General features: G+C 62.2%; 99 protein-coding genes and 1 tRNA gene (2 of these 100 only partly in view). 54 read left to right on the forward strand and 46 right to left on the reverse strand.

Going from position 1 to position 115,343, the window contains the following annotated elements; all coding sequences use genetic code 11:
* The 3 genes from ASF61_RS15320 to ASF61_RS15330 form a co-directional block, all read right to left on the reverse strand.
* On the reverse strand, positions 1–534 hold the start of the coding sequence (locus tag ASF61_RS15320; RefSeq protein WP_082491713.1) for an alpha-amylase family glycosyl hydrolase. 1,200 nt of this gene lie to the left of the window's left edge; the window shows 534 of its 1,734 coding nt (coding positions 1–534); the start codon lies at positions 532–534; its stop codon lies beyond the left edge, outside the window.
* A gap of 20 nt (positions 535–554) precedes the next feature.
* Positions 555–2,186, reverse strand: coding sequence for an alpha-D-glucose phosphate-specific phosphoglucomutase (locus ASF61_RS15325; RefSeq protein WP_056157334.1), 1,632 nt, complete (start codon positions 2,184–2,186; stop codon positions 555–557).
* 114 nt (positions 2,187–2,300) lie between these two features.
* Positions 2,301–3,626 (reverse strand): MFS transporter, encoded by a 1,326-nt coding sequence (locus ASF61_RS15330; protein ID WP_056157336.1) that lies wholly within the window; start codon positions 3,624–3,626, stop codon positions 2,301–2,303.
* 160 nt (positions 3,627–3,786) lie between these two features.
* On the opposite strand from ASF61_RS15330, the gene ASF61_RS15335 reads away from it, so the two are divergent.
* From ASF61_RS15335 to ASF61_RS15345, 3 genes are all read left to right on the forward strand, one after another.
* A complete protein-coding gene (locus tag ASF61_RS15335) occupies positions 3,787–6,231 on the forward strand; it encodes a TIM-barrel domain-containing protein (protein WP_056157338.1) in 2,445 nt (814 codons plus the stop codon).
* 495 nt (positions 6,232–6,726) lie between these two features.
* Positions 6,727–7,992, forward strand: a complete 1,266-nt coding sequence (locus ASF61_RS15340; RefSeq protein ID WP_056157340.1) for an O-antigen translocase — start codon at positions 6,727–6,729, stop codon at positions 7,990–7,992.
* Complete coding sequence (locus ASF61_RS15345) at positions 7,985–8,935, forward strand: glycosyltransferase (protein WP_056157342.1); 951 nt, start codon at positions 7,985–7,987, stop codon at positions 8,933–8,935. Before ASF61_RS15340 ends, ASF61_RS15345 begins: the two co-directional genes overlap by 8 nt.
* Before the next feature lie 227 nt (positions 8,936–9,162).
* On the opposite strand, the gene ASF61_RS15350 is transcribed toward ASF61_RS15345, so the two are convergent.
* Positions 9,163–11,904 (reverse strand): TonB-dependent receptor, encoded by a 2,742-nt coding sequence (locus ASF61_RS15350; RefSeq protein ID WP_056157344.1) that lies wholly within the window; start codon positions 11,902–11,904, stop codon positions 9,163–9,165.
* Positions 11,905–12,285: 381 nt separating this feature from the next.
* On the opposite strand from ASF61_RS15350, the gene ASF61_RS15355 reads away from it, so the two are divergent.
* From ASF61_RS15355 to wbaP, 4 genes are all read left to right on the forward strand, one after another.
* Positions 12,286–14,838, forward strand: a complete 2,553-nt coding sequence (locus ASF61_RS15355; protein ID WP_082491714.1) for an esterase — start codon at positions 12,286–12,288, stop codon at positions 14,836–14,838.
* Between the two features lie 259 nt (positions 14,839–15,097).
* Positions 15,098–15,334, forward strand: coding sequence for a hypothetical protein (locus ASF61_RS22890; protein ID WP_082491716.1), 237 nt, complete (start codon positions 15,098–15,100; stop codon positions 15,332–15,334).
* A gap of 94 nt (positions 15,335–15,428) precedes the next feature.
* Entirely contained in the window at positions 15,429–15,785 is a 357-nt protein-coding gene (locus ASF61_RS22895; protein WP_082491718.1) for a diacylglycerol kinase, read from the forward strand.
* Positions 15,786–16,050: 265 nt separating this feature from the next.
* On the forward strand, positions 16,051–17,511 hold the full coding sequence (gene wbaP / locus ASF61_RS15360) for an undecaprenyl-phosphate galactose phosphotransferase WbaP (RefSeq protein WP_056157347.1): 1,461 nt from the start codon (positions 16,051–16,053) through the stop codon (positions 17,509–17,511).
* Between the two features lie 857 nt (positions 17,512–18,368).
* On the opposite strand, the gene ASF61_RS22900 is transcribed toward wbaP, so the two are convergent.
* The 14 genes from ASF61_RS22900 to ASF61_RS15410 form a co-directional block, all read right to left on the reverse strand.
* A complete protein-coding gene (locus ASF61_RS22900; RefSeq protein ID WP_082491720.1) occupies positions 18,369–19,250 on the reverse strand; it encodes a glycosyltransferase family 2 protein in 882 nt (293 codons plus the stop codon).
* Positions 19,247–20,428 carry an NAD-dependent epimerase/dehydratase family protein gene (locus ASF61_RS22905; RefSeq protein WP_307155929.1) on the reverse strand — a complete coding sequence of 394 codons (1,182 nt, stop codon included), beginning with the start codon at positions 20,426–20,428 and terminating at the stop codon, positions 19,247–19,249. The genes ASF61_RS22900 and ASF61_RS22905 overlap by 4 nt, the downstream gene beginning before the upstream one ends.
* Before the next feature lie 65 nt (positions 20,429–20,493).
* The gene (hldE, locus tag ASF61_RS15365; RefSeq protein ID WP_056157349.1) at positions 20,494–21,951 is read right to left on the reverse strand and encodes a bifunctional D-glycero-beta-D-manno-heptose-7-phosphate kinase/D-glycero-beta-D-manno-heptose 1-phosphate adenylyltransferase HldE; all 1,458 of its coding nucleotides are present in this window, start codon (positions 21,949–21,951) and stop codon (positions 20,494–20,496) included.
* Positions 21,952–21,961: 10 nt separating this feature from the next.
* Positions 21,962–22,543, reverse strand: a complete 582-nt coding sequence (locus ASF61_RS15370) for an SIS domain-containing protein (protein ID WP_056157351.1) — start codon at positions 22,541–22,543, stop codon at positions 21,962–21,964.
* 47 nt (positions 22,544–22,590) lie between these two features.
* Positions 22,591–23,607 carry a glycosyltransferase family 9 protein gene (locus ASF61_RS22910; RefSeq protein ID WP_082491724.1) on the reverse strand — a complete coding sequence of 339 codons (1,017 nt, stop codon included), beginning with the start codon at positions 23,605–23,607 and terminating at the stop codon, positions 22,591–22,593.
* Positions 23,608–23,625: 18 nt separating this feature from the next.
* Complete coding sequence (locus ASF61_RS15375) at positions 23,626–24,627, reverse strand: hypothetical protein (protein WP_156369604.1); 1,002 nt, start codon at positions 24,625–24,627, stop codon at positions 23,626–23,628.
* A gap of 10 nt (positions 24,628–24,637) precedes the next feature.
* Entirely contained in the window at positions 24,638–25,936 is a 1,299-nt protein-coding gene (locus ASF61_RS15380) for a hypothetical protein (protein ID WP_156369605.1), read from the reverse strand.
* A complete protein-coding gene (locus ASF61_RS22915) occupies positions 25,924–27,009 on the reverse strand; it encodes an acyltransferase (protein ID WP_229205863.1) in 1,086 nt (361 codons plus the stop codon). The genes ASF61_RS15380 and ASF61_RS22915 overlap by 13 nt, the downstream gene beginning before the upstream one ends.
* Positions 27,010–27,179: 170 nt before the next feature.
* Positions 27,180–28,394, reverse strand: coding sequence for a GumC family protein (locus ASF61_RS15385; RefSeq protein ID WP_082491728.1), 1,215 nt, complete (start codon positions 28,392–28,394; stop codon positions 27,180–27,182).
* A 43-nt stretch (positions 28,395–28,437) separates the two neighbouring features.
* Entirely contained in the window at positions 28,438–30,438 is a 2,001-nt protein-coding gene (locus ASF61_RS15390) for an SLBB domain-containing protein (protein ID WP_082491730.1), read from the reverse strand.
* A 51-nt stretch (positions 30,439–30,489) separates the two neighbouring features.
* Positions 30,490–33,513 carry a YjbH domain-containing protein gene (locus ASF61_RS15395; RefSeq protein WP_229205865.1) on the reverse strand — a complete coding sequence of 1,008 codons (3,024 nt, stop codon included), beginning with the start codon at positions 33,511–33,513 and terminating at the stop codon, positions 30,490–30,492.
* 375 nt (positions 33,514–33,888) lie between these two features.
* Positions 33,889–34,404, reverse strand: coding sequence for a GNAT family N-acetyltransferase (locus tag ASF61_RS15400; protein ID WP_056157363.1), 516 nt, complete (start codon positions 34,402–34,404; stop codon positions 33,889–33,891).
* Positions 34,401–34,922, reverse strand: a complete 522-nt coding sequence (locus ASF61_RS15405) for a GNAT family N-acetyltransferase (RefSeq protein WP_056157365.1) — start codon at positions 34,920–34,922, stop codon at positions 34,401–34,403. Before ASF61_RS15405 ends, ASF61_RS15400 begins: the two co-directional genes overlap by 4 nt.
* Before the next feature lie 90 nt (positions 34,923–35,012).
* On the reverse strand, positions 35,013–36,287 hold the full coding sequence (locus tag ASF61_RS15410; protein WP_056157367.1) for an amidohydrolase family protein: 1,275 nt from the start codon (positions 36,285–36,287) through the stop codon (positions 35,013–35,015).
* Between the two features lie 283 nt (positions 36,288–36,570).
* Here ASF61_RS15410 and ASF61_RS15415 point away from each other — a divergent pair, with 283 nt between their 5' ends.
* The 4 genes from ASF61_RS15415 (at position 36,571) to ASF61_RS15430 (ending at position 43,623) form a co-directional block, all read left to right on the forward strand.
* Positions 36,571–37,317, forward strand: a complete 747-nt coding sequence (locus tag ASF61_RS15415; RefSeq protein ID WP_056157369.1) for a phasin family protein — start codon at positions 36,571–36,573, stop codon at positions 37,315–37,317.
* A 339-nt stretch (positions 37,318–37,656) separates the two neighbouring features.
* The gene (locus ASF61_RS15420; protein WP_056157372.1) at positions 37,657–39,411 is read left to right on the forward strand and encodes an ABC transporter ATP-binding protein; all 1,755 of its coding nucleotides are present in this window, start codon (positions 37,657–37,659) and stop codon (positions 39,409–39,411) included.
* A gap of 4 nt (positions 39,412–39,415) precedes the next feature.
* Positions 39,416–41,218 (forward strand): ABC transporter ATP-binding protein, encoded by a 1,803-nt coding sequence (locus ASF61_RS15425; protein ID WP_056157374.1) that lies wholly within the window; start codon positions 39,416–39,418, stop codon positions 41,216–41,218.
* Between the two features lie 212 nt (positions 41,219–41,430).
* Entirely contained in the window at positions 41,431–43,623 is a 2,193-nt protein-coding gene (locus ASF61_RS15430) for a diguanylate cyclase (protein WP_056157375.1), read from the forward strand.
* An 81-nt stretch (positions 43,624–43,704) separates the two neighbouring features.
* Here the strand turns inward: ASF61_RS15430 and ASF61_RS15435 are convergent, their stop codons facing one another.
* Together ASF61_RS15435 and ASF61_RS15440 are read right to left on the reverse strand one after the other, a co-directional pair.
* Complete coding sequence (locus tag ASF61_RS15435; RefSeq protein ID WP_056157377.1) at positions 43,705–44,088, reverse strand: hypothetical protein; 384 nt, start codon at positions 44,086–44,088, stop codon at positions 43,705–43,707.
* A 76-nt stretch (positions 44,089–44,164) separates the two neighbouring features.
* Complete coding sequence (locus tag ASF61_RS15440) at positions 44,165–44,617, reverse strand: hypothetical protein (RefSeq protein WP_056157379.1); 453 nt, start codon at positions 44,615–44,617, stop codon at positions 44,165–44,167.
* Between the two features lie 276 nt (positions 44,618–44,893).
* On the opposite strand from ASF61_RS15440, the gene ASF61_RS15445 reads away from it, so the two are divergent.
* A complete protein-coding gene (locus tag ASF61_RS15445; RefSeq protein WP_056157380.1) occupies positions 44,894–45,910 on the forward strand; it encodes a hypothetical protein in 1,017 nt (338 codons plus the stop codon).
* Here ASF61_RS15445 and ASF61_RS15450 read toward each other — a convergent pair.
* A complete protein-coding gene (locus ASF61_RS15450) occupies positions 45,883–46,845 on the reverse strand; it encodes a LysR family transcriptional regulator (protein ID WP_229205866.1) in 963 nt (320 codons plus the stop codon). The two genes, ASF61_RS15445 and ASF61_RS15450, sit on opposite strands and share 28 nt — an antisense overlap.
* A gap of 120 nt (positions 46,846–46,965) precedes the next feature.
* On the opposite strand from ASF61_RS15450, the gene ASF61_RS15455 reads away from it, so the two are divergent.
* On the forward strand, positions 46,966–47,805 hold the full coding sequence (locus tag ASF61_RS15455) for a phytanoyl-CoA dioxygenase family protein (RefSeq protein ID WP_056157384.1): 840 nt from the start codon (positions 46,966–46,968) through the stop codon (positions 47,803–47,805).
* Entirely contained in the window at positions 47,805–48,620 is an 816-nt protein-coding gene (locus ASF61_RS15460) for a sugar phosphate isomerase/epimerase (protein WP_056157387.1), read from the forward strand. Before ASF61_RS15455 ends, ASF61_RS15460 begins: the two co-directional genes overlap by 1 nt.
* Positions 48,621–48,664: 44 nt before the next feature.
* Here the strand turns inward: ASF61_RS15460 and ASF61_RS15465 are convergent, their stop codons facing one another.
* Positions 48,665–49,792, reverse strand: a complete 1,128-nt coding sequence (locus ASF61_RS15465; protein ID WP_056157390.1) for an HD-GYP domain-containing protein — start codon at positions 49,790–49,792, stop codon at positions 48,665–48,667.
* A gap of 108 nt (positions 49,793–49,900) precedes the next feature.
* On the opposite strand from ASF61_RS15465, the gene ASF61_RS15470 reads away from it, so the two are divergent.
* From ASF61_RS15470 to ASF61_RS15500, 7 genes are all read left to right on the forward strand, one after another.
* On the forward strand, positions 49,901–50,389 hold the full coding sequence (locus tag ASF61_RS15470) for a MarR family winged helix-turn-helix transcriptional regulator (protein WP_229205867.1): 489 nt from the start codon (positions 49,901–49,903) through the stop codon (positions 50,387–50,389).
* 19 nt (positions 50,390–50,408) lie between these two features.
* Positions 50,409–51,155 (forward strand): 2OG-Fe dioxygenase family protein, encoded by a 747-nt coding sequence (locus tag ASF61_RS15475; protein ID WP_056157391.1) that lies wholly within the window; start codon positions 50,409–50,411, stop codon positions 51,153–51,155.
* A gap of 55 nt (positions 51,156–51,210) precedes the next feature.
* Entirely contained in the window at positions 51,211–52,563 is a 1,353-nt protein-coding gene (locus tag ASF61_RS15480; protein WP_056157393.1) for a hybrid sensor histidine kinase/response regulator, read from the forward strand.
* Between the two features lie 256 nt (positions 52,564–52,819).
* On the forward strand, positions 52,820–53,506 hold the full coding sequence (locus ASF61_RS15485) for a CerR family C-terminal domain-containing protein (RefSeq protein ID WP_056157395.1): 687 nt from the start codon (positions 52,820–52,822) through the stop codon (positions 53,504–53,506).
* A complete protein-coding gene (locus ASF61_RS15490; RefSeq protein WP_229205868.1) occupies positions 53,503–55,239 on the forward strand; it encodes a TolC family protein in 1,737 nt (578 codons plus the stop codon). Before ASF61_RS15485 ends, ASF61_RS15490 begins: the two co-directional genes overlap by 4 nt.
* A gap of 18 nt (positions 55,240–55,257) precedes the next feature.
* On the forward strand, positions 55,258–56,403 hold the full coding sequence (locus tag ASF61_RS15495) for an efflux RND transporter periplasmic adaptor subunit (RefSeq protein ID WP_056157397.1): 1,146 nt from the start codon (positions 55,258–55,260) through the stop codon (positions 56,401–56,403).
* Between the two features lie 8 nt (positions 56,404–56,411).
* Positions 56,412–59,474: an efflux RND transporter permease subunit gene (locus tag ASF61_RS15500; protein WP_056157399.1), complete on the forward strand. Its 3,063-nt coding sequence runs from the start codon at positions 56,412–56,414 to the stop codon at positions 59,472–59,474.
* Here the strand turns inward: ASF61_RS15500 and ASF61_RS15505 are convergent.
* From ASF61_RS15505 to ASF61_RS15525, 5 genes are all read right to left on the reverse strand, one after another.
* Positions 59,471–60,853: an efflux transporter outer membrane subunit gene (locus tag ASF61_RS15505; protein WP_056157401.1), complete on the reverse strand. Its 1,383-nt coding sequence runs from the start codon at positions 60,851–60,853 to the stop codon at positions 59,471–59,473. The two genes, ASF61_RS15500 and ASF61_RS15505, sit on opposite strands and share 4 nt — an antisense overlap.
* A gap of 194 nt (positions 60,854–61,047) precedes the next feature.
* Entirely contained in the window at positions 61,048–62,232 is a 1,185-nt protein-coding gene (locus ASF61_RS15510; RefSeq protein WP_056157403.1) for an HlyD family secretion protein, read from the reverse strand.
* Between the two features lie 15 nt (positions 62,233–62,247).
* Positions 62,248–63,921 (reverse strand): MFS transporter, encoded by a 1,674-nt coding sequence (locus tag ASF61_RS15515; RefSeq protein ID WP_056157406.1) that lies wholly within the window; start codon positions 63,919–63,921, stop codon positions 62,248–62,250.
* Between the two features lie 164 nt (positions 63,922–64,085).
* On the reverse strand, positions 64,086–66,515 hold the full coding sequence (locus tag ASF61_RS15520) for a catalase (RefSeq protein ID WP_056157408.1): 2,430 nt from the start codon (positions 66,513–66,515) through the stop codon (positions 64,086–64,088).
* A 73-nt stretch (positions 66,516–66,588) separates the two neighbouring features.
* A complete protein-coding gene (locus tag ASF61_RS15525) occupies positions 66,589–66,969 on the reverse strand; it encodes a hypothetical protein (protein ID WP_056157409.1) in 381 nt (126 codons plus the stop codon).
* Between the two features lie 178 nt (positions 66,970–67,147).
* Between ASF61_RS15525 and ASF61_RS15530 the strand changes: the two genes are divergently transcribed.
* Both ASF61_RS15530 and ASF61_RS15535 read left to right on the forward strand, forming a co-directional pair.
* Positions 67,148–69,631, forward strand: a complete 2,484-nt coding sequence (locus tag ASF61_RS15530) for a hypothetical protein (RefSeq protein ID WP_056157412.1) — start codon at positions 67,148–67,150, stop codon at positions 69,629–69,631.
* Positions 69,632–69,924: 293 nt separating this feature from the next.
* Positions 69,925–71,064, forward strand: a complete 1,140-nt coding sequence (locus ASF61_RS15535; RefSeq protein ID WP_056157417.1) for a branched-chain amino acid ABC transporter substrate-binding protein — start codon at positions 69,925–69,927, stop codon at positions 71,062–71,064.
* On the opposite strand, the gene ASF61_RS15540 is transcribed toward ASF61_RS15535, so the two are convergent.
* On the reverse strand, positions 71,065–71,658 hold the full coding sequence (locus ASF61_RS15540) for a biliverdin-producing heme oxygenase (protein ID WP_056157420.1): 594 nt from the start codon (positions 71,656–71,658) through the stop codon (positions 71,065–71,067).
* Between the two features lie 131 nt (positions 71,659–71,789).
* Here ASF61_RS15540 and ASF61_RS15545 point away from each other — a divergent pair, with 131 nt between their 5' ends.
* Positions 71,790–73,442, forward strand: a complete 1,653-nt coding sequence (locus tag ASF61_RS15545) for a response regulator (protein ID WP_056157422.1) — start codon at positions 71,790–71,792, stop codon at positions 73,440–73,442.
* On the opposite strand, the gene ASF61_RS15550 is transcribed toward ASF61_RS15545, so the two are convergent.
* From ASF61_RS15550 to msrA, 3 genes are all read right to left on the reverse strand, one after another.
* A complete protein-coding gene (locus ASF61_RS15550; RefSeq protein WP_056157426.1) occupies positions 73,429–73,884 on the reverse strand; it encodes a response regulator in 456 nt (151 codons plus the stop codon). The two genes, ASF61_RS15545 and ASF61_RS15550, sit on opposite strands and share 14 nt — an antisense overlap.
* A 13-nt stretch (positions 73,885–73,897) precedes the next feature.
* Positions 73,898–76,159 carry an ATP-binding protein gene (locus tag ASF61_RS15555; RefSeq protein WP_056158205.1) on the reverse strand — a complete coding sequence of 754 codons (2,262 nt, stop codon included), beginning with the start codon at positions 76,157–76,159 and terminating at the stop codon, positions 73,898–73,900.
* Between the two features lie 142 nt (positions 76,160–76,301).
* Positions 76,302–76,802, reverse strand: a complete 501-nt coding sequence (gene msrA, locus ASF61_RS15560; RefSeq protein WP_056158210.1) for a peptide-methionine (S)-S-oxide reductase MsrA — start codon at positions 76,800–76,802, stop codon at positions 76,302–76,304.
* A 232-nt stretch (positions 76,803–77,034) separates the two neighbouring features.
* Between msrA and ASF61_RS15565 the strand changes: the two genes are divergently transcribed.
* The 5 genes from ASF61_RS15565 to ASF61_RS15585 all read left to right on the forward strand — a co-directional run bounded on the left by ASF61_RS15565 (position 77,035) and on the right by ASF61_RS15585 (position 82,514).
* Positions 77,035–77,418, forward strand: a complete 384-nt coding sequence (locus tag ASF61_RS15565) for a response regulator (protein WP_056157429.1) — start codon at positions 77,035–77,037, stop codon at positions 77,416–77,418.
* A gap of 51 nt (positions 77,419–77,469) precedes the next feature.
* Entirely contained in the window at positions 77,470–77,679 is a 210-nt protein-coding gene (locus tag ASF61_RS15570) for a hypothetical protein (protein WP_056157432.1), read from the forward strand.
* Positions 77,680–78,832: 1,153 nt separating this feature from the next.
* Positions 78,833–80,053, forward strand: coding sequence for a hypothetical protein (locus ASF61_RS15575; RefSeq protein WP_056157436.1), 1,221 nt, complete (start codon positions 78,833–78,835; stop codon positions 80,051–80,053).
* Positions 80,053–80,514, forward strand: coding sequence for a three component ABC system middle component (locus ASF61_RS15580; protein WP_056157439.1), 462 nt, complete (start codon positions 80,053–80,055; stop codon positions 80,512–80,514). Before ASF61_RS15575 ends, ASF61_RS15580 begins: the two co-directional genes overlap by 1 nt.
* Positions 80,511–82,514 (forward strand): DUF3732 domain-containing protein, encoded by a 2,004-nt coding sequence (locus ASF61_RS15585; protein WP_056157442.1) that lies wholly within the window; start codon positions 80,511–80,513, stop codon positions 82,512–82,514. Before ASF61_RS15580 ends, ASF61_RS15585 begins: the two co-directional genes overlap by 4 nt.
* A gap of 326 nt (positions 82,515–82,840) precedes the next feature.
* Here the strand turns inward: ASF61_RS15585 and ASF61_RS24645 are convergent, their stop codons facing one another.
* From ASF61_RS24645 to ASF61_RS23795, 3 genes are read right to left on the reverse strand one after another with little or no spacing between them, the layout of a single operon-like run.
* Positions 82,841–83,155 carry a DNA glycosylase AlkZ-like family protein gene (locus tag ASF61_RS24645; RefSeq protein ID WP_373994552.1) on the reverse strand — a complete coding sequence of 105 codons (315 nt, stop codon included), beginning with the start codon at positions 83,153–83,155 and terminating at the stop codon, positions 82,841–82,843.
* Positions 83,037–83,537 (reverse strand): ATP-binding protein, encoded by a 501-nt coding sequence (locus tag ASF61_RS23790; protein WP_200919875.1) that lies wholly within the window; start codon positions 83,535–83,537, stop codon positions 83,037–83,039. Before ASF61_RS23790 ends, ASF61_RS24645 begins: the two co-directional genes overlap by 119 nt.
* Positions 83,534–84,121 carry a hypothetical protein gene (locus tag ASF61_RS23795; protein WP_200919876.1) on the reverse strand — a complete coding sequence of 196 codons (588 nt, stop codon included), beginning with the start codon at positions 84,119–84,121 and terminating at the stop codon, positions 83,534–83,536. The genes ASF61_RS23790 and ASF61_RS23795 overlap by 4 nt, the downstream gene beginning before the upstream one ends.
* A 356-nt stretch (positions 84,122–84,477) precedes the next feature.
* On the opposite strand from ASF61_RS23795, the gene ASF61_RS15595 reads away from it, so the two are divergent.
* Complete coding sequence (locus tag ASF61_RS15595) at positions 84,478–84,765, forward strand: type II toxin-antitoxin system Phd/YefM family antitoxin (protein ID WP_056157445.1); 288 nt, start codon at positions 84,478–84,480, stop codon at positions 84,763–84,765.
* On the forward strand, positions 84,728–85,024 hold the full coding sequence (locus ASF61_RS22920) for a Txe/YoeB family addiction module toxin (protein ID WP_082491734.1): 297 nt from the start codon (positions 84,728–84,730) through the stop codon (positions 85,022–85,024). The genes ASF61_RS15595 and ASF61_RS22920 overlap by 38 nt, the downstream gene beginning before the upstream one ends.
* 183 nt (positions 85,025–85,207) lie before the next feature.
* Here ASF61_RS22920 and ASF61_RS15605 read toward each other — a convergent pair whose 3' ends face one another.
* A complete protein-coding gene (locus ASF61_RS15605) occupies positions 85,208–85,396 on the reverse strand; it encodes a hypothetical protein (protein WP_056157451.1) in 189 nt (62 codons plus the stop codon).
* Positions 85,397–85,806: 410 nt separating this feature from the next.
* Here ASF61_RS15605 and ASF61_RS23625 point away from each other — a divergent pair, with 410 nt between their 5' ends.
* Positions 85,807–86,115 carry an AlpA family transcriptional regulator gene (locus ASF61_RS23625; protein ID WP_082491736.1) on the forward strand — a complete coding sequence of 103 codons (309 nt, stop codon included), beginning with the start codon at positions 85,807–85,809 and terminating at the stop codon, positions 86,113–86,115.
* On the opposite strand, the gene ASF61_RS15615 is transcribed toward ASF61_RS23625, so the two are convergent.
* The 4 genes from ASF61_RS15615 to pepN all read right to left on the reverse strand — a co-directional run bounded on the left by ASF61_RS15615 (position 86,075) and on the right by pepN (position 91,401).
* Positions 86,075–87,313 carry an integrase arm-type DNA-binding domain-containing protein gene (locus ASF61_RS15615; RefSeq protein WP_056158214.1) on the reverse strand — a complete coding sequence of 413 codons (1,239 nt, stop codon included), beginning with the start codon at positions 87,311–87,313 and terminating at the stop codon, positions 86,075–86,077. The two genes, ASF61_RS23625 and ASF61_RS15615, sit on opposite strands and share 41 nt — an antisense overlap.
* A 194-nt stretch (positions 87,314–87,507) precedes the next feature.
* Positions 87,508–87,583 (reverse strand) — tRNA-Thr (locus ASF61_RS15620).
* A 115-nt stretch (positions 87,584–87,698) separates the two neighbouring features.
* Complete coding sequence (locus ASF61_RS15625) at positions 87,699–88,700, reverse strand: class 1 fructose-bisphosphatase (RefSeq protein ID WP_056157454.1); 1,002 nt, start codon at positions 88,698–88,700, stop codon at positions 87,699–87,701.
* Between the two features lie 28 nt (positions 88,701–88,728).
* A complete protein-coding gene (pepN, locus tag ASF61_RS15630) occupies positions 88,729–91,401 on the reverse strand; it encodes an aminopeptidase N (RefSeq protein ID WP_056157456.1) in 2,673 nt (890 codons plus the stop codon).
* Positions 91,402–91,610: 209 nt separating this feature from the next.
* Between pepN and ASF61_RS15635 the strand changes: the two genes are divergently transcribed.
* The gene (locus ASF61_RS15635) at positions 91,611–92,297 is read left to right on the forward strand and encodes a DUF4136 domain-containing protein (RefSeq protein WP_056157459.1); all 687 of its coding nucleotides are present in this window, start codon (positions 91,611–91,613) and stop codon (positions 92,295–92,297) included.
* 93 nt (positions 92,298–92,390) lie between these two features.
* Here ASF61_RS15635 and ASF61_RS15640 read toward each other — a convergent pair whose 3' ends face one another.
* The 4 genes from ASF61_RS15640 to ASF61_RS15655 all read right to left on the reverse strand — a co-directional run bounded on the left by ASF61_RS15640 (position 92,391) and on the right by ASF61_RS15655 (position 94,547).
* Positions 92,391–92,570, reverse strand: a complete 180-nt coding sequence (locus ASF61_RS15640; protein WP_056157462.1) for a CsbD family protein — start codon at positions 92,568–92,570, stop codon at positions 92,391–92,393.
* Between the two features lie 102 nt (positions 92,571–92,672).
* Positions 92,673–93,149: a DUF6328 family protein gene (locus tag ASF61_RS15645; RefSeq protein WP_056157465.1), complete on the reverse strand. Its 477-nt coding sequence runs from the start codon at positions 93,147–93,149 to the stop codon at positions 92,673–92,675.
* On the reverse strand, positions 93,146–94,120 hold the full coding sequence (locus ASF61_RS15650) for a quinone oxidoreductase (RefSeq protein WP_056157467.1): 975 nt from the start codon (positions 94,118–94,120) through the stop codon (positions 93,146–93,148). Before ASF61_RS15650 ends, ASF61_RS15645 begins: the two co-directional genes overlap by 4 nt.
* Before the next feature lie 40 nt (positions 94,121–94,160).
* Positions 94,161–94,547: a methylglyoxal synthase gene (locus ASF61_RS15655; RefSeq protein WP_056157470.1), complete on the reverse strand. Its 387-nt coding sequence runs from the start codon at positions 94,545–94,547 to the stop codon at positions 94,161–94,163.
* A gap of 194 nt (positions 94,548–94,741) precedes the next feature.
* Here ASF61_RS15655 and ASF61_RS15660 point away from each other — a divergent pair, with 194 nt between their 5' ends.
* The 9 genes from ASF61_RS15660 to ASF61_RS15700 all read left to right on the forward strand — a co-directional run bounded on the left by ASF61_RS15660 (position 94,742) and on the right by ASF61_RS15700 (position 102,585).
* Positions 94,742–95,467 carry a YebC/PmpR family DNA-binding transcriptional regulator gene (locus ASF61_RS15660; RefSeq protein ID WP_056157472.1) on the forward strand — a complete coding sequence of 242 codons (726 nt, stop codon included), beginning with the start codon at positions 94,742–94,744 and terminating at the stop codon, positions 95,465–95,467.
* 6 nt (positions 95,468–95,473) lie between these two features.
* A complete protein-coding gene (gene purD, locus ASF61_RS15665) occupies positions 95,474–96,751 on the forward strand; it encodes a phosphoribosylamine--glycine ligase (protein WP_056157475.1) in 1,278 nt (425 codons plus the stop codon).
* A 1-nt stretch (position 96,752) separates the two neighbouring features.
* A complete protein-coding gene (gene hemF, locus ASF61_RS15670) occupies positions 96,753–97,685 on the forward strand; it encodes an oxygen-dependent coproporphyrinogen oxidase (RefSeq protein ID WP_056157480.1) in 933 nt (310 codons plus the stop codon).
* Positions 97,682–98,353 (forward strand): nicotinate-nucleotide adenylyltransferase, encoded by a 672-nt coding sequence (locus ASF61_RS15675; protein WP_056157485.1) that lies wholly within the window; start codon positions 97,682–97,684, stop codon positions 98,351–98,353. The genes hemF and ASF61_RS15675 overlap by 4 nt, the downstream gene beginning before the upstream one ends.
* Positions 98,353–99,036, forward strand: coding sequence for a ribosome silencing factor (gene rsfS / locus ASF61_RS15680; RefSeq protein WP_056157488.1), 684 nt, complete (start codon positions 98,353–98,355; stop codon positions 99,034–99,036). The genes ASF61_RS15675 and rsfS overlap by 1 nt, the downstream gene beginning before the upstream one ends.
* 6 nt (positions 99,037–99,042) lie before the next feature.
* A complete protein-coding gene (gene rlmH / locus ASF61_RS15685; protein WP_056157492.1) occupies positions 99,043–99,513 on the forward strand; it encodes a 23S rRNA (pseudouridine(1915)-N(3))-methyltransferase RlmH in 471 nt (156 codons plus the stop codon).
* Positions 99,514–99,515: 2 nt separating this feature from the next.
* A complete protein-coding gene (locus tag ASF61_RS15690) occupies positions 99,516–100,142 on the forward strand; it encodes a nucleoside triphosphate pyrophosphatase (protein WP_056157498.1) in 627 nt (208 codons plus the stop codon).
* Positions 100,143–100,204: 62 nt separating this feature from the next.
* Positions 100,205–101,683: a ribonuclease G gene (gene rng / locus ASF61_RS15695; protein WP_056157501.1), complete on the forward strand. Its 1,479-nt coding sequence runs from the start codon at positions 100,205–100,207 to the stop codon at positions 101,681–101,683.
* A gap of 185 nt (positions 101,684–101,868) precedes the next feature.
* The gene (locus ASF61_RS15700; protein WP_229205869.1) at positions 101,869–102,585 is read left to right on the forward strand and encodes a DUF3108 domain-containing protein; all 717 of its coding nucleotides are present in this window, start codon (positions 101,869–101,871) and stop codon (positions 102,583–102,585) included.
* Between the two features lie 183 nt (positions 102,586–102,768).
* Here ASF61_RS15700 and ASF61_RS15705 read toward each other — a convergent pair whose 3' ends face one another.
* From ASF61_RS15705 to ASF61_RS15715, 3 genes are read right to left on the reverse strand one after another with little or no spacing between them, the layout of a single operon-like run.
* The gene (locus ASF61_RS15705; protein ID WP_056157509.1) at positions 102,769–104,163 is read right to left on the reverse strand and encodes a vWA domain-containing protein; all 1,395 of its coding nucleotides are present in this window, start codon (positions 104,161–104,163) and stop codon (positions 102,769–102,771) included.
* A gap of 1 nt (position 104,164) precedes the next feature.
* Complete coding sequence (locus ASF61_RS15710; protein ID WP_056157513.1) at positions 104,165–104,797, reverse strand: TadE/TadG family type IV pilus assembly protein; 633 nt, start codon at positions 104,795–104,797, stop codon at positions 104,165–104,167.
* A complete protein-coding gene (locus ASF61_RS15715) occupies positions 104,797–105,309 on the reverse strand; it encodes a TadE/TadG family type IV pilus assembly protein (protein WP_056157516.1) in 513 nt (170 codons plus the stop codon). Before ASF61_RS15715 ends, ASF61_RS15710 begins: the two co-directional genes overlap by 1 nt.
* Positions 105,310–105,630: 321 nt before the next feature.
* Between ASF61_RS15715 and ASF61_RS15720 the strand changes: the two genes are divergently transcribed.
* The 12 genes from ASF61_RS15720 to ASF61_RS15775 all read left to right on the forward strand — a co-directional run.
* On the forward strand, positions 105,631–107,304 hold the full coding sequence (locus ASF61_RS15720) for a sensor histidine kinase (RefSeq protein ID WP_056157519.1): 1,674 nt from the start codon (positions 105,631–105,633) through the stop codon (positions 107,302–107,304).
* Positions 107,305–107,317: 13 nt separating this feature from the next.
* Positions 107,318–107,992: a response regulator transcription factor gene (locus ASF61_RS15725; RefSeq protein ID WP_229205870.1), complete on the forward strand. Its 675-nt coding sequence runs from the start codon at positions 107,318–107,320 to the stop codon at positions 107,990–107,992.
* A 184-nt stretch (positions 107,993–108,176) separates the two neighbouring features.
* Positions 108,177–108,425, forward strand: a complete 249-nt coding sequence (locus tag ASF61_RS15730; RefSeq protein ID WP_082491739.1) for a Flp family type IVb pilin — start codon at positions 108,177–108,179, stop codon at positions 108,423–108,425.
* Positions 108,426–108,499: 74 nt separating this feature from the next.
* Positions 108,500–108,583: Flp family type IVb pilin (locus tag ASF61_RS15735; RefSeq protein ID WP_156369617.1), on the forward strand; the 84-nt coding region annotated here is incomplete at its 3' end.
* Positions 108,584–108,585: 2 nt separating this feature from the next.
* Positions 108,586–108,747 carry a Flp family type IVb pilin gene (locus ASF61_RS15740; RefSeq protein WP_019924822.1) on the forward strand — a complete coding sequence of 54 codons (162 nt, stop codon included), beginning with the start codon at positions 108,586–108,588 and terminating at the stop codon, positions 108,745–108,747.
* A gap of 81 nt (positions 108,748–108,828) precedes the next feature.
* The gene (locus ASF61_RS15745) at positions 108,829–109,404 is read left to right on the forward strand and encodes a prepilin peptidase (protein WP_056157527.1); all 576 of its coding nucleotides are present in this window, start codon (positions 108,829–108,831) and stop codon (positions 109,402–109,404) included.
* Positions 109,401–110,852 (forward strand): ATP-binding protein, encoded by a 1,452-nt coding sequence (locus ASF61_RS15750; protein WP_229205871.1) that lies wholly within the window; start codon positions 109,401–109,403, stop codon positions 110,850–110,852. Before ASF61_RS15745 ends, ASF61_RS15750 begins: the two co-directional genes overlap by 4 nt.
* The gene (cpaB, locus tag ASF61_RS15755; RefSeq protein WP_056157534.1) at positions 110,849–111,754 is read left to right on the forward strand and encodes a Flp pilus assembly protein CpaB; all 906 of its coding nucleotides are present in this window, start codon (positions 110,849–110,851) and stop codon (positions 111,752–111,754) included. The genes ASF61_RS15750 and cpaB overlap by 4 nt, the downstream gene beginning before the upstream one ends.
* A gap of 46 nt (positions 111,755–111,800) precedes the next feature.
* Positions 111,801–113,402 (forward strand): type II and III secretion system protein family protein, encoded by a 1,602-nt coding sequence (locus tag ASF61_RS15760; RefSeq protein ID WP_056157537.1) that lies wholly within the window; start codon positions 111,801–111,803, stop codon positions 113,400–113,402.
* An 8-nt stretch (positions 113,403–113,410) separates the two neighbouring features.
* Positions 113,411–113,701, forward strand: a complete 291-nt coding sequence (locus ASF61_RS15765; protein ID WP_056157540.1) for a hypothetical protein — start codon at positions 113,411–113,413, stop codon at positions 113,699–113,701.
* A 21-nt stretch (positions 113,702–113,722) separates the two neighbouring features.
* On the forward strand, positions 113,723–114,892 hold the full coding sequence (locus tag ASF61_RS15770; RefSeq protein ID WP_056157543.1) for an AAA family ATPase: 1,170 nt from the start codon (positions 113,723–113,725) through the stop codon (positions 114,890–114,892).
* A 12-nt stretch (positions 114,893–114,904) separates the two neighbouring features.
* A protein-coding gene (locus tag ASF61_RS15775) for a CpaF family protein (protein WP_200919878.1) crosses the window boundary here: on the forward strand, positions 114,905–115,343 show its 5' end (the start). It continues 905 nt past the right edge of the window; the window shows 439 of its 1,344 coding nt (coding positions 1–439); its start codon is at positions 114,905–114,907; the stop codon falls past the right edge of the window.

The following is a 115,343-nucleotide window of genomic DNA, read 5'->3' on the forward strand; positions in this document are numbered from 1 at the left end:
CACCACGTCGAGGATCACGCGGATGCCGTGCGCATGGGCTGCTTCGACCAGGTTGCGGAAATCGTTCTCGGTGCCGAGGTTGGCGTCCACGGTGGTGAAATCCTTGGCCCAGTAGCCGTGGAAACCGTAGGACTTGCCGGTGCCTTCGTCGGTGCCGGCGTGGATCTGTTCGACCGGCGGCGTGAGCCAGATCGCGGTCACGCCCAGCTGGTCGAAGTAGCCGTCGTTGATCTTGTTGATCAGGCCAGCGAGGTCGCCGCCCATGAAGCCGCGCAGCGGCGCGGCGTCGTTGCGGCGGCCGTAGGCCAGGTCGTTGCCGGTAAAGGCATTATTAAAGCGGTCGGTCAGCACGAAATACACGGTGGCGTTTTCCCACACGAACGGCTGCACCGCCTTGGCGGGCGCCCCCGCCACCAGCGGCGGCGGGCCCTTCTTCTTGACGCCGGTGGGCTGGGCTGCGGCGCTGCCGCCGGTTGCGGCCAGGGCCAGTGTCGTCGCTGCCAGGGACATCGCGGTCCACCGTGTCAATTTCATGCTGTCTTCCTTATGGTGTGTTACGTGGTGACGGTCGGACGCGCGCGTCCGGTCCAGCCTTCGATGCCGGCCACCTGTTCGGCGATCAGGATCAGGGCCGAGAGGGCTTGCTGGGTCGGCAGATGGTGCAGCTCGGGGTCGGCTTCGTAGCGCTCCAGATACACGCGCAGGGTGGCGCCCTCGGTACCGGTGCCGGACAGGCGGAACACGATGCGCGACCCGTTGGTCATCACGATGCGGATACCCTGCTTCTTCGACACCGAGCCGTCGATCGGGTCCGTGTATTCGAAGTCGTCGGCAAAATCGACCACGTAGTGGCCGAGGTCCGCCCCCTGCAGGGTCGCCAGCTTGATGCGCAGCGAATCCATCAGTTCATTGGCGCCCTTGGTTTCCACCGCCTCGTAATCGTGGCGCGAGTAGTAGTTGCGGCCGAAGCGCGCCCAGTGTTCGCTGACCAGTTGCTGCACCGACTTGCCGGTGACGGCCAGCAGGTTGAGCCAGAACAGCACGGCCCACAGGCCATCCTTTTCGCGGATATGGTCGGAGCCGGTGCCGTAGCTCTCCTCGCCGCACAGCGTGGCCTGGCCGGCGTCGAGCAGGTTGCCGAAGAATTTCCAGCCGGTCGGGGTCTCGAAGCTCGGGATGCCCAGCGCGGCCGCCACGCGGTCCGCCGCCTGCGAGGTCGGCATCGAGCGGGCGATGCCTTTCAGGCCGGCGCGGTAGCCGGGAGCCACGGTGGCGTTGGCAGCGAGCACGGCCAGGCTGTCGGACGGGGTGACGTCGAACTTGCGGCCGACGATCATGTTGCGGTCGCCGTCGCCGTCGGAAGCGGCGCCGAAATCGGGCGCGTCGTCGGCCGCCATGATCTCGATCAGCTGGGCGGCGTTGACCGGGTTCGGGTCCGGGTGCAGGCCGCCGAAGTCTTCCAGCGGTTCGCCGTTGATGACGGTGCCGGCCGGCGCGCCCAGCATGCCTTCGATGATGGCCTTGGCGTACGGGCCGGAGACAGCCGACATGCCGTCAAAGCACATGCGGAAGCCACTGCCGAACAGCTTGCGGATGGCGTCGAAGTCGAACAGCTCCTGCATCAGTTCCGCGTAGTCGGCCACCGAATCGATGACGACGATCTCGGTCTGCTCGATGCGCGAGGTGCCCAGCGCGTTCAGATCGACGGCCGGTGCATCGCTGATGCGGTAGGCGGTAATGGCTTCGGTGCGGGCGTAGACCGCTTCGGTGATCGACTCGGGGGCCGGGCCGCCGTTGGCGATGTTGTACTTGATGCCGAAGTCGCCATCCGGGCCGCCGGGATTATGGCTGGCCGACAGCACGATGCCGCCGGCCGCGCCATGCTTGCGGATCACGCAGCTCACGGCCGGGGTGGACAGCACGCCGCCCTGCCCCACCAGCACCCTGGCGTAGCCATGGGCAGCGGCCATGCGCAGGATGACCTGGATCGCTTCGCGGTTGTGGTAGCGGCCATCGCCGCCGACCACCAGCGTTTTGCCGGCGACGTCGCCGAGCGTATCGAACACGCTCTGCACGAAGTTTTCGAGGTAGTGCGGCTGCTGGAAGACGGTAACCTTCTTGCGCAGGCCGGACGTGCCGGGGCGCTGGCCGGAAATCGGTTGGGTGGTGATCGTTTGAATGCTCATGTTCGCTCCGCGTGATTGAATGACGACGCCGGGATCGCGTTCCGCCTGTGCCGGCGGATACCTCGACCCGTGCGCTGCCGTAATTGAACTTATCTCACGGGCAATATTACATTATTAACGTTCAGGGGCTGCGTTATCTTGAACGGACAGTGTCAACACGGCCGCTACCAGCATGCACAGGCCGCCCAGCATCAGGGTTTTGACCGCTTCGCCCATGAACAGGTGCTTGGTCACGAAACCGAGCAGCAGGCCGCTGACGATCTGCGGAATCACGATGAAGAAGTTGAACACGCCCATGTAGTAACCCATGCGCTGCGGCGGCAGCGCGCCGGCCAGGATCGCGTACGGCATGGTCAGGATGCTGGCCCAGGCGATGCCGACGCCCACCATCGGCAGGTAGGACAGCTGGACATCGTGCACCGCGAACAGGCTGATCAGGCTGACACCGCCGATGGCCAGGCACAGCGTGTGGGTGAATTTGCGGCTCGTGTGGCGCGCCAGCAGCGGCAGCAGGAAGGCCGCCAGCGCCGCCACGCCGCTGTAGACGGCAAACATCACGCCCACGTGGTTGCCGGCGGCCTGGAACGCGGCCGACTGGGCGTCGGTGGTGCCGAACACGTTTTTGCCGATGGCGACGTTGGTATAGATCCACATCGCGAACAGGCCGATCCAGGTGAAGAACTGCACGGCCGCCAGCTGCACCATGGTCTTGGGCATGCCGATAAAGCCGGCCAGGATTTCGCGCAGCGCGTGCAGCAGGCCCTTGTTGCGTCGCTGCTCGGCGCGGAACGCTGCCATGTCGGCCGGTGGCAACTCCTTGGCGGTCAGCACGGTCCACAGCACGGCGCCCATGTAGATCGCGCCGCCGGCATAGAACGAGTAGCGCACGGTATCGGGAATGGCGCCAGGCGCCGCCACGTTGGACACGCCCAGGTAATCGGCAAAGATGGTCGGCAGCAGCGAAGCGATCACCGCGCCCCAGCCGATGAAGAAGGTCTGCATGGCAAAGCCGGCGGTCTGCTGCGACGCGCCCAGCTTGTCGCCGACAAAGGCGCGGAACGGCTCCATCGAGACATTGATCGCACCGTCGAGCATCCACAGCACGGCCACCGCCATCCACAGCGCCGACGAATGCGGCATCAGGAACAGCGCGATCGACGCGAACAGCGCGCCCATGAAGAAGAACGGCCGGCGCCGGCCCCAGGTCGGGTGCCAGGTATTGTCGCTCAGGTAGCCGATCACCGGCTGCACCAGCAGCCCGGTGACCGGGGCGGCCAGCCAGTACAGCGATAAATTGTCGGGATCGGCGCCGAGGGTGGAGAAGATCCGGCTGGTGTTGGCGTTCTGTAGTGCAAAGCCGAACTGGATGCCGAAGAAGCCAAAACTCATATTCCACAACTGCCAGAACGACAGGAGTGGCTTGTTGCTGTGTGCGTGCATGCTGCGCGTCCCGAATATTTAAAATTTGTAGCAAAATAACATGCTGGCACACCGGTGTCAAACAAAGTTTTCCCTAGTAAAATGACGAAAAACAGGGGCTTACTGCCAGTTTTTGTAGTTGAATGTAGCCAAACAACAAAATGACGGGACACCACTCACCATGATACGCATTTCCCTCCCCCATCTGGCCGCCGGCCTGCCGCTGGCTGTGCTGGCGCTGGCCCCGGCCACTGCTGCCGAACGCCGCTTCGAAGCGATGGTCGCGTCCAGCGGCCAGCTCGATATCCGCACCAGCGACGGCCGCTACGTGATCAAGCCCTACTCGGCCGCCATCATGGAAACCACGTTCATCCCGGCCGGCGAGACGGCCGATCCGGCCTCGCATGCCGTGGTGCTGACGCCGGACACCGTGCCGGCCACGGCGCAGGACAAAGGCGACCGCATCGAATACGCCACGCCCGGCATCGCGGTTACCGTCACCAAGTCGCCGTTTCGCCTCAGCTACAGCTACAAGGGCAAGCCGCTGGTGGCGGAAAAGCGCGGCTACCTGAAGGTGCGTGACGATGTGGCCACCGGCAGCAAGGACATCAACAAGGGCGAAGCGCGCGAGCTCGACGCCATCGAATTTGCGCTTGACGCCGACGAAGCGCTGTATGGCGCCGGCGCCCGCGCCGTGGGCATGAACCGACGCGGCAACCGGTTCACCCTGTACAACAAGGCCGACTACGGCTACGGCGCCACCTCGAAGCAGCTGAACTACGGCATGCCGATCGCCATGTCGTCCAGGCTGTATGCGCTCCACTTCGACAATGCCCAGATCGGCTACCTCGATTTCGACAGCAAGAAGGACAACAGCCTGACCTGGGAAACCATCGGCGGGCGCAAAACGTATCAGGTGGTGGCCGGCGACAGCTGGCAGGACATCGTCGCCAACTACACGCGCCTGACCGGCCGCCAGCCCTTGCCGCCGCGCTGGGCCTTCGGCAACTTTGCCATGCGTTTCGGTTATCACAGCGAAGCCGAGGCGCGCAAGACTGTCGATCAATTCAAGCGCGATGACATCCCGCTCGACGCCATCGTGCTCGACCTGTACTGGTTCGGCAAGGACGTCAAGGGCACGATGGGCAACCTGGACTGGGACAAGGATAACTTCCCCAACCCCACCGGCATGATTGCCGACTTCCAGAAGCAGGGCGTGCAGACGGTGGTGATCTCGGAACCGTTCATCGTCAACACGTCCGGCCGCTGGCAGGAAGCGCTGGACAAGCACATCCTCGGCACGGGGCCGGACGGCAAGGCACTGTCCTACGATTTCTTCTTCGGCCACACGGGCCTGATCGACATCTTCGGCGCGCCGGGCCGCGACTGGCTGTGGAATATCTACAAGGGCTTGCGCCAGCAGGGCGTGAAAGGCGTGTGGGGCGACCTCGGCGAACCGGAACTGCACCCCACCGCCATGCGCCACGCTACCGGCAGCGCCGACGAAGTGCACAACATCTACGGCCACCAGTGGGCGCGCCTGGTGGCAGAGGGCTACCAGAAGGACTTTCCGACCGAACGCCCGTTCATCCTGATGCGCGCCGGTTACTCGGGCACCCAGCGCTACGGCATCATCCCGTGGTCGGGCGATGTCGACCGCAGCTGGGGCGGTCTGCAGTCGCAGCCGGAAATCGCGCTGCAGATGGGCATGCAGGGCGCCGGCTATATGCACTCGGACCTGGGCGGCTTCGCCAACCCGGTCGAGGACGACGAGCTGTATGCGCGCTGGCTGCAGTACGGCGTGTTCCAGCCCGTATTCCGCCCGCACGCGCAGGAGGAAGTGCCGTCCGAACCCGTGTACCGCAACGCCGCCACCCGCGCCCTGGCGCGCCAGGCGATCCGCCTGCGCTATGCGCTGCTGCCGTATAACTACACGCTCGGCTTCGAGAACAACCAGCTGGGCATGCCGCTCATGCGCCCGATCGTGTACGAGGAGCCGCACAACCCGAAAGCGCAGGCGATGTCGTCCACTTACCTGTGGGGCCACGACCTGCTGGTGACGCCAGTGCTGACCAAGGGCGCCACCACGGCGCAGGTGTACTTCCCGGCCACCGCCGCCTGGTTCGACTTTTACACGGGCGAACGCCATGCGGGCGGCGCCAGCGAGACCGTGGCCCTGCGCCCCGACCATCTCCCGGTCTACGTGCGCGCCGGCGCCTTCATCCCGATGACGGCCGTGGTGCCCACCACGCGCGACTACAGCACCCGCCGCATCGCCCTGCACTACTACCACGACGCCTCGGTCACCGCCGGCAGCGGCCAGCTGTACGACGACGACGGCGTGACCGCGCAGGCCTATGAGCAGGGCAAGTATGAATTGCTGCGGTTTGCCAGTACGCTGAAAGGCCGCACGCTGACCTTGCGCATCGACACGGAAAGGGGCAGGCAGCAAGCGGGCGTAGCGCGCGGGTTCGATGTCAGCGTGCATAACGTGGCCAGCAAGCCCGCGACCGTGAAGGTAGGCGAGCAACCGCTTGCCTTTAAATGGAATGCCACCAGCAAGCTGCTGACCTTGACCTTGCCGGTCGACACAGCCACGTCGCGCCAAATCGCCATCACGCTCTAGCATTACATCATCGTAGGCTGGCCGGTAGCAACCGCTGGCCTGCCCCCCCCCACGGGACCTCGAAAAATCGTCGCGAGCGGCCCAATATCATGTTGCGTAGCGCAAGCGTACGGAGGTACGCTGAGCACCGGAGAGGCGAAAGCGGGTCGCGCAGTAGGTTTTTCGCGGTTCCCTATGCGAACAGCGGCTTTTTCAGCTGCACCGCGCGATCCATCTGCACCTCTCTGACCGCGTGCTCGGCAGTACTCATTAAGCGCGCCGCACCGCCCTCATTGGTACCAGAGGCGACAGGGTGAACCAACAAACAATGTTAAAATCTTGCCTCACAGATTTCTGCATGTGCCGAGCAGCACTTGCTAAATCACAAAATCCGGTATTTCTGCGCTCCTGCCCTGTTTGAATAAGATAACGGCGTAATGGCATGAATATTAATAATCTCTTTTGGCGTTCGAATGCTCATTACATCTCTAATACCTTATTACGTACGGCGCGGCAATGAGCCTAATTAAATCGAGCTTTTTAAATGGTATCGCAGTTGCGGTAAAAGTCGGCTCGGCGATGATCCTCAACAAGGTGCTGGCCGTGTATGTGGGACCCGCCGGCTATGCAATGATCGGACAGTTTCAGAACGCGCTGGCAGTCGCGCTCAGTGTGGGCGGCGGCGTCTTGGGACCAGGCATTACCAAGGGGACGGCCCAGCATTTCGATGATGTCAAGCAGCAGCACATCCTTTGGCAGACGGCGATCAAGCTAACGTTGTCGGCGACATTACTGGCCAGCCTTACCTTCATCATTGGCCATCAGTGGTTCTCCGGTCGCCTGCTGGAGCGCGCCGATATGGGCACTGTATTCATCGGACTCGGTTTAGCCCTGCCGGCAATCGCCGTCAACAATCTTTTGCTGGCAATCATCAACGGTAAAAAGGAAGTCTCTATTTATGTCAGCGCCAACATCATCGGTAGCCTGCTCAGCCTGATCGTCGTGGGAACGCTCACTTATCTGGGAGGGTTATATGGCGCCCTGCTGGCAATCGCCATCAGTCCGGCTGCCGCATTGCTTGCCACTGCAGCGCTTGTTTCAAGGCGTGCGTGGTTCAAGGCGGCGTTTTTATGGGGCAAAGTAGAACGTAGCACGGTCCGCGAACTGTCCGGCTTCGGGTTGATGGGTCTGACGTCTGCATTGATGGCGCCGCTATCCTATATGTTCATTCGTAACCACTTGTCGGCGACGCTGGGATTGGACGCAGCCGGTTACTGGCAAGCTTCCTGGAAGATCAGCGAAATTTACCTGATGTTGGTCACACTGACATTGTCGATGTACTATTTACCTCGCATAGCAGAGATCAAATCGCGGCTCGAGTTAAAAGCAGAAATCATCAAAGTCTATAGTGTAGTCCTGCCCATAGTCATAGTCGCCGCTGTGGTGATGTATCTGCTGCGAGACTTCATTACCGCCCGGCTGTTTTCCAGTGCATTCGCGCCCATGCGCGATCTTTTTTTCTGGCAATCGACCGGCGATATTCTAAAGATCGGTTCATGGATACTCAGCTACATCCTGTTGGGAAGAGCCATGGTGCGTATTTTCGTGATTACTGAAATTGCATTCTCAATATCTTTTTATCTGCTTACAGTAGCGTTTACTTCGCGCTACGGCATACAGGGCGTGGCAATGGCTTACGCATGTAATTATCTCGCTTATTGGGCAATCATGGCGATACTGGTCAAAAATGAAATGAAAAGAATGGAAACATCGCATGCGTAACCGATACGACGACACCCGCGCCTTAGTCTCCGTACTCATCCCTTTGTATAATCACGCCCGCTACATCGAAGAATGCCTTGATAGCATTCTGATGCAGGGCGCCGAAAATATCGAACTTATCCTGATTGACGATGGATCATCGGATGACGGCTTCTCACTGGCCACTGCTTGGAAAGAAAAGCACGGCCATCGTTTCGCGCGCATTGAATTCGATCGTCAGTCCAACGCGGGCATTACCACCACGTTCGATCGCCTGTTGCGCAGAAGTACAGGCTCAGCAATTGCAGTCGTTGCCAGCGATGACGTTCTGCTGCACGACTCGATCGCCAAGCGCATGGCGTTACTGCGGCAGCCTGGCGTGATGGCCGTATTCGGCGACGCCATCCCGATTGATGGCGAGAGCAGGGTTACCGGAACGAGCGCGATTGCAGAGCTTGGAAGGCCGAGCTCGCGTGCGGCGTTGGCAGATGTCCGAACCCTGCCCTGGGAACTGATTTTCCGCTGGAACGTTTATGGCTCGGTCCTGCTTTGTCGCAGGGAGGCAGTCATCAATCCTGATTCCGACTCGGTGCTGAATCTCGATATTTTTTGCGAAGATATGCAGCTGTATTACCAACTCAGCACCAAAGGTACGCTACGTTACCTGAACGAACCTGTGGCGCAATACCGGGTACACGGCTCGAACACGTGCTTTGTAGAAGAGAATATTCCGAAACTAAGAAAAAGCGGATACGAGGCCCAAAAGTTTGCAATGCGTACAATGCCTTTCTGGCGCCGATTGGTGGTAGGGCTGCAGGCCTTCACCTACCATCGTTGGGATAAGAGCCTGCGTGGCCGACTGATTTTTCCGTTAGTAGCAGCGGCGCACGTTGTCCTATTGGGTTCGCGATGTTTCTACGATTTTTATCGCGTACGCCTGCTAAAGCAAAGTCGGAAAATGTAATGTCCTACCGCGTGGCTGACGCGCGCGCACGATCCTGCTCATCGGTGGGCATCGGCGCGGCCGGTGCGAGTTCACTGAGGTAGAGAAAGTCAGAACGGGAATGTGCTGAAATTGTGACCCGCGTCCAGAGAACGATATACTGCTAAATTTTTGTAAAAAAACCTCCGCCGGTTTCCCGGCAGAGGCCCAAATACACTGCGGAGAGAGCAGTTTAAAACAGGGAGGACTTAGAACTTGTAGTTCATGCCCGCGATCACGGTACGGCCGTATTTTGCATATTCCAGCTGCTGGGCACGGTCGCCGTTGTAGGTTTCGTAGGCGGCGTTACGCAGATTGTTCACTTGCAGCACCAGGCCCACACCTTTCATGGCGCCGGTGTTGAAGGTGTAGCCGACCTGCAGGTCGATGATGTTCTCGCCGACCACGTAGCGCAGCGCCCGGTCGTTGGAGAAGTTGCCGATCTCGCCGACGAAATCGGAGCGACGACGCTGGCTGACACGGGTCTCAAAACCGTCTTTCTCGTAGTATGCGGTCAGGTTGGTCGTGCGCTTGGACAGGCCAGGCAGCGGAATATTGTTGCCGATGCTGCCGCTCGGATCCTCGATCGTGATCTTGCTGTCGGTGTAGGTGGCGCTGGCGGAGACGCCAAAGCCGTCCAGGGTCTTGGTCAGCATATTCAGCGGCAACGAACCGGACAGTTCCACACCTTTCAGGATGCCGCCCTTGCCGTTGTAGGCAGCGCTGAAGTCACCGGTGGTCGAGCGCAGTGGCTGGCCATTGGTCATCAGGAAGTCGGCCGGGAAGTAGGTCGAGAAATCGGTGCGACGGGTCTGCGTAAAGATATACGTATCAAGCTTCTTGAAGAAGGCTGCTGCAGCAAAATAGGCTTTCTTGTCGAAGTACTTCTCGTACGAAATATCGAACGCCTTGGCGCGCCATGGGTCGAGTTGTGCGTTACCGCCGCTGCCGTTCGGTTCGCCCTTGGTCAGGTCGACGTTGATTTCACGTGCCGAACGCAGCTGGTCTACGCGCGGACGCGCCAGTTGCTTGGCCAGTGCCAGGCGCACGGTCTGCTGGTTATCGAAGCCGAACGCCAGGTTCATGCTAGGCAGGATGTCGGTGTAGCTCTTGCCATCGTGGATGGGCTGGATCTGGCTGCCGACCGGCTTGCTGTTGTCGAGGTAGCGCGAGTCCGACGACTGCTTGGTGTTCTGCATCTGCACGCCGATGTTACCGCGCAGGCTGACCGCTGGCGACAGTTCGGTGTCGATATTGGCCTTGGCGAAGCTCGTGATGACTTTTTCGTTGACGGTCCACGCTTTCGGGATCAGGTAGGTCAGGTCTTCGCTGGGCAGGAACGACATGTACTGGCTGACGAAGCCGGGCACATTCCAGGTCGGGATCGAACCGGCGCCGGCAAAGCCCAGATCGGCTGCACCGTATTGCAGGTTGCCCGGAACGGCGACCGGCCCGCCGACCAGGTTGATCGCGCCTTCGGCCTGACGCTTGCTCTTGCTGCGGTCGGCGTAATTGACGCCGAAGTCGAAGCTCGAGAACGCTTTTTCCAGCGCGCCTGCTGCGCGCACATTGGCGGTCAGCTTGGCGCCTTTCAATTCGTCTTCGACGCGCGGCACCTTGCCGTAGCCGGAGCCGTAGATGGTGTTGCCAACGTACAGGTTGTTGGAATTGCTGTAGTCGAGACCGGTCGTCAGGCGCGAGTAACCGCCATTGCCGTAGCCAAGGGCGACATTGTCCAGCAGGGCCGAGGCGCCGCCATTGCTGTATTGCAGATTGTTTTCCAGGCCGGTCTCGTTGCGCTTGGCTTTCGAATAGCTGAGGTCGCCGAAGATGGTCCAGTCGCTGGACTTGTATTCGTTGCTCCAGCCGATTGCGCGGATCTCATCCTTGCGCTTGTTATACATGCCGCGCACCAGCGGACGCACATTGTTGAGCGTGCCGCCGGCGATGGTGCCATTGTTGACCACGACAGGGTTGTAGTTGGACTCGCCTTGTGACAGCGAAATCTCGAGCTGGTTGGCGGTTTCCTCGGCCTTGAAGCGCGACGCGTAAGCGTCGATCATGCTGGTCCACTGCTTGTTCGGGCGGTACTGCAGCACGCCCATCAGGCCGTCGCGCTGGTTGGTGCCGCTGCGGGCCACGGCCTTGATGCCGTCCGAGGCGAACGTGCCTGCCGGCAGACCGGCACGGGCATCGCGCTTCCATGGTTCGTACAGGCCGGTTTCGTTGGTCAGAAGCGGAGTTTCCAGGTGGGCATAGCCCAGTGCGATACCGATCGTGCGGTCGGCGAACTGGTCGATGTAACTGGCCGAGAAGCGGTTGCCGGTATCCTTGGCGTTGCCGATCTTGCCGAGCGAATTTTTTTCGCCGCGGGCATTGAGCGCCACGGTGCGGCCGGAGAACGCCAGCGGACGCGCGCTCTGCATGTCGATGGTGCCCGACAGGCCCTGGCCGACCAGGCCGGCGTCCGGGGTTTTATACACGGTCACGCCCGAGATCAGCTCCGACGGGTATTGGTCGAATTCGACACTGCGGTTGTCGCCGGTCGAGACTTGCTCGCGGCCGTTGAGCAAGGTGGTGGAAAAGTCCGGCGACAGGCCGCGCACGCTGATCACCTGGGCACGACCGGCCACGCGCTGGGCGGCCAGGCCCGGCAGGCGCGAGATCGACTCGGCGATGCTGACGTCCGGCAGCTTGCCGATATCTTCAGCGGAAATCGCCTCGACGATGGAATTGGAATCTTTTTTGACCGAGATTGCGTCCTCGATACCGCGACGGATGCCCGACACCACCACCGATGCAACAGGCGCCTGCGCATCGGCAACGTATTCGGGCGCAGTGCTCTGCGCCATGACGGGCATGGCGAAGGCGGCGACAAACAGCGCGCACCCTGCAGCGACCGGGTTGAGTTGGAACGCAGCAGGGCTGCGCTTGTTGGCAAAGATACTCATTGATGTCCCCTCTGTACGACACTAGTAATTTCCCCGTGGTCATGGCGCACTTGGGTGGCGACTACACGAGGAAGCAGAAAAATAACGTTCTATAGACGTTCCAGAAAGAATTTTGTATTAAAACTAGATTCAGTGTCAATTGAACTTCGTGCCACTTACAGATTCATAGTGACGCAATACTGCGCCTCCCCGGGAAGGAAGCGATTCTCGTTGTATTTCAGCTACAATAAATGTGGCAAGTGGTTGTAGCAGAACTACAGTTTTTCGCTTGAAAATGCGCAATTTCTGAAACCACATGCCAAAACGCTCAGTAAAGTTGCGGCGCTTCATCGCCTGATGCGAGCGCCGTGTAGTACGACTACGAACGAAGACGAGGACCTCATGACTTTGCACCGATTGCCGGCACCGGCCTTGTGCGTGGCGCTCGCCATGCCCCTGGCGGCCGCTGCCAGCCCCGCCAGCACCAGCGTGGTGTACCCTGCCCCGCACGGGCAAGCGCACACCGTGCGCGTGAGCACGCCCGACGTGCACGCGCTGTTGCGCCACTACACCCAGATCACGACCCAGCCCGTGCGCCAGGGTCAGCACCTTGATGGCAAGCAGGAAACCAGCTACGAGGAAACTGCGCAATTACCCACCGTCCGCAGCGGCAGCCTGGCGTTCGACGCCCTGTTTGCCCTGGCTGGCGCGGAAATGCGGCGCGACGCCGTCAGCCAGATCCAGGACGGCAGCTACAACGGCGGCAAGCCGATTGCCTGCGATTGCTTCAAGACGGGCGAGCTGTGGCACTACGTGTGGACGCGCGACCTGTCCTATGCCGCGGCGCTGTCGCTGGCCATGCTCGATCCGCAACGGGTACGCAACTCGCTCACCTTCAAGCTGGCGGGCTGGCGCGCCGGTGTGACGCCCGGGGCGCAGGTGGCGGGCAGTGCCGACGGGCTGCAGATCGTCCAGGACACGGGCAGCGGCGGCAGCTGGCCGGTCAGTACCGACCGCATGAGCTGGGCATTCGGCGCCGACGAAGCACTGAAGGCGCTGCCGCCCGCCGAGCGCCAGGCGTTTGCCGTCACCGCCCTCAAGGCCTTGCGCAACACCATCGAGAACGACCGCCTGGCCGCCTACGACACAGGCGACGGCTTGTACACGGGCGAGCAATCGTTCCTCGACTGGCGCGAACAAAGCTACGCCGCCTGGATACCCGATGACCTGGCCAGCATGGCGACGTCGAAAGCGCTGTCGACCAACGTCGCCCATTACCAGGCGCTGACGCTGGCCGCCAGGCTGGCCCGCGAACAGGGCGACGCGGCGCTGGCGCGCCGCTACGACGGCTGGGCGGCAGCACTGAAACTTGCCATCAACCGTCGCTTCTGGCAGGCCGACACCGGCATGTACAGCAGCCTGACGGCCGGCCACTTCGATGGCGCGGCGCTATACAAGTACGACTGGCTGGGCCAGTCGCTGGCCATCATTCACGGCATCGCCGACACCGCGCAGGCGCAGAGCATCCTGGCCCACTATCCGCACGGTCCGCTGGGCGCGCCCGTGATCTTCCCGCAGCAACAGGGGGTGGCGGTGTACCACAACCGCGCCATGTGGCCATTCGTCACGGCCCACGGCCTGCGTGCAGCGGCCATGACGGGCAACGTGGCCGTGGCCGACGCCGCCTACGACACACTGCTGCGCGGCGCCGCCCTGAACCTGTCGAACATGGAGAACTTCGAATGGCTGTCGGGCCAGCCGCTGCTGACCGATAAACAGGCAAAAGCCGACCTCAGCGGTCCGGTGGTCAATTCGCGTCAGATGCTGTGGTCGATCGGCGGTTACCTGGGCATGGTAGTGGGCGAGATTTTCGGCGTGCGCACCACCGACACCGGCATCGTGCTGCATCCGTTCGTCACCGCGAAGTTACGGCGCGAAGCGTTCGGCGCCAGCGACGCCGTCACCCTGAACAATCTGCAGCTGCGCGGCAAGCGCCTGCAGGTGCAGTTGCGGCTGCCGGCAGCGGCACCGGCCGACCGCCAAGGCTATTATGCGATCGACAGCATTACCGTCAATGGCAAGCGCACCGGCGCGACGCTGGACTGGTCGGCACTGTCCGACGACAACCACATCGAAGTGCGCCTGGGCCAGCTCCTGCCCGGCCAGCAGGCCATCCGCCGCGTCGATGGCACACCGCTCCACGTCGATCCCGCCTTGTACGCGCCGTTCGAGCCGCGCGCCACGCTGGCTGCCGGCCCAGTCACCGGCGCCACGACCGTGCAGATCGCCTATCCTGGCAATGCCCAGGGTGTGGTGTACAACGTCTATCGCAACGGCCAGCCGGTCGCAACGGGATTGACGGCCAGCACCTGGACCGACCGCGCGCCCGGTACGGCAGGCAATGCCTGCTACGCGGTGGAAGCCATGTACGCCAGTTCCGGTAACCGCAGCCATCACAGTGCGCCCGTCTGCGTGCAGGCCGGCCAGACCATTGCCGTAGACGACGCCCGGGTGCAATCGCGTCCGGCAGTCGATGGGGGCCGCATTGCGCACTGGGGCGCGCCGCAAGACACTTTTACCGTGCGCGACGTCGACATCATGCGCGGCGGCAAGTATGTGCTGCAACTGCTGTATCGAAACACCGCGCACCAGGTCAACCTGGGCATCACTGGTGGCGTGAAGTGGATGGCGGTCAGCGATGAAGCGGGCCGGCAAGTCGCTGCCGGCGTGGTGCAAATGCCACACTCGCCCGAAAGCGCAGGACCATCGTACTCGACGCCACTGCGCGCCTCGCTGAAACCGGGCCGTTACCGCCTCACCTTGCAAGACTTTTATAATATGAGCTACCTGAAAAGTAATACCTCGTACGGCGACGCGGGCGGCGTCGGCGGTCCTGCAAACCGCGCAGATCTGCATGGCGTGCGCATCATGCCGGCGCCGGATGAGCTGCCTTAAGAAGAAATAGGTTGCATTGCAGCACGCCAGTCCTATGGTGCGCGCTTGCCAGGTGTTACCATGTCGAATGACAACGGTTCAACCTGGCGTTGCCAACCTTGTCACAGGAAGATGACTCTCAGTAAGAAATACGCCGGCAGATGCGCGAAAAAAATTGCACATTAGAAATTATTCTATTGTTCCAATTGATTGATTAGTAAAAGCCGGTACAATGCCTGCTGTAGTCAAGACGTCTCTTTACTCCACTTTGAGGACCCTCATGAAAAAAATCGCTATCACTGCCGCAGTTCTGGCATTCGCCGCCGGTCAAGCTTTCGCTCAAACCGCTCCTGAAGCACCAGCTCCTGCACCAGCACCAGCTGCTGCTGGCGCAGCCGGCACCGCTGGCCTGAGCACCGGTGCCCTGGTTGCTATCGGTGCTGCTGTTGCTGCTGTGGCTGCTGCTGCTTCGGATTCGAATTCGGGCACCACCCACCACGCTACCAGCCATCATTAATTTGTCCCCTGTCGCTACCGTCCTGAAGGATCGACGGTAATGCCAGCGTACAGCGGCAGGCCTACGGGCCGGCCGCTGTTTCTCTGCTTTCCCCATGAAGAACCAGCCCTTCCACAGGCGCCTAGGGTTTGCGTGGCACGGCATCAGCAGCGCATGGCGCGCTGAAATGAGTATGCGGCAACAAACCGTCGCTACCTTAGGTGTAATACTGACACTGCTCTGGCTCCGACCCGCTCCCGTTTGGTGGGCCTTACTATTGCTCAACTGCGGCTTGGTACTTGCCGCGGAGTTATTTAATAGCGCACTCGAGCATGCGCTCGATCATTTGCATCCCGAACCTCACCCCGCGATCGGGTTAGCTAAAGACTGCGCTGCCGGCGCGGTATTACTCCTTAGTATCACCGGAGTTGTTTTATTTGCCTGCTTTTTATTCGCTACGTTTTCTCGCTAACGGTATCATGTTGCTCCGCAACATCGCTCACTTGACGAATTTAGAATGTTACATGAGCGAAATTGCAGAGTTTGACCCTGATCGGTACAATGTTTTAACGTTTAAGATTTCTTTTTTCCACAACAAACCGAAGCGATCGTCTGGTCGCATTTGACACCGTGATTTCACACTCCAACGGCGCAAGCCGTCGTAGCCTGCCGCATGCAAGACGCGTTTATGATACCGATTTCTGCGTCAATTTTCTTTCCGCAAGGAGTAGCGACGCATGAAACCGATAGACGCATTTCTCCTGCCAAACAAAGCTTGGCATGCCAGTAAAGTTGCCGAACGTAGCTTATTACTGACCAGCGACTTGCTGGCACTGTTGCTGGCCGTTGCCTTGGGCCATGGATTGCTGATGGCGAGCGGAGTTGCTGGTGCTGGCAAAGCCGGTGGAGTGTTGTCGTCGTTGATGTTGACACCGGTAGCTCTGGTACTGTTCTGGAACCAAGGTCACTATAGCAAGCGCAAGCCGTACGCCCGCGAGGTACGCGAAATGTTACATGCATGCGGTGGCTTATTCTTCGCCCAGGTGGCGCTGGCATTTTTCAGCGGCTGGGAGATGCCTCGCTTGTTACCGCTCGTCCAGTGGATCTCGGCGCCGGCGTTGCTGCTGACGCTGCGGGCGCTGCTCAAGTTCAGCATGCTGAGACACGGCAGCTGGAGCAGACCAATGGTCATTGTGGGCACCGGCGCCAATGCAAGAGAAACCGCGCGCGTTTTCGAAGCAGAACGCTTGATGGGTTACCATCTAATTGCCTTCCTCGACTTGCCAGGCAGCACAACCACCTCTGTTCAGTATCACGACCGCCGCGGGCGATCGGTACCGTGTCTACATTTGGGCGCGCAAACCGCAATTACCCTCAAACAACTTGGCTCTCCTCATGTCGTGCTTGCACTGGACCAAGGCGGCATGGAGTCCTCGCAAATGCTGATTCAGCAACTGAGCCGCGATTGCACCAATCTGCAGATCGTCCCCTCACTACGTGGTCTTCCGCTGCATGGCATGTCGATCAATCATTTTTTCGCCCATGACGTCATGGTGCTGGGTATGCGGAACAACCTCGCACAGCGCGGGCCACAGATGCTCAAACGGGCGTTCGACGTGTTCTGTTCAGCGCTGTTACTCGCACTGACCTCTCCACTTTTCCTTTGGGTAGCGATCCAGGTAAAACTGGGCGGAGGAGGTGGCGTGTTCTTTGGTCACATGCGTATAGGTCAGAATGGTGTGCCATTCCCCTGTTACAAATTCCGTACGATGGCCGTCAATGCCGACGTGCTGCTTAAGGAATTGCTGGAAAATGACGCCGCAGCTCGTGAAGAATGGGAACGCGACTTCAAACTCAAGAATGATCCACGGGTCACCAAGATTGGCCGTTTCCTGCGCAAGACCAGCTTGGACGAGCTGCCACAGTTATGGAACGTGTTGAAAGGCCAGATGAGCTTGGTTGGCCCACGTCCGGTAATTCGTGCAGAACTTGAACGTTATGGGGAACAGGTTGGTTACTACCTGGAAGCGCGGCCAGGCATTACCGGACTCTGGCAAACAAGCGGTCGAAACGATGTCAGCTACGAAACACGTGTAAATCTAGATGCCTGGTACGTCAAGAACTGGTCACTATTTACCGATATCGTTATTTTAATCCGCACGGTGAAGGTACTACTGGTCAAAGAAGGCGCGTATTAAGTCCTTGGCGCCCTCCGGCATACGTCCTTCAGATGGTGATTTTTGCGTCACGCACCATCATTCAGGTCCTCAGCAAGGCACCTAAGCGGGCAAGCCGGGAGCCAAATTTGTCCAACGTGGAGTTGTTGAATCAGTGCTCGCAGCACAGTTCAGAGACGGCTATTCATCCTTGGTTCACTTTAAAAGCATTCCGCCAGAAATTTACTTCACACCGAACTGGCTCCGTAAAATCACCGCGTCAGCCGACTCCGCGGCGAACTCGCGAAAAATAAAGTCCCGGCCCAGACTATTGGTAGCGGATGAATGCCGGGCCGCCTGATAGACCGGTGCTGAACTAATCGGCTTGACCAGGCACGTGGCCTTCGAGCTATCGTCGACATGATGCGAGACACGTGGCGGTCAGAGCATCGATGCTGCTTGTGTAGATAGCGCTCCAGCGCAACAAGTGCGACGAAATCGGGACTTTAGAAAGTCAGAGGAGACCGCTTGACCGTCCGACGCACATTTTTAATCAGGACGAGATGGATGCATATTGGGCCGAGACGCACGGCACAGATGACTAACTACGAAGCGATATATGGGCATTGCGCACTCCGCTTTAGTAGGCCACCTCACAGCCGCCTAATGCAACCTGAAACAACTGATGTTTCTCAACGAGGCGAACCGGTGCTGTTTTAAGCGTCCCCCTATAGAGCAACTAGCCGATGCACTCGCTTTCCGCGTCATCCCGCTAATCAAAGTGCGACTTGGCGCAAGCCAGCCGAACTATCAAAAAATCGTCGGTGGCGGCTTGCGCACTGGTCAGAGCCGTGGAGATCGCGATACTAAAAAACGGGAAACTTTGATTTCTAGCTCAGTCACATCTTAAACCCGTCACGCACGCCAGAGAAAAAATGCTTTCGCAAGCGACCTGTAAAAAATCGATATTTAAGTGGACGAGTCAAAAGATAAAACGACAATGCAGCAATTTTTTGCAGGCCACGGTAGTTCTTTCGAATAAAGTAAATTCGGTTACGCTCACAATAATAGGTTGCAAAGGGAGAAAGAGCACCGCCAGTGCTACTGCTTACCTTATGTTTCACCGTTCCATCAGGCCAATAATAAATACTGAACCCTGCTTGATTGGCACGCCAGACAAAATCGGTATCGTCCTGATAGACAAAATATTTCTCATCCATTAGACCAATTTTTTCGAACACCGATCGATGGATCAACATAAAACATGTGGGGGCGTAATTAACATGCATACCAGTTGAAAATTCAGAGCCGTCATCCATCCCCTCTCCACGGTGTATTGTTGTCCCTTTCCAGGGAATAATGGCACCGCCGGCACACCATATTTTTCCAGAATCGAAGAAAGTAATTTTTGGTACCACCATCTTTTCTTGCCTGGCTTGCGCCATAGAATACATTTCAGCGAGAAGTTTCGGGCTTTCGAATTCTATATCATTATTTAATAGAACAATGTATTCGCAACCCATCTCCAATGCGAGCTCTGTACCCTGATTATTACCTTTTGCAACGCCCACATTTTCTTTATTTTTGATGAGCGTAACATTCTTCATGCCATGCGCGTCGATTAACTCACGTGCAGCGTTATACGACTGATCATTCAAGCTATTATCAAGTATAAACAGCCAATAGTCCTGACATTCTTGAATTGCAAGACTCTCAAAGAAACCAGGCAGCACAGACTCGCTGTTGAACAGGACCGTTACGAGTCCAAGCTTCACGCTCATTTATAAAGACCCCGCGATTTCATTTCCTCAATACTCTGATCATAACTATCTTTTTGTACCGCTTGTTGATTAACCCACGTGGTAAATTTTTTAATGCCTTCGACGAAGTTAATTTTTGGCTCAAAACCCAGCAAATTTTTAGCCTTTGTCAGATCCGCAAAGTTATGGCGAATATCGCCCAGACGATAGGCGCCAGTTACGGTGATCGGTACGTTAACGTTGTATTGCGACACGAGGGTATTTGCGACAGTTAAAACATCTGTAGCAACGCCCGAACCGATACCGAATACCTCACCGTTTGCTTCGTCTTTGAGTAGTGCAGCGGTTGTTGCCTGTACGACATCACTGATAAACACAAAGTCACGGCTTTCTTTACCATCCTCGAAAATGTCAATTTTATTACCATTTTTGATTCGCGTAGAAAAGATCGACAAGATGCCAGTGTAAGGATTGCTTAACGACTGACCAGGGCCATAGACATTTTGGTAGCGCAACGCGGTCGCGCCGATGCCAAGGGACCCGCACACAGTCATCACCATCTGCTCTTGATTTTGTTTGGTAATACCATATACCGAAGAAGGATGGATTTTAGATTCTTCGTCGGTAGGCAATAATTCCAGCACGTCTCCCGTTGCGCTGCATAGTGGATCGAAGCGTCCTGCTTTCATATCGCTATCCAACCGTTGACCTGGATAAACTATTCCAAGCGCTTTCGATCGGTATTTTCCTTCACCATAGATCGAGCGCGAAGAAGCTACCACGACTTTTTTAATAGAATGCTTGGTGTTGGCAAGCAAATCCAGCATCAACGCGGTGCCACCGATATTAACGTCAACGTATTTCTTGATCTCATACATCGACTGCCCGGTTCCCGTCTCGGCAGCCAAGTGCACGATTGCATCTTGTCCAGGGAGTACCGACAACCAGGACGCCTCGTCGCAAACTGAACCCTTAACAAATCTTACTTTATCACGAACACTCAAGAACAAAGGCGACGACGTCGTTGGATCATCTCCATGAATCTGGGGTGACAGGGTATCTAGAACCGTTACCTCATGCCCAAGACCGATCAGATGCAATGCTAAATTCGAACCGATAAATCCCGCACCACCCGATATCAATACATTCATATTTTTTCCAATCCATTCTAAATTTACAACTTGATTCAGCAGAAGCAAGCTTTCTTGAAGAAAAACATTTTAAGTTTCACACAGAAACTATTTTAATTTACCAAAGAAATATTTTATTCCATTCGAAATTTAATATTCGTGCGATCAATAATACGCGTTGTCGAGTATCCCTCGTGAAAATCGAGCGCAATCACTTCTCCGCCAGCTTCAGTAACAACCTCGTAGCCGACGATTTCCTCTACCGGATAATCCCCCCCCTTTACCAACACGTCTGGTATCAGCTTACGAATAATTCGCTCTGGCGTATCCTCGTCAAATTCCACCACCCAATCAACACTCTTTAATGCCGCCAGCACATGCATGCGATCGGCACACCCATTAATGGGTCGTGCGTTTCCTTTTAGGCGTTTTACAGAGGCATCAGTATTCACAGCGACCACTAGTAGGTCGCCTAAACGACGTGCGGCCTCCAAATAGCGAGTGTGGCCGACATGTAATATGTCGAAGCAGCCATTGGTGAAAACGACACGTTTCCCGTTTTCCTTGGCGGCAGTAACTCGGGCCAGTAGAGCGTCTTCCGCCATGATCGGCTGCTCCACTCCACCCACTCCATAAAGCACATGTTCAAGCTCGATCGTGGTAATGGCGGAAGTTCCGAATTTTGCCACAACGATTCCGGCCGCCATATTTCCCAGCCTGCAGGAAAGTTCCAGATCCTTCCCACTAGCCAGCGCAGTTCCCAAAGTCGCGATAACGGTATCGCCAGCGCCAGTAACGTCAAAAACTTCCCGCGCCTCCGTGGGCAAATGCAAGGGTGGCTCATTTTGGCGCAGCAACGTCATTCCGTGCTCGCTACGCGTAACCAGTAAGGCGTCGAGGCCAAGCTTTTCTCTCAAAACCAGCCCTTTCGCAACGATCTCGCCTTCATCTGCGCAATGGCCTACCACCGCTTCGAATTCAGCCATATTAGGAGTGATCAACGTCGCGCCGGAATATCGAGAGTAGTCGACGCCTTTCGGATCGACGATTACCGGCTTACATTGCCGACGGGCCTCCGCAATCATGTCTTCGATAGATGACAGGGTACCTTTGCCGTAGTCAGAGAGAATCACTGCATCGACGGTTGCCAGGGCATCAATAAACTTCGCGTACAAACCGCCACGATCGAAACATCCCTCACTGCCTAGCGAACTTTCGAAGTCAAGCCGCATCAGTTGCTGGTTGCGCGAAACCACCCGCAATTTTGTAATTGTGGGGCAATTTGAAGAAACTACGAAATCGGCTTGTACGCCAAATGCGGCCACTGAATTAGTCAGCAAGCGTGCGGCATCGTCGTTCCCCACAACACCAAGTAACCTAACGCTGGCACCAAGACTGGCAACATTGACGGCGACGTTGGCAGCTCCACCTGGACGCAGATCATCTTTGTCGATATTAACTACCTGGACCGGAGCCTCAGGGGAAATCCTTCCTGTGGCACCTGACCAATAGCGATCAAGCATCACATCACCGACCACCAGCACGCGCGCGGTATCCAGGCGTAGGCCTAACTCAAGTTCTTGAAGAGACATCGTGCACCTATCAGGCCAATTTCAGCTTATGCTCAACGAGCTCGATCATGATGTGTAACATTTTGATATGCAGCTCTTGCACGCGATCTGCGAAACTCCCAGCGGGCGTACAGAGGCTAATGTCGGCGAGTTGGTCTAGCGGACTCCCTTCACGCCCCGTCAGACCGATGACAAACACGCCCAGCCTTTTAGCGCTATCGACTGCGTTGAGTACAGACGGACTAGTTCCGCTTGTGCTAATGGCGATCAGACAATCTCCGCTACGGCCATGTGCTTCGATGAACCGCGAGAAAACGAAATCGTATCCATAGTCATTGGCTACACATGTGATATGCGCTGGATCACTTATTGATAGCGCCGCCAGTGCCTTTCGATTTTTACGGAAGCGGCCAGAGAGCTCTTCTGCGAAATGAATGGCATCGCACATCGATCCTCCGTTGCCGCAAGACATTGCCTTACCATCACTCTTAAAGGACTCAGCCAACATAGTGGCAGAACGGTCCAGATTAGACAGAACGGTATCGTTTCTCAGCAAGTTATCCAGGCCAATCTGCGCCTCGCTAAGAGAATGCTTAATAATTTCAATACTCATATTATTCCGGTTGCTCTTGCAATATATTATATAAATTTTTCAAAATACTACGAAGACACATTTTTTGACAATGCGCACAGGACGCGTTGAGGTTCGATAGAGCGAATACAGATAAATTCTGAATCGGTTCCATCGCATTTTGTCATATTATTACAGGGGTAATACTCACAGCCACCACTTTTGGCAAGAAGTATACTGTTAGGTGGAGGCCACATCGTGGGATCACTACCCGCGTTGATCAAAACATTTTTAACGCCCTGGCGTTGAGCCATATGAACGCCAAAGCTATCGAGACCGACGAAAATATCTAGATTAGCAACTTCATTTGTAAAATCAGATAATGATTTAGTATAAATTCTCACACGTGGCAATATTGGGGAAAAAATCCGCTCTAGCGTTGGACGCTCCGATCCTGCGCCAAATAATGTAACATCATGGCCATTATCCACGAGCTGCAAAGCAAGATCCCGCCAATTTTCTTCCGGCCACATGCGGCAGCGTTTCGAGGCGAATGGATGGAGGCCAATTTTGAGCTTTTCCCCTGAAATCCCTCGAACACTGGAGAGTATGCTCGTTTGATTTCCTTTGGTAAGTGCAGCGAGAAACATGCCATAGGATTCATACACCCCTGGACAACTCGACGGTATGACAACTGAGGGTACACCTGATCCAAACGGATTACGAATGATCTGCTTAAATGGGTGACCGTCCTGCCAACCGATATACTCGTGCTTCTGTGCGCCAATCAATCGCGCGAAAAACCGTTCACGAAAATCTCCAATTAGATCCATGGAAGTAGTCAGTCCCAGACGGCGTAATTTCCGTACCGCCTTCATAAATTGATAGGCATTTTTCCAACCAAAATTTTTTGTCGTTCCTACCGGAAACTGAGAACAAACCACCCGACAATTCTCAATGTTTTCAAACAAAAAGGCCACTTGCGGCCGAACCCACGCGACATAATGCTCAGCATATCCACTTAAAGCGAGTTTTTCCAGAAACGCACTTTGAATTACAGCGTCCCCAAGATTTCTCGAAACAATCAGACAAACAGTTCTTTTCATTTTTGCAAGCAATTCTCATCAAGCTAAGGCACGTAAAGGCAAAACCTCGTCCAGCCAGCCATTGAGCGTATATTTTTCGATAACTTCCTGCGGCAGTTCGCAAAATTCGCTCTCCAAGAATTCTCTTGGAATCCTAATATTTTCCCTGTCTATGACCAGCACGTTTTCTGGTCGATAAAAATCGGTTTTCGTGGCAAACGCGTTCGTCGTAATAATTTTCTTGCGTGCCCCTACAGCTTCCAGCGTTCGCATTGTGAGGCCGGTTTGAATAGGGCGCTCGATATCAACAACTATACGGCTGCGAGCAAGAAGCATTTTTAGTTCGTCCTTGAATACCGGTTTGAAAATAAATTCAGCTCGTTTCGCAGTCCAGAAGGCCGGTTGCAGAATTCGTCGCCCCATATAGACCAAACGGGAAGAAAAATACATAATTTTTTTAAAAGTCATGCCATTCGGAACAGAACTCTGCATCCGTGACAGAACCTGATAACGGTCCGAGTGGATCGTGCCAAAGAAAAAGAGGTCGATGTCTGTCTTCGTCGGCGGCAATCGAAAATATTCGTCGAGACAAAATAACGGGCGATATTTAAGCCTGACATCATTCTGTGCGTCTACCGGGTCAAATGTAAAAGCCCGATCAAATAAACCCACCTTCGTAGGACTATCGGACGACATGTTTTTATAACTGTCCCAGAAATAAAGCGTAAAACGCGCGTCGGGCAATGCGAGGCGCAGCCGACGTATCGCCTCACAAGACAAGGCCTGCCCTTTTATCACCAGGACGTCGGTGATCGGGTGCGAGCGCGCGCGTTCGGTGACAGCCTCAAAATAGGCTTCTGCTTTCCCACGCAGTATGCGAGGTGAAATCCTAATCAGCGCTTTGGTCAAGGTATCAGCCGCAGGACGGTCATCTACCAGCATGGCATTGATACCCCGTCGTGCCAATGCCGTCTTGATTTCCTCGGAGTAGCCGAAGAAATCTGGTGAGATGATAAGACAGCTATAAATTTCAGAAGACATTTTATACAATCTAGACTTTATTTTGGGACAGAAGGTCGGAACTCTTGAACCGCTTTTTTTTCATCCCAAAACCGAAACAAACATACATAATTGATGCTATGACAGGAATTGCATGTATGCTTAACACATAAAATTCGATGAAAAATTTACCGACGGTTGTATATATCATCATGACGAGAATGGCGCTAACGATTGAATCTTGGAAATTCATACCCTTTAGCGCACGTAGGAATACCCCGGTAATAAAGCCAGACAAGGCCGGAATTAACAGCACGCCCAGCCAGCTAAAATTTACGTATCCCCACAAGGCAGTAGTGAGGCGCAGTCCGCCAGTAACCATTTCCGAAATATCAGCCCCAATGTCATTGTAAGTAAGCGTCCACACGCTTGGATTCCACATATAGTTGCTTGGGACCAGTCCGCCAACCATCGTTTTTCCGTATGTAAATGGAGAATATTGGGAAAATCCCTGAAGAAACTCGATCTGGTCTGCGATGTCTGGAGTTCCCGATCCAATGATCGAAGCTATCGAATCCAGCGAATAGAAAGATCCAAATCGCTCGATGCCGGTCAACAAGCCTAATATCAAGTAGCTGGCGCTACCAATAGGAAAGATCACGCCTAAAAAACATGCGAACGCGATACCGGTCCAACGCTTTCTGGCGGCCAAAACGCCCACAAACACAAGAACGCCGCTCAGTGATGCCCCTCGAGCCAATGAAATCATCAGCAAGAAAATCATCGCAAGCGCGAGCCACATGTAAATTCTCTTTTTGTAGTACCACCACAAAGTCAGTACGATCGGCAACATTCCTACCATCACTGCAAAACTAAATCTAAACAGATAAGCAGCCCGCTGGTATGGTTCAAAATATTCGTTTTTGAACTGTTTGGCACTCATCGGATCAGCTGCGAACATGGGTACAAAACCCATTAACGCATACGCCAGACATATGCCGACGGAAGCTACACATGCCAGCATTATGACTCTGCGGGTAACTGCCTTCAAATCGATATTTGCGGGAGAGATCGGATTTAATTTTTTTCGCAGCCAATGGTGGCACGGTGAGTAGAATCCAAGTGCCATACCCAGAATCAGGGCGATGGTACCAAAGACATTGACATACATATATAGTTCATTGGTATTCGCGTCCACGATATCCCAGACATCCGTGTACAATCCTGGAACAATATATGCAGTTACACAGAAGCCCAAGTTCAGGTGAGCCGGGACATTCCAGCGGTTGGGCCAGAATATATAAGGCGCCAGCAATTGCAGCACTAGTGCAATAACAGTCAGGGCGTACAATTAATCACCTGTTGTTTGGTGATCGCACTGGTGCGATGTTTAAGGAAAGGCTTTTCTATAAAGTTCCAAGAAAACACAGCAGCAGAAAATACAACCATTATCGTTCCCAACATCGTGGCTACTGGATTACTGGAGAAATAGCCCAACGCTATAGCCGTTTGCACAATTGGCACATGAAACAGATAAATACCAAACGAAAAATCGCCGTGCTTTCCAACGTCCCCAAGACGAGGTAGCGTCAGTGCCGCCCAGCTAACAATCGCAGCCACTGCAAGAGGAGCGCCGAGGCGGAACAGCCATCCGTTAGTCGAAGCATAAAATACGAGAGCTAGCACGGCAGCATAGGTCGGTAAACGTGCGCCATCACGAGTTGCATAATAACACCATGCTCCGCCCACAAAATAGGCAAGTTGACCTGGTAATTGCTTAGCAAGCCGTAGATAAAAATCATTCCCTGCATGTTCGCCAAAAAAAGAGAAGCCAGACATCCATGCAGAGGAGAGCACAAACAACATGCCCAATACTGGTCGATAGCCGATTCGCCGCGATGCCCAAACAATCACTGGCGCACAGGCATAAAATAGAACCTCGATCTTGATTGTCCACAGCGATACATTTACAGCACTCTCATACTGATGCACAAATACACCAGGCAACGAAGGTGCACTGAAATTTGCCAGAGCCAAATTCATTCCGATATAACGCCAGAACCCTACATTGGAGAAATAATCTACAGCACTTAATGACGACATTGTCGACAGAATAATGGCAGCGCCAACAACCACAAAAACATATGCAGGGGCGATCCGAAACAGCCTTTTTTTTCCGTATTCCAAGAGCGAACGTGATTTTTCGCAACTCATGGTAACAAGATATCCGCTAACCACGAAAAAGGCCTGGACCGCGAAGGTCGCCGAAATATTCATTGTCCAGCTAAGTACTGGTGACTGAGACAGTATTCCAATGTGAAAAAAAACGACCATGCTTGCGAAAACTAGCCGCAGCAAGTCAAAATTGTTTTTATGAGGAACAGGAAGGTTTGTAGAATTCATTATGTTATTAGTCTTGGACACTATCTGGTTCCGGCATCGGGTACGTCGGTACAAGACTCCACACAACAAGGAGGGCCAACACGGATTTACGCACTCCATTTCTGAGACAGACAGGAGATAGAGTGCCTGTGTGATTACTGATTAATTTCTTTATTTGACATCCGCAATGTTAATTGACGCAAAATAGAAACTCAGCTTTTCCACGATGCTTTGAGTTTTTTCCATCGAATTTGCCCAGCTTCGGACTGACGTGATCTCACATAAGCATCGCGTAAGTACGCAATAACGACGCCCAATACACTGCCAATTACCAATCCTCCCAAAATGGTCAGTAACCTCTTCGGTCGAATTTTCTTTTCAGCAGGTTCCGCGGTATCAAGCTGTTGTATTAAGGACGAATCCTTGGCTTCATCAACCTTTGCCACTTCGAACTGCCGTGCCAGCATTTCGAACATTGTTTCTTGATACTTGACGTCGCGGACACGGCGAATGTATTCCACCCCCACTTCCGGGATTTGCCCGGTTGGGATCATTGGATTTCCGCTTGCCGCTTTCCCCCCTGTTTGCAGTTTTGCCAACTGCTCTTTCAGGCTGCGTAACTCTTCTTGAGCACGTAACACTTGCGGATTAGTAGAGGTTGCAAAGGTTTTGGTAGCACTCAATTGCACCTCCCGCGCCGCAATCTGTGCCTGTAATTGGGCCGTATTTGCGATGATGCTCTTGACTTGCCCGTCGAGCTGCAGCATGCCTGTTTTCTTCTGCACATTTTGCAATGCAATTTCAGCAGTCGCCAGATCATCTTTGGTGGCTTTCAGCTGTCTTTCAAAGAAGACCCGACGCTTGGCAGCCTCTGAAACGGCCAGATCTTTGGTCAGTGTACTCAGTTCAGCAATGTAAGCATTGGCGATATTAGCGGCCAGCTTAGGGTCTGTATCCTCGACGACAACAGTAATCATGCCATCTTTACCACTGGTCACTGCGGTATTCTGGAGCAGTGTCTTACGCGTATCGGACATGGTCTCCAGATCGTAGTGATGTTGGAGATCAAATTTCTTGATCAAAGCATCACCGATCACGCGACTTTTAAGCATACCGACATACATTTCGTTGGGGTTTTTCAACCCCGCCAAGCCACCAGCAGCTCCTGCCAGTCCCCCCAGCTGACCCAGCATTGCGGTCATTCCAGACGTGCTTTGCTGTTGTGGTGGCAGAATGACGGTTGTTGAAACAAACACTGGCGCACTCAGCACTGCTACCGCGACCGCAATCGCAGTAGTCAAAACCGGAACCCCGATTAGGATTTTTCTTTGACGCCCCAGCGCCGACAGTCCATCCAACAGATGAAACTCTTCCTCAGCTTCATGTTCAGGGGGACGCTCTGCCGGATTATGTGCGTTTTCAACCATGATTTACTTTCGTTATCTTATTCAACAGCGGCCTACGACCGTTTTAATCTTTCAGTACTTTCAGACCTGCAGCGCCTAAACCGAACTGATAGAAAATCGAGGTCCACTCTTTCAAGCTTTGCGCCCAAGACGTGTGCGGGACCGCTTCCGGAATCACGATGGTATCGCCAGCATTGATCTTGCTGCTGCCGATGCCGGAGAACCAGCCTGAGTCATTGGCGCTATGCGTAGTCCCGTCCGCCCGAAGGATATACATTTGCGAGGTGTCCGCAGTCTGGTTCGCTCCGCCTGCGAGCTTGACATAGTCGCTGACAGTACGATTAGGACGATAAATGAAAGAGTTTTGCTGGAATACCGCACCCATCACGTCCACCGTGTCTGGACGGCGCGGGATGTGGATGTTGTCGCCATCGCGCAGAGCCAGGTCTGGCAAGTTTTTGATCATGGCGTCACCATCGGTCAATTCGAGCACGATGCGGCCTTTGGACTTGACTGCAGCCATGCGCTCAGCATTGCTACGCTGGCGTTCAAGTTGCGCATTGATCAGCGTCACCGCGTCCTTGTCCGACGTGGCGGCCAGTTGTTGGGACGAGCCGATTTCTAGGTCGCGCATGAACCGCTTAGACATTTCATCGAGTCGTTCCTGCTGTATGCGACGTACAGATTCACGCGTAACTTCGGTCGCAAAGACATAGGCCTTGTCAGTCACCCCCAGACGAGCCACGAGGGAGCGCAAGGTTTCTCCTTCCCGGATCTGGAAAGCGCCGCTCTCTTTCACTTCGCCAGAGACGCGTACGTATTCATTGCTGATCGCGGCTTTTACTGGCACAGCAGATGGTGCAAAGATACGAATCACATCGGCTGGCATGAGTGGCAAGGCTGCCAGGCCCGGATCTCGCTCGGCCGGCGCAGAATGCAGCGTGGCGACGGTTTTAAAATCGTTGTTGACGTTTTTCTCTACAATAACCTGCTTGGCATCGGCTGAAGAGGCGAAACCACCGGCCCAGCTCACAGCGTCGGCAATCGACGACGGACCCTTCATTTCGAAAATTGCTGGACGTTTTACATCGCCAGTCAACGCAACCATCGAACCAACTTGCGGCACATACACGACGTCGCCGTCCTGCAGCGGAATGTCGTGAGATTTGTCCCCTCTGAGCAAGATGTCGTACATATCGAACGTCGTCACCACCTTGCCACCACGCTTAACCTCGATATTACGCATCGACCCAGTAGCGTCCGGACCGCCAGACGTAAACAGCGCGTTAAGCAACGTGCTCATTGCGCTCAGCGTGTACGTTCCCGGACGAACGACATTGCCAACGACATAAATCTGAACCGGTCGTACTTGTGAAATACTTACGGCCAAGTCAAAGTTATTGAAGTTTTTGCTGACAGCACGCTTCAAGTAAGCTTGCAGATCGCCATATCTTACGCCGGCAACATTGACAGAACCCACTCGCGGGATATAGATCGCGCCAGCGCGGTCGACCTTGGCGGCAACGTCGATATTGACCATGCCCCACCCGCGGATTTGTAGTTCGTCGCCAGTGCCGACCAGGTAATCTTGGTTGACTTGCGGCGCCGTCACCGGAGAAAAAGTGCTCGGTACACCATCGAAAAGGTCGGAGCCAAAAATGGTCAGCTTTTTACCTGTCGCACGGGAGCTGTCGATGACAGTGGCGACGAATTTCTCAAAATCGCCCGGCTTGCGCGGCTGACGTGGACCAGAACGCATGAATTGAGAATCTTGCTGATTTGCCGATCGCTGCCACTCGTATGGAAACTGTGACTGTCCCGGAGACAACTGTGATTGCGACGACTGTGATTGGCCAGGTTGCGGCAGCTGCGAACGACCGTTGGTGATGGTTGGCAGTTGCGGGGTCTCCGCCCCAGGTAATACGGCGGCGGTGGCGTAGTCATCGTCCTCACGCTCCGGCGATGCACTTTGCGCCAAGGCGGTAGACGTCAACGCACTCAACATGCACGCTGAGAAGATGACTTGCGTCAAAATCGGCTTTGCTTTCGGACTAGGCTTTTTCATGCTGGTCTTTTAAAGATAAATAGTGTTATTCGGTTGCGGCGGAAGCCGCCATCAATAATTTTTTTGCCACGATACGCTGACAGACTTAGGTCCCGGAACAATCGCTAACCCGCCGCTGCCCTGCTCACGTTGCGCGTGCCATAGCCAACTGCCCACTGCATAGCCGATCACTCCACCTGCAACGGTATCGGATACCCAGTGCTTGCGGCCTGCCACTCGGCCTGCTGACCCCAGCGCGGCCACACCATACAACCATGGCGCATCGTATTCTTTGGCAAACGGCGTGATTGCTGCGAATGACACCGTTGCATGCCCGGACGGGAAGGATGCATCAGAGCGTGAAGAGCTGTCACCGACACGCGACCACGGACCGCGCTCTTCATCAGGTCTGGCACGGCCTACGGCGTATTTGCCCACCAAAGTAAATCCGGTAGCGATACCGATCGACTGCAGGGAAATCAAACCGGTATTGCTCATACGCTTGTCGCCCAGTGCAAACGCGGCGCCTGCTGCACCGACCAGCGCGTAAGGCAGGGCGTTGCCATAGGTATTAAGTCCGCTGATGACCTTCTTGTCCTGATACTTCTTCATCTGGCGATCGACCGGCTTGTCAGCCAGCGAAGAGACGAGCACTGCGCCGACTGCCAGGGTAGCGGGGCGCAGCCATTGCTCACGCGCCGGCACGACATTCAGCGACTGGTCGATGCGCTCACGCACCATCGGTAGCGGATTTTCGAATGGTGTATCCGGTGGGCTCACTGCCAGCAATTGCTGTTCATCGGGCCGTTCGGCAAAGTTGCCAAGTCCGTCGTAGGAATTCATGTCGCGCCGCGGCTTCTCAACCATATCGTAGAGATCGCCGGGTGACGCGACCATCTGTCCGATGTCCCGCGTCCATGGAGAGAGTGAAAAGCCGATTGAATTCTGCGAATCGAGCGGCAGCATAGTGCGGAGCGGAATTGAGAGGAACACGCCGCGATCCTGGTAGGGCTTGCTCGGCGTTCCCGGCGAGGTAATATCATTGCCGTTGGTATGTGAGTACCATGCACCGACCTCGATGCCGGACTGGAAGCGACGTTTGAACTCGATGCGTACCCCCTCGTCACGGGCAAGGAAACGCCCAGCCCGGGCGGTAACTGTAATGCCCCGGGCAAACTGATAGTGCAGAGAGGCAATTGCAGTGACGGTCTTATAGTCAAGACTGTCGAACAAGCGCTTATAGCCACGCTGTTGTAACGCGTCGACCGACAGATCAGCAGCCCATTTGCTGCTTTGGGGCAGATACAAGACTTGACCGCCCGCACCACGAAACATGTCTTCGTACAGACCGACGGAACCGCGGACATACCAACGCTCGGCCGGATTGGCGTATTTATTGATCAACAGCCGGTTCAACGCAAAACGGCTCTCACCGAGATACTTGGCGACATCGGTACGCACATGCGGCAAGTTACTGTTCGATGGCTGCCTGACCCCGGAAACCGTTTCGAGAATCGAGACGCTGGCAGCTGTATTCAGATAAAGGCCGTCACCAAGACGTCGATCGTAATTGGCGGCAGCCGACAGGGAATATCGGAAGGCTCCGCTAGGATCATTAAAGAAAAACCCGAGTTTGGGGGCGACCTTCAAGCGGTTGCTTTCGCGGTCCACTGATGTCAGCTGCACGACATCACCCTCATGTCCAACCGCCACGCGCAATTTTCCATCAGCTTCGACGCCCGTGACATTTGCCGCACTGCCCGATACCACAGAGTCTTTCGCCGGAGCGACCGCAGCAACGACGTCGGTCACCGCAGAAGATGTCGGCGCAGAAGGCGCAGCCGGAGACGCCACTGCAGACGCACCGCAGGGGGCTGGTGCGGACGGTGCCTCAGCCGCGCTGGTGAGCGCAACCTTCTGCTCTGGGGTAGCGGATGTGTCGAGCAGGCCCGCAATCCAACCTTGCTGGTCATCGGTGATGACATCGTCCCGGTTAGGGTAACGAACCAGCACCACATCGTTAAACGCTTTGCGGTCGATCTTTCCCGCCAAATAATCTTGAAGTTTCGGTAGATCGAAGAATTCGTAGGTGACCAGTGGCTGGTCGAGCTTGGTATACGTGACCTTGATCGTCATTACGCCAGCTGGCGCAAACGCCAGCGCCGTGCGCATGGCACGCCCGACCGCTCGCCCCGTGTCGTAAATACGGTTGTTGGTAAAAGTAAGATTGAGGACGCTGCCGGTAAGAGAAACGCGGATATTCTGATAATCCTGGGCCGCCAGCGCTTTGATCAGATCCGCGCCATAGCCCGCGTCTTGGCGCCACTCGGGTATTGATGGCGGCGTGATCGGATCTTTGTCTTCGAAAAACGGTGGCTCATAGATCTTGGGGACATATTCGCGCTCATTGAACGGAATACTGACGAAAGCGTTAAAACTAAAATTGTCGCGTCCACGTGCGGCTTGTATGCCCAGCCACCCCCAGCGATACTCAAGGCCCACCGCCGGGCCTTTACGACGCTGATCGGCACCCGACATCTGCGGCAGGTAATCCTTTTTATAATCAGTGGAGTTGTACTCGGCTACTACCGACCAGTTGGGATGGCTGACGGGCGTCCATCGCAAGCCGGCAAAAGTGCCACTCATGCGTTTGGTACCATAACCGAGACTGACCTCAACATTGCGGGTCGCTCCGAAAGTCTTGCTACCCACTGCATAATAGCTTTTGAACAGCTGGGTACCAAAAACGTCGGTCGCACCTACCGCGACCGATGGTAGCCAGGCGCGCTCGGTCCACAACTGGACTTTGCCATCGATAACCTTATCCTTGTAACGGCCATAGCCTGCGCCATAAGCGAGCTCTTCTTGAGAACCACCAAACGGTGGAATACCGACAATCGAGACATAGCGGGCGGTGGCCTGGACCGACGGCAAAATTGTAGAACTGACCCACAACTGACCATATGGGCTGTCGTAACCGTAGCCTACGCTGAACGTACCATCGGCTTCAACCGCAGCGCTGGGCATATTAATGTACCCTGACTGCCCATTGTTGCTTGGCGTCGCGGCGACGCTGTCGTGACCTGCAAAGATCAAACAGCCACACCAGGTATATTTAACCGATTTTCTAAGCGCGCTTAACAAGTCCAACTACCCAAAAAAATACTCCTCATTCGCTACGTCCTAGAGCATTAGGAGTTGAGCAAGCTGGAGATGGAATTCGAACCGGTCGGGGCGTGATGCCCAACCTGGTGTGTGCATGATGACGTGACGCCGCTCTCCGGGAATCACGCGGGCCACATCATACATGAGGGGCTGCAGTTTCACCGACGGCTTTGATTTTTAACAAAATTCAGCTATCAATCCGGCCTATTTTACCATCGTTAATAAAAAAGTACCCCGAATTATTGCTGTGAGGCTCTACCAATAGCGCGGCATGGCCCCCTAAAAAGCCACACCGATATTCATCTGTCAAGATGGAAAATCGACCGCATACACATTCGTCACCCGCTCCCCCGGCGGCAGCACCTGCACCCCCTCGAAATGCATGCCCAGCTTGTGCAGCAGGCTGATCGACTTGACATTGCCGGGTGCGGTCAGGCCCAGCACGCGGGTCATGCCGAGCGGGCCGCGCGCCAGTTCCAGCACCGCGCGCGCGGCCTCCAGCGTGTAGCCGCGACCGAAGTGTTCGGGGCGGATGGCGTAGCCGATGTCGGCATCGGGCAGGAAATCGCGGCGGATCAGGCCGCACATGCCGAGCGCCCGGCCATCTGCCTTGCGCTCCATGACGTACAGCGAGAAACCGTGGCGGTGCTGCATTGCCATCGGCCCCTCGGTGATCGCCGTGCGGGCCTGCGCGATGCTGCGGATGCCCTTGTCGCCGATGAACTCGAGCCAGGTGGGGTCGTTCACCAGGTCGTGGTAAAACTGCGCGTCGTCGGTGGTGATGGTGCGCAGCCGCAGGCGCGCCGTGTCCAGGATGATCATGCGTCGGGCCAGTGTGCCGGGTCTTCGAGCAGCTGGTACATCACGTACACATCGACATAGCCGAGGTAGCGGTGATAGTAGGCGCGCGGCAAGGTGCCGACGATGGAAAAGCCCAGCTTTTTCCACAGCAGCACGGCAGCGACGTTGGAGCTGACCACGTAGTTGAACTGCATTGCCAGATAGCCGTGGCCACGCGCCCGGGCCAGGCAGTCGTGCCCCAGCAGGGTGCCGACGCCGATGCCCTGCGCTGCCGGCGCCACCATGAACGAGGCATTGGCCACATGGCCGCCGCGGTCGCGCTGGTTGGCGTTGAGGCGGTACATGCCTAGCAGGCGATCGCCGTTGAGCTCTGCCACGAAGGTCTCGATGCCGGGTCCGAACCAGTAGGCGTGGCAGTCGTCGCGGCTGGTGTCGGCAGCAAAATAATAGGTGTCGCCGCTGGCAATCAGTTCCTGGAAGATGGCCCACATGGCGCCGAAGTCGGCTTCCGTGGCGGGGCGGATCGCAATTTCTTTCAAGACAACTCCCTGCGGTGGCGGCGATGTTTTATTGTCATGGATTTCTGCAGGCAAGTCCAGCATACCGCCTTGCCGCAGCGGCGCGCCCGTCTACCTGCCGAGACGGAAATCCACGCATCCGGGCCGCCCCGGCAGATGCAAGCTGGCGTGCGCGGGCGGCGACTCGGCCACGATCACACCGCGCCGCATCACCAGCCGGCGCGCCGCGCGCAGGCGGATCGCTTCCACCGGGTCGGCCGCGTCGAGCAGCACCAGGTCGGCATGGCAGCCGACCGCCACGCCGTAGCCGTCCAGGCCGAGTATGCGCGCCGGCGTGTCGGTCACGGCGGTGTAGCAGGCGCGCATCGCGTCCTGCCCCGTCATCTGCGCCACATGCAACCCCATGTGCGCCACTTCCAGCATGTCGCCCGAGCCCAGGCTGTACCACGGGTCCATCACGCAGTCGTGACCGAAGGCGACATCGATGCCGGCAGCCAGCATTTCCGGCACGCGCGTCATGCCGCGCCGCTTGGGGTAGGTGTCGTGGCGCCCTTGCAGCGTGATATTGATGAGGGGATTGGCGATGGCCGCCACCCCGCCCTCGCGGATCAGCGGCAGCAGCTTGCTGACATAATAGTTGTCCATCGAATGCATGGAAGTCAGGTGCGAGCCGGTCACGCGACCATGCAGACCCAGCCGGTTGCTGTGATAGGCAAGGGTTTCGATATGGCGCGACAGGGGGTCATCCGATTCGTCGCAATGCATGTCCACCCGCAAGCCCTGTTCGGCGGCAAACTCGCACAGCAGGCGCACCGACTCGGCGCCGTCGGCCATGGTGCGCTCGAAGTGCGGGATGCCGCCCACCACGTCGACGCCCATGGCAATCGCACGCTGGAGGTTGGCAAAGGCGGTCGGACTGCGCAGCAGGCCATCCTGCGGGAATGCCACCAGCTGCAAGTCCAGATAAGGCGCCACCCGGCGCTTGACCTCGAGCAGTGCCTCCACCGCCAGCAGACGGTCATCGCACACGTCCACGTGCGACCGGATCGCCAGCAAGCCGCGGGCCACGGCCCAGTCGCAGTATTGCAAGGCGCGCTCGACCAGTGCCTGCTGGCTCAGCTCGGGCTTGAGCTCGCCCCACAGCGCAATGCCTTCGAGCAGCGTGCCGGAAGCATTGACGCGCGGCAGGCCATAGCTGAGCGTGGCGTCCATGTGGAAGTGGGCATCGACGAACGGGGCGCTGACCAGGTCGCCGCAGGCATCGATCTCGCGCCCGGCGGTGACGGCCAGCGCGGGCGCGATGGCAGCAATGCGCCCCTGCGCAATGGCGATATCGACGCCGCTGCGTCCGTCGGCAAGATTGGCGTTGCGTATGACCACATCCATGGGAACCCCGTCGGTGTATAGATATTCCGATTGTAGCCAGTTTCAGCTCGCGGCAGGAATTGTTGCGGCGCAGTAGCCGGTGCTGGCGTTTTCTGAGTTGATCTTGCGATAAATCAAACAAGCCGCGATAAGGCTGGACACTGCATTTTTCCATGTGGCACTCTTACACGCGTTTTAATGCGCCGTTTGCGCCCGTGGCACAAAAAATAACTTCTCAAGCCCCGTGTTCGTGGCTAGAATATTCTCATATTGCATCGCAACAGACCCGTCGCCAGGAGAAACCATGTCTTCGATTACCGAACAGTTTTCCGCCGTTACCAAGTCGCAGCTCGAAACCCAGTTCCACGTGTTAAACAGCCTGGCGCACACTGCGCTCGACAGCACCGAAAAACTGCTTGCCCTGCAGCTCAGCACTACCAAGGCCTCGGTCGAACAATCGTCGGCAACCGCGAGAAAATTGCTGGCATCGAAAGATGCCGGTGAATTCTTCTGCGCCGGGCGCGAGGCGCCGACCGGCATCGACAGCCTGCTGGCGTACGGCCGCGAACTGTTTGCCATCGCCAGCGGCGTGCAGGCGGAATGGATCAAGAGCACCCGGGTAACGCCGCTGCCGCACGCCGCAGCAGCGGCGGCGGCTCCCCTGGCCGCGGCAGCGGAAGCGACTGCGCCCGTTGCCGAGGTGCCGGCGTTGCCGGCGTTGCATCCGGCGACGGCCGCAGCACCGCGCCAGCCCGATACCGCGCCCGTGGTGGCAGTGCCGGCAGCCGAGGCGGCGGCGCCTGCCGCTAGTATCGCCGCCGCCGTCTCGGCGGTGGTCCACGGCGACGAGCCGCCTGCACCGGCGCCGCTGGCGGCCACGGTCGCCCCCACCGCGCCCGAAGCGATCCAGCCGGGACTCAAGCCGATTGCCGACATCGAGGCTGCAGCCAAGCCGATCGCGCTGGCGGCCGACAGCAAGACGCCCAAGCTGAAAGCGGTCGCACCAAAGGCCAAAGCTGCCGACCTCCCTGCCGGCAAACACAAGAAATAAACCGCGCCGCCGGGCCACGCCGGCGCCGTCTTGCCGCCGCGTGCGGGCACCTGCCACCACCTGCCAGCGCCTGCCACCAGCTGGCACCCACCGACCGGGTGCTCGCCTGCGCGGGTACGCGCTGACAAAAACACTGCGGTAGCAACACTGACAGCCAGTCCGATACGCGGCGCCGGCCCTGCACAACGGGCCGGCGCCTTCATCGGCAGCCGGCACGCGCGCTGCGCGCCCCCTTGCCTTGCTGTATCCTAGCGGACTACGCGCTGGCACGATGGTTGCCAGCCCATCGGGCGCCCTGCGACGATTGATTGGCGCGCCCCAACGCTATTCCGAGGCTACATGTCTACTCTTTCCGCGCTGCTGGGCGGCTTCGTCCGCCAGCACAAGCGCGCCTATGTCCTGTCCGGCCTGATGCTGGCAGGCGTGGCAGCGCTCACTGTCTGGGTGCCGCGCAAGGTCGGCGCCATGATCGACGGGCTGGCCGCCCATACGCTGTCCGGCAACGCCCTGATGGTCGACATCGCTACGCTGCTGCTGATCGGCCTGGCGATCTATTTCCTGCGCGTGGCATGGCGCCAGCTGCTGTTCGGCGCCGCCTACCGGCTGGGCGTGTCGCTGCGCACGCGGCTCTACGCACGCCTGTCCGAACAGGGCGCCGCCTTTTACCAGCGCCAGCGCACGGGCGACCTGATGGCGCTGGCCACCAACGATATCGACGCCATCGAGATGGTGGCCGGCGAGGCGATGCTGGCCGGCTTCGACGGCGCCCTCACCCTGGTCATGGTGCTCGGCATCATGCTGCTCGGCGTCGACTGGCGCCTGGCCTGCATTGCGCTGCTGCCGTTCCCGCTGATGGCGTGGGCGTTCTGGTATATCTCGGGCCACATCCACACCGCGTCCACCGATTCGCTCAAACGCTTCTCGGACCTGAACGACCATGTGCAGGAAACCCTGTCGGGCGTGCGCACGCTGCGCGCGCTGGGCCTCGAACAGCGCAGCGCGCGCCAGTTTTCGACACTGGCGCAGCACGCCTCGGACGCCAGTCTGCGCGCCCAGGTATGGGAAGCCGCATACGAGCCGGCCGTCGGCCTGACGCTGGCCGCCGCCAGCACGCTGACGCTGGGCCTGGGCGGCTATCTGGTGTGGCAAGACCAGCTCACCATCGGCTCGCTCACCGCCTTCACCATGTATTTGGGCCAGCTGATCTGGCCGATGTTCGCGGCCGGCTGGGTGCTGTCGCTGATCGAGCGCGGACGCGCCGCCTGGCAGCGCCTGCAGCCGATGCTCGACGCGCCGCTGGCCATCGACGACCATGGCACGCTGACCGCCATCGCGCCCGGCGCGCTGGTGCTCGATCACGTGCGCTATGCCTACGAGGAGCAGACCGTGCCCGCCCTGCAGGACATCTGCCTGACGCTGGCCCCGGGCCGGACCCTGGGCCTGGTGGGACCGACCGGCAGCGGCAAGTCCACCCTGCTGCGGGTGCTGATGCGCCAGCTCACGCCGCAGGCGGGCACGGTGACCTGGAGCGGCCAGCCGCTGGCCGCCTACACGCTGCATACGCTGCGCGCCGGCATCAGCTGGGTGCCGCAGGAGTCGTTCCTGTTCTCGGCCTCGATTGCCGACAATATCGCGCTGGCGCGCCCGAACGCCACCCGCGCGCAGATCGAGCATGCGGCCACCCTGGCCGCCGTGCACGACGACATTTTGAAATTCGCGCAAGGCTACGAGACCGAGGTGGGCGAAAAAGGCATCACGCTGTCCGGCGGCCAGCGCCAGCGCGTGGCGATCGCACGCGCCCTGCTGGCCGATAACGATCTGCTGCTGCTCGACGACGCGCTGTCGGCGGTCGATACCGGCACCGAGACGCGCATCCTCGAACACCTCGAAGCACTGCGCCAGGCACGGGCCGGGCGCAGCGCGGTGATTGCCAGCCACCGCCTGAGCGCGGTGGTCAACGCCGACCTGATCCTGGTGCTGCGCGACGGCCGCATCAGCGAATCGGGCAGTCATGAACAACTGCTGGCGCAAGACGGCTGGTATGCCAGCCAGTGGCGCTACCAACAACTGGAGGCCTCGCTTGACGCCCTCTGATCCCATGCTTGCACAATCCGATACTCCCTCGGTCGGCGCCCAGACGCGCCAGGCCTTTGCGCTGCTGCGGCGCGCCGCCCACCCGGACCGCCACCACCTGGGCTGGGCCGTGCTGTGGCTGATGCTCGCTGCCCTGTTCGAGGTGCTGGGTCCCCTGATGGGCAAGGCGCTGATCGACGAGCACCTGCTGCCGCGCCACCTCGACTGGCCGCGCATGGCCATGCTGCTGGCCGGCCTGCTGCTGACCGGCTGGATCGCCAGCGGCCTGCGCTACCTGCAACTGGTGCGCCTGTCGGGACTGGCCATGCGCTCGGTGATGCGGCTGCGCGAAATGGTGTACACCCACGTGCTGCTGCTGCCGATGTCATTCTTCGACCGCGCCATCACCGGCCAGCTGGTCTCGCGCGTGACCAACGACACCGAGGCCGTGAAGAACCTGTACATCCAGGTCCTGTTCGTGATGTTGGACAGCACCATCGTGCTGGTGGGGACCATCGCCGCCATGGCCTGGCTCGACATCCGGCTGATGGGCATGGTGCTGGCGCTGCTGCCGGCCGTGCTGGTCATCGTCTACCTGTACCAGCGCTGGAGCGCGCCGGCCGTCACCCGCGCGCGGGCCCTGCGCAGCGACATCAACGGCCAGGTGGCCGAATCGATCGGCGGCATGAGCGTACTGCAGGCGAACAATGCACAGCAGCGCTTCGGTGCGCGCTTTGCCGCCACCAACGACGAACACTACCGGGCGCGCCAGGCCGAGCTGCGCGCCAATGCCTGGCTGCTGCGGCCCGCGCTCGACCTGTTCAACGTGATCCTGCTGGCGGTGGTGATCTTCGTGTTCGGCCAGCGCCAGATGACCGCCACCGAGGTAGGCGTGCTGTATGCGTTCATCAGCTACCTGGCGCGCGTGATCGAGCCGCTGATCCAGATCACCATGCAGTTCAGCCAGCTGCAGCAGGCCGTGGTGGCCAGCGCCCGCGTGGCCACGCTGCTCGACGAAGCACAAGCAAAGGAGCACTCGGCAGCCTCGCTCGGCCAGGCCGCTGCCAGCGCGCAGCCGGCGGACAGCGCGACGCTGCCGGCGGTGGCGATTAGCCACCTTAACTTCGCCTACACCCCGGGCCAACCGGTGCTGCACGACCTGTCGCTCGAGATTGCGGCCGGCGCCTTCATCGGCATCGTCGGCCATACCGGCAGCGGCAAGTCCACCCTGCTCTCGCTGCTGCTGCGCTTTTATCCGGCGCCGCACGGCAGCATCGTGCTGCACGGCGTGGCGCTCGACGACATCGACAACGAACGCTTCCGCGCCGACGTGGGCCTGGTGCCGCAGGACCCGTTCCTGCTGGCGGCGTCCGCCCGCGACAATATCGACATGGGGCGCGGCCTGACGCAGGCGCAGATCGAAGCGGCGGCGCGCGCGGCCCATGCGCACGACTTCATCGTGGCGCTCGAACGCGGCTACGACACCGAACTGGGCGAAGGCGGCTCGCGCCTGGCCGTGGGCCAGAAGCAGCTGATCGCGATTGCCCGCGCCCTGGCCGGCCAGCCGCGCATCCTGCTGCTCGACGAAGCAACCTCGCACATCGATTCGCAAACCGAGCAGGTGGTGCAGGCCGCGCTCGACGAGCTGCGCGGCAAGGTGACGGTGATCGCCATCGCGCACCGCCTGTCCACCATCCGCGACGCCGACCGCATCATCGTGCTCAATCACGGCCGCATCACGGAAACCGGGCCGCACGAGAAGCTGATGCAGATCGAGGGCGGCTTGTACCAGCGCCTGTACCTGCTGCAGCAACTGACGATGAACTGAGCATGAACTGAGCCCGAGCCGCAGGGGCAGCGGGAGCAGGGGCGCCAGCAGCCCGTTGCCGCGGAACGCGGGCGGCGGCGCACGCGTCACTGTTGCGCCGCCGCGCCGCATTGTGTCTTGACACGGCTAAATGCAACATCGCGCTGCATTTCTTGGTTGCAATACGCATATAATTGTCGAAGCTGAACAGACATACATGCGAAGGGGTGGCGTTGGCAGGATCGGGATATCGCGATGGCAGGGGCAAGGCGCACCGGCAGGTCCGGGCGCTGATGCGGGCAGCCGTGCTGGCGTCCACCCTGGCGCTGCACCACGCATACGCCGAGGTGCCTGCAGCTGCGCCGGTGCCGCCGCAGGTCACCGTCGAAGCGCTGCGCGCGCGCCTGATCGACATCCGCGAGCAAAGCCGCTTCGTTCCCGAAAAGGCGCTGGCGGCGCTGGAACTGCTGGCGCCCGAGCTGGCAAACAAACCGCCCGCCTTGCAGGCCGACCTGCTGATCGTCGAAGCCGACGCCCTGATGCGCCAGGGCCGTTACACCGACGCCATGGTGGCGACCGAAAAAGCCATGGCCATGGGCCGTGCGCTGCACGACGACGCCATCGTCGCCAACGCCCAGCTGACCAAGGCCTATGTGCTGTCGGCGCGCGCCGATATCGAGGCGGCCCACGCGCTGGCGTTCGAGGCCGAAAAGCTGGCCCTGCGCACCGACAACGCCGCCCTGCGCGCCCACGCCACCATCACCGCCGGCCAGACCTTCGCCGAACAGGGCAATTTCCCGCAAGCGCTGGTCAAGCTGCAGCAGGCGGTGGACATGGCGCGCGCCGTCACCACCGATCCCACCACGCTCGCTGCCGCCCTCAATGCCCTCACCCTGCTGCTGGTGCAGATGAAGGAATTCGACCAGGCCGCCGCCAGCTTCGACGAACTGATCGCCGAAACCACCCGGCTCAATTCGCCGGGCCGCATGTCGATCGCCAGGAACGCCGAATACTGGCTGGCCAGCGATACCGGCCAGCTACAGCGCGCCATGCGCGCACTGCGCGCCAGCCTCGAGATCCAGCGCAAGATGGGCGCCGAGCGCATGGTCACCTCCACGCTGGTCAACCTGGCCGACCTGCACCTGAAACTGCACGACTATCCGCGCGCAGCCCAGTATGCGCAGGAGGCGCTGCATCTCACCCAGCGCAGCAACAATGCCTCGGTCGAGGCCACGGCCCGCGTCAACCTGGGCAATGCGCTGCTGGCCATGGGCCGTATCGAGGAGGGCAAGCGCCAGTTCGAGGCCGGCATGGAGCGCTATGACAAGGAAAACAACAAGCCGGAACTGCAGCTGGTCGTGCGCGAGTACGGCGTGGCGCTGGAAAATGCCGGCGACCTGTCCGGCGCCTTGAAGGCGTATCACCGCGAGCGCGAGCTGTCCGACGAACTGTTCGAGCGCCAGCGTCAGAAGTCGATGATGGAGCTGCAGGAAAAATACGAAGCCGAGAAAAAGAAGCGGCAGATCGAGCTGCTCAGCCGCGAGAACCAGCTGCAGACGGCGGAACTGGACAACCGCCAGCTGCAGCAGCGCATCTGGTGGCTGCTGGCGCTGGTGTGCGCACTGGCGGCGGCCGTGGGTGCGCTGTTGTACCGCAAGGTGCGCCAGGCGAATGTGCTGCTCGAGGAAAAGAACCTGGAACTGAAAACCCAGTCGACCCGCGATCCGCTGACCTCACTGTACAACCGGCGCCACTTCCAGGACTATATGCGCACGCTGGCGCCCACGCCTGGTCCGCCGGCGCCATCGGACTGGTCGCAGGCCGAGCGGCGCACCGCCCGCAGCGACGACCTGGTAGGGGCGCTGTTCCTGCTCGACGTCGATCACTTCAAGCATATCAACGACAGCTACGGCCACGCCGCCGGCGACGCCGTGCTCAAGGCGATCGCCACCAAGCTGCAGGTGGCGCTGCGCGAAACCGACATGATCGTGCGCTGGGGCGGCGAGGAATTCCTGGCCTTCCTGCCGGCCGTGCCGCGCGACGGCCTCGATGACATTGCGCGCCGCATCCTCGACGGCATCGGGTCGCAGCGCGTGGCTTACCAGGAGCACCAGATCGCGGTCCATGTTTCGGTGGGATTTGCGCCTTACCCGCTGACGCCGGGCGCCACGCCGCTGGCGTGGGAGCGGGCGGTCAACCTGGTGGACATGGCGCTGTACCTGGCCAAGTCGCATGGCCGCAACCGCGCCTATGGCGTGCGCGGTTTCGCCAATATCGATCACACGTCGCTCGAGGCCATCGAACAGGATCTCGAACGGGCATGGCGCGACGGTTATGTGGATCTGCACGTGGTATTGGGCGGCACGCCGGAAGCACCGCCGCCGACGCGGGACAACGTCGTGCCTCTGAAGCGCGCCGGCGTGTAGGAACACCTGCGCAGAGTGCGTGGCGGGCAGCGCGCCGGCCGGGCGGCGCACTGGCCTGGTTTGCTTTTGCTTATTTTTTGCTTACTTGTTGGCTTCGCGCTCGGCAGCCTTTTGCTGCATGTTCTCGCCCGCTTGTTCGAGCTTGCGGCCTGCCTTGTCGGTCGCCTCATTGAGCTTGGTGCCAGCCTGGTCGGCCGCGCGGTCGAGCTTTGCGCTGGTTTCCTTGGCCGCCTGGTCCATCTTGTGACCGGCCTCGTTCATTTTCTGTTCCGCTTCGCGGCTGGCCTGGCTCATTTCCTGGCTGGCGCGCTCGCTGGCCTGGTCGATCTTGCGGCCGGCCGTCTCGGCAGGGCCGGCGCCGACCGTGTCGTCCTTCTTCTGGCAGCCGCCCAGCAGCGCCGCCATTACCAGTACCGCACCTGCCGTCTTGCCCAGCGTCGTGATCGTGTTATGGATGGTATTCATGCACATCTCCTTGAACAATGATTGTTGTCAGGAGCGTACAACGGCTTGCGCGAATGCAGCGCACGCTTCGAGGAGGTCAGGTGCCGATCTTTTTGGGCGGTGGCGGCGGGGCAAACGCAATCGTATCGGACTCGGGCGCCGTCTCCAGCGCGTCCGACTGGGCCAGCCAGTGGCGCAGTTTTTCCATGCGGCGGATCAGGATGCCCTTGCTGTTGATGTAGCCGACCTGTTCGAAATTCTCGGGCTTGCTGATCATTTTGGAGACCGTGGGCAGGTTGTCCGCCAGGCGGTCGAACGCCTTGCGCGCCTTTTGCTCCCACTTGACCAGGTTCGGTTCGTTGAAACGGTTGCTTTCGTAATAGATCGTGAGCGTACGGTCATGGTTGCCAAAACCGACAATGGCGGCGCCGAGGCGCACCGTTTCGAGCACGTCGCCCTTGATGTTGGCAGTCGGCACGAACAAGGCCGCCCGTGCCGTGGGGCTGTCCGGTCGTTCCAGCGGCAAATCCTGTCCCATTAATACGGTCATACGCATCCTGTTGTGATCGCCACGAGTTGCCTTTGGGCTATATTCTGGATTTTATATCGTGGTAATGGCGCAAGACAAGGAGAATGGCCGACAACGGCAGCATTCGGCGCCGCAGCGTGGCGTGCACGCGAATCGGCGGCGATGGCGAGCCGGACTGCGGCCCCGGCTGTATCCTATAATGCGGGCTTCCCGACCTTTCCCCCCCGCCCGATGTCCGTTCCCGTCCCCGCCCACGCTGCGGCGCAGTCTGCCGACCCCGTACCCGCACCGGCGCCCATGCCGCGAGAAGCCGTCGATGCGGCCGAGCGCCACCTGCGCGACACCCTGGCCATCGCCATCGGCCACGCACCGCCGCATGCGGCGCTGATCGTCCACGATCAGCGCACCGGTCTCGCCCTGGCGTTGACCGAAGCCTATCGCCGGGTGGCACCGACTGCGCGCTTCATCGACTTCGACACCGTCACCCCGGACGACGTGCTGGCCGCCTTCGCCACGCTGGCGGCCGGCGACCTGGTAGTGCTGGTCCAGTCCACCAGCTTCCGGCTCGAGGCATTCCGCATCCGCATCGAGCTGTTCAAGCGCGGCCTGAAAGTGATCGAGCACGTCCACCTGGCGCGCATGCCCGGTGCGCAGGGCCTGGCCTACATCGATGCGCTGGCCTACGACCCGGCCTATTACCGCGGCGTCGGCCACGCGCTCAAGGCGCGCATCGACGCCGCCAGCGGCGGCATGGTCGACAGCGGCGATGGCGCCCAGCTGGTGTTCGGCACGCCGTTCGAGGCGGCCAAGCTCAATATCGGCGATTACACGGGCATGACCAACATCGGCGGCCAGTTCCCGCTGGGCGAAGTGTTTACCGAAGCGCGCGACCTCGAAGCAGTCAACGGCCGCGCGCGCATTTTCGTGTTCGGCGACACCTCGTTCCACGTCAACCAGCCGCCGATACCGGTCACCATCATCGTCGAACAGGGCCGCGTAACCGGCACCGAAAACAGCACGCCCGCTTTCGACAATATGCTGGCCATCATCCGCGCCCACGAGGGCGAGGTGTGGCTGCGCGAACTGGGCTTCGGCATGAACCGCGCCTTCTCGCGCACCCGCATGGTGGACGACATCGGCACCTACGAGCGCATGTGCGGCATCCACCTGTCGCTGGGCGCCAAGCATGGCGTGTATGCGAAGCCGCAGTTTAAGCGCAAGGATGCGCGGTACCACGTCGATGTGTTCGCGCTGACCGAGGGCGTGTACCTGGACGGCCAGCGGGTCTATGCGGACGGTGCCTGGCGGCCCTGAGCCAGCAGCCCACGCTGCTGCAACGCCCGGTCCCACGGCGGCGCCGGCTGGTATTCGGCCACCAGGTGATCGATCAGCGCGCGCACCTTGGCCGACGGCTGGCGGCTGGCCGGGTACAGCGCGGACAGGTGGTTGAGCGGCAGGTCCCAGTGGCCCAGTACCGGCACCAGCGCGCCGTCCAGCAAGGCGCGCCAGGCCAGGAAAGTCGTGTGGTACACGATGCCGAGTCCCTGCAGCGCCGCCTGGTGCAGCACCAGGCCGTTGTTGGACGTGAACGCCGCCTGCACCCGGACCGTCTGGCGCTGGGTTCCGGTTGAAAACTGCCACGTCGTGCCGGCCGTCAGGTGGCTGAAGTGCAGGCAGCGGTGCGCCTGCAGGTCGTGCGGCGCAGCCGGCGTGCCGTGGCGCGCCAGGTAGGCGGGACTGGCGCACAGCACGGCGCGGCACGGCGCCAGCGGCCGGATCGCCAGCGCGTGCACGTCCGGGATGCCGCCCACGCGCACCGACAGGTCGAAACCGTGTTCGATCGGATCGAGCAGCGCATCGTCGACGTGCAGCGACGGCGCCAGCTGCGGATGGAGCAGGCTGAAACGCGCCACCGACCCGGCCAGCCACTCGCTGCCGAAACTCGATGGCGCCTGGATGCGCAGCGGCCCGGCCAGCGCCGGACCGGCAGCGGCGCTGGCCACCGCGCGCCCTGCCTCGTGCGCCTGGGCCACGGCAGCCGCGCACGGCGCCAGGTAGGCCTGGCCGGCGTCGGTCAGGCTCACTTCGCGCGTGGAGCGGTGCAGCAGGCGTACCTGCAGCCGTTCCTCGAGCTGCAGCACGTGCTTGCTGACCATGGCGCGCGTCAGCCCCAGCCGCCGGCCCGCTTCGCTGAAGCTGCGCAGGCGCGCCACCTCGACGAAAATTTCCATCGCACGTAATTGGTCCATGGTCTCCTCCTGCCGGGGATTGTCGCCAGATTGACGACAATGTGTCAACCTGTCGCCGATTGTTGCCGGCAGCAGCCGCGCTTACAATCGTGGTTTTCCTTTTCAGCCTGGAGCCGCGACATGTTGACAGACGCGCAAAAACTGCAATACCAACGCGATGGTTACCTGGTGGTGCCCGATTTTAAAAGCGCCGCCGAGATCGCCGTGCTGCGCGAACGCGCCGCCGAGATTGTCAACCAGTTCGATCCGGCCGCGCAATCGGGCATCTTCAGCACCATCGAGCAGGAGAAGACCACCGACGATTACTTCCTCGGTTCCGACAACACGGTGCGCTGCTTCTTCGAGGAAGAAGCTTTCGGCGCCGACGGCCAGCTGAAACAGGACAAGTCGCTGTCGATCAACAAGATCGGCCACGCCATGCACGATCTCGACCCGACCTTCCGCGCCTTTACCGCCGACGCGCGCCTGAACGCGATCGCCCGCGACATCGGCCTGGCGGACGCCAAGGTGTGGCAATCGATGTACATCTTCAAGCAGCCCGGCATTGGCGGCGAAGTGCGCTGGCACCAGGACGCTACCTATTTCGACACCGACCCGGTCAGCGTGACCACGTTCTGGTTCGCGCTCGAAGACGCCACGCTCGACAACGGCTGCATGTGGGCCGAACCGGGCGGTCACCGCGGTCCGATGCGCGAACGCTTCCTGCGCAACGGCGACCAGGTCCGCATGGAAAAGCTCAGCGACCTGCCATGGCCCGACGACAGCACGGCCGTGCCGCTGCCATGCCGGGCCGGCAGCCTGGTCGTGTTCCACGGCCTGCTGCCCCACTACAGCGCGCCCAACCGCTCGGCGGTGTCGCGCCACGCCTACACGCTGCACGTCACCGACGGCGCCACGCACTACTCGCCGCAGAACTGGATCCAGCGCGACGCACGCCTGCCGGTGCGGGGCTTTATCTGATGAAGGTCGAGATTTTTGCGGCCCACTGGGGCAACAACGAACTGCCGGCCGCAGTCTTCATCGAGCGTGTCAAGGCGGCCGGTTTCGACGGCATCGAGCTGTCCCTGCCGCTCGATCCGGCCGCGCGCGACGACTGGACCGGCCGCATTGCCGACGCCGGCCTGGCGCTGATCGTGGGCCAGTGGGAAACCGCGCTGGCGCCGGAATTTGCCGCCCACCGCGCGGCGCTGGAAGCGCTGTTGCACAATGCCTGCGCGGCGCGCCCGCTGCACGTCAATTCGCAGACCGGCAAGGATTACTTCAGCGTCGAGCAGAACCGCGAACTGCTGGAACTGGCGGCGGCGATCGCGCGCCAGCACGGCGTGCCGATCTATCACGAAACCCACCGCAGCCGCTGGAGCGCGCACCCGGCGCTGGCGCTGCCCTACCTGCGCCAGCTGCCCGACCTGTGCCTGACGGCAGACCTGTCGCACTGGTGCTGCGCCTGCGAGTCGCTGCTGGGCGACCAGCCGCAGCTGCTGGCCGAAACGCTGCCGCGCGTGCGCCACATCCATGCCCGCGTGGGCCACGAACAAGGGCCGCAAGTGGCCGACTTCCGCGCACCGGAATCGCAGCCGGCGCTGGCCGCGCACCTGGCATGGTGGGACGAGGTGGTGCGCCTGCGCCGCGCCGCCGGCGCCGAACGGCTGACCATGACGCCCGAATTCGGACCGGTGCCGTACACCCAGACCTTGCCGTACACGGGTGCGGCGGTATCGAATGCCTGGGACCTGAACGTGGCGATGCTGGGTCTGCTGCGCCAGCGCTACGGCTGACGCAGCAGACCCGGCACCGCGCCGGCCGATTGCAGCCGGATCGGCTACCGGTGCAGCGACAGCAGCGGACCGATGCCGTGCTCGAGGTCCTGCACCGTGTCGGCATAGCGCTCGGCGATGTCGCGGAACTCTTCCTCGGCCACCAGCATGGCGTCCACCACGTCCGGGTCGAAATGCTCGCCGCTGGCCTGGCGTACCATTTCCACCGCGGTTTCGTGGGTAAAGGCGGGCTTGTAGACGCGCTTGGAAATCAGCGCATCATAGACGTCGGCCACCGCCATCAGGCGCGCCGCCAGCGGAATCGCTTCGCCCCTCAAGCCTTCCGGGTAACCGGAGCCATCGTATTTTTCCTGGTGCGAGTAGGTGATCTCGCGCGCGTAACGCAGGAAGGTATTGGTGTAGCCGAGGTGGTTTTCCACGTTGACGATGGCGTCGCGGCCGTACACGGTGTGCATCTTCATCACCGAGAATTCGGCCGGGGTCAGCGGCCCCGGCTTGAGCAGGATGGCGTCCGGGATCGACACCTTGCCGATGTCGTGCAGCGGCGCGGCCTTGTACAGCGCCTTGATGTTGGCGTCGCTGAGCTCTTCGGCAAAGCGCGCATCGCCCTGCAGCCGGCGCGCCAGCGCCACCACGTAATGCTGGACGCGGCGCAGGTGATTGGCGGTTTCGTATTCGCGCGTTTCGGCCAGCGAGGCCAGCGCCCAGATCATGGCGTCGAGCATCTGCGACAGTTCCGCCGTCACCTCTTCCACCACGTGTTCGAGCAGGTTGCGCTGCTGCTTGAGCAGTTCGCGCGCATGGCGCAGCTGCAGATGCGTCTCCACCCGGGCGCGCAGCACGTCACCGGCAAATGGCCGCGCGATCACGTCCACCGCGCCGGCGCCCAGGGCGCGCGCTTCGTCAGGCTCGGCCTGCACCAGCAGCAGCGGAATGTCGGCCGTATCGGGACTGGACTTGAGCTGCTGGCACACGCGGTAGCCGTCGATGTCGGGCAGTTCGGTCGACAGCACCAGCAGGTCGGGGCGCGGCACCTGTTCCATGACCATCAGCGCGGCGCGCCCGCTGTTGGCCAGGCGCACTTCGTAGCGGTCCTGGAGCTGGCCGTTCATCCGGATCAGGTAATCCGGGGCCTCGTCCACGATCAGCACGATGGCTCGTTTGGCATTCATCTACCGGCACTCCTGAAAATTAGCTATTAGCAACATCATACCCTGTCGCGCGCGACTAATTGCAGGTCATCGCTTGCAATCGTATAGCGCACTACCCATAATGGGTTCATGGACACCACACCCTCCCCCGCCACCGCTGCCCCCGCCACCGTGGAGGCCGGCACCGGCCGGGCGCCGCTGCTGGACCAGCAGCTGTGCTTTGCGCTGTATTCGACCTCGCTGGCGATGAGCAAAATCTACCGCAAGCTGTTGCGCGGTCTCGGCCTGACCTACTCGCAGTACCTGGTGATGCTGGTGCTGTGGGAAAAAGACGAACAGACCGTCTCCGCCCTGGGCGAGCGGCTGTTCCTCGATTCGGCCACGCTGACCCCGCTGCTCAAGCGCATGGAGGCGGCCGAGCTGCTTACCCGCACCCGCGCCGCCGTCGATGAGCGCCAGGTCATCATTCAGCTGACCGCGCGCGGCGACGCGCTGCGCGCACAGGCGGCCAGGCTGCCGCCCTCCATCCTGCAAGCGACGCGCTGCTCGGTCGAGCAGGTGGTGGACATGAAACAACAACTCGACGCCCTGCGCGCCAGCCTGATGGCCGCCGGCTAACACCGTCTCCGATATCATCATGAAGCCATTCACTCCGATCTACACTCCACGCGCGCAAGCGGCCGAAGCGCTGCGCACCCAGGGCTATGCACTGCTGTCGCCGCAGGACGTGGCGGCGCTGGCCGGTGTGCCGCGCGATGCACTCGACGCCCTGGCCCCGAGCTGGGACACGCTGGCGCCCGACCAGTACCTCAAGGATGGCGGCCGCTATCGCCGCCGCCGCCATTCCTGCTTCGTGCAGCACGGTGCGCAGATCACGCAGACGCCGCACCGCGCGCACTGGCAGCCGCTCGAATACAACGCCCTGCACGGCGGCATGCACCGCCTGTTCGAGCCGGTGATGCCGGCCACCGTGGCGCAGCCGGCGTGGCCGGCGCTCATCGCCGCCATCGGCCAGCTGTGCAGCGTGGCCCGCAATACCGACGCGCCGTGGTACGTGGAGGCGCACCAGTTCCGCATCGATACCGCCGACGGCATCGGCCGTCCCACGCCCGAGGGCGCGCACCGCGACGGCGTCGATTTCGTGGCCGTGATCCTGGTGGCGCGCGACCAGGTCAAGGGCGGCGAAACCCGCGTGTTCGAGGCCGACGGCCCGACCGGCAGGCGCTTCACCATGACCGAGCCCTGGACCCTGCTGCTGCTCGACGACGCCACCGTGATCCACGAATCGACGCCGATCCAGCCGCTGCATGTTTATGGTCACCGCGACACCCTGGTGCTGACCTGGCGCGCGGGCGGATTCCAGGGCGAGGAAAAACCCCTGTAGCCGCCTAAATCCGCTATAGTCTTACCAGAAAATCAAAGCACCAGGAGGGTGGCCAGTGGACGCCAGCTACGAAATACAGCCCGATGAAATCGAAATCCTGATCGTCGAAGACAGCCCCACCCAGGCTGAGCGCCTGCGCCGGCTGATCCAGTCGATGCGCTACCGCGCCCGCGTGGCCGGCAACGGCCGCCTGGCGCTCGAAGCGATCCGCGAAAACAAGCCGCACCTGGTGCTGTCCGACATCGTGATGCCCGAGATGGACGGCTACACGCTGTGCCGCGCCATCAAGAGCGACCCCGTGCTGCGCGAGATCCCGGTCATCCTGGTCACCTCGCTGATGGACCCCAAGGACATCATCCGCGGCATTGAATGTGGCGCCGACAATTTCATCCGCAAGCCGTACTCGGAAGACTACCTGCTCAACCGCATCGGCCATATGCTGATGAACCAGAAGCTGCGCCGCAACCAGAACATGGAAATCGGCATCGCCCTGTACCTGGGCGAGCAAAAGCACTTCATCAACGCCGAACGCCAGCAGATCCTCGACCTGCTCATTTCGACGTACGAGCAGGCGGTGCAGGTCAACGGCGAACTGCAGGCGCGCGAACGCCAGGTCATCGAACTCAATATGCGCCTGGCCAACCACGCGGGCGAGCTGGAAACCATCAACCGCGAAATCGCCCTCAAGAACCTCGAGCTGGTCGAAGCGAGCCGCATGAAATCGGCCTTCATCGCCAATATGTCGCACGAGCTGCGCACGCCGCTCAACGCCATCATCGGCTTTACCGGCGCGCTGCTGATGAAGCTCCCCGGCCCGCTCACGGCGGAGCAGGACAAGCAGCTCAACACCATCCGCACCAGTGCGCGTCACCTGCTCTCCTTGATCAACGACATACTCGACGTGGCCAAGATCGAAGCCGGCAAGGTCACGCTCGAAGTGCAGAAGGTCCAGTGCCAGAACCTGGTGCGCGACGTGGTCGATACCCTGCGTCCGCTGGCGCTGCAAAAAAACCTGGCGCTCGACATCGAGCTCGCCGACGAGCCCATCGTGCTGGAGACCGACCAGCGCGCGCTCACGCAGATCCTGCTCAACCTTGGCAACAATGCCATCAAGTTCACCGAAACCGGTTCGGTGCGTGTCTCGCTGGCGCAACGCCAGGGCGAGGGCCAGCAGATGGTGGAATTCTCGGTGGCCGACAGCGGCGCCGGCATCCGCGAGGAAGACCAGAACAAGCTGTTCCAGGCCTTCTCGCAGCTCGATTCCACGTCCACCCGCCACGCCGAAGGCGCCGGCCTGGGGCTGTACCTGTGCCAGAACCTCGCCAACCTGATCGGCGGTTCGCTGTTCTTCAAGAGCGATTTCGGCCACGGCAGCACGTTCACCCTGGCGCTGCCGCGGCGGAATTGAAAAAATAATCGACACCCGTAGTTTTACGGTATTGCAGCGCAACATAAAAGGGGATATATTGGACCTGTCTCCTCCAACCGTTCGCTGAACATTGGAATTAAGCCCGCCACCGGCAACGGTCGCGGGCATTTTTTTACCCGCGACACATGCGGATGGCATGACGGCGCGATGCTGCCGTGCAGCACCCGACGCGTCCATAAACCAAACGATCGATTTAGTTATATCAATCGTTTAGATTGTGTGCTGTAATCGCGTGATGCCTACCACATCGATCACCCCTCCTGCGGACGAGGTCCGCAAGCCGCGCGCGGACGGCGAACAATCGCGCGACCGGCTGCTGCACACGGCCATGCGCCTGTTCGGCCAGCACGGCTTTTCCAAGACGTCCACCCGCGCCATTGCCGGGGCGGCCGGCGTCAACGTGGCTGCCATCAGCTACTATTTCGGCGACAAGGCCGGCTTGTACCAGGCCTGCTTCGGCTTCCTGTGCACCACGCCCGGCGGGAATGTCGCCGCCTTCGAACAGCCGCACTTCACGCTGCGCGAGTCGCTGCAAGGCTATTACCGGCAGATGCTGGCGCCGCTGATGCAGCACGAGGAGGCGGACGTGATGCTGCGCCTGTTCTACCGCGAGATGCTCGAGCCCACCGGCCTGTGGCAGCGTGAAATCGACAACAACATCAAGCCCGAACACAGCGCGCTGCTGCGGGTGTTGTGCCGCCACCTGGGCACGCAGGACGTCACGCCCGACCTGCAGCGCCTGGCCCACGCGATTCCCGGCCTGTGCGTCACCCTGCTGATCGGGCGCGACGTGATTGCCGCCGTGTCGCCAGAGCTGGTCGCGTCCCCCGCCGCGCTGGCGGCATGGGCCGAGCGCCTGGTTGATTATGCCGAGGCGCTGGTGCAGTGCGAACAGACCAAACTCCAACGAAGGACAGCATGAACACGACTTTACGCACGCCGCTGGCCGTACTGCTGGCAGCGGCAATGGCGACGCTCAGTGCCTGCGCCGTCACCACGCCGGCGCCGCAGGTGGACCCGCAAGCGCCGTTGCAGTGGCAGGCACCGCTGCCCCATGGCGGCAGCCGCGCCAACCTGGCCAGCTGGTGGCGCCACCAGGGCGACGCGCTGCTGGCCGAGCTGATCGAGTCGGCGCAGACGGTCAGTCCCACCGTGGCGTCGGCCGCCGCGCGCATTGCCCAGTCGCGCGCCGACCAGGTGGCTGCCGGTGCGGCACTGGTACCGAATCTGGACGGCACCGGCAGCATCAGCCGCGCCAACCAGCAGTCGCTCACGCCAATGGGCACGACGTCGCAGGTGGCGCTGCAGGCGTCGTGGGAGCTCGACCTGTTCGACGCCAACCGCGCCGTGCGCGACGCAGCCGATGCCCGCTACCAGAGCGCGCAGGCGGGCTGGCACGACGCCCGGGTCTCGGTGGCGGCCGAAACGGCCAACCAGTACTACGCGCTGCGCGCCTGCCAGCGGTTGATGGAGGTGGCCCGGCAGGACGCCGCTTCGCGTGCCGACACCGCGCGCCTGACTGCACTGTCGGCCAATGCCGGCTTCGAGTCGCCGGCCAACCTGGCGCTGGCGCGCGCCAGCGCCGCCGACGGCAACAGCCGCTACCTGGCCCAGCGCGCCAGCTGCGACGTCAACCTCAAGGCGCTGGTGGCGCTGACCGCCATGCCGGAAACAGCGCTGCGGCGCCGGCTGGCCCGCGACGACTCGACGGCGGTGCAAGCGGTTGCCGCCGGTGCGCGGGCCACGGCGCGTGCCATCGATGCACCGGTTGCAGGAACTGCCGCCGGATCTCCGGCCACGGCGCCTGCCATCAATGCGCCGGTCGCAGGAACTGCCGCCGATGCGCCGGCGATGGCACGTACCGTCGATGCACAGGTCGCAGGGACTGCCGCCGGATCTCCGGCCACGGCGCCTGTCATTGATGCGCCGGTCGCAGGAACTCGCTTCGATGCGCCGGCCATGGCGCGTACGATCGATGCGCCGGTCGCAGGATCTGCGGCCGATGCGCCGGCCTCAGCGCATACCATCGATGCACCGCTCGCAGGTCCTGCCATCGGCGTGCCGGAACTGCCGGCGCAAACGCTGGCCCAGCGCCCCGACGTTTTCACCGCCGAGCGCGAGGTGGCTGCCGCCAGCGCGGAAGTCGGCGGCGCGCGCGCGCAGCGTTATCCGCGCCTGGGCCTGTCGGGAGCGATCGGCATTGCCAATTTCCACAGCGCCGGCGTCAACACCAGGACCGATACCTGGACCATCGGTCCGCTGTCGGTATCGGTGCCGGTGTTCGATGGCGGCCGGCGCCGCGCCAGCGAGGCGGCGGCCAGCGCGCGCTACGACGCTGCCGTGGTCAACTACCGCGCCACCGTGCGGCAGGCCGTGAGCGAGGTCGAACAGGCGATGGTCAACCTCGACAGCACGGCACGGCGCGCGCTCGACGCCAGCACCGCCACGCAAGGCTACCGCAGCAACTTCGACGCGGTGGAGCAGCGCTACAAGAACGGCATGGCCAGCCTGTTCGAACTGGAAGACGCGCGCCGTACCCGGCTGGCCGCCGAACAGAACGAAGTCACGCTGGCGCGCGAACGCAACGCCGCCTGGGTGGCGTTATACCGCGCAGCCGGCGGCGGCTGGACCGCCCCTGCCCCTGCCCCAAAATAAAACCCTGAGACCGCACTTATGAAAACTCTGAAATCGCAGCGCAAACCCGTCGCGCTGGCCGTGCTGGCGCTACTGGTCATCGGCGCCGTCGCCTGGTATGCCAGCACCCGCCAGCACGCCGACGATCAAAAGAACGCGGCGCCGAAGCCGGCGCTGACGGTCACCGTGGTCAAACCGGCCACCGCGCAGCTGCCGGTCACGCTGACCGCCAACGGCAATGTCGCCGCCTGGCAGGAGGCCAGCGTCAGCAGCGAATCGAACGGCCTGCGCCTGACCGAGGTGCGGGTCAATGTCGGCGACACGGTCAAGGCCGGCGATGTGCTGGCCGTGTTCTCGGCCGACACCGTCAACGCCGACGTGGCGCAGGCCAAGGCCACGCTGCTCGAGGCCCAGGCCAGCGCCGCCGACGCGGTCGCCAATGCCGCGCGCGCCCGCTCGCTCAAGGACAGCGGCGCGCTCAGCACCCAGCAAATCAGCCAGTACAACACGGCCGAGCAGACTGCCAACGCCCGCATCGCCTCGGCCCAGGCGGCGCTGGCCACGCAGCAGTTGCGCCTCAGGTACACCAGGGTGCTGGCGCCCGACAGCGGCGTGATCTCGGCGCGGACCGCCACCGTGGGCGCCGTCTCGGCGCCCGGGACGGAGCTGTTCCGCATGATCCGCCAGGGCCGCCTGGAGTGGCGCGCCGAGGTGGTGTCGCAGGACCTGCGCAGCATCGCCCCCGGCGCCGTCGCGCTGGTCAAGGCGGCCAACGGCAGCACCACCACCGGCAAGGTGCGCATGATCGCACCGACCGTGGACCAGCAAACCCGCACCGCGCTCGTGTATGTGGACCTGCCGCAGAACGCGGGATCGAAACAGGCGCCGTTCAAGGCCGGCATGTTCGCCAGCGGCCAGTTCGAGCTGGGCTCGTCGTCGGCGCTGACCGTGCCGCAGCAGGCGGTGGTCGTGCGCGATGGCTTCAGCTTCGTGTTCCGCCTGACACCGGACCAGCACGTGGCGCAGGTCAAGGTGCAGCCGGGCCGCCGCATCGGCGACCGCATCGAGGTGATCGGCGGCCTGCAGGCCGATACGCCGGTGGTGCTGCGCGGCGCCGGCTTCCTCAACGACGGCGACCTGGTACACGTGGTGGCGGAACCGGCCGCAGCGCGGACTGCAGAATAGGGACCGCCATGAACTTTTCCGCTTTATCGATCAGGAATCCGATCCCGGCGATCATGCTGTTCGCGCTGCTCACGCTGGCCGGCCTGATGGCCTACAAGGCCAACCCGGTCCAGGATTTTCCCGACATTGAACTGCCCATCGTCACCGTCACCGCCACGCTCGACGGCGCAGCGCCGGCGCAGCTGGAAACCGAAGTCACGCGCAAGATCGAAGATTCGGTGGCCACGCTGCAGGGCGTGAAAAACATCTATTCGACCGTGCTCGATGGCGTCTCGACCACCACGGTCGAATTCATCCTCGAAAAACCGCTGTCGGACGCCGTCAACGACGTGCGCGACGCGGTGGCGCGCGTGAAAGCCGACATGCCGGCCGAACTGCGCGATCCGTCCGTCACCAAGACGGCCACCGCAGGGCGCGTGGTGCAAACCTTTACTGCCACGGCAGCCAACGTGCCCGGCGAAAAAATGGACGCGCAGGCCTTGAGCTGGTTCGTCGATAACACCGTGACCAAGCGCCTGCTGACGGTGCCGGGCCTCGGTGCGGTCAAGCGCGTGGGCGGCGTGTCGCGCGAAATCCGCGTGGAGCTCGACGACGCACGCATGGCGGCGCTGCGGGTGTCGGCGCTCGATGTCTCGCGCCAGCTGCGGCTGGTGCAGCGCGAGGCGCCGGGCGGGCGCGGTGACGTGAGCGGCGCCGAACAGTCGGTGCGCACCATCGCCACCGTCAAGAGCGCAGCCGAACTGGCCGCCATCGAACTGCCGCTGACCGACGGGCGCCGCGTGCGGCTGGACCAGGTGGCCACCATTACCGACACCGTCGCCGAACCGCGGGCGCTGGCCATGCAGGACGGGCGCGAAGTGGTGGGCTTCGAGATCTTCCGCACCAAGGGCGCCAGCGAAGTGGCCGTGGCGCGCGGCGCGCGCGCAGCGATCAGACAGCTCAACCTCGACAACCCGAAAGTGGTGCTGCAGCAGGTGATCGACAATGCGATCCCGGTCGAGGAAGACTTCGACGGCTCGATGCACCTGCTCTACGAGGGCGCGCTGCTGGCGGTGCTGGTGGTGTGGTGGTTCCTGCGCGACTGGCGCGCCACGCTGGTTGCCGCCGCCGCCCTGCCGCTGTCGGTAATGCCGGCCTTTCTCGGCATCTGGCTGTTCGGCTACACGCTCAACATCGTCACCCTGCTGTCGCTGGCGCTGGTGGTCGGCGTGCTGGTGGACGATGCCATCGTCGAAATCGAAAACATCGAGCGCCATCTGCGCATGGGGAAAAGCCCGATGGAAGCGGCGCTGGAGGCGGCCGACGAAATCGGCATGGCGGTGATCGCCACCACGTTCGCGCTGGTGGCCGTGTTCCTGCCCACCGCCTTCATGAGCGGCGTGCCGGGCCTGTTCTTCAAGCAGTTCGGCTGGACCGCCGTGATCGCGGTGCTCGCCTCGCTGGTGGTGGCGCGCCTGCTCACGCCGATGATGGCGGCCTACCTGCTCAAGCCCGCACGTCACGAACAAAAGCCGGACGGCTGGCTGATGACGCGCTACATGCGCAGCATGCGCTGGTGCCTGACGCACCGCCGCATCACGGCCATCACATCGCTGGTGTTTTTCGTGTGCTCGATCGCGCTGGTGGGGCTGCTGCCCACCGGCTTCGTGCCGGCGGCCGACCGCTCGCAAACCCAGATCAAGCTGGAACTGCCACCCGGCGCCACGCTGGCCGAAACGCGGGTGGTGGCCGAGCGCGCGCGGCTGGCGGCAATGCAGGTGCCCGGCATCGCCGCCGTGTTCAGCTCCATCGGCGGCGGTTCGAGCGGCGACGCCTTCGCGCCCGGCGCGGCGGCCGAGGCGCGCAGCGCCGTACTCACGCTCACCACCGTGCACCGCACCGAACGCCAGGCCTCGATGGCCGACCTGGAAGCGCAGCTGCGCACCCGGCTCGACGCCGTTGCCGGCGCGCGCTTCAAGGTGGGTCCGCCCGACACCGGCGTCAAGATGCAGCTGGTGCTGCGCAGCGACGATCCGGTGGCGCTGCGCGAGACGGCGCTCAAGGTCGAGCGCGAAATGCGCACGCTGCAAGGCGTGGGCAATGTGCGCTCGAGCGCCTCGCTGGTGCGCCCCGAGATCATCGTCACGCCAGACTTTGCCAGGGCCGCCGACCTGGGCGTGACGGCCGCGTCGATCGGCCAGACCGTGCGCGTGGCCACGGCCGGCGACTACGATACCGACCTCACCAAGATGAACCTGCCCGAGCGCCAGGTGCCGATCCGCGTCAAGCTGCCCGACGCCGTGCGCGCCGACCTCGGCGCCATCGGCCGCCTGACCGTGCCGGGCAAGAACGGACCGGTGCTGCTGGCCACGGTGGCCACCATCACCATGGAAAGCGGCCCGGCCCAGATCAGCCGCCTGAACCGCAGCCGCAACGTGACGTTCGAGGTGGAGCTGGGCCGGCGCACGCTCGGCGAAGTGAACAAGGAAGCGCGCGCCCTGCCCACGCTGCAGAACCTGCCCAAGTCGGTCAAGATCGCGGAACTGGGCGACGCCCAGGAGATGGCGGCGCTGTTCAACAGCTTCGGCACCGCCATGCTGATCGGCGTGCTGTGCATCTACTGCGTGCTGGTACTGCTGTTCAAGGACTTCATGCAGCCGCTGACCATCCTGGCCGCCCTGCCGCTGTCGATCGGCGGCGCCTTCGTGGCGCTGCTGCTCACGGGCCGGGCCCTGTCGATGCCGTCGATGATCGGCCTGATCATGCTGATGGGGATCGTCACCAAGAACTCGATCCTGCTGGTCGATTACGCCATCCTGGCGCGCCAGGCCGGCATGGACCGCTTCGACGCGCTGGTGGACGCCTGCCACAAGCGCAGCCGCCCGATCCTGATGACGACGATCGCCATGGGCGCCGGCATGCTGCCGCTGGCGCTGGGCTGGGGCGCCGACCCCAGCTTCCGCTCGCCGATGGCGATCACCGTCATCGGCGGCCTGATCACCTCAACCCTGCTCAGCCTGCTGGTGGTGCCCGCCGTGTTTACCTACGTCGACGACATCGAGCACTGGCTCAAACGCCGGCTGCGCCGCTAATTGCCGGGAGCGGTGGCGGTCCAGCCGCCGCCCATGGCGCGGTACAGGTCGACGGCGGCGGTGAGGAGGCGGGTGCGCAGTTGCAGGCTGCCGACGTCTGCGCTGTAGAGCGTGCGCTGGGCGTCGAGTTCTTCGAGGTAGGACGCGTAGCCGTTGCGGTAGCGGTTGCGGGCGATGCGCAGCGTTTCCGCTGCGGTGGCGCGGCGGGCGTCGTTCTGGACCGCCTGCTCCTTCAGCCGGGCGATGGCGCCTAGGCCGTTGTCGGTTTCGGCAAAGGCATTGCGCACGGCGCTTTCGTAGGCAACGATGGCCTGGTCGCGCTGGGCCGCCACCGCGTCGGTCTGGCTCTGCACGCGGCCGCCGTCGAACAGGGGCGCGGCCAGCGCGCCGGTCAGGTGCCACAGCCTCGTGGGCGCATGCACGAAGTCGTGCATGGTGAGACTCTGGATGCCGCCGACGGCGGTCAGCTTGAACGAGGGCAGCAGCTGGTCGCGCGTGGCCTGCAGGTTGGCGTTGACCGCCACCAGGTTGTACTCGGCGCGGGCAATGTCGGGCCGGCGCCGCAGCAGCGCCGATGGCAGGCCTTCCGGCACCGGCGGCGCCTGCAGCGCGGTCAGCTCGGCGCCGCGCGCCACCGGCCCCGGATTGCCGCCCACCAGCAGCGACAGGGCGTTTTCCTGCTCGAAGATCTGGCGCTGCAATTGCGGCACCGTCTCGGCCGTGCTCTGGTACTCGGCCTGCGCCTGCAACCATTCGAGGCGCGAACTGTAGCCGACCTCGAACTGGCGCTGGGCCAGATCGCGCGATTGCTCGCGCAGCTTCAGGGTCGCCTGCGTCAGCGCCAGCTGGGCGTCGAGCCCGCGCAGGTTCAGGTAGCCGGTGGCCACGGTGGCGGCAATCGACAGCGCCACCGCGTCGGCATTGGCCTGCTCCGCCTGGTAGGTGGCGGTGGCGGCATCGGTGGCAGCGGCCAGCCGGCCCCACAGGTCCACCTCGTAACTGGCTTGCACCTCGGCCTGGTACACGTTGCTGATCACGGGCACGCCGCCCGACACCTGCCGCGCGCGGGTGGACGCGGTGTCGGCCGACACCGCGGGCAGCTGGCCCGCTGCCGCCACGCCGACCAGCGCGCGGTACTGCGCCACGCGGGCGCGCGCCACGCGCAGGTCGCCGTTGTGCGCCAGCGCCTGCGTCACCAGGTCGCTCAATACCGGATCGCCGAACGCGCGCCACCACTGCTGCGCGACGGGACCGGCGCTCTGGCCCTGGCCGGCCGACGGCGTGCGCCAGGCGGCCGGCGTCTGCAAGGTCGATGCCGGCGGCGGCGCCACGGTGGCCGCGCAGCCGGCCAGCGCCAGCGCCGCGGTCAGCGCCAGCATGCGGGTCACCGGTCTGAGAGCGGGGATGGCTGCCGTTCCGGTAGCAGTGTTCACAGCAGCATTACCCGCCATCCCGGCGCTAACCATGGTCGCTGCGCCGGCGTTTTCCGCGTCTGGGTGGGCTACCCTGCTGCAGATAAGGTTTCTCGCCGCGCTGGCAACGGCCGGCACGGTCGATCGCGTCGCCGCGCGCCTCATCGCTGGCCACCGTCGTCGGCGTCGTTGAGCACCGCCGACGTATCGATGCTGACGATCACCGACATGCCGGGCGCCAGGCGCTGGGCGCGCGCCTGGCCGGGGTCGATGCGGATGCGCACCGGGATGCGCTGAGCGATCTTGACGTAGTTGCCGGTGGCGTTATCGGCCGGCAGCACGGAAAACTCCGAGCCCGTGGCCGGCGAGATGCGTTCCACCTGCCCGGTCAGCTGCGCGCCGTCGAGGGCGTCCACCTTGAAGGTCGCGCTCTGCCCCACGCGCACGTGGTTCATCTGGGTTTCCTTCAGGTTGGCGATGACCCACAGCTGGCGCGGCACCAGTCCCATCAGCTGCGCGCCCGTATTCACATAAGCGCCCTTGCGCACCGTGACCTGGCCCAGCTGGCCGTCTTCTGGCGCGACGATGCGGGTATTTTCCAGGTCCACCCGGGCCGCCTTGAGCGCCGCTTCGGCACTGGCTACCGCCGCTTCCAGCGACTGCTTGTTGACGGTCACCGACCGCACCTGCTGCCTGGCGATCTCCAGGTTGGCGCGCGCCTGCGCCACGGCAGCGGCGGTTTGCGCCTGCGCCGCGCGCGATGCGTCCTGCTCGCGCAGCGACAGCGAGCCATCTTCGGCCAGCGCATCCACGCGCCGCACGTCGGCCAGCGACTTGGCCGCCTGGGCCTGGGCATTGGCCAGCGCCGCCTGGTTCAGCGCCACGCCTGCTTCGGCCGTGCGCTGCGACTGTCCCCAGTTGGCCAGCGCCGCCTGCTGTGCGGCCAGCTGCGCCGCCGCCTGGTCGTAGCGCTGCTGGTAGATGCGGTCGTCGATCCGGGCCAGCAGTTCATCCTTTTTGACGAACTGGAAATCCTGCACATGCACTTCGGTGACGTAGCCGGCGATCTGGGTGCCGATCAGCGTCACCTGGCCGCGCACCAGCGCATTTTCGGTGGAGACGATGGGCGTGGTGAACGGCGGCAGGCGCCAGGCATACAGCACCACCAGCACGCCGACGATGGCGATCAGCGCGAAGACGATGGTGGATATGATCTGGATGCGCCGGTGCGGCGTGGCCTCTTGCCTGGTGCCGGCCACGGCGGCCGTGGCGGCAGCGGCAGCCACTTCGGCCACGCGTTGATCGGAAGGCTGGGGTTTGTCGGACTGATTGTCGTTATCGGCCATGGCGAGTGTGAAAAATTATCGGGATTCGGAATTGGTCAGCGCGACAGCGGCCATGCCGGTCTGCGCATTCTGGAACAGCTTGGGCGGACACACCACGCAGATGGTCCACAGGTAGCGGGCCAGCATCCACGTCAGCGTCAGCAGCGCCACCACGGTCACCATCAGGAACACGTCGTTGTAGGCCAGGACGTTGGCTTCGCGCGTGGCGGCTGCGCCCAGCGAGGCCACGCCTTGCGCGCTGCGGATGGCGGGATCGCCCACCACGCCGCCCAGCGCCGCCCCGCCGTTCTGGATGCGCGCCGCCACCAGCGGATTGAGCAGCGTCAGGTGTTCGGTCAGCAGGCTGGAATGGTACTTTTCGCGCAGCACCTGGAAAGTGCCGACCATCGCGCTGCCCAGCAGGCTGCCCAAGGTTTGCGTGATCGAGAACATCACCGAAAAGCTGACCAGGTTATTCGGTGCGGCCACCACCGCGCCAAAGCCGGACAGGAAGGTGGGGCCGACAAACAGCGCGCCGCCAAAACCGAGCAGGAACTGGCTCAGGTACATCTCGGCCGGGCGCGTGAGGCTGGTGGCGCGCGAGTCCATATAGGAGCCGATCGCCATCACCACCAGCGAGAACATCAGCTGAGCGGGAATGCGCGGCGGGGTGATGGTCCAGGCGCTCACCAGCATGCCCAGCACGGCGCCGGCCATCACCACCAGCCACAGCGTCTGCATCTGGTCATTGCTCAGGCCCAGCGACTGCAAAAATCCCACCGTGCCGGTCGCCTCCGACTGCACGATGCGGATCAGCAGTACCGACAGGGCCAGCCGCGTCATGTCGCCGGTGGTCAGCCAGCGCGTGTTGATCAGCGGGCGGGCGCGGTTATGCTCGATCAGCAGCGCGGCCGCGATCAGCACGATGGCGCCGGCCAGGCACAGGCCGAGCCAGCGCGATTCGAACCACCACACGGTGCGCCCCAGCGCCAGCACGGCCGACAGCAGCGCCACGCCGGGCGCGAACAGGCCGAAGGTGACGAAATCCATTTTTTCGAAGGCCCGGATGCGGTCCCCCGGCGGCAGCTTCAGGTACAGCACGCAGCCAAGCGACAGCAAGGCCAGCCCCAGCTCGAAAAAGTACAGGCCGCGCCACTCGGCGATTTCCATCAGGCTGGTGGAAAACAGCCGCGCCATCGGCGTGGCCAGCTGCGAGAAGCCGATGCCGAGCACCACCCCCTTGATGCGGTGCTGGGCCGGGAACGCCTGCAGCACGTAGTACAGGCCCAGGGTGGTCAGCGCGGCGCCGCTCATGCCGTGCGCCGCCCGCACGGCGATGGCCGACGCCAGCCCGTGCACGAACAGGTGGGCCACCGTCGCCAGCGCGTACAGCACCAGGAACAATTCGGTAAACAGGCGCAGCCCGTACTGCTGGCGGAATTTCACCAGCAGCAGGTTCATCGACACGTTGGCCATCACGTAGGCGGCCGGCAGCCACTGGATCTCGGACGAGAACACGCCCAGCGAACCTTGCAGGTACGGCAGGTTGACGATCACCAGCGCATTGCCGAGACCACCGGTAATGGCGACGATGAAGCCGATCACGAAAAACGCCACGCGGCGCGGGGAGGAATGGTGGGGGCTGGACGGCGACCCGGGCAAGGTGGGGCGCTCGTGCGGTTGCCAGACTTGGGGGGCGTAGACGTCCATCGGTGCCGGTATTGTTGGTATTTTTTTGACGGGTATGCGTTACTGCGGCAGCCAGTATTGCACATTACTATCGTGAACCCTCACACCCAAAATGGGGACCGGAAAAACCGGCAAAAAAAACGCCGCCGCATTGCTGCGGCGGCGCCTTGCGGGTCAGCGACCGGTCAGACCATCGCGCCTTCCGCCTCGCGCTGGAAGTTGCGGTGCGCGCCCAGCGCGCCCTTGAACTCGGTCAGCGCGGCCTTCAGGCTGGCGGCATCGGCCATCCACAGCGACGGATCGCCCTGGCCGCTCGGCAGCGTGGTCTGCACGCCGAGCTTTTTCAGCACCTCGGCGCCGGCGCCGATGGCGAGAATGGGCTTGCAGTGGTTGTACTGCTGGCGCACGAAGTCCAGCGCGATCGCTTCCATCTGCAGCGACCTGGCGCTGTCGGCGCCGTCGGCGATGACCACCGCGTCGTACAGCACGCCCGGACCGGCCTCGAACGAGATTTCAACGTCGAGCATGGCGCCGTCGGCCCCTTTCAGCTGGCCCAGGTAAGGACCCACCACACGCGGCACGGCGCCGGCGCTCAGCAGGTCCTCGTACACGGCCTGCACGCTGGCCGCATCGACGCCGTGCGAGGCGATGATCGCGACCTTGCGGCCCTTGATGCCGTCCGAACCGGGACGGGCCAGCAGCGACAGTGCCGGCGACGGCGCATATGCGGGCGGCGTGGCGTCGGTGGCGCGCGGCATCGGTGCCGGCACTTCCATGCCCAGGCCCTTGGCCACGCCGGCGGCCAGTTCGGCATCGACGTTGGCCAGCATCGACAGCAGGCGCACGCGGATGGCAGGCACCGTCACCCGGCTCAACTCGAAGCGGTAGGCGTTGATGATGTGGGTCTGCTCCGACGGCGTCTGGCTGATCCAGAACAGGCGCGCCTGCGAGTAGTGGTCGGCGAACAGCTCGGGCTTGCCGCGCACTTTGTCCTCGGGCTTCTGCAGCTTCTGGTCGATGCTGGAGAACGCCGTCGTAAAGCCGGCCATGCCGGCCTGGAACGGGCAGCCGCCGGCCAGCGAATTGGGCTCGTACGCCACGCGGCCACGGTGGATGGCCTGGCGGTGCATGCCGTCGCGCTGGTTGTTGTGCACGGGTGCGACCGGCGCATTGATCGGCAGCTCGTGGAAGTTGGGACCACCGAGGCGGCTGATCTGGGTATCGACGTACGAGTGGATACGGCCTTGCAGCAGCGGATCGTTGGTAAAGTCGATGCCGGGCACCACGTGCGCGGTGCAGAAGGCTACCTGCTCGGTCTCGGCAAAGAAGTTGTCCGGGTTGCGGTTCAGGACCATCTTGCCGATCGGCTGGACCGGCACCAGTTCTTCGGGCACGATCTTGGTGGCATCGAGCACGTCGAACGGGAACTGGTCGGCCTGCTCTTCGGTGAACACCTGCACGCCGAGTTCCCACTCGGGGTAGTTGCCCGCCTCGATTGCTTCCCACAGGTCGCGGCGGTGGAAGTCGGCGTCGGCGCCGCAGATCTTGACCGCTTCATCCCACACCAGCGAGTGCGTGCCGCCCACCGGGTTCCAGTGGAATTTGCAGAACACCGACTTGCCCTCGGCATTGACCAGGCGGAAGGTGTGCACGCCGAAGCCCTGCATGGTGCGCAGGCTGCGCGGAATCGCGCGGTCGGACAGGTGCCACATCAGCATGTGGGTCGATTCCGGCATCAGCGTGACGAAATCCCAGAACGTGTCGTGGGCGCTGGCTGCCTGCGGGATGCCGTTGTGCGGCTCCGGTTTCACGGCGTGGATCAGGTCCGGGAACTTCATCGCATCCTGGATGAAGAAGACCGGCATGTTATTGCCCACCAGGTCCCAGTTGCCCTCTTCCGTGTAGAACTTGACGGCGAAGCCGCGCACATCGCGCACGGTGTCGGCCGAGCCGCGCTCGCCGGCCACGGTGGAGAAGCGCACGAACACCGGCGTACGTTTGCCCTTGTCGGCAAACGGCGCGGCGCGCGTCAGGTCCGAATAATTGTCGTAGCTCTCGAAGTAGCCATGTGCGGCCGAACCGCGCGCGTGCACCACGCGCTCGGGAATGCGCTCATGGTCGAAGTGCGTGATTTTTTCGCGCAGGATGAAGTCTTCCATCGCGGTCGGTCCGCGCAGGCCGACCTTGAGCGAATTCTGGTTGTCGGCAACCGGCACGCCCTGGTTGGTGGTCAGGCGCTGGCCGGTGGCGTCCACGCGCACGCGGTCGAGCGGATCGACGGTGGGGTTGACGCCCTGCGGCTGGATGCCGGCGCCTACCTTGGCCGAGGCGGTGGTTTCGCCGGTGGTGCTGGCGCCGCCGAACAGGTGTTTCATCGGGCAGGTGGCGCCCGCTTGCGGTGTACGCGACGCTTCGCCGTGTTCACCTGCCTTGTTGGGATTGTGCGGCATGGCGGCAGCCACTTCTTCGGCGCCGGCCACCTTGTCGAGCAAAGCTGCTTCTTGCGGCACGCCGCCGAGGCTCGCTGGCGGCTGTGCGGACGATGGGGTTGAAACGGTACTCAAAACGGAGCCGGCTCCCATGACGGAAGCCGGCGTTTTTTTAGCATTGCTCATTGTGTGTCCCTTGGTGTGCGGTGTCCGCGCGGGCTGCCGGACGCACCGGCAGCAACCGGCGGGACGCCTGGATTTACTTGCGCGAGCTCAGCAGCTTGGAGATGCCATAGCCGGCGGCAGCGGCGATCAGCACCGACAGCGCTGGATGCGAGCGCACCTGGGTGCGGCCCGACTCGGCCCAGACCTTGGCGTTTTCGCTCAGCTGCTTGGTGCCGGCGGACAGGCGCTCGACGGTGCCGTCCCACTTGCTGTTGATGCTGTTGACGGTATCGGCCACCTTGTCGACGCCGTTATGGGCGCTTTGCGCCAGGCGGTCGGTGGTTGGCGGCACTTTGTCGGCCACGCGGTCGATGGTGGCGTGCGCATCGGCGCGGACGTCACGGTTGATCTTGGTGACACCGTCACGGGCGTTATCGATCTTGTTCTCAATCTTGTCCAGGGTATTGTTTTCCATGATCGTTCCTTTGGTTAGTTAGCAAAGCTGCGAGGTCAACGATATGCCGATTTGTGACACACGACCGTGCGCAATCTAACCATCGTGACAACTGCCGCCTTATGTGCGATGGCACACGGACGAGCGGGCGCGGCAAGAGGATGCTATGCTTTCCCCGCATTGTCTCCAGGAGCGCGCCATGTTTCCCATCACGTCCACACTGGCCACGCCGGTCAATCTCCAGGCGGTGAATCCGACGCTGCAAACCTCGGCCGTCAACGCGGTCAATTCGTCGACCCAGGCCGTGGGCTCGGCCACCGATGCGCCGCTGTCGTCGGTCACCATCGACCTGTCGCCGGTCGCCGGCTTCTTGATGACGGTGTCGCGCGCGCAGCAGCAAATTGCGCAGGTGCAAGCGGGCGGCGCCCAGGCCACACAGGACGCGGCGTTCCGCGCCAACCTGCTCAACGACGCCACCCAGCAGGTGGTCGATGCGTTCAACCTGCTGCCCGGCGTCGATTTCAACCAGTCGCAGCCGCTGGGATCGACCCTGCTCAACAACCTGGTCAACAACCTCAATCAGCAGGTGCAGGGGCAACTGTCGGGCGCGGAGAGCCTGGCGCGGCTGGGCGTGACGCTGCAACCGGCACTGCTGTCCGACCCCACGGGCGGCTTGTCGCTCGACAATGAAATCCTGCGCGCCGCGTTCAACAGCAACGAGCAAAATACCACCAGCACCTTGCAGGACACGCTGACCAATTTCCGCAACCTCGCCACCGAATACGCCGAGCAGCTGAGCGCGACGGCCTCGACGTCGTTCAACCAGCTGCTGCCCAACACCCAGCCGGCGCTGACGCCGGCCGATCTGGCGCAGAACGCCCGCCTCGACTTCGCCCGCGCCCAGCTCGATCTGCTGTCGCAAAATCCCCTGAACGAGACGGCTGCCGACCGCCTGGCCGCGCAGCGCGCAGCGCTCGAGCAGCCGCTCACGCCCACGTCCACCGCGCCGCAGTCGCCGATCGTCAATCCGCTGCTGACCTCGACTGCCGACGCGATCGCCGCCCAGAACGCGCTCACCACCAACCAGGCGCAACTGGCAGCGCAGACCGGCGATCTGTTGCAGACCCAGCAAACACAGCAGGCACAGAGCGCCAACCAGGCCCAGCAGCAAGCGCTGCAAGGTCTTAACTATGCTCAGCTGCAACAGGCAGCGCTGAACGAAACCGCCAACCTCAACGCGCAGCAAGCGCAGCAGGCAGCCCAGGCGCAGCAAGAATTGCAGACCCAGCAGACCGCCCAGGCGCAGCAAGCCGCCCAGCAGGATCTGCAAGCGAATACCGCGCTGCAAGCCCAGCAGGCTGCCCAGGCCCGCCAGGACCTGCAGGCTGACAATGTGCTGCAGGCCCAGCAGAGCGCCCAAACCCGCCAGGACCTGCAGGCCGACAACGCGCTGCAGGCGCAGCAAACCGCCCAGGCGCAACAGGCGGCCCAGGCCCGGCAAGACTTGCAAGCCAACAATACCGTGCAGGCACAACAAGCCGCCCAGGCACAGCAGGATCTGCAAGCCCAGGCAACCCTGCAGGGCCAGCAGGCCTCGCAGGCGCAGCAAGCCCGGGCCCAGGAAGCGCTACAGGCCCAGCAGCAAGTCGCCGATGCGCAACTGGCGCAGGCGCGGCTCAATGCCCAGAACGTCAACGCGGCCCAGGTGCAGCAGGATGTGCAGGCGGCCAACCTGCTGCAATCGCAGCTGGCGGCAACCGCCGCCGCGCGCCAGGCGACCGAGCAAGCTACCGAGCAGACGTCGCAAACCGAGCAGGCCCGCCAGGCCAACCTGGCGCAGCAGGCAAATCAGGCGCAACAGACCACGCTGGCAAATCAGGCCAACCAGGCAGCCCAGGCGAATCAGCTTGATCAGGCCAACCAGCTGCAGGCAACGCAGCAGGCGGCCGCAGACCAGGCCGCCGAGAGCAGCCAGCAAACCAGCGCCAGCCAGGCGGCCGCCGAGGCAGCACAGACCAGCGCCCAGGCCCAGGCTGCACGCCAGCAGACCACCGCCAGCCTGAACGCAGCCACCGCCGCCAGCACCCAGGCGGCAGCCCAGGCGCAGGCCGCGCAAAATGCCGCCACCACTGCCGCAGCCAACAACCCGGCCAATGCCAGCAGCCCCGAGCAGCAGGCCCAGGCGGCGCAAGTGGCAGCTGCCAGCCTGGCCAACGCCACCGCAGCGGCATCGAGCGCGCTGGCCCAGGCACAGGCAGCGCAAAGCGCAGCCGATGCCCTGTCCGCACAAAGCGCTACTGCAGCGGCTGCCGCCGATGCAGCCCGCGCTGCACTGGCACAGGCCGGCAGCTCGCAGGAAGCGATCGCCGCAGCGTCGGCGGCTGCCGCACAGCAAGCAAGCGCAGCCGATACTGCCGCCGCCAATTCGGCAGCAGCCAATGCCGCGGCCGCCGATGCCGCCCAACAAGCCCGTGCGGCCCAGGCGGCCGCAGCGCAGGCAGCTGCCGTCCAGGCCAATCCGCTGCAGGCAAACCCGGCGCTGGCAGCAGCGATCGCGGCCTACAACATCAACGATCCAGCCCTGGGCAACAACACGGCCCGCCCCGTGCAGTCGGCCACCCCTGCCGTGGGCCGCGTGGCAGCCGTTACCGCCACCGACAGCACCCGCAGCATCGGTTCGTAAGCGCTCACAGACGTTACGGCCGCCATGGCTGCATCGATGCCGGTTACGGCGGGCGCAGCTGCATGGCACGGCGCAGCGCAGCGTTGCGCCGGGCGGTCCGGTCACGCGCAGCGGCGTACCAGGTCTCCTGGGCGCCGTGCCTTCCCATGGTGCGGCCCGAATTAAATTCGGGTCTGCCGATGCCGCACAGCGTGGCTGCGCCAAAACCTGCTCCAGCACAGCACAACTTGCACGATAATATGGCCGTGAATTGGCGATAATCAGGCTTGGTTTTTTTAAACATGGGAGCAGGCATGGGTGTGAAGCACAAGGTGACATACGTGGCAGCGGCGATGGCCGTGATGACAGCGACCGCTGCAACTGCGCAAGCGCAGGAAACCGTGGTCAAGATCGGTCACAGCGGTCCGCTGTCGGGCGCGCAGGCGTTTTCGGGCAAGGACAATGAAAGCGGCGCGCGCCTGGCGGTCGAGGAACTCAATGCGAAGCCGCTCACCGTGGCCGGCAAAAAACTGAAATTCGAACTGCTGTCCGAAGACGACCAGGGCGATCCCAAGGCCGGTGTGGCCGCCGCCCAGAAGCTGATCGACAACGGCGTGCGCTACATCGTCGGTCCGTACAACTCGGGCGTGACCATTCCGGCCTCGCGCGCCTACAACGACGCCGGCGCACTGGTGGCGACGGTGGCCACCAATCCCAAGATTACCCAGCAAGGCTACAAGGGCCTGTTCCGCGTGAATGCCAGCGACACCCAGCTCGGCTCGAAAATGGCGCTGTACGCAGCCAATGTACTGAAGCTGAAAAACGTCGCCGTGATCGACGACCGCACCGCTTTCGGCCAGGGCGTGGCCGAGGAATTCAAGAAACAGGCGCGACTGTCGGGCATGACCGTGGCAGGCCACGAGTTCACCACCGACCGCGCGTTCGACTTCAACGCCATCCTCACCAAGCTCAAAACCAAGAAGGTCGAGGCAATCTTCTTTGGCGGCTATGCTCCGCAGGCAGCGCCGCTGGCGCGCCAGATGAAACAGCTGGGCATCAACGCCAAACTGCTGGGCGGCGACACCATCTGCACCGCCGAAATGGGCAAGCTGGGCGGCGAAGCCGTCGGCGAGAACGTGCTGTGCTCGCAAGGTGGCGCCGTGCTGGACAAGGCCAGCGCCGGTACCGCCTTCAAAACCCGCTTCAAGGCCCGCTTCAAGAAGGACCCGGACGTGTATGCGGCGGCCTACTACGACGCCACCATGATGTATGCGCAAGGCATGCAGAAGGCGGCGTCGGTCGATCCGCAAAAAGTGGGCGCGGTGATCAGCGCCGGCACCTACCAGGGCGTGGCCGGCAATTATGCCTTCGATGCGCGCGGCGACATGAAAGAATCGCCGGTCACCATCTACACCTTCAAGGGCGGCCAGCCGGTCGCGCTGAGCAGCTACTGATCACGCGCCGCACCGGGCGCCGGCCTGGTGCAGCGCGCGGTTGAGGGCAATCAGGCGGTCGAAGGCGTCGCGCGCGCCGGCGCAGGCGTCGGCGATCTGGCTTGGCTCCACCACCTGGGTGCGCAGGGCGGCCAGAAACTGCTGCCAGCGCGGTCCCGGCGAACCATTGCCACGCAAATACGCCAGCGGGTGCGGCGCCAGTGTCGGCGCCAGCCGCTTGTACAGCACTGCCCCACCGAGTTGCGATCCTTCCACGACATAGCACACGCCCCAGCGGTAGGCAGCGCTCGCGTGCGCCGGCCATGGTGCGGCCGGCACCGCTGCCACGGCGTCATCCGTCAGGCCTGCCAGCGCCGCATGCGCCAGATCGGCGCGGATCGCGCCCAGGTAATCGGGCAGTACGGGCCCGTCGCCAAAGCTGGCCAGCCAGGCGGGCACGGGCGCCAGCCAGCGCTCGAGCAGGCGCAGATGGGCGCCATAGGCAGCCAGGTCGACGTCAGGCGCGGCCAGCGGCGTTTGCGCGTCGAGTTCGTCATGGCGCGCGGCGGTGGCAGCGCGCAGGGCCGCCAGCACGTCGGCTTCCTCATTTTTCAAAAAATCAACTCCCTTTTTTTAGGTGCAACAATTTTACACATGCATCAGGCAACCCGCACACCGTACGATTTGCCTTAGTGACACTTGTTACGCTGAGGTAGAATCTTGCAACGAATGTCCAACCGTGTCCCATGAGTGCCAATCTTTCCCACAACTGTTCCGTACTGCTGATCGATGACGAACTCATCGCGCAAGACCTGATCGGTGACCATCTGAGCCGCCAACCGGGCATTCGCCTGCGGTACGACCAGCATGCCGAACATGCCGTGCAATTGTGCCGCGAGACCGAGGCCAATGTAGTCCTGGTGGACTTGCGCATGCCGGGCGCCGACGGTTTCGACGTGATCCGCATGCTGCGCGCCGATCCCGACACCGCCCACGTGCCCATCATCCTGCTGTCGTCCGAAGACGATGCCGACACCAAGGCCCGCGCCTTTGCGCTGGGCGCCAACGACTACCTGGTCAAGTGGCCCGAGGCGCGCGAGCTCGAGGCGCGCATCCGCTACCACTGCGCGGCCTACCACGCGCGCCGCGAACGCGACGCCGCCTTCATCGAACTGCGCCAGCGCGAGGAAGAACTGCGCGCCAGCCAGGCGGCGCTGCACCAGGCGCAGAAAATGGAAGCGATCGGCCAGCTGACGGGCGGCGTGGCGCACGACTTCAACAATGTACTGCAAATCATCAGCGGCAACCTGCACTTGTTGAAAATGCTGGGACTGGTCAGCCAGCCCGGCATGGTCCGCGTGGAAAACGCCCTGGCCGGCGTGGAGCGCGGCGCCCGCCTGGCAGCCCACCTGCTGGCCTTTGCCCGCCGCCAGCCGCTGCAAAGCGCGGTGGTCGATCTGACGCCGATGCTGACCGACATGGACGACATGCTGGGCCACGTGCTGGGGCCGCGCGCCCAGGTGGTGACCGACATCGCGCCGCAGCTGTGGAACATCGAGGTCGATGTCGGCCAGCTCAACAACGTCATCCTGAACCTGGCCATCAACGCGCGCGACGCCATGAGCGGCGAAGGTACGCTCACCATCCGCGCCCGCAACCTCGATGCCGACGCCGCGCGCCTGCACCAGGTCAACGCCGCGGCCGGCGAACACGTGATGGACGCCGACTACGTGCTGATCGAAATCGTCGATACCGGCGTGGGCATGAGCGAGGCGGTGATGCAGCGCGCGTTCGAGCCGTTCTTTACCACCAAGCCTACCGGCCAGGGCACCGGCCTGGGCCTGTCGATGGCATATGGTTTCGTCAAGCAGTCGGGTGGCGAGATTACCCTGCAAAGCCGTCCCGGCGAAGGCACTTGCGTGCAGATCTACCTGCCGCGCAACGAAGCGATCGCCGACACCGACCCGGCCGCCGATACGGCAGCGGTGACCGGCGGCGCTGAAACCATTCTGGTGGTGGAGGACGAAGAAGCGGTGCGCAGCGCCACGGTAGCCATGCTGGCCGACCTCGGCTACACGGTGCTGGCGAGCCCGGATGCCGACCACGCGGCCCGGCTGCTCGAGGACGGCGCCCGCATCGACCTGCTGTTTACCGATGTGATCATGCCAGGCCGGCTGACCAGCCTGGAACTGTCCGAACTGGTGAAGCGCGACCATCCGCACGCCCAGGTCCTGTTTACGTCAGGCTACGCCGAAGGCGTGCTGACCCACGATGGCAAGCTGCCGCAAGGCGTCAACCTGCTGGCCAAGCCCTATACGGTCGAAGCGTTGAGCACGCGCATCCGCCAGATGCTGCGCCAGCGCCCTGCTGCCGGTACGGTCACGCTTACTGGGGCTTGACGTAACGCTGCGAACCCGGGGGCGGCTCGTTGAGGACCGCCCAGAAGATGCCCAGGTCGGAAATGGCGCGCACGAATTCCTTGAAATCGACCGGCTTGACCACGTAGGCATTCACGCCCAGCTCGTAGCTGCGGATCAGATCCTGCTCTTCGCGCGACGAGGTCAGCATCACGACCGGCAAACTCTTGAGCGAGGCATTGTTGCGGATGTCGGCCAGTACTTCGAGTCCGTCCACCTTGGGCAGCTTGAGGTCGAGCAGCACCACGGCCGGGTTGCCCTGTTCGCGCTCGGTAAAGGCGCCGCGCATGTGCAGGTAGTCGAGCGCATCGGCGCCATCCCGCACCACGATCACCTCGTTGGCCAGCTGGCTGCGCTCGAGCGCAATCAGGGTCAGCTCCAGGTCGTGGGGGTTGTCTTCGACGAGCAAGATGGGTTTTAGCATGCAGGTACCTCTGTCATTCTTTGTCAGATGGGGGTGTGTTAGGAATACTGAACGAGAACGTCGCGCCTTCACCGGGAACGGACTTGGCCCAGACGCGGCCGCCATGACGCTCGACGATGCGCCTGACGTTGGCCAGGCCGATGCCGGTCCCGTGAAAATCTTCCATGCGGTGCAGGCGCTGGAATACGCCAAACAGCTTGTGCACATACTCCATGTTGAAGCCGACGCCATTGTCGGCGACATGGAACACGGCTTCGGTGGGACTTTGCTCACTGGAAATGCGAATCACGGCCGGATCGCTCTGGGTCGTGAATTTGACGGCGTTCGATAACAGATTGTACAACGCCAGCTGCAAAAATGCCGGATCGGCGGTGACATCGGGCAGCGATTCCACCTGCCAGTCCACGCGGCGCCCTGCTGTTTCAGTGCCCAGCCGCTCGATGCAACCGTTGACCAGGTCGCTCATGCGGATACGCACGGGGCGCAGCGCCGCCCTCCCCATCTGGGAAAAACTCAGTAAATCATCGACCAGCTTGCCGGCAAGACGGGCCGAGGTCTTGATATTGGTGAGGAAGCGCATGCGCCGCTCGAGGTTGTCGTTGCCGGCGCTCTCCATCAGCAGGTCGGAGAAACCGACGATGTGGCGCAGCGGCGCGCGCAGGTCGTGCGAGACCGAGTACGAAAACGCTTCCAGTTCCTTGTTGGCACGGCCCAGTTCGCCGGCCAGGTCGGCCATCTGCTCGGCGCGCTCAAGCGCAATGCCGAGCAAGGTGGTGCGAAATTCCAGCGCCAGTTCGAGCTCGGCATCGTGCCACGGCGCGCTGGTGCCATGCACGGCCTCGCGCCAGATATCGAAACTGGTACGCGGCGACAACACGCCGGACGCGGTCTTGTCGTGCGGCCGGCCGGCCCAGTCGATGGTGTACACGTGCTCGGGCCGGAACCACAGCAGGTAGTGCTGGTGGATGCGCGAGATCGGCATCGCCAGCAGACCGCTGGCGCTGTCCACGTAGTCGGCGGCCGGCGGATACACGGCGCTCAGGTTGGCGCTGTGGAACAGGTCTTCGTGCGAGTGCAGGCTGAGCCAGTCGGCCAGCTTGCGGATCTGGTCGTCGTCGGGCGTGTCGCCAAAACTGATCAGGCGGTCGTCGATGACGATGGCCACCCCGCCCGCGTGGGCAAACCGCAGCAATTCCGGCATCACGCTGCGCAGGTTTTCGATGAAGTCGGCGCCCTGGGTCAGGCCGGCCAGCAGGCTGACCATCACGCGCCGCACTTCGAGCCGGAACTGCAGCTCGTCGGCGTCGGCACGGTTGCGGATGCGCAGCGCCAGGATTTGCCCCAGCTGCTCGCACACGGTGCGCTGATGGTAGCTGAGGCGGCGCGGCGTGGCGTGGTGGCACGACAGCAAGCCCCACAGCTTGCCGTCTACCACTAGCGAAATCGACATCGACGCCAGCGTGCCCATGTTGCGCATGTACTGCAGGTGCAACGGCGAAACGCTGCGCAGCGCGGCAAGCGACAGGTCGGTGGGCCGGCCGGTGAGCGGGTGCGCCACCGGCAGCAGGCCGACCGGCACATAATTGGCGTCCTGGATCAGGCGGATACGGTTGAGCAGGTACAGGTCGCGCGCCTGGCGCGGAATGTCGCTGGCCGGGAAGCGCTGGCCGATATAACCCTCGTAACCGTCCTGCAAGGCCTCGGCCAGCACCGTGCCGTGGCCGTCCTTGTCGAAGCTGTACACCATGACGCGGCCGAAACCGGTCAGCGCAGCCACTTCGTTGACGGCGACCTGGCTCATCTCGACGATGGAATCGGCGTCGCTGATCTTGTTGAGGAAGTCGCCCACCACCGTGTAGAGCCGGTGCAGGCTGACATCGACATCGCCGACGGCGGGTTCGAATTCGAGCACCAGCAAGCTGTCGCAGACGTGGGCCAGCACGTCGTAATGGACAGCGCCGGGCCCGAGCACCACCGAGGTCAGGAAGGCAGCGCGGTCGCGCGCCTGTTCCGTGCGCAGCAGCGGCGCCAGCAGCTCGGCCGCCGATCCGATGACAGCACGCAGCGGCTGGCCCAGCGCTGCGCCGGGCGCCATGCCGGTAAACGCCGCCAGGTTGTCGCTGACCTGCACCACGGGCGCCGCCGACGCGTCGCCAGCATCGGGCACGCCGGACAGATCGAGGGATAGCAGGAAGCCGTGCGGCTGCACCGCTCCGGGGATGCGGATCGGCTCGCTTTCACAGGTGGCGATGTCGGCGGAAATGGCCTCGGACATGGTGGACAAACATGGTTGCGTAAAACAGCATGATAACAATTTTTGGCCGCCTTCGACGCGTCCTTGGTCCGGCGCGTCAAATTAAAGCTGTCCATACATCTGTTCTGCCGGCGCACTGCCGCCCACCGCTTGCTGCAGGAAATTACCGTTTCGGCAATTCCCAGTTGGGTCGCACATAGTGGCACGTGTAACCGTTGGGAATGCGCTCGAGGTAGTCCTGGTGCTCGGGTTCGGCTTGCCAGAACGGTCCTGCCGGCGCCACTTCGGTCACCACCTTGCCCGGCCACAGGCCCGATGCATCGACGTCGGCGATGGTGTCGAGCGCGGTCGCCTTTTGCTGCTCGTCGAGGTAATAGATGGCGGAACGATAACTGGTACCCAGGTCGTTGCCCTGGCGGTTCGGCGTGCTGGGATCGTGGATCTGGAAGAAGAATTCCAGCAGCTTGCGATAGGAAATAACGGCAGGATCGAACGCGATTTCGATCGCCTCGGCATGGGTGCCATGGTTGCGGTAGGTGGCGTTGGGCACGTCGCCGCCGCTGTAGCCCACCCGCGTGGCCACTACGCCCGGCATCTTGCGGATCAGATCCTGCATGCCCCAGAAACAGCCGCCAGCCAGGATCGCCTTTTCAGTTGTGCTCATCATCATTCCTTTTCATTGATCGGGTCAGACAGCGCATGTTGTGGCGCAGCCCGGCTTTATCAACTGCCTTGCTCAATTGTATCCGCACAGAAATCCATTACGCTCTATAATTACCTCAAGGAAAATTCCTCCCTGGCTTGCGCGCCCATCTCCCCGCTCGCACCAAATGCCCCGGCCCGAACCCAGCCGAATGATCGCGATGTATTCATCGCCAACATTTCGAGTGCCGACCATGCAAACATCCTATTCCAGCAAACGCGTCCTGATCGTGGACGATAACGCGCAAGCCGCCGACGTCGCCTCGGAGCTGCTCGACCTGTGCGGTTACCAGACCGCGGTGGCCTACGGCGGCCAGCAAGGTTTGCAGGCGGCCGCATCCTTCGCACCCGATGTCATCCTGCTCGACCTCGGCATGCCCGGCATGGACGGCTTCCAGCTTGCCGCCGCGCTGCGCGCGCGACCGGACTTTCGCGACGTGGCGCTGGTGGCGTTTTCTGCCTGGGGCGACAACTTCACCCGCCAGCGCACGCGCGCAGCCGGCTTCGACCAGCACCTGACCAAGCCGGCCAGCCTCGATGAAATCGTCGACACCATCGCCGCCGCCTGCCATGCCTGACGGCACCAGACCTTTATGCTATCGTCGCACCACCGTTACGCAGGAGCGCCCATGACCGACGAGCACGCAGCCTCACGACCAGACCGCAGCAAGGCCATCGCTGTCGAAGCCGGGCTCGAACTGCTGAAAACCGAAGGCCGCACAGCAGCCGCTGCCTTCATGGAAGATGCAGGTGTGCCGCTGGCGGTAATTGCACGGGTGCTCAATGAGCCGGCGCGGCGGCGCGCGATGACGCTGCCGGCAGCGCACGACGTCGACTAACAGCCCTCCGTGCCACGGACGTTCACCAACGCCAAGCAGGAAAAAGATAGCGCTGGCAGGTAGCGCAATGTTTACGACCAGCTCAGTCGGCTTTAGCCTTGGGGGCAGGTGTCACGGAGGTGCTTGACGCATCTGTATGCGTTCTGTTTCGAGGCTGCAGGCGAGAAGTTGGTACGGCCACCAACCAAAAAGCGGCGCAGCGCTTGCGCGCTCTTCGTCCGCAAGAAAATCATTCTCTGGCTGGCTCCTGAGTGATCTCGTGATTTGACTGTTCTGCAGATTAAAGGCAAACGCGTCTACACACTCGTTTATTTCCCTCAAGCAGACACCGGCACCTCCTTTTGAGGATGCGGGTTTATGTGCATGCCTAGTGCTTGCCGGAATCGAAATCCGCTATGGCGCACCTCTCCCAGAGATCAAATGTCCCTCGCTTGTCCCTCAGGCGGACTCTTGTTCGCCAGTATGGTTCCCGGCGTGCTCTGGAGCAATTGAACGTGGCCAATTTCCGAGCTGCTTGGGCGTTGGACTGAGGGACTTGGGGGAAAGTTCAATCTTTTTTATTTTGATGGTGCATAGTGACATTTGGTGAATATTTCCCAAATACAAATATGGTATCCTGAGAGCTAGCTTGCCTATGCGGACCACACATGTCACTTAGCGGCATCACGCCGATTCAGAAATTTGCTCTCGCCGCATAGCCTCTACTTCTGGTGCGCATCATTAATGGGGGGAGTACCCTGTGACACAGCAGGGCATGATCGGATCTCGGATGGCGGAGAGACGGGAATATCGCACTGTGGTTGAGGAGAAGAATGCGCTTGGTGACCGATTAGGTTGAGTGGGATGCCGAGAATTTCTATCGCAAGCTGTCAGTGGCACGCCGCTGCCTCACTTGGCTGCATCGGAAGACTAAGGTCTAATCCTCCTTGGAGTAGGAGCAATGGTTTTTATCGACTACAGAATATAAGTGCTGCTAGCATATATGGAATATTGATTTATTACTGTATTTATATACAGTAATGGAATAACGGTATGCGCCCTGCGCCAACGCCGGGTGGTGCCCAGTTAATTTGCTGATGTGTCACGAGGCGATGCGCGCTCGGTCTGCTAGCGAGTCGTTGGTCGTGGAAGCATACCCACCATTGGAATATGTATGGATACGACGCAATCCCTGAATGCGACGCTACCTGGCGCCGCTCCCTTACCGTTTGATGCAACTTTGCTATTCAAGGCGCTCCAGTATCAGCTGCTCGTCGCCGTAGAGTACTGCTACGACCTAGCGCTCGATGAATCTCTGTGGCTTGAAGTTATGGGCGATGTCACGGTTCCCGGCAAAAACCAGACCGAGGTCAAGCTCTACTCTGACAACCTCACTGACAGTCACGCCAATTTCTGGAATACCCTGAAAAACTGGCTCCATGAGAATTTTGATCGCACGTCCTTCAAGACTCTGGTGCTGCTGACGACCCAGGAATTCGGTGCGCAAACCTTGCTCAAGGGATGGAACGCGGCCTCAGCAGCAGAACGGCTGTCGATCATGGAGCATATCATTGCGGGCTCGCAGGCCACTGCCGGCAATCAGGCGTCGAACGAGCCAGAGGTAGAACAGGGGGCCGCCAAGCCCTCGAAATCGCAGAAGCTTCAACAGTACGTAATGGATACTAAGCGCCGGGATGCATTGATGGAAGTGTTAGAGCGAATGCAGATCACGACCGGTGCAGAATCACTGGAGCAACGCCTGAAGGGCTATGAGACCCGACACCTCAAGCCGATCCGAGTGTCAAAATACAAGACCTTCATCCACGAGTTGTTGGGATTCATGTACAGCCCGGATCTTGTGATCAATGGATGGCAGATCACGTACCAAGCCTTTACTGACAAATTGTCAGAGCTAACGCACCGGTACATGAAACACCCGACAACCTTTCCTTCGGTGGACATGGCCGCGCTCAAGAAGATCATCGACATTGAGGAAATTCGGCCCATGCGATTTGCGCAGAAAATTCTGGAAATCGGCGGCGAAGGGCAGTTGAGGAGGGCGGCGCTGCACAGGGTAGTCGCCCAGACCACGATCTCCGATCTGTACACCGACGGTGTGCTGTTCAAACCTATGATGGATCTCTACCTCAGTAATCATCTGACTCAACACCAGTATGGGCGTGAGCTAGCCATGGTGGATTGTGCTGGAGTCACCTGTTCGACCGAGCTAAGCACCAGATCCATGAAGTTCTTCCTTATGCGCAACGGCTTGCCTACCGATTCGTTTTGCGGCCTGGAACACACGATGCCCGAGTTCCGTAATGGCATTTATCACATGCTTGCAGGAGAACAACCTGAGGATGAGGATGACGAGTTTCACTGGAGGCTCTGGTGATGACCACGCAAGTCTCTGACCACCTGTACACCTTGCACAGAACGCCCTTCGCGCTGGCACCCGTCATCCAGAGTTTCTACCAGCACTGGGAGCCGGTTGAGAAGGATATTTTGCTCAGTTATCTGATCCTCCCCATCGTCACTTACAAGCCAATACATGCCTTCTTGAACAGGGCTCGGCGTGACAGCTCGATTCGGACCATGGCTTCAGATGCTGAAAGGCTTATCGGCCTGGCGATGCGCGTGGAGGAGTTTAAACCCATCACCAACGCTGCCATGCTAATTCTGACTGCTGAGAACAGTTTGGAGATCACCCCCGAGCTGTCGGTGCGGTCGCTCCAGAAGCCGCAGTCCATCAATTCGGACAAATCGTTGCTAAAGTACAGCCAGAAGCTGGCCATGGTGCTTTCTGGTGAAAATGTTGTTTCTATATACCGGATGTTGGGAGTGAAATCGCTATGAAGTGTTACGTAAGCTACCTCGGTGTCGTTGACAAGGATAATGGCGTTCACCACATACCTCTCGCTCCAGGTCTCAATATCATCACCGGTAAGTCCTCGAAGGGTAAGAGTGCCATCCTTGATATCTTCGATTACTGCCTGGGAAGCTCGGAGGACACGATCCCTGAGGGCATCATTACGGATCGTGCCAAGTACTTCTTCACCGTGCTGCGCTTTGCGACCATGACCGTTGTCGTAGGGCGGGTAGCGGCCAGCAACCGGTGCTTTCTGCGCGAGATTTCCGGGCCAGCGGTGGACAAGGTGCTCCCTCTGGTTGAGGACGCGGACACCTTTTTTGCCTCGAATTTCTTTCAGCCAAAGGCCGATTTTCTGAAGAGTTTGGGTCGGTATTTCGGTGTCACCCTAGAGAACATCGACACCGATCCTCTGCAGCAGGAGATGACTGGAAAATGGAGTGCGACGCCCTCTGTTCGTAGTTTCCCGTCCTTCATGCTGCAGCATCAGAACCTGGTGGCTAACAGGCATGCGGTCTTTTACCGCTTTGAAGAAAAGCGCAAACGCGACCAAGCCATCGATCACTTCAAGATCTTCATGGACATCGTTGGTGAGGACTACTTCGAGCTTGCGAAACTGCGCACCGAGGCCATGTACGAATCCAAGCGTGCCAAGGCACAGATTCCGAAGCAGGACAAGATCAAGGCTGATTACATCACCGAGATCGACACTCTGCTGAAGGAGTATCAGGCTTTGGCCGGCCTGCCGTTGACGGAGCTCACGGCTGAGGAAATCTGGACGCAGCCTAAGCCAGCACTGGAGCGCCTCACTGGCGTTTCGGTCCGGGTGGATGGCTTGTCCAATGCATTTGAAACTCGGCGCAACGAACTGCGCGACCGCAAAGCTGAATTGATGGCCAGCATTCAGAAAGCGCTCAATACCCGCTATCTGCTGAACGTCTCTACTGAGCAGGCTACAAACTTTGCCAACTCGGTAACCATGCTACCAATCCCTAAGGCCGTCAACCTTCAACATGCGGTCTGCCCCGTTTGCGCGTCGCAGTCGGATGTGGCTGAGGATGAAGCGAACAAGCTGTCCGCAGCGATTCACTGGCTGAACGACGAGCTCAAAGTGTCCACCTATGCGCGCGAAGGTTTTGGGGAGGAGCGCCGGGCAGTCGATGCGGAACTCAAAAAACTTCGCAAGGAATTGGCACTCGTTGAGCAGGCACTGAAGCCGCTTGATCAGGAAGCTGACCGGCTTGAGAAGTCTAAGTCCGTGGATGGTGCTGCTCAGAAGACCAAGATCAAGTTGGAGCTCGCCATTGAGAAGCGGATTGCGAACCCACCGTCAGAAGCCAAGGAGATGGTCGACTTCTGGGAAAAAGAGGTTGCAAAGTACGATCTGCAGATGGCCCAGTTCGACGTCGAGTCGAAGCTGTGGGCGCTGGGAAACGACATCAACCAGAAAATGAAGGCGTTCGGCAAGCACTTCGACTTCGAAGAGACATACAAAAATGGCTCTCTAAAGTTTGATGTCGATACCTTCGATCTCTGGCATGAAAAGCCCATTGCTGGGGGGCACGTGAAAAAGGTATTTCTGCGATCCATGGGCAGCGGTGCAAACTGGCTGTACTCACACCTGACGCTGTTCATGGCACTGCATTACCAGTTCGCTGCGCATCACAAATGCAAGGTGCCGCCAATCCTTTTCTTGGATCAGCCGACGCAAGTCTACTTCCCCTCCACCGACAATGCTGAGGCCTTCAAGGCCGATGAGCTACGCGGAGATCGGAGTACCACCAAGACGGTCGATGAAGACGTAGATGCTGTATCGAAGATGTTCACTACCTTGGCCAAGTTCTGCGACACGACGTTCAAGGAAACCGGTGTCAAGCCGCAGATCATTGTCTGTGATCACGCAGATGGCCTGCCGCTACAGGGCAACTATGTATTCGAAGACTTCGTCCGTGCGCGATGGAGAACGCGCGGTTTGATTACCGAGTAAATGAACATCAACCAGAAAGGGGACGGATTTATATTCCCTGTGTCCCCTTTGGGCCGGTTCAGGTCACCTGTGATCGGCTGCTATGGGGCGTTACCGGACCTTCGATATCTTGACGCACATCCGGGGGCCTGGCCCCCGGCCAAGAGTGCCAGCCCATCGGGGTTAACTCCTCAACAAACGGACGTTCAACTTCGTTCCAATTCCCAATGCATAGGTATCCGTTCAGTTCTGTAGTTCGTTGATTTCAATGAAAAAATTATTGAAAGACGTCTAAAATATGTCCAAAACCACGTCCAAAGACGTCTAAAAACGTCTATCAGCCCAACCTACTCAGCTTCGCCCATAACGTAATATGCCGCCTGCCTTTCGCCATGCTGTTGCAGGCGCCCAGACTGCCTGAGGCGCTTCAATAGATCCCTCGCCTGAATTGAGGTTAGGCGACGCAAGTCAGCTACGTCGCTACGACGCACCGAGCCGTGCTGTCGCACATAGCTCAACACCATCTGCTCATGCTGCAGATTACTAAAACCCATCTGCCGCGTGTAAGCAGCCCTGTCCCCTTCCGCCTGATAAACGCCGGCTGCAAGCGTATAGGTGCGGCCTCGCGTCGTGCCATGGGCTTGCGCAAGGCCAGCCTCCACCAATGCCTCCAGGGTGCGCTTCGCTTGCCGGCTCGCGCTGGATATGGATGGCCAGTTCTTCGGTCGTCAGGCGCTTCAGGTCACGCAGCGCCGCCAGGGGGATCAGGCTGTCGATCGGCAAAGCACTGCCGCGCCGCCCCTCTTCCTCGACCACGCGTTTCAGGAAAGCCTCGTCGGCGTCTGTCGTAGCCAAGCGCAGGATGACGCTGGTGGCATCGGTGCGTCGGTAGTCTGGCTCGGGACGCCCGAAGCGCAACAGGCCGCGATAGATTTTATCGACGCCACGCCCCGAACGCTCGACCACGCCGATGCGCTTCATCGCGTCGGCCAGTGTGCGATTACGCGGTCGCGGCACGGTGGTCAACAGGTTCGACAGTGTCACGCCACCATCAGGCCACCCGGATTGCTGATCGTCAGCCCTTCGTCGTCCATCCGCACATGCACCGCGCCCATGCGATAGTCACGATGTACCAGCGCGTTGGCGACCGCCTCGCGGAAGGCGCCCAGGCCCACCTTGGGTACGTGCACGCGGAACAGGCCGACCTGTATTTCACGCTCGGGATTGTAAGGACGGAAATTCGTCTCCAGCCAGTCCAGCGCCTTGAGCAGGGGGAAGCGGCGAAATTCATTGAAGCCGACCGCCTCGCGCGCCAGCACCTGGAACGCGAATTCATGCGTGCCAACCAGTTCGCGCAGCGCCAGTTCCTTGCCCAGCAACAGCAGCCCAGTCAGCGTGGGCACGCGGGTGCCATCGCTCTGGCGCGCGGTCAATCCCAGCGCGCCATCGAGCGCTTCGTCATCGAGCTCAAGCAGCACGCGATCGCCGCCATATTGCTGCACGCTCTGGCGCAGCCGTTCGCGCTCCAGCGGGTCAATGTCACTCAGCTTGGCGCCGGCCACCGCCTTGGCGGAAGCATCCACCAAACCGAAGGTGGTGGCGCGGCTGGCACGCTCATGCGGCAACATCGCCACGCATTCGGGCTGGCCGTCGGCCTTCGGGCGTCGGCGCGGCCACGCTTATTCCGCTGCGCCCGTCCCTAACGGTGAACATCGCCTACCGGCTGCCGTCATTGCCGAAGAAGACAGTTGTACAGAAATCCGTACCACGTTGACTAGTGGTACAGATATACGTACAATGTTCCAAAGCGGTGAGAAATGAGTAACCAGCGAAATCGCCGTCTTGTTTATCATTAGCGTTATCTTTAACATCACTCTCCCAGCAAGAAGCTAAAAGACACCCATATTTCCCCTCGAGGAATTACAAGCAGGACCAGGGAGGCCGTCGCTGGTCGCGAACCCTGGTCGAGAAAGGCAAAGATCGAATGAACATCTTAACTTTTAGCGAGGCACGCGCCGGGCTCAAAGCTGTGATGGACGACGTTTGCACCGACCACAGCCCTACCATCATCACCCGTCAAAGCGGTGATGCCGTGGTGATGCTGTCACTGGCGGATTTCAATAGCATCGAGGAAACTCTGTATCTTCTCGGTTCACCGAAAAACGCCAACCGGCTGCTGGAGTCCATGGAACAGCTGAAAGCTGGTAAGGCCCGAAAACGGGAGCTAATCCGGCATGAAAAACAAGAAGGCAAGCAACAAAGAACAAGCTAAGCAGTCCGCAGTATCATTTACGGACAATGGCTGGGAAGACTATCAGCATTGGCAGAAAACCGATCCGCTGCTGGCCGAGAAGGTCAATCAACTGATTGATGCCTGCATATCTGATCCCTTCAGAGGCGTCGGCAAGCCGGAGCCACTGAAGGGTAATTTGACGGGACTTTGGTCTCGGCGGATTGATCGTGAGCACCGTTTGGTGTACGCGATGCTGGAAGGCACGCTTCACATCGTCGCCTGCCGTTTCCACTACTAAACACAATGGCGCAGCGTAAAACCTGCGCCATTTTTTTCGGCACGCCTGCGGCTCCATTGACGGCGTAGTGCGGGCAGCGCAGCGTGCCCTCCTGCACCACCGCAGCGAAACTGGAGAGTCTGCGCAAATCACCCGCACTGGTCACTCGGTAGCCTTGACGGCAAGGCACCGAAGTGGCTGTCGTCATCGCAGCTTGCCGCGCTCCGTACTGGCCGGCACATGCTGATCACCGCCCACCACGCCGTTGACGTTCTGCATCCAGTCGCAGAAGCACTCACCATTGCTGTCGTTGCGGCCACCGGCCTGGCAGATCAGGTTTCCGTTGAGCACGAAGTGCGAATAAGGAGTTGTGATGGAGGAATACACGTTCACGTGTAGGCCCACATCACCTATCCTGCCCTGCTCTCAGCGTCGATTGATTCACGAATGTGTCCGGTAGGTTGGCCGGTTTGAGCCAGTTTTTGCGCGGTTTTGATAGTGGACCAGCGCAACCCCGGCTACCAATAAATCCGCAGGCACAGGCATCGGATCGTTGAGGACTTACTCCATAAAAAGAATCCAACTTCCGGAATGAGATGTCAGGCAGCAAGGCCGTGGATCATGCCGCACGCAAAGATTCAGTCAGGAAGTTAAAACACCAGTTTCCTTTTCGCAGCATTGAGCAGACTCAAGCGTGCGCCATGTTTTCGGATGAAGTCGCTGCAAGCTGGCGCTGCGACAAACCCCGCTGTTGGTCGGAGCCCTACTTTGTCGTTAGACCTGCCGAGACGAGGAGACACCGCATGAACACCAGCCACAACGATAGCCCGCCCCGCGCCACGCGCCTGTTGCGCATCCGCGAGGTGCTGCGGCTGTGCGGGCTATCGCGCGCCACGTTGTACCGCGAGATCAAGCTGCACGCCTTCCCTGCCCCGGTCAAATTGTCGGCGCGGTCGGTGGGATGGTTGCAGGAAGATGTGGCGCAGTGGCTCGAGGCGCGCATTGCCCAGCGCGGACCGGCGTATGACGCTGCGCCGCGCCCGAATCCTGGCGCGGCGAAGGAGACTGCTGCTACTGCGGACCGGGACCAGTCACCGCGCGAAGAGGAATGACGTCCGCACCGGTACGCAGCTTGTCGAGGTAATCGGCCCAGCGCTGCATCATCGCGGCGCGTGCTGGCAGGTGCGCGGTGCGGTTGTAGGCGCGGCCGTTCGGGTCGATCACGCGGTGCGCCAGCTGGTGCTCGATCAGGTCCACGCGCTCTCCCAATACTTCGTCCATGATCGTGCGCGCCGTGGCGCGAAAACCGTGCGCCGTCATCACTTCCTTGGCAAAGCCCATGCCGCGCAAGGCCGCGTTGATGGTGTTCTCGCTCATGCAGGCCTGCTCGGTGCGCAGGCTGGGGAACACGTATTTGCCGTGGCCCGTAATGCGGCGCAGCTGGCGCAGGATCTCCAGCGCCTGGGTGGACAGCGGCACCATGTGCTCCGTGCGCATTTTCATCTTGGCGGCGGGGATGCGCCACGCGGCGCCATCGAGATCGAATTCGCGCCATTCTGCGGCGCGCAATTCACCCGGACGTACAAACACCAGCGGCGTCAGTTTTAACGCCGACACGGGCACGATATGGCCGTTGTAGGCGTGGATCGCGCGCAGCAGCACCGCCAGTTCTTTCGGCTCGGTGATGGCGGCAAAATTGGTGCGCGGGACGGCGATCAGCGCGCCCTTCAAATCGGGCGTCACGTCGCGCTCGGACCAGCCGATCGCCACGCCATGACGCAGCACCTGGCCGCACAGCTGCTTGATGCGGTGGGCCGAATCGACGGCGCCGCGCGCCTCTACCCGCTGCACCACGCCCAGCACGTCGCGCGGCTTGATGGCCGATACCGGCAGGCTGCCGATGTACGGAAAGACGTCGTGCTCCAGCCACGCCAGCACCTTCTCCTGGGTGGCGGTGCTGCGGCTGGCGTCCATCTTCGCCAGCCACAGGAGCGCCAGTGCGCGAAAGGTGTTCTGCGCGTCCTGGCGCCGTTGCTGCTCGTACGGATCGATGGCCGGCGCCCGCGGATCGACACCGGCGCGCAGCAGCTTGCGGGCGTCGGCGCACAGCTCGCGCGCCTCGGCCAGCGACACCTCCGGGTAGATGCCAAGGGCCAGCGTCTTGTGCCTGCCGTCGTAGCGGTAGTTCATCCGCCAGTACTTGTTGGACTCCTTGACCAGCAGGTACAGCGCGCGGCCGTCGCTGTATTTGTCGCCACTGGGCTTGCCGGAATGCTTGAGTTTCCGGATAAAAAGGTCGGTGAGTGTCATGGTGCGCAATCCCATTCCGGGTGCGGCGCCGATTGAGGGACCAACATTTTTCAGGAGGGACAAGCGCCAATTTGTCCCTCACCGGTCCTGGATTTCATGCTACAGCCCGGTAAACCACAAGACAACAAAAAACCCGCGCTCCCTATGAGAGAGGCGGGTTTTGAGACTTCTTGACACTTTTTACTGCTGAGTTCTGGTGCCGCTTGCCGGAATCGAACTGGCGACCTTTTCATTACGAATGAACTGCTCTACCAACTGAGCTAAAGCGGCGACGACCCGCATTCTAACAAAGAACCTTTACACCACGCTAGTGCAAAACCGATATATTTTGGCGGCGATGCAAAAATAGCTTGCCGGGTGCGGATCAGGGCGCCATCAACCGCTATTACCCCTTGTGGTAGCCGGTCACCACTTCCACTTCCTCGCGCGAGCCGAGGAACACCGGTACGCGCTGGTGCAGCTTGGTGGGGACGATGTCGAGGATGCGCTGCTGGCCGTCGGTGGCGACGCCGCCCGCTTGCTCGACGATGAAGGCCATCGGGTTCGCTTCGTACATCAGGCGCAGCTTGCCGGGCATCGAGGTGTCGCGGGTGTCGGCCGGGTACATGAAGATGCCGCCGCGGTTCAGGATGCGGTGCACGTCGGCCACCATCGAGGCTACCCAGCGCATGTTGAAGTTGGCGCCGCGCGGGCCGGTGTCGCCGGCCAGCAGTTCGTTGACGTAGCGCTGCACCGGCGGGTGCCAGTGGCGCGCGTTGGAGGCGTTGATCGAGAATTCGCGGGTCTTGGCCGGAATCTGCATGTCGCGCTGGGTCAGCACCCACGAACCCATTTCGCGGTCCAGGGTGAAGCAGTTGACGCCGTTGCCGGTGGTGAGCACCAGCATGGTCTGCGGGCCGTACACGGCGTAGCCGGCAGCGACCTGGCGCGTGCCCGGTTGCAGGAAGTCCTGCTCGCTCGGTTCGGTCATGCCTTCCGGCGCCTTCAGCACCGAGAAGATGGTGCCGATCGAGACGTTGACGTCGATGTTGGACGAGCCGTCCAGCGGGTCGAAGGTCAGCAGGTATTCGCCTTTCGGGTAGCGGTTCGGGATCTTGTGGATGGTTTCCATTTCTTCCGACGCCATCGCGGCCAGGTGGCCGCCCCATTCGTTCGCTTCGAGCAGGATCTCGTTGGAGATGATGTCGAGCTTTTTCTGCACTTCGCCCTGCACGTTCTCGGTGCTGGCCGTGCCCAGCACTTCGCCGAGCGCGCCTTTGCCCACGGCGTGGCTGATGGTCTTGCAGGCGCGCGCCACGACTTCGATCAGCAGGCGCAGTTCGGCGGGGATGGAATTGTTCTGGCGCTGTTCTTCGACCAGGTATTGGGTGAGGCTGATGCGTTTCATGGAGGGCCTTTAGTCAAGTTTGAAAATATTAGTTGGCAAGCGCCTTGGTGATCACTTCCAGCACGTCGTTCGAGAGCCTGGTGTGGGCGGCGACCTGCTCCAGCGCGGCTTTCATCTGCGTCTGCAGCGCCGGCGCGTATCGGCGCCAGCGGTCCATGCTGCGCGCGAAGCGGGCCGCCACCTGCGGGTTGATCGCATCGAGCTTGATCACGTGCTCGGCCCAGAAGGCGTAGGCACTGCCGTCGGCGGCGTGGAACTGCGACGGATTGGCGTTGGTGAAGTTGAACAGCAGGCTGCGCGCGCGGTTCGGGTTCTTCAGCGTGAAGGCCGGATGCTGCATCAGCTTGCGCACGCAAGCGACATCGGTGGTGGGCGTGGCGGCCTGCATGGCAAACCACTTGTCGATCACCAGCGCCTCGTTGGCAAAGTCGTCGTAGAAGCGCTGCAGGTAGGCGCTGGCGTCGGTGCCGCTGTGGATCAGCGCCACCAGGGCGGCGAAGCGGTCGGTCATGTTGCCGGCGTGTTCGCACTGGTGCTGCGCCAGCGACAGCGTGACCGCGTCCGGCGCCGTCAGCAGGTACGACAGGCACAGGTTTTTCAGCGCGCGCTTGCCGGCCGACAGTGCGTCCGGGCTGTATTCGCCGGGCGTCTGGTTGGCGTGGTACTGCGCCAGCAGTTCGGTGCGCAGCTCGGCGCCGATGGTGCGGCGCATGAACTGGCGCGCGGCGTGGATCGCGTGCGGATCGACCACGTCCATCTGCTCGGCGATCATGCCTTCCGACGGCAGGATCAGGGCCAGCTCGCGGAAGGCCGGATCGAGCGCGTCGTCGGTCAGCAGCGCGCGCTGGGCGTCGAGGAAGGTGGCGTCGAGCTTGAGCGGCTTGTCGCCGTGCTTGTCGCGATGGTGATGGCTGCCGGCTGCCAGCTGCGCGGTGAGTTTCAGCAGACGCGCCATGGCCAGGCGCTGGCCTGCTTCCCAGCGGTTGACGGGATCGCTGTCGTGGCGGAACAGGTGCAGCAGTTCGTCGTCGGTGTAGTCGTATTCGAGGATCACCGGCGCCGAGAAATCGCGCAGGATCGATGGCGTCGGGCGCTCGTCGATATTACGGAAGCGGAAAATCTGCTCCGGCTGCGTCAGTTCCAGCACCACGGTGGTGGCATCCTGGTCGTGGTGCGCGCCATCGAGCGTGAGCGGCAGGTCGCGGCCATCCTCGCCCAGCAGGCCCACCGCCACGGGAATGTGAAACGGCAGCTGGTCCGGGTGGTTGCTGCGTTGGGACAGGATGATGTCGAAGTTGCGCTTGACCGCGTCGTAGCGGGTGCGCGCGGTGACCACGGGCGTGCCGGCCTGGCTGTACCAGCGCTCGAACTGGCCCAGGTCGCGGCCGTTGGCGTCGGCCATGGCGGCGCGGAAGTCGTCGCAGGTCACGGCCTGGCCGTCGTGGCGCTCGAAGTACAGGTCCATGCCCTTGCGGAAGCCGTCGCGGCCCACCAGCGTCTGGTACATGCGCACCACTTCCGCGCCCTTTTCGTACACGGTGACGGTGTAAAAATTATTGATCTCGACAAAGGAGTCGGGGCGCACCGGGTGCGACATCGGGCCCGCATCCTCGGGGAACTGCGCCTGGCGCAGCGTGCGCACCTGGTCGATGCGGGTGACGGCGCGGCCGCTGTCGCTGCCGATCATGTCGGCGGAAAACTCCTGGTCGCGGAACACGGTCAGGCCTTCCTTGAGCGACAGCTGGAACCAGTCGCGGCACGTCACGCGGTTGCCGGTCCAGTTATGGAAGTACTCGTGGCCCACCACGGCTTCGATGCCGGCGTAATCGACATCGGTGGCCACCCGCGGGTTGGCCAGCACGAACTTGGTGTTGAAGATGTTCAGACCCTTGTTTTCCATCGCGCCCATGTTGAAGTCGCCCACGGCCACGATCATGAAGCGGTCCAGGTCCAGCTCCAGGCCGAAGCGCTCCTCGTCCCAGCGGATCGAGTTCTTCAGCGACTGCATCGCGTAGTCGGTCTTGTCGAGGTTGCCGTCCTCCACCCACACCTGCAGCAGCACTTCGCGGCCCGAGTTCAGCGTGTAGGTCTCTTCCTGGCACACCAGCCTGGCGGCGACCAGCGCGAACAGGTACGACGGCTTCTTGAACGGGTCTTCCCATTTGGCGTAGTGGCGGCCGTCGCCGAGATCGCCCTCTTCGATCAGGTTGCCGTTCGACAGCAGCACCGGGTAGGTCGCCTTGTCGGCGCGCAGCATCACCGTGTACCTGGCCATCACGTCCGGGCGGTCCGGGAAATACGTGATGCGGCGGAAGCCCTCGGCTTCGCACTGGGTGAAGAAATTATCGTTCGAGACGTACAGGCCCGACAGCGTGGTGTTTTCCACCGGCGCGCACAAGGTTTCGATCTCGAGCACCACGTGCTCGGGCGCGTTCCTGATCGTCAGCAGTACGCCGTCGATCTCGTACTGGTCCGCCTGCAGCACGGCGCCGTTCAGTCGCAGCTGCACCAGTTCGATGTCCTCGCCGTGCAGCACGATGTCGCTGTGCCGGCCGTCCGGGTTGCGCTGCATGGTGATGCGGTTGGCCACGATGGTGCGGCTGGGGTCCAGGTCGAAGCCCAGTTCAACCGTCTCCACCAGATAGGCGGGAGGGGTGTAATCTTTGCGGTAAATCGTCAGAGGGCTGCTGTCTGTGCGCATGGGGAAATGATGGACGTTAGGCAAAAGTCTATTTTACCAATACCAGCGCCCGGTCGACGCCTGATTTCCCGGCGCCGGCCAAAGTTGCTGATTTCCACGCCGCCGTAACATTCTGTAATAATTTTGATTAGTAACCGTGCGCGGCATACACTGTAGCGCTGAACATACCGTCTTTCCGTGTTTTCCGTCCCGTTACCAAGAGGTCTATCATGAGATATCTCGCCATCCTGGCGACTGCCGCCGTCATGTTGCTGACGGGCTGCGCCACCACCATCCGCAGCGACGTGACCGCCTTCAATGCGTGGCCGGCCGACCTGCAAGCGAAAACCTATGCGTTCGAGGCGCCGCGCGGCGTGGACGATACGCTCGAGTATCGCAGCTACCAGGTCCTGGTGAGCAATGAACTGAGCAAGCTGGGCTTCCAGCAGGCGAACGAAGGCCAGCAGCCGAACCTGCTCGTGGGCATGAAATACCTGACCATCGACCAGCCGATCCGCGTGCTGCGCGAAGATCCGTTCCTGGGCGCGCCGTGGGGCAGCCCGTACTGGGGCCGTCCCGGCTACGGCCGCTATGGCTGGGGCTATTCGCGCTGGGCCTACAGCCCGTTCTACGATCCATTCCGCTACAACGGCTTCGGCGTGGAAGAGCAGATCCGCCACCAGTACCAGCGCCAGCTGCGCGTAACCATCAACACCACGAGCGGGCGCAAGCTGTATGACGTGACCGTGCAAAACACCAGCAACGTCGCTGCCACGCCGCACGTGATGCCGGCGCTGGTGCAAAGCGCCTTTACCGGCTTCCCCGGCCAGAGCGGCGTGCCGCGCCGGGTGGAAGTGACGATCGATCCCAAGGTCGATACCGTGGTGGCCGGTCAGCCTGCGCCGAAGATGAACTGATACGGGGCCGCTCCCGGCGGGAGCGGCTTTTCGTCACGCCAAAAGAAAAGCGCCTGTGTTTGCACACAGGCGCTTTTTTCTTGACGCGATCAATTACTTGGTCACGATCTTGGCAGCTTCCTTGATGTCGCCGAGTTTTTCCTGGGCTTTACCTTCGCCCTGCTTGGCCAGACCCTTGGCTTCCTGCTCCGGGCTGTCGATCAGATCGCCGACCTTTTCCTGGATCTTGCCGCCGATGTCTTTCAGTTTGCCTTCGATTTGGTCCTTGTTCATGGTATGACTCCTTGTCTGGGCAACAGCCGGAATGGCTTTGCATTGCGTCCAGAATACTTCCATGAAGCAAACGCGTCTGTACGCTTGCGTACCAAATACTGGTTACACGCCCGCATGCTGTTTCAGGTAGCGCGGCATCCACCACCACACCCCGAAAATCAGCACGGCCACCACCGCGGAGGTGACCAGCCCGACCGTGCCGCCGAACACTTCCGAGATCACCAGGTTGGTGCCCAGCACCAGCGCGATGGCCAGCGCCAGCGACCCGCTCACCATCAGCCGGGTGGCCACGCGCTTGAAGCGCGCCCGGTCTTTCAGCGGCCGCATGATGCGGTGCTGCACGGCCGGGGCGCTCAGCAGTACCAGGCTGGTCAGCGACAGCACGAAGGTGGCCAGGAACAGCAGCTTTTCGCTGTGGACGATGCGCGCGAAGCCGCCGTTGAACGGCAGGATGATGAGAAAGGCGGTCAGCATCTGCGCGCCGGGCAGCAGGATGCGCATTTCGCTGAGCATGTCGGAAAAGTCGCCGGCGTCCTGATCGTCGCGGTCGCTGCGCTCGTCGAACATCTGCCCGCTCATGGCAGCAGGATGGACGAGCCCGTGGTTTTGCGGCCTTCGAGGTCGCGGTGGGCCTGCGCCACGTCGGCCAGCGCGTAGCGCTGGCGCACGTCCACTTTTACTTCGCCGCTGGCGATAACGCCGAACAGCGAGCGCGCGGCCGTCTCCAGCTCCTCGCGCGTGGACAGGTAGGCCGCCATCGACGGCCGGGTCACGTACAGCGAGCCGCGCTTGGCCAGCTCGGCCAGCGCAAACGATTCCACCGGCCCGGACGCGTTGCCGAAGCTGACCATGGTGCCCAGCGGCGCCAGGCAGTCGAGCGAAGCGATGAAAGTATCCTTGCCGATCGAATCGTACACGGCGCGCACGCCCTTGCCGCCGGTGAGCTCGCGCACCCGCTCGGTAAAATTCTCGGTGTTGTAGTTGATGACGTGGGCAGCGCCATGTTCGATGGCCAGCGCCGCCTTCTCGCTCGAGCCGACCGTGCCGATCAGCGTCACGCCCAAAATCTTGGCCCACTGGCAGGCGATCAAACCGACGCCGCCGGCCGCCGCGTGGAACACGATGGTGTCGCCGGCTTTCAGCGCCACCGTGCGGTGCAGCAGGTATTGCACGGTGAGCCCCTGCAGCATCATGGCGGCCGCCGTGTCGAAGCCGACGTTATCGGGCAGCACCAGCAGCTTCGACGCCGGCATGTTGCGGGCCTCGGCGTAAGCGCCGATCGGACCGCCCGCATAGGCCACGCGGTCGCCCACCTGGACCTCGGTCACGCCCTCGCCCACCGCCGCGACCACGCCGGCGCCTTCCATGCCCAGGCCGGCGGGCAGCGGTTGCGGATACAGGCCGGTGCGGTGATACACGTCGATGAAGTTCAGGCCGATGGCCTCGTGGCGCACCTGCGCTTCGCCGGGACCGGGCGCGCCGAGGTCGGCGTCCACCAGTTCCATCACTTCCGGGCCGCCGTGGCGGCTGATGCGTATTGCCTTGGTCATTGCATGCTCCATCAATGTAATGGAAACAGTGTAACGTGCGTCAGGTGGCTGCAGCGCGCAACTGCAACTGCGACAGCACCAGGTGCGCCGACGAGACGTTGGTGGCGCACGGCGTGTTGTGCACGTCGCAGGCGCGCACCAGCGCATTGATGTCGGGCTCGTGCGGCTGCGGCGTCATCGGGTCGCGCAGGAAGATCACGCAATCGACCTCGCCCTGCACCAGCATCGAACCGATCTGCAGGTCACCGCCGAACGGTCCCGAATGCTTGCGGTCCACCACCAGGCCCAGTTCGTTGGCCAGGCGCCCGCCCGTGGTGCCGGTGGCCACCAGGTCGCAGCTGGCCAGGAAGTCGCGGTACTGGCCGGCCAGCAGGATCATGTCGTCTTTTTTCTTGTCGTGCGCAATCAGGGCAATGCGGGTTTTCATCAGCGGGTCCGTTCAGAGGGTGACATGGCGGTTTGGCGCGGTGTTATCCGCGCAGCGATTGTACGGGATAGCGCCGCCCGGCCATACCACAGCGCCTTTTCACCCGGCCGCGGCGGCGGTTTCTGCAACACCGCTTGTGCTAGAATACCGCCCTCACCGGATACCTCAAATCTATCGCCAAAGGACGACCGAACATGGCTGGACACAGCAAATGGGCCAATATCAAGCATAAAAAGGCTGCCACCGATGCAAAACGGGGCAAGATCTGGACGCGCCTGATCAAGGAAATCACCGTTGCCGCCCGCATGGGCGGCGGCGACATCACGTCCAACCCGCGCCTGCGCCTGGCCATCGACAAGGCGGCCGACGCCAATATGCCGAAAGATAACGTGCAACGCGCGATCACGCGCGGCACCGGCGGCGAAGACGGCGCCAGCTACGAGGAAGTCCGCTACGAGGGCTACGGTATCGGTGGCGCAGCCATCATTGTCGACTGCATGACCGACAACCGCGTGCGCACGGTGGCCGAAGTGCGCCACGCGTTCAACAAGAACGGCGGTAACATGGGTACCGAGAACTCGGTGTCGTTCATGTTCAAGCACTGCGGCCAGTTCCTGTTCGCGCCCGGCACCAACGAAGACGCGCTGATGGAAGCGGCACTGGAAGCGGGCGCCGAAGACGTGCTTACCGACGACGAAGGCGGCATCGAAGTGCTGTGCGGCCCGCACGACTTCGCCGGCGTCAAGGATGCGCTGGAAGCGGCCGGCTTCAAGGCCGAAGTGGCCGAGATCATCATGAAGCCCGCCACCGAAACGGTGTTCACCGGCGACGACGCGGTCAAGATGCAAAAGCTGCTCGACGCCCTGGAAAACCTGGACGACGTGCAGGAAGTGTATTCGAACGCCTTGATTGAAGACTGAGGACTTATGAAAATTCTGGTAGTCGGCTCCGGCGGCCGTGAGCATGCGCTGGCCTGGAAACTGGCGCAATCGGAACGCGTGCAGATGGTGTATGTGGCCCCCGGCAACGGCGGCACCGCGCACGACGCACGCCTGGTCAACGTCAACATCACCGATCTGCACGCGCTGGCCGACTTCGTCGAGCAGGAACATATCGGCCTGACCGTGGTCGGCCCGGAAACCCCGCTGGCCGGCGGCATCGTCAACCTGTTCCGCAGCCGTGGCCTGAAAATTTTCGGCCCCACCAAGGAAGCGGCGCAGCTCGAATCGTCGAAGGACTTCGCCAAGGCCTTCATGCAGCGTCACGGCATCCCGACTGCCAAGTACCAGACCTTCTCGGACGTGGCGCAGGCGCACGCCTACATCGACGCCAACGGCGCGCCGATCGTCATCAAGGCCGACGGCCTGGCCGCCGGCAAGGGCGTGGTCGTGGCGCTGTCGCTGGAAGAAGCGCACCGTGCGGTGGACGACATGCTGGCCGACAACCGCTTCGGCGATGCCGGTGCGCGCATCGTCATCGAGGAATTCCTGGCCGGCGAAGAAGCGAGCTTCATCGTCATGTGCGACGGTAAAAACGTGCTGCCGCTGGCCACCAGCCAGGACCACAAGCGCCTGAAGGACCACGACCAAGGCCCGAACACGGGCGGCATGGGCGCCTACTCGCCGGCCCCGATCGTCACGCCGGCCATGCATGCGCGCGTGATGCGCGAGATCATCAACCCGACCATTGCCGGCATGGCCCGCGACGGCATCGTGTTTACCGGCTTCCTGTACGCGGGCCTGATGATCGATGCCGACGGCAACCCGCGCACGCTCGAATTCAACTGCCGCATGGGCGACCCGGAAACCCAGCCCATCATGGCGCGCCTGAAAACCGACCTGCTGTCGGTGATGGAACACGCGGTCAACGGCACCCTGAACCAGGTCGAACTGCAGTGGGACCGCCGCACGGCCGTGGGCGTCGTGCTGGCCGCTGCCGGCTATCCCGATGCGCCGGTCAAGGGCGCCGTCATCAGCGCCATTCCGGCCGAGACGCCGGAAGCGGTGACCTTCCACGCCGGCACCGCGCTCGGCGGCGAGACGGGCAACCAGCTGGTGGTGACCGGTGGCCGCGTGCTGTGCACGGTGGGCCTGGGCGACAGCGTCAAGCTGGCGCAGCGCCAGGCTTACGACGTGGTGGACCAGATCTCGTTCGACGGCATGCAGTGCCGCCGCGATATCGGCTGGCGCGGCCTGAAGCACTGATATGTCGATCCTGCCCGCCGTCGCCGACGCGCCCGACACCGCTGCCGTCAAGGCCTGGCTGCTCGACCTGCAGGAGCGCATCGTTGCCGCCCTCGAGGCGGTGGACGGCACGCCGTTCCTGCGCGATGCGTGGGACCGGCCCGAAGGCGGCGGCGGCATTTCGCGCCTGGTCGAGGAAGGCCCGGTCATCGAGCGCGGCGGCGTGAACTTCTCGCACGTGATGGGCGCCAAGCTGCCGCCGTCGGCCAGTGCGCTGCGCCCGCACCTCGGTGGCCAGCCGTGGCAGGCGATGGGCGTATCGCTGGTGATCCATCCGCGCAACCCGTACGCGCCGACGGTACACATGAACGTGCGGTTTTTCAGCACCACCACGGCCGAAGGCGAGCCGGTATGGTGGTTCGGCGGCGGCATGGACCTGACGCCGTACTACGGTTTCGTGGAAGACGCCCGGCACTTCCACCAGACCTGCCACGATGCGCTGGCGCCGTTCGGCGACGACCTGCACGCGCGCTTCAAGAAATGGTGCGACGAGTATTTCTATCTCAAGCACCGGCAGGAGGCGCGCGGCGTGGGCGGCATCTTCTTTGACGATGTCAATGACGGCAGTTTCGACCACTGCTTCGCCATGGAGCGCAGCGTGGGCGACGCCTTTATCGCGGCCTATCTGCCGATCCTCACGCGCCGCAAGGATACGCCGTACGGCGAGCGCGAACGCGATTTCCAGGCGTACCGGCGCGGCCGCTACGTGGAATTCAACCTGGTATTCGACCGCGGCACGCTGTTCGGCCTGCAGTCCGGTGGCCGCACCGAGGCGATCCTGATGTCGATGCCGCCGCTGGTGAAGTGGCGCTACCGCTGGGCGCCGCAGGATGGCACGCCCGAGGCGGCGCTGTACACCGACTTCCTGCCGCATCGCGACTGGCTCGCTGCGTGACCGGGCCGCACGCACAGCGGATCGCTCTGCTGGGCGGCAGTTACGATCCGGTCCACCTCGGCCACGTGGCGCTCGGCGCGCATTTTGCGCGCCTGCTGCAGGTGGACCAGTTGCGCGTGGTGCCGGCCGGTTTGCCATGGCAGAAATCCACGCTCAAGGCCACGCCCGACCAGCGCGCCGAGATGGTCAGGCTGGCCTTTGCCGACCAGCCGTTTCCGGTGCTGGTGGACCTGCAGGAAATCGCCCGCGCCGCGCAGGGTCAGCCGACCTACACCATCGACACGCTGCGCCAGGTGCGCGCTGAACTGGGGCCGCAGGCCTCGATCAGCTTTCTGATGGGAGCCGACCAGTTGCAGCGGCTCGACACCTGGCACCAGTGGCAGGCGCTGTTCGACCACGCCCATATCTGCGTGGCGGCGCGCCCCGGTTTCAGCATCGATGGCGCAGGGCTACCAGCCGCCGTCGCCACGGCGTTTTCCAGCAGGCTGGGAACGCCCGACAACATCCGCAACACGCCGCACGGTCTGACGTATCTGGCACAGGACTTCGCGGTCGATATTTCAGCCACCCAGATACGTGCGGCATTACAACGGGGGGAGCAGGCAAATGCGCTGATCCCGCCGCTGGTGCTAGACTATATTGAACAACACAATTTATACAGAAGCTAATGGACATCAAAAAACTGCAAGCCCTCGTCGTTGACGCCCTCGAAGACGTCAAGGCCCAAGAAATCGCCGTCTTCGACACCACCCATCTCACCAGCCTGTTCGACCGCATCGCCATCGCTTCCGGTACCTCCAACCGCCAGACCAAGGCGCTGGCCGCCTCGGTGCGCGACAAGGTCAAAGCCGCCGGCGGCGACGTCTACGGCATGGAAGGCGAGGACACCGGTGAATGGGTGCTGGTCGATCTGGGCGACATGATCGTCCACATCATGCAGGCGCCGATCCGCGCCTACTACCGTCTCGAAGAAATCTGGGGCGACAAGCCGGTCAAGCTGGGCGCGGCCAAGCGCAAGAACACGCAGGAAGCCGAAGACGCCGCGCCGAAAAAAGTCAGCAGCCACCTGGCCGCCGGCAAGAAAGCGGTTGATGCCGCGCCGGTGGTCGAGAAGAAGACCCCGGCGCGCAAGCCTGCCGCCGCCAAGGCTGCAACCGGCGAGAAGAAAGCCGCTGCAAAACCGGCCGCTGTCCCGGCCGGCAAGAAGATCAAGGTCGCCCAGCCGAAAGCCACCGTCGCCGCAGTCAAAGCGTTGAAGGCGACGCCGAAGCCGAAGGCAGCCAAGCCGAAAGCCGACGAAGCCCCGGCCAAGACCGTCATCAAGCGCATCAAGAAACCGGCCGCGGAATAAGGCCGTATGCAGCTGATCATCGCTGCGGTCGGCCACAAGATGCCGGCCTGGATCGAGAGCGGCTACGCCGAATACGTCAAGCGCATGCCGCCCGAACTGAAGATCGTGCTCAAGGAAATCAAGCCGGTCGAACGTTCGGGCAGCAAGACCGCCGCCACCGCGATGGCGCTCGAGCGCGAGCGGATCGAGGCGGCGCTGCCGAAATCGGCGCGCATCATCGCGCTCGACGAACGCGGCAAGGACCTCACCTCGGTCGGCCTGTCGCAGCAGCTGGAAAGCTGGCAGCAGGACGGCCGCGACACGGCCTTCCTGATCGGCGGCGCCGACGGCCTCGATCCGGCCCTCAAGGCGCGCGCCGAAGGCCTGATCCGCATCTCCAGCATGACCCTCCCGCACGGCATGGTGCGCGTGCTGCTGGCCGAGCAGCTGTACCGCGCCTGGACCATCACCCAAAACCATCCCTATCACCGGGTCTGACCATGGCCACCAAGCCGACTGACAAAAAAATCTACCTCGCGTCCAAGAGCCCGCGCCGGCGCGAGCTGCTGCGCCAGGTCGGCATCGACTTCGAACTGCTGCTGCTGCGCGCCGACGGGCCGCGCGGCGCCGACGTCACCGAAGAGGTGCTGCCCGGCGAAGCACCGCTGGCCTATGTGGCGCGCGTGGCGCTGGAAAAGGCCGTGTTCGCGCACGACCTGGTGCGGCGCCGCCACCTGACGCCGCGTCCCGTGCTCACCGCCGACACCACCGTCACCATCGACGGCCAGATCCTCGGCAAGCCCGCCGATGCCAGGGAAGCGGCCGCCATGCTGGAACAGCTGTCGGGCCGCACGCACCAGGTGCTGACCTCGATCGCCGTGTGCAGCGGCGCCTTCCGCGAACAGGTCACGCAGGTGTCCGACGTGCGCTTCGCGGTGCTGACGCCGGCAACGATCGCTGCCTACTGCGCCAGCGCCGAACCGTACGACAAGGCCGGCGGTTACGGCATCCAGGGCCCTGCTGCCCAGTTCATCGAACACATCGCCGGCAGCCACTCCGGCATCATGGGCCTGCCCCTGTACGAAACGGCCCAGCTGCTGCGCCAGGCCGGGTTGCCGCTGCCCTAGCGGCCCGTTGGCCGGGCGTGTATGATCGTCGTTCAAACAGCCAGCGCAGCGCGCGGAGACACATGAACGAAGACATCCTGATCAACATCACCCCGCAAGAGACCCGTGTCGCCCTGGTATTGCAGGGTGCAGTGCAGGAGCTGCACATCGAACGCACGCTCACGCGCGGTCTGGCAGGCAATGTCTATTCCGGCAAGGTGGTACGCGTACTGCCCGGCATGCAATCGGCGTTCATCGACATCGGCCTGGAGCGCGCGGCCTTTTTGCACGTGGCCGACATCTGGGAAGCGCGGCCGCACGACGCCGCCAACAGTTCGGCCGCCGGCGCCGTGCCGACCCCGATCGAAAAGCTGCTGTTCGACGGCCAGGTGCTGACGGTACAGGTGATCAAGGATCCGATCGGCACCAAGGGTGCGCGCCTGTCCACGCAGATCTCCATCGCCGGCCGCATGCTGGTCTACCTGCCGCAGGACAGGCACATCGGCATCTCGCAAAAGATCGAGAAGGAAGCCGAGCGCGAAGCGCTGCGCACGCGCCTGCAGGCGCTGCTGCCGGTCGACGAAAAAGGCGGCTACATCGTGCGCACCCAGGCCGAGGATGCGTCCGACGCCGACATCGCGGCCGACGTCGAATACCTGCGCAAGACCTGGAGCGCCATCAGCCACGGCGCCCGCACGCTGCCGGCCACTACGCTATTGCACCAGGACCTGAGCCTGGCCCAGCGCGTGCTGCGCGACTTCGTCCACGAGCACACGGCCACGATCCAGGTGGACTCGCGCGAAAACTACCTGATGCTGCAGGAGTTCGGCCAGACCTACACGCCCGGCGTGCTGCCGCGCCTGCAGCACTACCGGGGCGAGCGCCCGCTGTTCGACCTGTACGGCGTGGAAGAGGAAATCCTGCGCGCGCTCGGGCGCCGCGTCGACCTGAAGTCCGGCGGCTACCTGATCGTCGATCAGACCGAAGCGATGACCACCATCGACGTCAACACCGGTGGTTACGTGGGCGGGCGCAATTTTGCCGACACCATTTTCAAGACCAACCTCGAAGCGGCGCACGCGATCGCGCGCCAGCTGCGGCTGCGCAACCTGGGCGGCATCATCATCCTCGACTTCATCGACATGGACAACACCGAGCACCGCGCCGCCGTGCTGGCCGAACTGAAGAAGGCGCTGTCACGCGACCGCACCAAGGTGTCGGTGTCGAACTTCTCGGCGCTGGGCCTGGTGGAAATGACGCGCAAGCGCACCCGCGAATCGCTGGCCCACATCCTGTGCGAACCGTGCCCGGCCTGCAGCGGCAAGGGACAGGTCAAAACCTCGCGCACCATCTGCTACGAAATCCTGCGCGAACTGCTGCGCGAGGCAAAACAGTTCAACCCGCGCGAATTCCGCATCCTGGCCTCGCAGGAAGTGGTCGACATGTTCCTCGAAGAAGAATCGCAGCACCTGGCCATGCTCGGCGACTTCATCGGCAAGAAGATTTCCTTGCAGGTGGAGACGGCGTATCACCAGGAGCAGTACGACATCATCCTGATGTGATGCCCACGGTGGTATCACCGTGCAATCAAGGTTTACGCAACAAAGACTGGACTATTTGAACAGAAGTCATGCACGTCGAAATCGTTGTGATAGTGTTAGTGTCGCAATTACAACGATAAGGAGACGTCATGTACCAAACTCGCTTAGCCCGTAGCTGCCTTCCCCTCGCCTTCACCTGCTCCCTGATGTTTTCCGGCACATGCGCACTGGCCGCCGAACAGCGCCCGCCCGCCGCCGCTCCCACGCCCGCCGTCGGCGACAACTGGACCTACCAGTACACCGATGCCCGCACCGGCGTGAAAGGCAATATCAGCCGCCTCGAAGTGTCCGCCATCGACACCACCGGCGTGCACGTCGATATCCTCCGGCCTGGCGCGCCCGCCCCCGTCGGCAAGCAATTGTTCAGCGCCGACATGAACCCGATCGACCGTGGCAGCATGCACTTTGCGCCATCGTTCGCCCGCTACGCCTTCCCGCTCACGCCCGGCAAGGAATGGACCAGCGAGGCTGTCGCCGATAACGTCAAGCTCGGCAAGCAGTGGCGCTACGACATCAAGGGCAAGGTGCTGGACTGGGAAAAAATCAAGGTGCCGGCCGGCGAATTCCACGCGCTCAAGGTGATCGTGGAAGCCGACTATCGCGGCAAGGATACCGGCCCCGACAGCGGCAACGGCAACCTGGTGGAAACCGTGTGGTTCGTGCCCGAGCTCAACAACTTCGTCAAGCTCGACTACCGCGACAGCGACTGGCAGGGCCGCACCGTCAACCGCGACGGCTGGGAGCTGCTGTCGTACGGCCACAAGGCGGCCTCCCCGGCCGCACCGATGCCACCAGCCGCCCCGGCGACACCTTCGGCCCCCGCGCCGGTGGCCACCCCACCAGTGGCCAGCACCAGCCGCTGACCCGCCTCCTCTGCCGCCACCCGAACCAGGCTCCAGACCGAGGCGCYGCAACGCCGCTATGGAGGCTGGATCAGGCACCAACCGATAGCGCCTGAGCCAGCCTTCAGAGCAAGGCGCAGCGCCGAAGGCAGTACGCAAGTACGGCGAGGCGCTGCAACGCCGCTATGGAGGCTGGATCAGGCGCTAGCGGGAGATGCGCATGATGGCTGAGGCCAGCTTCGAAAAGCACGGCGTCAAATCGCTGGTCGTGGCCGCGTAGCAGTACAGGCCGACGGGCTTGGCCGCGTTGAAGCAGCGCGCCGGCGCGTCGGTCGAATTGGCCATGCACTTGAGTACGTCTTCGCCCTTTTCGCCATCGACGCCGGTGCCTATCTTGAGCTGCGCACCGAGTCCCAGCGTAAACACATAAATTCCCTCGTCTTGCGACTTGCGCGCCATCGCTTCGACGAGATTGCGGGCGGCGCGGTTGACGTTGGTGTAATTGACGGTGTTGGTGACCTTGCGTGGCGTATTGGTCACGATCGGAAACTCGCGCAGGTTGACATCGTTGGGCGTGCTGCGCGGATTGTGGGCGTTATACCAGTCCGGCAGCGAAGAAGCTTTGGCGACCAGGTTGTAGTAGTTATTGCCGTAGTAGTAAACGGTGGGCGTGCAGCTGCCACCAATGTCGTCGTACTGCTGGTCCAGCTTGAACAGCCCGTACGGATCACCGGAGCCGTCGTCGTCGGTCGCAATGGTGCCGGCATACGGGCCGCCGGCATCGCGGCAGTCGGTGGCGGTTTTCCAGTTCAGGTAGGTACCGAAGGAATTGGGCGCGCCGTCCGAAAAGAAGACGATCACCCGCAGATTCGAGCGGTTGTTGTTCGAGGTGGGGATACTGTTGAGCTGCTGGCGCGCCAGGTACATGCCTTCCGGCGAGGCGGTCGAACCGGAAAAGGTAAACGCGCTCAGATGCTTGGTCATCGAGGCGCGGTCGAAGCCACGCGCGACCGGCCGGATCGGGTCGTCCAGCATGGCGCCGAAAGCGAAGTGCATCAGTCCCACCCGGTCCTGGTCGGCATTGAACTGGTTGAGGAAGGTCTTGGCGGAGGCAATCACGTTCGGCCCCTGGTCGTACAGCGAGCCGGAGGTGTCGAGCACCACCGCCATGTCGAGGTCCTTGCGCACGGCTTGCGAAGCCACTGCCGGCGTCAGCGGCGAGACGCCGAGCAGGCCCAGGAACGAGATCGGCATCGATGCGCGGGCACTGACCGACACCGTCACCATGCCGTTGTTGAATACCACGCTGGGCGCATTGAGCGTGGCGGTCGAGCCCATGTAGTTGGCCGGGAAATTGGCGTTGAAAAAGCGGATCGCGGCCGCCTGCGCATTGGCGCGCTGGGTGGCTTCGTCCTTGCCTTGCGAAATCGCGCGCGCGGCCGCCAGGCTGGCCGCATCGGTGGCGGCGTTGAGCCTGTCGCGCACCATGTAGGTGACGCCGGTATCGACCACCAGGCCTACCGCCGCGACCAGCACCGCGATCGACAGCGCCACCATCACCACCACGCTGCCGCCTTGCCTCGAACGTTTGTAGACCATATCAGAACACCGTCATCGAATAGAGGTTGGTGCCGAAGTTCGGCACGGTAAACGGGCCCAGCGCGACACCGCCGAACAGCATATTGAACTTGTAAAAGCTCTCGGCCACGTAGATGATTTCGCCCTCGAACAGCACGCCGCTCATCAGCGACACCCGGGGTGCATTGGCGCCGGTTGGAATATTGCTGCACGCGCCCGTGTTGCTGTTCCAGTTACCGCAGTTCCACAGGCGGCTGGGCGGGCCGTAGCCGCTCACGCGGTAGCCGAGCTGGTTGGCGCTGTCGTCCCAGCGGTACTGTTCCAGCACCACGGTGGTGATGACGCCCGAGCTGTCCTTGTAGCCCATCAACTTGGTGATGTAGAGCATGCCGCGCGCATTCATGTCCAGCGGCGGCGCCGAGGCGGCCACCGCGCGCATGATGGCCTGGCTGTTGTCGTTCAGCTGCAGCTTGCTGCGCGCAGCCAGGTTGGCGGCTTCGCGGCTGAGGTTGATGAGCACGGCGTTGGCCTGCAGCCCGCGCGCAAAGTCGGTGACCGCCATGATGAGGAAGACCAGCAGCGGCAGCAGCAGCGCGAACTCGACCGCTGCGATACCGCGCTGGCGGCGGTCGCGAGAACGGCGTACGGCCAGCATCAGTTCACCCCCGGGTAGTTTTCGTTGAGCATGGTGACCGCTACCGTGAAGCGGTACTTGCCATCCTTGAAGAACGGCCGCAGCAACGGCGTCGCCAGCGGCCATGCACAGTCGAGCTTGATCACCAGGATGTCGCCGGCCTGGCCGAACATGGCCGCGTTATAGGAGCTGCTGTCCGTGTAGGTAATGTTGTTGGTGGTGATGACCGGAGTGACCTTGTCGAACATGCCGACCGAACTCGATTTCATGCGCGCCAGGATGGCCTGGTAGCGTTGCTGATTGGAGACATTGGGATCGGCATCGGACAGGCCGGTGATCGCATAGCGGCCACCCTCGCGCACCGCGTACTGCATGGTAAGGTTGGCGAAAAACATCAGGCTCAGCTCGATCACGCCGATCAGCAGCAGCAAAAACACCGGCATGATCAGCGCCATTTCGACCACGGTGGCGCCGCCCTGGCGACGTGCAGGATCGCGCGGGCGCGATCGTAATGGCGAACGGAAGACGGTCATGTCTGGTTTCTTCTGTAGGGTGAGCATACAACCATCGGTTGCGGGTACTTGCGAGGGGCGCTGTCGCTTGGGCGGCCTGATGACATCGGCGACGGATCGAGGGTGCCGATGACTGCATTGTAGCCCGATCAAAATATTTCACATAGTAATTTAATGTTTTTCTGGAGACTGATCGCACGTGCCCGCCCCGATCACCATACCGCAGCCGACAGCGAAGATCATTTCTTTTCTGGCAATATACTTGGAGAAACAACAGCTTAGTTTATTGTAGTAGCTCAATTTATTTGTACAATACGCTAGCCCCTACAGCCCGGAGACACGGTGGTCACACACAGCAATGCAGCAACAGGCAATCACACGGCTGCCGACGCCACCAGCGCGACCATGGTGTTCGGCATGCGCCTGGTATTGGCTGTCTCTGCCCTGCTGACGTTGTATATCGCCCCTGCCGATCTCGATTTCAGCAACGATCTGGGCACCGTCATCTTCCTTGCCTACGTGATCCACAGCGCGGTGCTGTACCTGGCGGCGCGGCTGCACCGCAATCCTTTCTGGCACGGCAAGACCGTGTACTGGCTCGACCTAGGCTGGTATGCGTTGATGCTGTATTTCAGCGGCGGCAATATCAGCTTCTTCCTGCCGTTCTTTTTCTTTGTCATCCTGACCGCGTCGTTCCAGTGGGGGTTCGAAGAAGGGGCGCGCATTTCGCTGGCCGCGGCCGTGCTGCTGACCGCCACTGCGCTGTCCGTCAATCCGCACACCAATCCGTCCCACCTGCTGCTGCGCATCACCTTCGTACTGGTGCTCGGCTACATGATCGCCTACTGGGGCGAGACCGGCATCGTCCAGCGCCGCCGCCTGAACCTGCTGCGCCACGTAAGCCGGATGTTCAATCCGCGCTTCGGCGTGGCCCAGACGCTGACTTCGCTGCTCCAGGAAACCCGCAACTTTTATCAGGCCAGCACCTGCATCCTGCTGATGCGCGACGACGACAATGCCCAGTGGCTGCTGCGCTCCGTGAGCGCCCAGCACGCGGGGCGCGCCGCTACCGTCTCGCGCCTGTCCGAGGCGGCCGCCGGGCCGCTGCTGGCCTTTCCGGCCGGGCACAAGGTGGTGTACAACCAGCCGCTCCATGCACGACTGCCGTGGAGCGGCGAGGCGCGTGCGCGCCGCCCGGAGAGCCGCTGGGAGGCGATCGACGAGGCGCCCTGCGCGCAACTGGCCGACCTGTTCGACGCCTGCTCGTTCATCAGCGCACCGCTGCCGCTGCGGCGGGGCACAGGCCGTATCTTCGTGGTGTCGGCCACGCGTCGCTTCAGCCGCAGCGACGCCAGCTTCCTGGCCCAGGTGGTGGGCCAGGCGTTTCCGGTGATCGAAAATATCGCCCTGCTCGACAGCATGGCGTCGGATGCGGCCTTCCGCGAGCGCCAGAAAATCGCGCGCGACCTGCACGACACCACGATCCAGCCCTACATCGGCCTGCGCCACGCGCTCACCGCCATGCGCCATGGCGCTGCAGCCGACAATCCGCTGTGCGACGATCTCGACAAGCTGATCGCCATGAGCGGCGAAGTGATCGGCGACATGCGCAACTTCGCCCGCAATGTGCGCAAGAACAGCAGCAACGGCGAGCCGGAACTGATGACGGCGCTGCGCCGCCAGGCGCGCCAGATCCGCGAGTTCTACGGGCTCGACATCGAGCTGAGGATCGTGGGCGAGGTCGATATCAGCGACCGCCTGGCAGCCGAAGTGTTCCAGATTGTCAACGAGGGCATGAGCAACATCCGCAAGCACACCCGCGCACGGGTTGGTGCGGTTACACTAGCGACTGTCAACAATTGCCTGCAGATCGACATCGACAACGAACATCCGGACAGTGCGCCCGGCGAATTCTTGCCGGGCTCGATCGCCGAACGCGCCGCCGCGCTCGGCGGTGGTGTCGGCATCACGCACCCCGATGGCGGCACCCGGGTCAGGGTCAGCATACCCTTGTAAGAAAGGAAGCAACGTGAGTAGTTCCGCCGCACCGATCCGCGTGATGCTGGTCGATGACCACGCTACCCTGCTGTGGGGCTTGCGCAAGCTGATCGAGGGCACCGCGCCGGAGATGGAGCTGGTGGCCACCGCCGGCGACCCCGACCAGGCGCTGGTCGAGGCGGCGCGCACCCGGCCCGACATCGTGCTGCTCGATCTCGACCTGGGCGGACGCAGCTCGCTCGAAATCCTGCCCGATCTGCTCAATGGGCGTGCCGCCCGCGTGATCATCCTGTCGGGCAACCGCGACGAAGCGCTGCTGGGCCAGGCCATGCGCCTGGGCGCGCGCGGCGTGGTGGGCAAGGACGCCGAGGCCGACGTGGTGCTGGCGGCCGTGCGCAAGGTGCACGGCGGCGACATGTGGATGTCGCAAACCATGATGACAGCCATGCTCGGCGCTTTCATCAACCCGGCCGCTGCCGACTACCGCAATCTCGAAGCGGAAAAGATCGCCTCGCTCACGCTCAAGGAGCGCAAGATCGTGCAGGCGGTGGTGCACAGCAACGGCGCCGCCAACAAGGACCTGGCGCAGCAGCTGTTCATCGCCGAACCCACGCTGCGCAACTACCTCACCTCGATCTACCAGAAGCTCGACGTCGCCAACCGTCTCGAGCTCTACGTCTACGCCACCAAGAACCGCCTCGGTTAAGGGCGCCTCCTGTGACCGTGACATATGTCACGGTCAAATCTAACGGTTTGTCATAGTCATTTCAGGAGCATTGTCCGATGTGGCGGGAAAGTCGCGTCCCTATAATTCATCCATCAGCTCAGGTGTTGTTAAGTAGCTGAAGCCCAGCAGGGCAGGCAACATTAACCCACTCAAGGAAAACATCATGAACGCCATCAAAAACTTCATCAACGACGAATCCGGTGTCACCGCTATCGAATACGCCATGATCGCCGCCCTGGTCGCCGTCGTCATGAACGCCATCAAAAACTTCATCAACGACGAATCCGGTGTCACCGCTATCGAATACGCCATGATCGCCGCCCTGGTCGCCGTCGTCGGCCTGACCGCAGTGAAAACCCTGGGCACCCAGATCCAGACGCTGTTCGGCAAGGTCGTCACCGCCACCGCCTGAGCATTGCAGCACCCGATACGTTTTACCGCATTGTACGCAGCTAACTTAACGAACAACTTTTCAAGGAAAACATCATGAACGCCATCAAAAACTTCATCAACGACGAATCCGGTGTCACCGCTATCGAATACGCCATGATCGCCGCCCTGGTCGCCGTCNCATGAACGCCATCAAAAACTTCATCAACGACGAATCCGGTGTCACCGCTATCGAATACGCCATGATCGCCGCCCTGGTCGCCGTCGTCGGCCTGACCGCTGTGAAAACCCTGGGCACCCAGATCCAGACGCTGTTCGGCAAGGTCGTCACCGCCACCGCCTAAGCAGTTGCTGTACCAGGAATGTCCGGCACGGTGCACACCGGCCGGGCATTTTTTTATTCCCCTTCGAAACGAGACCTGGCCATGACATACCTGCCCTTCATCGTAGTGTCGCTGTTGCTCGCTGGCGCTGTCTGGCAGGACGTGCACAGCCGCCGCATCCCCAACCAGCTGGTGCTGGCCGGCCTGGTTCTCGCTTTTGCCCTGCAGATCGTGCTGCCGTCCGGTGACGGTCTGTTCGTCAAGCCGTTCGGCAGCATCGGCCTGCTGTGGTCGCTGGCCGGCTTCGGCATGGGCCTGGCGCTGCTGCTGCCCATGTATGCGCTGCGCGCACTGGGCGCGGGCGACGTCAAGCTGCTGGCCATGCTCGGCGCCTTTGTCGGTCCGGGCGCGGTGGTCGGCATTGCCGCCTGCACGCTGGTGGCCGGCGGCGTGCTGGCGCTGGTGGTGTCGCTTTACCTGGGCACACTCAAGCGCATGCTCGGCAACTCCGTGCACCTGGTCGCCCACAGCGTGTTCGGCGCCCTCAACGGCCAGTCGGCCGCCATCGCGGCGCCGGCCGCGCCCAGCGGCAAGCTGCCGTACGCGATCGCCATCGCTGCCGGCGCTGCGCCCTACTTCGTGTATGCCGCGCTGCACGGCGCGAGCCTGTTCGCGTGAGCGCGCAGCACCCCGGCGCCACCGCTGCAGCGGCGACAGCGGCACCCGCTGTCATGCGCGCGCCGCGCACGGTGGAAGACACTGGCCTGCCGTTCTTGTTCCTGGTCGAGCTGCTGGTCAAGGTGCTGGCGCGGCGCGGCCAGCTCAAGCTGCCCGAACTGGCCGGCCACCTGAAGCTGGCGGTCGGCGTGATCGATCCGCTGATCGCCTTCATGCGCACGGAAAAACTGTGCGAAGTCACGCGCCGCGGCGGCAGCGGCACCGACGCCGACCTGGCCTATCACCTGACCGAACTCGGACACGAGCGCGCGCGCCAGTGCATGGCGCGCAATGCCTATGTCGGCCCAGCGCCGGTGACGCTGGCCGACTACCGGCGCCAGGTGGCGCTGCAGAGCGTGGCCGACCTGCATGTCACGCGTGCCGATGTCACGCGCGTGTTCGACGACATCGTGGTCAACCAGCAGGTGCTCGACCAGCTGGGCGCCGCCATGAACTCGGGTCGTGCGATCTTCATCCACGGCCTGGCCGGCAGCGGCAAGACCTACCTGGCCGAACGCCTGCGCGGCCTGCTGCACGGCGACATCGCCGTGCCCTACGCCATCATGATCGACGGTGAAGTGGTGCCGTTCTACGATCCGGCCCAGCACCGCATCCGCGCCGACAGCGACGCAGCCGCGCCGGACTCGGCCGGCGCGGACTCGATCGACAAGCTGCGCAGCTTCGACCTGCGCTGGGTGCGCGGCGTGCAGCGTCCGGCCACGCTGACCGGCGGCGAACTGACGCTGGAAATGCTGGACCTGCGCTTCGATCCCGACACGCGGCTCTACCAGGCGCCTCCCCATTTGAAAGCCAACAACGGCATCTTCATCATCGATGACCTGGGGCGCCAGCGCTGCTCGCCGCTGGAACTGATGAACCGCTGGATCGTGCCGATGGATCGCGGAATCGACTATCTTTCGTTGCATACAGGCCACGTTTTCGAAGTTCCGTTTGATGTAGTCGTGGTATTCTCATCGAACTTCTTACCAGAGCGCTTGTCCGATGGCGCTTTCCTGCGCCGCCTCGGTTACAAGATCGAAGTGCCGCCGCAAACCGAGGCTGAATATGAACGTATCTTCCGTCAAGTTTGTCAGCACGCCGGCCTCGCCTTCGAGCCCGACGCCTACCGCTACCTGCTCCAGGAAAAACACTGTCGCGAAGATGTGCCGCTGCTCGCCTGCTATCCGCGCGATTTGATCCGGCAACTACTGGACCTGGCCCGCTACGAAGCGGAACCGGCGCGGATGACCCGCGCCGCACTCGACTGGGCCTGGCATAACTACTTCGCCGGCGCCGGCGTGCGCCGCATGGCCGCCAGCCTGCAACAGCAGCGCAGCGCGGGCGGCGAGGTCGAACGGGAGCGCCGCGACAGCGGCGCGGCATTCCATCCGATGAAAGCAAACTCATGAGAAATACACGGGCCCTGGTAATGATCGCCGTTGCGCTGGTACTGGCGCTGGTGGCGGTGGTGGTGGCGGCGCACTGGATCAACGACCAGGGTGCGGCCAGCAACAAGAAGGTGGCCGTGGCGCTGGTCGATATCCCGATGGGCGCGCGCATCACGCCCGAGATGCTGAACCAGATCGAGTGGCCCAGCAACGCCCTGCCGCCGGGTGCAATCACCGACCTCAAGCAGCTCGACAACCGCGTCTCGCGCACGGCCATCGAACACGGCGAACCCATCATGGAAAGCAAGCTGGCGCCGGCCGGCACCACCGGCGGCCTGTCGGCCGTGGTGGCGCAGGGCAAGCGCGCCATGACGGTGCGCGTGAACGACGTGGTCGGCGTGGCCGGCTTCGCCCTGCCCGGCAATTTCGTCGACATCCTGGTCAACACCCAGGAAGAGGCCCGCAACGACCTCGGCAACAACCGCGAACGCGACCAGGCCATCTCCAAGATCGTGCTGGAACGGATCCTGGTGCTGGCGGTCGCGCAGGAATCGAACCGCGACGATACCAAGCCCAAGGTGGTCAACGCCGTGACGCTGGAACTGACGCCGGAGCAGGTGGAAAAGCTGGACCTGGCGCGCAGCGTGGGCACGCTGTCGCTGGTGCTGCGCAACCAGATCGACCCGAAGACCGCCGACACCGCCGGCGCCACCAAGGACACCCTGCTCGACCCTGACGGCGCGCGCGCCGCGCTGCTGGGCCGCAACCGCGCGCAGCAACCGGCGATGCCGCCGGCCGCCAGGCCGCTGACGGCCGCGCCACCGCCGGCGCAGGCACCGGCGCCAGCGCCAGCGCCGTCGGCACCGCGCGGCGACAAGGTCGAAGTGATCAAGGGCCTCGACCGCAGCACCCAGCAATTCTGAGATTCGGGTTCCGCTTAACCATGCACCACGCACAAGGATGCCATCGATGACCGTATTTCGCAGGAACGCCCAGGCGGCGCCCGTCCGACTGACCACGCTGGCCGCGCTGACCGCCCTGGTGCCGCTGACCCTGTCCGCGCCGCTGGCCCACGCAGCGGACAAGGCCAGGCCCGTGCCGGCTGCCGCTGCCGCGTCGGCGGCCCCCGCCGGGGCCAAGCCGATGGCCAGCACCGGCAGCGTGCAGGCGGCGCAGCAGATCGAGCTGGCCGAAGGCAAATCGACGCTGATGCACCTGCCCTCCCCGGTCACGCGGCTGGCGGTGGGCGATGCACGCGTGGCCGATGTCATCCTGATCAATCCCAGCGAGGTCTATATGCTGGGCAAGGCCACCGGCACCACCAACCTGATCCTGTGGAACAAGGCCAGCCAGGCCACCATCATCGACATCAGCGTGGGCATCGACGCCGCGCCGCTGCGCCAGCAGCTAACCGAGCTGTTTCCGAACGAGCACGACATCGTGGTCACCGTCTCGGGCAATGTACTGATCCTGTCGGGCAGCGTGGCCGACACCATCCGCGCCGGCCAGGTGGTGGCCGTGGCCACCGCCTACCTGCAGCGCGGCGCGCGCGGCGCCATCAGCCAGGCCCCGGCGCAGACGGGCGCCACGGCCGGCCAGGCCGGCGCCGGCAACGCCGGCCTGGCCAGCGGGCTGGCTGCGCCGCTGACCGCCGTCGATTCCGGCGCCAGCCTGCTGGCCGGCGGCACCGCCGTGGGCAGCGCCGCCAGCCGCGTGGTCAACATGCTGTCGGTGTCGGCGCCGCAGCAGGTGATGCTGGAAGTGAAAATCGCCGAGGTCTCGAAAAGCCTGGTCGATCAGCTCGGCGCCAACATCGGGCTGACCGGCACCGCCGGCAACTGGACCTACACCCTGCTGTCGAATCTGCTGACCGGCAATGCCGGCAAGCTCGATGCCTTCAACGGCAAGAACGGCAACTTCGCCACGCTCGACGCCCAGAAACGCGACGGCCTGGTCAAGATCCTGGCCGAACCGACGGTGATGGCGATCAGCGGCCAGGAGGCCAGCTTCCTCGCTGGCGGCAAGCTCTACATTCCGGTGGCGCAGGACGGCACCAACGGCGCGTCGCGCGTGACGCTCGAGGAAAAGGAATACGGCGTGGCCGTCAAGTTTACGCCGACCGTGCTCGAGAACGGCCGCATCAACCTGCGGGTGGCGCCCGAGGTGTCCGAGCTGAACCGCGAAGGTATCGGCATCAGCGCCACCGGCGCCACGGCCACCGCCATCCTGCCCGCCTTCACCACGCGCCGCGCCAGCACCACGGTGCAGCTGTTCGACGGCCAGAGCTTTGCCATCGGCGGGCTGATCAAGAACAACGTCACCACCAGCATCAAGGCCTTCCCCGGCCTGGGCGAAATTCCGATCCTCGGCGCGCTGTTCCGCAGCAGCGATTTCCAGAGCGACCGCACCGAGCTGGTGTTCATCGTCACGCCGCACCTGGCGCGCCCGCTGGCGCCCAATCCCAAGTTGCCGACCGACGACTACGTGCCGCCGAACCGTTTCGATTTCTTTGGCATGGGCAAGATGGAAGGCCGTGCGCCCCAACCCGCTGCCAGCGGCGACACCCAATAGGAGACCGCATGGCCCGCTTACCGATTTCCGTCACCCTGACCATGCTGGCCGCCGCGCTGGCGCTGGCCGGCTGCGCGCAGACGCCCCGGCTGGACCGCCAGTTCGGCACCAGCGTGCAGCAGGCGCTGGCGCAGCAAACGCTGCAGCCGGAGGCCGGCAACAACCGTTCGCCGGTCAACGGCATCGACGGCAAGGCTGCCGAGTCCGTGTATGAAAACTATCAGAAGTCGTTCCGCGCGCCGGAAGCCCAGGGCAGTTCGCTGACCACGGGCGTGAGCGCCGCGACCGGCACGCGCTGAACCCAACGCCGAGGACACCCATTGAAAATCGCCGTCATTTCCAAGGATGAACGCCACCTGCTCGATCTGGGACGCCTGCTGCGCGCGCGCCCGACCGGCGACGAGGTGGACCTGCTGTCGGGCGGCCTGATACGGCTGGCCGGCATGGCCGACGAGCAATTGCCCGACGTGCTGATCATCGACCAGCCGTCGATCGAGGATGGCGACCTGGTGCAGGTCGAACGCCTGAGCGGCCTGCATCCGGCCATGGCCTTTATCGCGCTGACCGGCGAGAGCTCATCGACCTTCCTGCTGCAGGCCATGCGCGCCGGCGTGCGCGAGGTGCTGCCCACGCCGGTCACGTCCGCCGCGCTGTACCCGGTGCTCGACCGCATCGCCGAGAAACTGGGCCGCCGCCACCACGCCAGCGGCAAGGTGCTGGCCTTTATCTCGTGCAAGGGCGGTAGCGGCGCCACCTTCCTGGCCACCAACCTCGGTTACGCGCTGGCCGCCAGCGGCGCCAAGCGGGTGGCACTGATCGACATGAATCTGCAGTTCGGCGACGCCTCGCTGTTCGTCTCCGACCACAAGCCGCTGGCCACCCTGTCCGACGTGGCCAGCCAGATCCACCGGCTCGATCCGTCGTTCCTGGCCTCGAGCATGCTCAGCATCCTGCCCAACTACGGCGTGCTGGCCGCACCGTCCGATCCGGCCCACACCAGCGACGTCAAGCCCGACCACATCGACGCCATCATCAAGCTGGCACGCCAGCAGTACGACTTCATCATCCTCGACGTGGGCCGCAGCCTGGACGCGGTGACCATCCGCGCGCTCGACCACGCCGACCTGATCTTCCCCATCCTGCAGACGACGCTGCCGTACATCCGCGACGGCAAGCGCCTGCTGACCGTGTTCCGTTCGCTGGAATACCCGAAGGAGAAGATCCAGCTGATCGTCAACCGCCACGACAAGGGCGGCGAAATCCGTCTGAAGGACCTCGAAGCGGCCTTCGACACCGACCAGATGCAGACCATACCGAACCACTACGATGCCGCAGCACAGTCGGTCAACCAGGGCGTGCCGGTGATGAAGCTGGCGCCGGCCAGTCCGCTCAGCAAGGCGCTCGACGAGTTCGGGCGCAGCCTGAGCGGCGAAGTCGCCAGCGTCAAGCCGGCCAGCTGGATCGACAAGCTGCGCGGCCGCAAGGACTGACGAGGACCACACATGAACAGCCCCATATCGCTGCGCGAGCGGCTTGAAACCGGCGCCACCCGCGTGGTGGCCCAGCGCGTGACCGGCATCGACAACCGCGCCTACCAGGACCTCAAGCACCGGCTGCACCAGACCCTGCTCGACCGGGTCGACCTCGAAAGCATCCAGCGCCTGTCGCAGGACCAGATCCGGCTCGAACTGCGCACGCTGGTCGAGCGCCTGCTGGAAGAAGAATCGGTGGTGATCAACGACGCCGAGCGCAAGAACCTCACGCGCGACATTCAGAACGAGATGCTGGGCTTCGGTCCGCTCGAACCGCTGCTGGAAGACCCTACCGTCTCCGACATCCTGGTCAACACCCACCGCCAGATCTATGTCGAGCGGCGCGGCAAGCTGGAGCTGACCGACGTCACCTTCACCGACAGCGCCCACCTGATGAAGATCATCGACA

The organism is Duganella sp. Leaf126 (genome assembly GCF_001423125.1).
In the GTDB taxonomy this organism is placed as follows: domain Bacteria; phylum Pseudomonadota; class Gammaproteobacteria; order Burkholderiales; family Burkholderiaceae_D; genus Rugamonas.

What these genes read in the sequence shown, in the direction of transcription:
- ASF61_RS15325 (WP_056157334.1), bottom strand. Translation starts at nt 2,186, where the DNA reads ATGAGCATTCAAACGATCACCACCCAACCGATTTCCGGCCAGCGCCCC.
- ASF61_RS15330 (WP_056157336.1), bottom strand. Translation starts at nt 3,626, where the DNA reads ATGCACGCACACAGCAACAAGCCACTCCTGTCGTTCTGGCAGTTGTGG.
- ASF61_RS15335 (WP_056157338.1), top strand. Translation starts at nt 3,787, where the DNA reads ATGATACGCATTTCCCTCCCCCATCTGGCCGCCGGCCTGCCGCTGGCT.
- ASF61_RS15340 (WP_056157340.1), top strand. Translation starts at nt 6,727, where the DNA reads ATGAGCCTAATTAAATCGAGCTTTTTAAATGGTATCGCAGTTGCGGTA.
- ASF61_RS15345 (WP_056157342.1), top strand. Translation starts at nt 7,985, where the DNA reads ATGCGTAACCGATACGACGACACCCGCGCCTTAGTCTCCGTACTCATC.
- ASF61_RS15350 (WP_056157344.1), bottom strand. Translation starts at nt 11,904, where the DNA reads ATGAGTATCTTTGCCAACAAGCGCAGCCCTGCTGCGTTCCAACTCAAC.
- ASF61_RS15355 (WP_082491714.1), top strand. Translation starts at nt 12,286, where the DNA reads ATGACTTTGCACCGATTGCCGGCACCGGCCTTGTGCGTGGCGCTCGCC.
- ASF61_RS22890 (WP_082491716.1), top strand. Translation starts at nt 15,098, where the DNA reads ATGAAAAAAATCGCTATCACTGCCGCAGTTCTGGCATTCGCCGCCGGT.
- ASF61_RS22895 (WP_082491718.1), top strand. Translation starts at nt 15,429, where the DNA reads ATGAAGAACCAGCCCTTCCACAGGCGCCTAGGGTTTGCGTGGCACGGC.
- wbaP (WP_056157347.1), top strand. Translation starts at nt 16,051, where the DNA reads ATGAAACCGATAGACGCATTTCTCCTGCCAAACAAAGCTTGGCATGCC.
- ASF61_RS22900 (WP_082491720.1), bottom strand. Translation starts at nt 19,250, where the DNA reads ATGAGCGTGAAGCTTGGACTCGTAACGGTCCTGTTCAACAGCGAGTCT.
- hldE (WP_056157349.1), bottom strand. Translation starts at nt 21,951, where the DNA reads ATGTCTCTTCAAGAACTTGAGTTAGGCCTACGCCTGGATACCGCGCGC.
- ASF61_RS15370 (WP_056157351.1), bottom strand. Translation starts at nt 22,543, where the DNA reads ATGAGTATTGAAATTATTAAGCATTCTCTTAGCGAGGCGCAGATTGGC.
- ASF61_RS22910 (WP_082491724.1), bottom strand. Translation starts at nt 23,607, where the DNA reads ATGAAAAGAACTGTTTGTCTGATTGTTTCGAGAAATCTTGGGGACGCT.
- ASF61_RS15375 (WP_156369604.1), bottom strand. Translation starts at nt 24,627, where the DNA reads ATGTCTTCTGAAATTTATAGCTGTCTTATCATCTCACCAGATTTCTTC.
- ASF61_RS15385 (WP_082491728.1), bottom strand. Translation starts at nt 28,394, where the DNA reads ATGGTTGAAAACGCACATAATCCGGCAGAGCGTCCCCCTGAACATGAA.
- ASF61_RS15390 (WP_082491730.1), bottom strand. Translation starts at nt 30,438, where the DNA reads ATGAAAAAGCCTAGTCCGAAAGCAAAGCCGATTTTGACGCAAGTCATC.
- ASF61_RS15400 (WP_056157363.1), bottom strand. Translation starts at nt 34,404, where the DNA reads ATGATCATCCTGGACACGGCGCGCCTGCGGCTGCGCACCATCACCACC.
- ASF61_RS15410 (WP_056157367.1), bottom strand. Translation starts at nt 36,287, where the DNA reads ATGGATGTGGTCATACGCAACGCCAATCTTGCCGACGGACGCAGCGGC.
- ASF61_RS15415 (WP_056157369.1), top strand. Translation starts at nt 36,571, where the DNA reads ATGTCTTCGATTACCGAACAGTTTTCCGCCGTTACCAAGTCGCAGCTC.
- ASF61_RS15420 (WP_056157372.1), top strand. Translation starts at nt 37,657, where the DNA reads ATGTCTACTCTTTCCGCGCTGCTGGGCGGCTTCGTCCGCCAGCACAAG.
- ASF61_RS15425 (WP_056157374.1), top strand. Translation starts at nt 39,416, where the DNA reads ATGCTTGCACAATCCGATACTCCCTCGGTCGGCGCCCAGACGCGCCAG.
- ASF61_RS15435 (WP_056157377.1), bottom strand. Translation starts at nt 44,088, where the DNA reads ATGAATACCATCCATAACACGATCACGACGCTGGGCAAGACGGCAGGT.
- ASF61_RS15440 (WP_056157379.1), bottom strand. Translation starts at nt 44,617, where the DNA reads ATGACCGTATTAATGGGACAGGATTTGCCGCTGGAACGACCGGACAGC.
- ASF61_RS15445 (WP_056157380.1), top strand. Translation starts at nt 44,894, where the DNA reads ATGCCGCGAGAAGCCGTCGATGCGGCCGAGCGCCACCTGCGCGACACC.
- ASF61_RS15450 (WP_229205866.1), bottom strand. Translation starts at nt 46,845, where the DNA reads ATGGACCAATTACGTGCGATGGAAATTTTCGTCGAGGTGGCGCGCCTG.
- ASF61_RS15455 (WP_056157384.1), top strand. Translation starts at nt 46,966, where the DNA reads ATGTTGACAGACGCGCAAAAACTGCAATACCAACGCGATGGTTACCTG.
- ASF61_RS15460 (WP_056157387.1), top strand. Translation starts at nt 47,805, where the DNA reads ATGAAGGTCGAGATTTTTGCGGCCCACTGGGGCAACAACGAACTGCCG.
- ASF61_RS15465 (WP_056157390.1), bottom strand. Translation starts at nt 49,792, where the DNA reads ATGAATGCCAAACGAGCCATCGTGCTGATCGTGGACGAGGCCCCGGAT.
- ASF61_RS15470 (WP_229205867.1), top strand. Translation starts at nt 49,901, where the DNA reads ATGGACACCACACCCTCCCCCGCCACCGCTGCCCCCGCCACCGTGGAG.
- ASF61_RS15475 (WP_056157391.1), top strand. Translation starts at nt 50,409, where the DNA reads ATGAAGCCATTCACTCCGATCTACACTCCACGCGCGCAAGCGGCCGAA.
- ASF61_RS15485 (WP_056157395.1), top strand. Translation starts at nt 52,820, where the DNA reads ATGCCTACCACATCGATCACCCCTCCTGCGGACGAGGTCCGCAAGCCG.
- ASF61_RS15490 (WP_229205868.1), top strand. Translation starts at nt 53,503, where the DNA reads ATGAACACGACTTTACGCACGCCGCTGGCCGTACTGCTGGCAGCGGCA.
- ASF61_RS15495 (WP_056157397.1), top strand. Translation starts at nt 55,258, where the DNA reads ATGAAAACTCTGAAATCGCAGCGCAAACCCGTCGCGCTGGCCGTGCTG.
- ASF61_RS15500 (WP_056157399.1), top strand. Translation starts at nt 56,412, where the DNA reads ATGAACTTTTCCGCTTTATCGATCAGGAATCCGATCCCGGCGATCATG.
- ASF61_RS15505 (WP_056157401.1), bottom strand. Translation starts at nt 60,853, where the DNA reads ATGCTGGCGCTGACCGCGGCGCTGGCGCTGGCCGGCTGCGCGGCCACC.
- ASF61_RS15510 (WP_056157403.1), bottom strand. Translation starts at nt 62,232, where the DNA reads ATGGCCGATAACGACAATCAGTCCGACAAACCCCAGCCTTCCGATCAA.
- ASF61_RS15515 (WP_056157406.1), bottom strand. Translation starts at nt 63,921, where the DNA reads ATGGACGTCTACGCCCCCCAAGTCTGGCAACCGCACGAGCGCCCCACC.
- ASF61_RS15520 (WP_056157408.1), bottom strand. Translation starts at nt 66,515, where the DNA reads ATGAGCAATGCTAAAAAAACGCCGGCTTCCGTCATGGGAGCCGGCTCC.
- ASF61_RS15525 (WP_056157409.1), bottom strand. Translation starts at nt 66,969, where the DNA reads ATGGAAAACAATACCCTGGACAAGATTGAGAACAAGATCGATAACGCC.
- ASF61_RS15530 (WP_056157412.1), top strand. Translation starts at nt 67,148, where the DNA reads ATGTTTCCCATCACGTCCACACTGGCCACGCCGGTCAATCTCCAGGCG.
- ASF61_RS15535 (WP_056157417.1), top strand. Translation starts at nt 69,925, where the DNA reads ATGGGTGTGAAGCACAAGGTGACATACGTGGCAGCGGCGATGGCCGTG.
- ASF61_RS15545 (WP_056157422.1), top strand. Translation starts at nt 71,790, where the DNA reads ATGAGTGCCAATCTTTCCCACAACTGTTCCGTACTGCTGATCGATGAC.
- ASF61_RS15550 (WP_056157426.1), bottom strand. Translation starts at nt 73,884, where the DNA reads ATGCTAAAACCCATCTTGCTCGTCGAAGACAACCCCCACGACCTGGAG.
- ASF61_RS15555 (WP_056158205.1), bottom strand. Translation starts at nt 76,159, where the DNA reads ATGTCCGAGGCCATTTCCGCCGACATCGCCACCTGTGAAAGCGAGCCG.
- msrA (WP_056158210.1), bottom strand. Translation starts at nt 76,802, where the DNA reads ATGAGCACAACTGAAAAGGCGATCCTGGCTGGCGGCTGTTTCTGGGGC.
- ASF61_RS15565 (WP_056157429.1), top strand. Translation starts at nt 77,035, where the DNA reads ATGCAAACATCCTATTCCAGCAAACGCGTCCTGATCGTGGACGATAAC.
- ASF61_RS15570 (WP_056157432.1), top strand. Translation starts at nt 77,470, where the DNA reads ATGACCGACGAGCACGCAGCCTCACGACCAGACCGCAGCAAGGCCATC.
- ASF61_RS15575 (WP_056157436.1), top strand. Translation starts at nt 78,833, where the DNA reads ATGGATACGACGCAATCCCTGAATGCGACGCTACCTGGCGCCGCTCCC.
- ASF61_RS15580 (WP_056157439.1), top strand. Translation starts at nt 80,053, where the DNA reads ATGACCACGCAAGTCTCTGACCACCTGTACACCTTGCACAGAACGCCC.
- ASF61_RS15585 (WP_056157442.1), top strand. Translation starts at nt 80,511, where the DNA reads ATGAAGTGTTACGTAAGCTACCTCGGTGTCGTTGACAAGGATAATGGC.
- ASF61_RS23795 (WP_200919876.1), bottom strand. Translation starts at nt 84,121, where the DNA reads ATGTTGCCGCATGAGCGTGCCAGCCGCGCCACCACCTTCGGTTTGGTG.
- ASF61_RS15595 (WP_056157445.1), top strand. Translation starts at nt 84,478, where the DNA reads ATGAACATCTTAACTTTTAGCGAGGCACGCGCCGGGCTCAAAGCTGTG.
- ASF61_RS22920 (WP_082491734.1), top strand. Translation starts at nt 84,728, where the DNA reads ATGAAAAACAAGAAGGCAAGCAACAAAGAACAAGCTAAGCAGTCCGCA.
- ASF61_RS23625 (WP_082491736.1), top strand. Translation starts at nt 85,807, where the DNA reads ATGAACACCAGCCACAACGATAGCCCGCCCCGCGCCACGCGCCTGTTG.
- ASF61_RS15615 (WP_056158214.1), bottom strand. Translation starts at nt 87,313, where the DNA reads ATGACACTCACCGACCTTTTTATCCGGAAACTCAAGCATTCCGGCAAG.
- ASF61_RS15625 (WP_056157454.1), bottom strand. Translation starts at nt 88,700, where the DNA reads ATGAAACGCATCAGCCTCACCCAATACCTGGTCGAAGAACAGCGCCAG.
- pepN (WP_056157456.1), bottom strand. Translation starts at nt 91,401, where the DNA reads ATGCGCACAGACAGCAGCCCTCTGACGATTTACCGCAAAGATTACACC.
- ASF61_RS15635 (WP_056157459.1), top strand. Translation starts at nt 91,611, where the DNA reads ATGAGATATCTCGCCATCCTGGCGACTGCCGCCGTCATGTTGCTGACG.
- ASF61_RS15640 (WP_056157462.1), bottom strand. Translation starts at nt 92,570, where the DNA reads ATGAACAAGGACCAAATCGAAGGCAAACTGAAAGACATCGGCGGCAAG.
- ASF61_RS15645 (WP_056157465.1), bottom strand. Translation starts at nt 93,149, where the DNA reads ATGAGCGGGCAGATGTTCGACGAGCGCAGCGACCGCGACGATCAGGAC.
- ASF61_RS15650 (WP_056157467.1), bottom strand. Translation starts at nt 94,120, where the DNA reads ATGACCAAGGCAATACGCATCAGCCGCCACGGCGGCCCGGAAGTGATG.
- ASF61_RS15655 (WP_056157470.1), bottom strand. Translation starts at nt 94,547, where the DNA reads ATGAAAACCCGCATTGCCCTGATTGCGCACGACAAGAAAAAAGACGAC.
- ASF61_RS15660 (WP_056157472.1), top strand. Translation starts at nt 94,742, where the DNA reads ATGGCTGGACACAGCAAATGGGCCAATATCAAGCATAAAAAGGCTGCC.
- purD (WP_056157475.1), top strand. Translation starts at nt 95,474, where the DNA reads ATGAAAATTCTGGTAGTCGGCTCCGGCGGCCGTGAGCATGCGCTGGCC.
- hemF (WP_056157480.1), top strand. Translation starts at nt 96,753, where the DNA reads ATGTCGATCCTGCCCGCCGTCGCCGACGCGCCCGACACCGCTGCCGTC.
- rsfS (WP_056157488.1), top strand. Translation starts at nt 98,353, where the DNA reads ATGGACATCAAAAAACTGCAAGCCCTCGTCGTTGACGCCCTCGAAGAC.
- rlmH (WP_056157492.1), top strand. Translation starts at nt 99,043, where the DNA reads ATGCAGCTGATCATCGCTGCGGTCGGCCACAAGATGCCGGCCTGGATC.
- ASF61_RS15690 (WP_056157498.1), top strand. Translation starts at nt 99,516, where the DNA reads ATGGCCACCAAGCCGACTGACAAAAAAATCTACCTCGCGTCCAAGAGC.
- rng (WP_056157501.1), top strand. Translation starts at nt 100,205, where the DNA reads ATGAACGAAGACATCCTGATCAACATCACCCCGCAAGAGACCCGTGTC.
- ASF61_RS15700 (WP_229205869.1), top strand. Translation starts at nt 101,869, where the DNA reads ATGTTTTCCGGCACATGCGCACTGGCCGCCGAACAGCGCCCGCCCGCC.
- ASF61_RS15705 (WP_056157509.1), bottom strand. Translation starts at nt 104,163, where the DNA reads ATGGTCTACAAACGTTCGAGGCAAGGCGGCAGCGTGGTGGTGATGGTG.
- ASF61_RS15710 (WP_056157513.1), bottom strand. Translation starts at nt 104,797, where the DNA reads ATGCTGGCCGTACGCCGTTCTCGCGACCGCCGCCAGCGCGGTATCGCA.
- ASF61_RS15715 (WP_056157516.1), bottom strand. Translation starts at nt 105,309, where the DNA reads ATGACCGTCTTCCGTTCGCCATTACGATCGCGCCCGCGCGATCCTGCA.
- ASF61_RS15730 (WP_082491739.1), top strand. Translation starts at nt 108,177, where the DNA reads ATGAACGCCATCAAAAACTTCATCAACGACGAATCCGGTGTCACCGCT.
- ASF61_RS15740 (WP_019924822.1), top strand. Translation starts at nt 108,586, where the DNA reads ATGAACGCCATCAAAAACTTCATCAACGACGAATCCGGTGTCACCGCT.
- ASF61_RS15745 (WP_056157527.1), top strand. Translation starts at nt 108,829, where the DNA reads ATGACATACCTGCCCTTCATCGTAGTGTCGCTGTTGCTCGCTGGCGCT.
- cpaB (WP_056157534.1), top strand. Translation starts at nt 110,849, where the DNA reads ATGAGAAATACACGGGCCCTGGTAATGATCGCCGTTGCGCTGGTACTG.
- ASF61_RS15760 (WP_056157537.1), top strand. Translation starts at nt 111,801, where the DNA reads ATGACCGTATTTCGCAGGAACGCCCAGGCGGCGCCCGTCCGACTGACC.
- ASF61_RS15765 (WP_056157540.1), top strand. Translation starts at nt 113,411, where the DNA reads ATGGCCCGCTTACCGATTTCCGTCACCCTGACCATGCTGGCCGCCGCG.